At 48.5% G+C, this 115,343-nt stretch carries 91 protein-coding genes (2 of these 91 cut by a window edge); 44 read left to right on the top strand and 47 right to left on the bottom strand.

The features are described 5' to 3' along the window. The 6 genes from ACYVF1_RS30495 to ACYVF1_RS30470 form a co-directional block, all read right to left on the bottom strand. Positions 1 to 481 carry the 5' portion of a sialidase family protein gene (locus ACYVF1_RS30495; protein WP_461086187.1) on the bottom strand. Its footprint begins 707 nt before the window's first position, so 481 of the gene's 1,188 nt are visible here — the first part of the coding sequence; the start codon lies at positions 479 to 481; its stop codon lies beyond the left edge, outside the window. 27 nt (positions 482 to 508) lie between these two features. Continuing rightward, on the bottom strand, positions 509 to 1,465 hold the full coding sequence (locus ACYVF1_RS30490) for a dihydrodipicolinate synthase family protein (RefSeq protein ID WP_461086185.1): 957 nt from the start codon (positions 1,463 to 1,465) through the stop codon (positions 509 to 511). A 32-nt stretch (positions 1,466 to 1,497) separates the two neighbouring features. Beyond that, complete coding sequence (locus tag ACYVF1_RS30485) at positions 1,498 to 3,093, bottom strand: sodium:solute symporter family protein (protein ID WP_461086183.1); 1,596 nt, start codon at positions 3,091 to 3,093, stop codon at positions 1,498 to 1,500. A gap of 200 nt (positions 3,094 to 3,293) precedes the next feature. After that, positions 3,294 to 4,214, bottom strand: a complete 921-nt coding sequence (locus ACYVF1_RS30480; RefSeq protein WP_461086181.1) for an AraC family transcriptional regulator — start codon at positions 4,212 to 4,214, stop codon at positions 3,294 to 3,296. Between the two features lie 98 nt (positions 4,215 to 4,312). Beyond that, positions 4,313 to 5,212: a cation diffusion facilitator family transporter gene (locus ACYVF1_RS30475; protein ID WP_461086179.1), complete on the bottom strand. Its 900-nt coding sequence runs from the start codon at positions 5,210 to 5,212 to the stop codon at positions 4,313 to 4,315. A 114-nt stretch (positions 5,213 to 5,326) separates the two neighbouring features. Beyond that, positions 5,327 to 6,238, bottom strand: coding sequence for an SDR family oxidoreductase (locus ACYVF1_RS30470; protein WP_461086177.1), 912 nt, complete (start codon positions 6,236 to 6,238; stop codon positions 5,327 to 5,329). A gap of 97 nt (positions 6,239 to 6,335) precedes the next feature. Between ACYVF1_RS30470 and ACYVF1_RS30465 the strand changes: the two genes are divergently transcribed. Next, on the top strand, positions 6,336 to 7,196 hold the full coding sequence (locus tag ACYVF1_RS30465; RefSeq protein WP_461086175.1) for an AraC family transcriptional regulator: 861 nt from the start codon (positions 6,336 to 6,338) through the stop codon (positions 7,194 to 7,196). A 29-nt stretch (positions 7,197 to 7,225) separates the two neighbouring features. Here the strand turns inward: ACYVF1_RS30465 and ACYVF1_RS30460 are convergent, their stop codons facing one another. Then, the gene (locus ACYVF1_RS30460; protein ID WP_461086173.1) at positions 7,226 to 9,103 is read right to left on the bottom strand and encodes a heparinase II/III domain-containing protein; all 1,878 of its coding nucleotides are present in this window, start codon (positions 9,101 to 9,103) and stop codon (positions 7,226 to 7,228) included. Positions 9,104 to 9,305: 202 nt separating this feature from the next. Here ACYVF1_RS30460 and ACYVF1_RS30455 point away from each other — a divergent pair, with 202 nt between their 5' ends. The 8 genes from ACYVF1_RS30455 to ACYVF1_RS30420 all read left to right on the top strand — a co-directional run bounded on the left by ACYVF1_RS30455 (position 9,306) and on the right by ACYVF1_RS30420 (position 22,438). Next, positions 9,306 to 11,486, top strand: a complete 2,181-nt coding sequence (locus ACYVF1_RS30455; RefSeq protein WP_461086171.1) for an alpha-amylase family protein — start codon at positions 9,306 to 9,308, stop codon at positions 11,484 to 11,486. Positions 11,487 to 11,698: 212 nt separating this feature from the next. Further along, positions 11,699 to 13,468, top strand: coding sequence for an L-lactate permease (locus tag ACYVF1_RS30450; protein WP_461086169.1), 1,770 nt, complete (start codon positions 11,699 to 11,701; stop codon positions 13,466 to 13,468). A gap of 63 nt (positions 13,469 to 13,531) precedes the next feature. Continuing rightward, on the top strand, positions 13,532 to 14,491 hold the full coding sequence (locus ACYVF1_RS30445; RefSeq protein ID WP_461086167.1) for a D-2-hydroxyacid dehydrogenase: 960 nt from the start codon (positions 13,532 to 13,534) through the stop codon (positions 14,489 to 14,491). Between the two features lie 15 nt (positions 14,492 to 14,506). Beyond that, on the top strand, positions 14,507 to 15,646 hold the full coding sequence (locus tag ACYVF1_RS30440; protein WP_461086165.1) for an amidohydrolase: 1,140 nt from the start codon (positions 14,507 to 14,509) through the stop codon (positions 15,644 to 15,646). 142 nt (positions 15,647 to 15,788) lie between these two features. Then, positions 15,789 to 16,793: an NAD(P)/FAD-dependent oxidoreductase gene (locus tag ACYVF1_RS30435; RefSeq protein WP_461086163.1), complete on the top strand. Its 1,005-nt coding sequence runs from the start codon at positions 15,789 to 15,791 to the stop codon at positions 16,791 to 16,793. A gap of 58 nt (positions 16,794 to 16,851) precedes the next feature. Further along, complete coding sequence (locus tag ACYVF1_RS30430; protein ID WP_461086161.1) at positions 16,852 to 17,178, top strand: 2Fe-2S iron-sulfur cluster-binding protein; 327 nt, start codon at positions 16,852 to 16,854, stop codon at positions 17,176 to 17,178. Between the two features lie 188 nt (positions 17,179 to 17,366). Beyond that, positions 17,367 to 19,496: a S9 family peptidase gene (locus tag ACYVF1_RS30425; protein WP_461086159.1), complete on the top strand. Its 2,130-nt coding sequence runs from the start codon at positions 17,367 to 17,369 to the stop codon at positions 19,494 to 19,496. A 62-nt stretch (positions 19,497 to 19,558) separates the two neighbouring features. Next, positions 19,559 to 22,438, top strand: coding sequence for a M14 family zinc carboxypeptidase (locus ACYVF1_RS30420; protein WP_461086157.1), 2,880 nt, complete (start codon positions 19,559 to 19,561; stop codon positions 22,436 to 22,438). Positions 22,439 to 22,509: 71 nt separating this feature from the next. On the opposite strand, the gene ACYVF1_RS30415 is transcribed toward ACYVF1_RS30420, so the two are convergent. The 3 genes from ACYVF1_RS30415 to ACYVF1_RS30405 form a co-directional block, all read right to left on the bottom strand. Next, positions 22,510 to 24,465: an autotransporter outer membrane beta-barrel domain-containing protein gene (locus ACYVF1_RS30415; protein WP_461086155.1), complete on the bottom strand. Its 1,956-nt coding sequence runs from the start codon at positions 24,463 to 24,465 to the stop codon at positions 22,510 to 22,512. A 203-nt stretch (positions 24,466 to 24,668) separates the two neighbouring features. Next, complete coding sequence (locus ACYVF1_RS30410) at positions 24,669 to 26,372, bottom strand: autotransporter outer membrane beta-barrel domain-containing protein (RefSeq protein ID WP_461086153.1); 1,704 nt, start codon at positions 26,370 to 26,372, stop codon at positions 24,669 to 24,671. A 258-nt stretch (positions 26,373 to 26,630) separates the two neighbouring features. Further along, positions 26,631 to 26,951 carry a hypothetical protein gene (locus tag ACYVF1_RS30405; RefSeq protein ID WP_461086151.1) on the bottom strand — a complete coding sequence of 107 codons (321 nt, stop codon included), beginning with the start codon at positions 26,949 to 26,951 and terminating at the stop codon, positions 26,631 to 26,633. A gap of 133 nt (positions 26,952 to 27,084) precedes the next feature. On the opposite strand from ACYVF1_RS30405, the gene ACYVF1_RS30400 reads away from it, so the two are divergent. The 3 genes from ACYVF1_RS30400 (at position 27,085) to ACYVF1_RS30390 (ending at position 33,989) form a co-directional block, all read left to right on the top strand. After that, positions 27,085 to 27,639, top strand: a complete 555-nt coding sequence (locus ACYVF1_RS30400) for an RNA polymerase sigma factor (protein ID WP_461086149.1) — start codon at positions 27,085 to 27,087, stop codon at positions 27,637 to 27,639. Between the two features lie 255 nt (positions 27,640 to 27,894). Further along, positions 27,895 to 28,707, top strand: coding sequence for an exosporium glycoprotein BclB-related protein (locus ACYVF1_RS30395; RefSeq protein ID WP_461086147.1), 813 nt, complete (start codon positions 27,895 to 27,897; stop codon positions 28,705 to 28,707). 155 nt (positions 28,708 to 28,862) lie between these two features. Next, the gene (locus ACYVF1_RS30390; protein WP_461086145.1) at positions 28,863 to 33,989 is read left to right on the top strand and encodes a putative Ig domain-containing protein; all 5,127 of its coding nucleotides are present in this window, start codon (positions 28,863 to 28,865) and stop codon (positions 33,987 to 33,989) included. 113 nt (positions 33,990 to 34,102) lie between these two features. Here ACYVF1_RS30390 and ACYVF1_RS30385 read toward each other — a convergent pair whose 3' ends face one another. Next, positions 34,103 to 35,644 (bottom strand): S10 family peptidase, encoded by a 1,542-nt coding sequence (locus ACYVF1_RS30385; protein ID WP_461086143.1) that lies wholly within the window; start codon positions 35,642 to 35,644, stop codon positions 34,103 to 34,105. Positions 35,645 to 35,888: 244 nt separating this feature from the next. On the opposite strand from ACYVF1_RS30385, the gene ACYVF1_RS30380 reads away from it, so the two are divergent. From ACYVF1_RS30380 to ACYVF1_RS30350, 7 genes are all read left to right on the top strand, one after another. Then, positions 35,889 to 37,163 (top strand): M20/M25/M40 family metallo-hydrolase, encoded by a 1,275-nt coding sequence (locus ACYVF1_RS30380; RefSeq protein ID WP_461086141.1) that lies wholly within the window; start codon positions 35,889 to 35,891, stop codon positions 37,161 to 37,163. Between the two features lie 146 nt (positions 37,164 to 37,309). Next, complete coding sequence (locus tag ACYVF1_RS30375; protein ID WP_461086139.1) at positions 37,310 to 38,065, top strand: SDR family NAD(P)-dependent oxidoreductase; 756 nt, start codon at positions 37,310 to 37,312, stop codon at positions 38,063 to 38,065. A gap of 93 nt (positions 38,066 to 38,158) precedes the next feature. After that, positions 38,159 to 40,717: a DUF7133 domain-containing protein gene (locus tag ACYVF1_RS30370; RefSeq protein WP_461086137.1), complete on the top strand. Its 2,559-nt coding sequence runs from the start codon at positions 38,159 to 38,161 to the stop codon at positions 40,715 to 40,717. A 9-nt stretch (positions 40,718 to 40,726) separates the two neighbouring features. Then, positions 40,727 to 41,785 (top strand): sugar phosphate isomerase/epimerase family protein, encoded by a 1,059-nt coding sequence (locus ACYVF1_RS30365; RefSeq protein ID WP_461086135.1) that lies wholly within the window; start codon positions 40,727 to 40,729, stop codon positions 41,783 to 41,785. A gap of 87 nt (positions 41,786 to 41,872) precedes the next feature. Then, a complete protein-coding gene (locus tag ACYVF1_RS30360; protein WP_461086133.1) occupies positions 41,873 to 42,658 on the top strand; it encodes an SDR family NAD(P)-dependent oxidoreductase in 786 nt (261 codons plus the stop codon). 94 nt (positions 42,659 to 42,752) lie between these two features. Then, the gene (locus ACYVF1_RS30355) at positions 42,753 to 44,090 is read left to right on the top strand and encodes an MFS transporter (protein ID WP_461086131.1); all 1,338 of its coding nucleotides are present in this window, start codon (positions 42,753 to 42,755) and stop codon (positions 44,088 to 44,090) included. 22 nt (positions 44,091 to 44,112) lie between these two features. Further along, positions 44,113 to 44,442: a hypothetical protein gene (locus ACYVF1_RS30350; protein WP_461086315.1), complete on the top strand. Its 330-nt coding sequence runs from the start codon at positions 44,113 to 44,115 to the stop codon at positions 44,440 to 44,442. Between the two features lie 96 nt (positions 44,443 to 44,538). Here the strand turns inward: ACYVF1_RS30350 and ACYVF1_RS30345 are convergent, their stop codons facing one another. Beyond that, positions 44,539 to 45,711 (bottom strand): sodium:proton exchanger, encoded by a 1,173-nt coding sequence (locus tag ACYVF1_RS30345; RefSeq protein ID WP_461086129.1) that lies wholly within the window; start codon positions 45,709 to 45,711, stop codon positions 44,539 to 44,541. A gap of 78 nt (positions 45,712 to 45,789) precedes the next feature. Beyond that, positions 45,790 to 46,656: a PE-PGRS family protein gene (locus ACYVF1_RS30340; protein WP_461086127.1), complete on the bottom strand. Its 867-nt coding sequence runs from the start codon at positions 46,654 to 46,656 to the stop codon at positions 45,790 to 45,792. A 328-nt stretch (positions 46,657 to 46,984) separates the two neighbouring features. Between ACYVF1_RS30340 and ACYVF1_RS30335 the strand changes: the two genes are divergently transcribed. Further along, on the top strand, positions 46,985 to 47,626 hold the full coding sequence (locus ACYVF1_RS30335; RefSeq protein ID WP_461086125.1) for a 3-keto-disaccharide hydrolase: 642 nt from the start codon (positions 46,985 to 46,987) through the stop codon (positions 47,624 to 47,626). A 97-nt stretch (positions 47,627 to 47,723) separates the two neighbouring features. On the opposite strand, the gene ACYVF1_RS30330 is transcribed toward ACYVF1_RS30335, so the two are convergent. Together ACYVF1_RS30330 and ACYVF1_RS30325 are read right to left on the bottom strand one after the other, a co-directional pair. After that, the gene (locus ACYVF1_RS30330; RefSeq protein ID WP_461086123.1) at positions 47,724 to 48,698 is read right to left on the bottom strand and encodes a gluconolaconase; all 975 of its coding nucleotides are present in this window, start codon (positions 48,696 to 48,698) and stop codon (positions 47,724 to 47,726) included. A 143-nt stretch (positions 48,699 to 48,841) separates the two neighbouring features. Continuing rightward, positions 48,842 to 49,828 carry a gluconolaconase gene (locus tag ACYVF1_RS30325; protein ID WP_461086121.1) on the bottom strand — a complete coding sequence of 329 codons (987 nt, stop codon included), beginning with the start codon at positions 49,826 to 49,828 and terminating at the stop codon, positions 48,842 to 48,844. Between the two features lie 127 nt (positions 49,829 to 49,955). On the opposite strand from ACYVF1_RS30325, the gene ACYVF1_RS30320 reads away from it, so the two are divergent. The 6 genes from ACYVF1_RS30320 (at position 49,956) to ACYVF1_RS30295 (ending at position 55,982) form a co-directional block, all read left to right on the top strand. Then, positions 49,956 to 50,318, top strand: coding sequence for a hypothetical protein (locus tag ACYVF1_RS30320; protein WP_461086119.1), 363 nt, complete (start codon positions 49,956 to 49,958; stop codon positions 50,316 to 50,318). Between the two features lie 112 nt (positions 50,319 to 50,430). Continuing rightward, on the top strand, positions 50,431 to 51,474 hold the full coding sequence (gene queA / locus ACYVF1_RS30315) for a tRNA preQ1(34) S-adenosylmethionine ribosyltransferase-isomerase QueA (RefSeq protein ID WP_461086117.1): 1,044 nt from the start codon (positions 50,431 to 50,433) through the stop codon (positions 51,472 to 51,474). Between the two features lie 126 nt (positions 51,475 to 51,600). Continuing rightward, positions 51,601 to 52,275: a 2-C-methyl-D-erythritol 4-phosphate cytidylyltransferase gene (locus ACYVF1_RS30310; RefSeq protein ID WP_461086115.1), complete on the top strand. Its 675-nt coding sequence runs from the start codon at positions 51,601 to 51,603 to the stop codon at positions 52,273 to 52,275. A 126-nt stretch (positions 52,276 to 52,401) separates the two neighbouring features. After that, positions 52,402 to 53,388 carry a methylmalonyl Co-A mutase-associated GTPase MeaB gene (meaB, locus tag ACYVF1_RS30305; protein ID WP_461086114.1) on the top strand — a complete coding sequence of 329 codons (987 nt, stop codon included), beginning with the start codon at positions 52,402 to 52,404 and terminating at the stop codon, positions 53,386 to 53,388. Between the two features lie 27 nt (positions 53,389 to 53,415). Next, entirely contained in the window at positions 53,416 to 54,489 is a 1,074-nt protein-coding gene (locus tag ACYVF1_RS30300; RefSeq protein WP_461086112.1) for a plastocyanin/azurin family copper-binding protein, read from the top strand. Positions 54,490 to 54,503: 14 nt separating this feature from the next. Then, complete coding sequence (locus tag ACYVF1_RS30295) at positions 54,504 to 55,982, top strand: PQQ-dependent sugar dehydrogenase (protein ID WP_461086110.1); 1,479 nt, start codon at positions 54,504 to 54,506, stop codon at positions 55,980 to 55,982. Positions 55,983 to 56,096: 114 nt separating this feature from the next. Here ACYVF1_RS30295 and ACYVF1_RS30290 read toward each other — a convergent pair whose 3' ends face one another. From ACYVF1_RS30290 to ACYVF1_RS30245, 10 genes are all read right to left on the bottom strand, one after another. Continuing rightward, the gene (locus ACYVF1_RS30290) at positions 56,097 to 56,486 is read right to left on the bottom strand and encodes a hypothetical protein (protein ID WP_461086108.1); all 390 of its coding nucleotides are present in this window, start codon (positions 56,484 to 56,486) and stop codon (positions 56,097 to 56,099) included. 39 nt (positions 56,487 to 56,525) lie between these two features. Further along, complete coding sequence (locus ACYVF1_RS30285; RefSeq protein WP_461086106.1) at positions 56,526 to 57,044, bottom strand: hypothetical protein; 519 nt, start codon at positions 57,042 to 57,044, stop codon at positions 56,526 to 56,528. 462 nt (positions 57,045 to 57,506) lie between these two features. Next, positions 57,507 to 59,054, bottom strand: a complete 1,548-nt coding sequence (locus tag ACYVF1_RS30280; RefSeq protein WP_461086104.1) for a SusD/RagB family nutrient-binding outer membrane lipoprotein — start codon at positions 59,052 to 59,054, stop codon at positions 57,507 to 57,509. A 22-nt stretch (positions 59,055 to 59,076) separates the two neighbouring features. Next, the gene (locus tag ACYVF1_RS30275) at positions 59,077 to 62,301 is read right to left on the bottom strand and encodes a SusC/RagA family TonB-linked outer membrane protein (RefSeq protein ID WP_461086102.1); all 3,225 of its coding nucleotides are present in this window, start codon (positions 62,299 to 62,301) and stop codon (positions 59,077 to 59,079) included. Between the two features lie 427 nt (positions 62,302 to 62,728). Beyond that, positions 62,729 to 64,177, bottom strand: coding sequence for a SusD/RagB family nutrient-binding outer membrane lipoprotein (locus tag ACYVF1_RS30270; protein WP_461086100.1), 1,449 nt, complete (start codon positions 64,175 to 64,177; stop codon positions 62,729 to 62,731). An 86-nt stretch (positions 64,178 to 64,263) separates the two neighbouring features. Beyond that, a complete protein-coding gene (locus ACYVF1_RS30265) occupies positions 64,264 to 67,482 on the bottom strand; it encodes a SusC/RagA family TonB-linked outer membrane protein (RefSeq protein WP_461086098.1) in 3,219 nt (1,072 codons plus the stop codon). Positions 67,483 to 67,929: 447 nt separating this feature from the next. Next, entirely contained in the window at positions 67,930 to 70,032 is a 2,103-nt protein-coding gene (locus ACYVF1_RS30260) for a BatA domain-containing protein (protein WP_461086096.1), read from the bottom strand. A 244-nt stretch (positions 70,033 to 70,276) separates the two neighbouring features. After that, complete coding sequence (gene infB / locus ACYVF1_RS30255) at positions 70,277 to 73,639, bottom strand: translation initiation factor IF-2 (protein ID WP_461086094.1); 3,363 nt, start codon at positions 73,637 to 73,639, stop codon at positions 70,277 to 70,279. A 164-nt stretch (positions 73,640 to 73,803) separates the two neighbouring features. Continuing rightward, positions 73,804 to 75,048: a transcription termination factor NusA gene (gene nusA, locus ACYVF1_RS30250; protein WP_461086092.1), complete on the bottom strand. Its 1,245-nt coding sequence runs from the start codon at positions 75,046 to 75,048 to the stop codon at positions 73,804 to 73,806. Positions 75,049 to 75,137: 89 nt separating this feature from the next. Beyond that, complete coding sequence (locus ACYVF1_RS30245) at positions 75,138 to 75,650, bottom strand: ribosome maturation factor RimP (protein WP_461086090.1); 513 nt, start codon at positions 75,648 to 75,650, stop codon at positions 75,138 to 75,140. Positions 75,651 to 75,838: 188 nt separating this feature from the next. Here ACYVF1_RS30245 and ACYVF1_RS30240 point away from each other — a divergent pair, with 188 nt between their 5' ends. Beyond that, positions 75,839 to 76,960, top strand: a complete 1,122-nt coding sequence (locus ACYVF1_RS30240) for an endonuclease/exonuclease/phosphatase family protein (RefSeq protein ID WP_461086088.1) — start codon at positions 75,839 to 75,841, stop codon at positions 76,958 to 76,960. A 42-nt stretch (positions 76,961 to 77,002) separates the two neighbouring features. Here the strand turns inward: ACYVF1_RS30240 and ACYVF1_RS30235 are convergent, their stop codons facing one another. The 5 genes from ACYVF1_RS30235 to ACYVF1_RS30215 all read right to left on the bottom strand — a co-directional run bounded on the left by ACYVF1_RS30235 (position 77,003) and on the right by ACYVF1_RS30215 (position 79,893). Continuing rightward, positions 77,003 to 77,413, bottom strand: a complete 411-nt coding sequence (locus ACYVF1_RS30235) for a molybdenum cofactor biosynthesis protein MoaE (RefSeq protein WP_461086086.1) — start codon at positions 77,411 to 77,413, stop codon at positions 77,003 to 77,005. A 52-nt stretch (positions 77,414 to 77,465) separates the two neighbouring features. Next, complete coding sequence (gene moaD, locus ACYVF1_RS30230; RefSeq protein ID WP_461086084.1) at positions 77,466 to 77,714, bottom strand: molybdopterin converting factor subunit 1; 249 nt, start codon at positions 77,712 to 77,714, stop codon at positions 77,466 to 77,468. A 137-nt stretch (positions 77,715 to 77,851) separates the two neighbouring features. Further along, complete coding sequence (locus ACYVF1_RS30225; protein ID WP_461086082.1) at positions 77,852 to 78,133, bottom strand: hypothetical protein; 282 nt, start codon at positions 78,131 to 78,133, stop codon at positions 77,852 to 77,854. Between the two features lie 80 nt (positions 78,134 to 78,213). Further along, on the bottom strand, positions 78,214 to 79,227 hold the full coding sequence (locus ACYVF1_RS30220) for a S1C family serine protease (protein ID WP_461086080.1): 1,014 nt from the start codon (positions 79,225 to 79,227) through the stop codon (positions 78,214 to 78,216). A gap of 78 nt (positions 79,228 to 79,305) precedes the next feature. Further along, positions 79,306 to 79,893 (bottom strand): RNA polymerase sigma factor, encoded by a 588-nt coding sequence (locus ACYVF1_RS30215; RefSeq protein ID WP_461086078.1) that lies wholly within the window; start codon positions 79,891 to 79,893, stop codon positions 79,306 to 79,308. A gap of 141 nt (positions 79,894 to 80,034) precedes the next feature. Here ACYVF1_RS30215 and ACYVF1_RS30210 point away from each other — a divergent pair, with 141 nt between their 5' ends. Further along, positions 80,035 to 80,226 carry a hypothetical protein gene (locus tag ACYVF1_RS30210; protein ID WP_460957241.1) on the top strand — a complete coding sequence of 64 codons (192 nt, stop codon included), beginning with the start codon at positions 80,035 to 80,037 and terminating at the stop codon, positions 80,224 to 80,226. 207 nt (positions 80,227 to 80,433) lie between these two features. Here the strand turns inward: ACYVF1_RS30210 and ACYVF1_RS30205 are convergent, their stop codons facing one another. The 3 genes from ACYVF1_RS30205 to ACYVF1_RS30195 all read right to left on the bottom strand — a co-directional run bounded on the left by ACYVF1_RS30205 (position 80,434) and on the right by ACYVF1_RS30195 (position 84,627). Further along, complete coding sequence (locus ACYVF1_RS30205) at positions 80,434 to 81,438, bottom strand: NAD(P)H-dependent glycerol-3-phosphate dehydrogenase (RefSeq protein WP_461086076.1); 1,005 nt, start codon at positions 81,436 to 81,438, stop codon at positions 80,434 to 80,436. A gap of 145 nt (positions 81,439 to 81,583) precedes the next feature. Next, complete coding sequence (locus tag ACYVF1_RS30200; protein WP_461086313.1) at positions 81,584 to 83,002, bottom strand: efflux RND transporter periplasmic adaptor subunit; 1,419 nt, start codon at positions 83,000 to 83,002, stop codon at positions 81,584 to 81,586. A 110-nt stretch (positions 83,003 to 83,112) separates the two neighbouring features. Continuing rightward, positions 83,113 to 84,627, bottom strand: a complete 1,515-nt coding sequence (locus tag ACYVF1_RS30195) for a TolC family protein (protein ID WP_461086074.1) — start codon at positions 84,625 to 84,627, stop codon at positions 83,113 to 83,115. A gap of 74 nt (positions 84,628 to 84,701) precedes the next feature. Here ACYVF1_RS30195 and ACYVF1_RS30190 point away from each other — a divergent pair, with 74 nt between their 5' ends. Further along, positions 84,702 to 85,547 (top strand): aminotransferase class IV, encoded by an 846-nt coding sequence (locus ACYVF1_RS30190; RefSeq protein ID WP_461086072.1) that lies wholly within the window; start codon positions 84,702 to 84,704, stop codon positions 85,545 to 85,547. Here ACYVF1_RS30190 and ACYVF1_RS30185 read toward each other — a convergent pair. Beyond that, positions 85,512 to 86,210 carry an ABC transporter ATP-binding protein gene (locus ACYVF1_RS30185; RefSeq protein WP_461086070.1) on the bottom strand — a complete coding sequence of 233 codons (699 nt, stop codon included), beginning with the start codon at positions 86,208 to 86,210 and terminating at the stop codon, positions 85,512 to 85,514. The two genes, ACYVF1_RS30190 and ACYVF1_RS30185, sit on opposite strands and share 36 nt — an antisense overlap. Before the next feature lie 358 nt (positions 86,211 to 86,568). Here ACYVF1_RS30185 and ACYVF1_RS30180 point away from each other — a divergent pair, with 358 nt between their 5' ends. From ACYVF1_RS30180 to ACYVF1_RS30170, 3 genes are all read left to right on the top strand, one after another. Further along, positions 86,569 to 87,273, top strand: coding sequence for a head GIN domain-containing protein (locus ACYVF1_RS30180; protein WP_461086068.1), 705 nt, complete (start codon positions 86,569 to 86,571; stop codon positions 87,271 to 87,273). Positions 87,274 to 87,415: 142 nt separating this feature from the next. Then, positions 87,416 to 88,552 (top strand): 5-(carboxyamino)imidazole ribonucleotide synthase, encoded by a 1,137-nt coding sequence (locus tag ACYVF1_RS30175; protein ID WP_461086066.1) that lies wholly within the window; start codon positions 87,416 to 87,418, stop codon positions 88,550 to 88,552. Positions 88,553 to 88,633: 81 nt separating this feature from the next. After that, entirely contained in the window at positions 88,634 to 88,804 is a 171-nt protein-coding gene (locus ACYVF1_RS30170; RefSeq protein WP_461086064.1) for a DUF2256 domain-containing protein, read from the top strand. On the opposite strand, the gene ACYVF1_RS30165 is transcribed toward ACYVF1_RS30170, so the two are convergent. Continuing rightward, positions 88,805 to 89,641, bottom strand: coding sequence for a fumarylacetoacetate hydrolase family protein (locus ACYVF1_RS30165; protein WP_461086062.1), 837 nt, complete (start codon positions 89,639 to 89,641; stop codon positions 88,805 to 88,807). 89 nt (positions 89,642 to 89,730) lie between these two features. Between ACYVF1_RS30165 and recO the strand changes: the two genes are divergently transcribed. Next, entirely contained in the window at positions 89,731 to 90,423 is a 693-nt protein-coding gene (gene recO, locus ACYVF1_RS30160; protein ID WP_461086060.1) for a DNA repair protein RecO, read from the top strand. Here recO and lptB read toward each other — a convergent pair. Continuing rightward, positions 90,420 to 91,151 (bottom strand): LPS export ABC transporter ATP-binding protein, encoded by a 732-nt coding sequence (gene lptB / locus ACYVF1_RS30155; RefSeq protein WP_461086058.1) that lies wholly within the window; start codon positions 91,149 to 91,151, stop codon positions 90,420 to 90,422. The genes recO and lptB overlap by 4 nt on opposite strands. 72 nt (positions 91,152 to 91,223) lie before the next feature. Beyond that, the gene (gene recJ / locus ACYVF1_RS30150) at positions 91,224 to 92,963 is read right to left on the bottom strand and encodes a single-stranded-DNA-specific exonuclease RecJ (protein ID WP_461086056.1); all 1,740 of its coding nucleotides are present in this window, start codon (positions 92,961 to 92,963) and stop codon (positions 91,224 to 91,226) included. A 73-nt stretch (positions 92,964 to 93,036) separates the two neighbouring features. Here recJ and ACYVF1_RS30145 point away from each other — a divergent pair, with 73 nt between their 5' ends. Continuing rightward, positions 93,037 to 93,432, top strand: a complete 396-nt coding sequence (locus ACYVF1_RS30145; protein ID WP_461086053.1) for a DUF2141 domain-containing protein — start codon at positions 93,037 to 93,039, stop codon at positions 93,430 to 93,432. An 86-nt stretch (positions 93,433 to 93,518) separates the two neighbouring features. Beyond that, entirely contained in the window at positions 93,519 to 94,991 is a 1,473-nt protein-coding gene (gene guaB / locus ACYVF1_RS30140; protein ID WP_461086051.1) for an IMP dehydrogenase, read from the top strand. A gap of 94 nt (positions 94,992 to 95,085) precedes the next feature. Here guaB and ACYVF1_RS30135 read toward each other — a convergent pair whose 3' ends face one another. The 5 genes from ACYVF1_RS30135 to mazG form a co-directional block, all read right to left on the bottom strand. Continuing rightward, positions 95,086 to 98,529, bottom strand: coding sequence for a M36 family metallopeptidase (locus ACYVF1_RS30135; RefSeq protein ID WP_461086049.1), 3,444 nt, complete (start codon positions 98,527 to 98,529; stop codon positions 95,086 to 95,088). A gap of 156 nt (positions 98,530 to 98,685) precedes the next feature. Next, positions 98,686 to 99,123, bottom strand: coding sequence for a hypothetical protein (locus ACYVF1_RS30130; RefSeq protein ID WP_461086047.1), 438 nt, complete (start codon positions 99,121 to 99,123; stop codon positions 98,686 to 98,688). 5 nt (positions 99,124 to 99,128) lie between these two features. Next, positions 99,129 to 99,464, bottom strand: a complete 336-nt coding sequence (locus ACYVF1_RS30125; RefSeq protein ID WP_461086045.1) for a hypothetical protein — start codon at positions 99,462 to 99,464, stop codon at positions 99,129 to 99,131. Positions 99,465 to 99,611: 147 nt separating this feature from the next. Next, positions 99,612 to 100,373 carry a metallophosphoesterase family protein gene (locus ACYVF1_RS30120; RefSeq protein WP_461086043.1) on the bottom strand — a complete coding sequence of 254 codons (762 nt, stop codon included), beginning with the start codon at positions 100,371 to 100,373 and terminating at the stop codon, positions 99,612 to 99,614. Positions 100,374 to 100,512: 139 nt separating this feature from the next. Further along, on the bottom strand, positions 100,513 to 101,343 hold the full coding sequence (gene mazG / locus ACYVF1_RS30115; protein ID WP_461086311.1) for a nucleoside triphosphate pyrophosphohydrolase: 831 nt from the start codon (positions 101,341 to 101,343) through the stop codon (positions 100,513 to 100,515). Between the two features lie 286 nt (positions 101,344 to 101,629). Between mazG and ACYVF1_RS30110 the strand changes: the two genes are divergently transcribed. Genes ACYVF1_RS30110 through ACYVF1_RS30095 form a run of 4 tightly spaced genes read left to right on the top strand, consistent with a single transcriptional unit; the run spans position 101,630 to position 103,790 of the window. Then, complete coding sequence (locus tag ACYVF1_RS30110; protein ID WP_461086041.1) at positions 101,630 to 102,343, top strand: DUF1361 domain-containing protein; 714 nt, start codon at positions 101,630 to 101,632, stop codon at positions 102,341 to 102,343. Positions 102,344 to 102,389: 46 nt separating this feature from the next. After that, positions 102,390 to 102,794 (top strand): diacylglycerol kinase family protein, encoded by a 405-nt coding sequence (locus ACYVF1_RS30105; RefSeq protein WP_461086039.1) that lies wholly within the window; start codon positions 102,390 to 102,392, stop codon positions 102,792 to 102,794. A gap of 35 nt (positions 102,795 to 102,829) precedes the next feature. Further along, positions 102,830 to 103,519, top strand: a complete 690-nt coding sequence (locus tag ACYVF1_RS30100; protein ID WP_461086037.1) for a hypothetical protein — start codon at positions 102,830 to 102,832, stop codon at positions 103,517 to 103,519. Then, complete coding sequence (locus ACYVF1_RS30095) at positions 103,491 to 103,790, top strand: winged helix-turn-helix domain-containing protein (protein ID WP_461086035.1); 300 nt, start codon at positions 103,491 to 103,493, stop codon at positions 103,788 to 103,790. Before ACYVF1_RS30100 ends, ACYVF1_RS30095 begins: the two co-directional genes overlap by 29 nt. 35 nt (positions 103,791 to 103,825) lie before the next feature. Here ACYVF1_RS30095 and ACYVF1_RS30090 read toward each other — a convergent pair whose 3' ends face one another. From ACYVF1_RS30090 to ACYVF1_RS30080, 3 genes are all read right to left on the bottom strand, one after another. Further along, positions 103,826 to 104,986 carry an outer membrane protein assembly factor BamB family protein gene (locus ACYVF1_RS30090; RefSeq protein ID WP_461086033.1) on the bottom strand — a complete coding sequence of 387 codons (1,161 nt, stop codon included), beginning with the start codon at positions 104,984 to 104,986 and terminating at the stop codon, positions 103,826 to 103,828. A gap of 237 nt (positions 104,987 to 105,223) precedes the next feature. Next, positions 105,224 to 106,372: a glycoside hydrolase family 5 protein gene (locus tag ACYVF1_RS30085; RefSeq protein ID WP_461086031.1), complete on the bottom strand. Its 1,149-nt coding sequence runs from the start codon at positions 106,370 to 106,372 to the stop codon at positions 105,224 to 105,226. Positions 106,373 to 106,511: 139 nt separating this feature from the next. Next, complete coding sequence (locus tag ACYVF1_RS30080) at positions 106,512 to 107,417, bottom strand: hypothetical protein (protein ID WP_461086030.1); 906 nt, start codon at positions 107,415 to 107,417, stop codon at positions 106,512 to 106,514. Positions 107,418 to 107,862: 445 nt separating this feature from the next. Between ACYVF1_RS30080 and ACYVF1_RS30075 the strand changes: the two genes are divergently transcribed. Both ACYVF1_RS30075 and ACYVF1_RS30070 read left to right on the top strand, forming a co-directional pair. After that, positions 107,863 to 108,726 (top strand): sugar phosphate isomerase/epimerase family protein, encoded by an 864-nt coding sequence (locus ACYVF1_RS30075; protein WP_461086028.1) that lies wholly within the window; start codon positions 107,863 to 107,865, stop codon positions 108,724 to 108,726. Positions 108,727 to 108,930: 204 nt separating this feature from the next. Then, positions 108,931 to 110,676, top strand: coding sequence for a hypothetical protein (locus tag ACYVF1_RS30070; protein ID WP_461086026.1), 1,746 nt, complete (start codon positions 108,931 to 108,933; stop codon positions 110,674 to 110,676). A gap of 109 nt (positions 110,677 to 110,785) precedes the next feature. Here the strand turns inward: ACYVF1_RS30070 and ACYVF1_RS30065 are convergent, their stop codons facing one another. Then, positions 110,786 to 110,962, bottom strand: a complete 177-nt coding sequence (locus tag ACYVF1_RS30065; RefSeq protein ID WP_461086024.1) for a hypothetical protein — start codon at positions 110,960 to 110,962, stop codon at positions 110,786 to 110,788. A gap of 242 nt (positions 110,963 to 111,204) precedes the next feature. Here ACYVF1_RS30065 and ACYVF1_RS30060 point away from each other — a divergent pair, with 242 nt between their 5' ends. Continuing rightward, positions 111,205 to 112,506: an Hsp70 family protein gene (locus tag ACYVF1_RS30060; protein WP_461086021.1), complete on the top strand. Its 1,302-nt coding sequence runs from the start codon at positions 111,205 to 111,207 to the stop codon at positions 112,504 to 112,506. 91 nt (positions 112,507 to 112,597) lie between these two features. Further along, positions 112,598 to 113,350 carry a hypothetical protein gene (locus ACYVF1_RS30055; RefSeq protein ID WP_461086019.1) on the top strand — a complete coding sequence of 251 codons (753 nt, stop codon included), beginning with the start codon at positions 112,598 to 112,600 and terminating at the stop codon, positions 113,348 to 113,350. Between the two features lie 44 nt (positions 113,351 to 113,394). Here the strand turns inward: ACYVF1_RS30055 and ACYVF1_RS30050 are convergent, their stop codons facing one another. Further along, on the bottom strand, positions 113,395 to 114,576 hold the full coding sequence (locus ACYVF1_RS30050; RefSeq protein ID WP_461086017.1) for a cystathionine gamma-synthase family protein: 1,182 nt from the start codon (positions 114,574 to 114,576) through the stop codon (positions 113,395 to 113,397). 172 nt (positions 114,577 to 114,748) lie between these two features. On the opposite strand from ACYVF1_RS30050, the gene ACYVF1_RS30045 reads away from it, so the two are divergent. Continuing rightward, positions 114,749 to 115,343: the 5' portion of a serine hydrolase gene (locus ACYVF1_RS30045; protein WP_461086015.1), read on the top strand. The gene runs 320 nt beyond the window's last position; only the first 595 of its 915 coding nucleotides appear in the window; the start codon lies at positions 114,749 to 114,751; its stop codon lies off the right edge, out of view.

Below are 115,343 nucleotides of genomic sequence, written 5' to 3'. Positions count from 1 at the left end.
CCATCCCTTTCCAAACGCGCCCATTGAACACTTGAACCGGCACCGACGCACAATGGTAACCCTGGTCTGTACTTAAATACCCTTCGTTAACGCTGCTCCAGTTCCGGCCTCCATCAGTCGAACGCCGGATGCTCATTCGGCCGTACTCTTTTGTAGTTCCCAACAGGTATAAAGCGCCTTTATTGATAAACAACGTAGCCCACCACAAGCTATCCAACTCCGCGATTTTCTGCCAACTTTTTCCCCGGTCTGCCGATTCAAAAACGTGGGTATGCTGGGGCGTTGGCCCTTTCCCGAAAATATCGTGCGACGCTACGTACCTACCATCGGGCATGATAGCAATGCTGGGCGAACCCAGAAAATTACCCGCCGATTTGGGAAGATGATCAATGACAACACCCGGTACGTTCGGAAAATTCTGCCCCCAAGTCATAGACAACGTAACGAAGGTAATGAGCCAAATATGAATAAGCTGTTTCATAACCAGTGTGCAGCTATACCGAACGTATCACGCAAACGTAACATTTATTGCAAGCTCTTCATAAAGCTTATCGACCTCCTCCAACAATAAGTCGGTTTTCGCTTGCACAGATGCCGTTAGCGGATCGACCTGTCGGCGGGTGTAGAGCGAAATGGGCAGGCCCCGCTTTTTCAGACTGTATTTGGCAATAATTGGGTAGGCCGTATGCACCAAATCCATGCAATCAGTCATGAACTGCTGCGCCCGATTTACCTGCTCCTGCTTCGCCGGATCATTGTAGTTCGCACAAACCCAGGTAATTAATTCTGGAAAAATATTTCCCTGAATGCAGGACAATCCAGCGGCACCAGCCTTCAGCGATGAAACAGCATTTACCATATAGGCATCGTACAAACCAAACTCATAGCCCTCAGCAACTTGTAAACGACGCTCAATTTCATCGGCATCCAGACAGGTATCTTTGTGGTAAATAAGCCGCCCGGAAGACAACAAATCAGCCAAAATCGTACTACTAATGAGTCGTTTGTAGGGAACCGGGCATTCATAAAAACCTAACGGAATTTCTTCAGTCAAATCCATTAACTGGTGCATGCGGTCTAGAAAAACGTCATCATTCTCATCAGGACTAACTAGTTGACTGGTAATGATAATAACCGCCTGAATACCGGTCTGGTATATACGTTTTACAAAATCAGCCTGTTTGGCAATCGGGCCTCCGAACGTACCGGTTGCTACTATCGGCACCCGCCCCGCCACCTGATCGACGACCTGTTTCGTCACGGCCAGCCGTTCTGAATCCGTCAGTTCATACATTTCGCTCGACAAACAGTTCGCGAACAATCCGGCGGCTCCTGATTCAAGGTAATAATTTGTCAGGTGATCCAGACCAGATGCATCAACAGCCCCTGATTCCAGAAACGGGGTGAGCATGACCGGGATAAACCCGCGCGGCAATGAGTGAGCAGTGTTTGGAAGTGTGGCCATAACTTTAGAGGACGTATCGAATTAAAAATCAACTAATTGAATTCGCGTTGTACGGACGTCGGCGTTGATTCAGCCCCACTCCGATTTGTGCGTAATCTGGTTAGCAGCAGACCAACCAGAAAAATGGTGAGCGTTCCCACCACAATAATCATATTTTGATGCAAGGGATTACGTAGCGCGGCAAAATCATCGGGCAGTTTATCTGAGAACGTCATCCAAACGATAACCAGCACTCCGATCAACGTAGCGGTAAGCGCTTCGGCGTTACGTGTTGAGCGGGAAATAATCCCCAACAGGAACAGGCCAAGCATACCACCCGCAAAGATTCCGGAGAGCATCCACCAGATGTCGAGCACGCTCTTAATACCAATCATGGCAATACCCGTGAGCATACCCAGCAAACCGAATGTTGTGGTGGCGATATACAGCAGACGTAGTGATTGTTTATCCGACAGATTTGGGTTAATGTACCGCCCATAAATATCGACCGAAAACACGGTGGCTGAGGCATTCATCCCCGAACTGATGGTGCTCATAGCCGCCGACAGAATAGCCGCTACAATCATACCTACCAATCCTGCCGGCACTTTATTGACCATAAAATGAGGCATCACTTTATCGCCAATGTCGGCAGGGCCAAGCGTTGCGGCTAACTGCGCAATAGCAGACTGACTACCACCGGGCAACCGCTCGGCAGCCACGCTCATCCGTACCGCATTCAACAGGTCAGGATTGGCCTGATAATAAGCATACAAACACGATCCCAGGAAAAAGAACAGCAACGAAATCGGTACGTAGAGATACACGCATAACCAAATCGACTTGGCAGCTTCCTTAACCGACGTAGTGGTATGATACCGCTGTACGTAATTCTGATCCATCCCGAAGTTGTTCAGGTTCATAAAAAAACCGTAGAGTAGCACAACCCAGAACGTAGCATGCGTAAAATCAGGAGCGAAACTGCCTAAACTGAATTTATTGTCGGCCTGACCAACTTCCAGAATTCGACTCATGCCACCGGGCATTCCGGCGATTACCAGCCAGAGGATAATGACAGCTCCGGCGGTTTTCACAACGCCCTGCACTACCTCCGTCCAGATAACGGCTTCCATACCGCCAAGCACGGTGTAAATGATGATACAGGTTCCCACAATCAGCATAATCGTTGCCATCGGATAGCCTGTCAACGCCTGTAAACTCAGCGCGATACCGAAGAAAATGGAACCCATACGCGCCAGTTGCGTGAGCAGAAAGCAAACGACGGCATACGTTCTCGCCCAGGGTCCAAAGCGGTGTTCCAGGTGCGTATAGGCAGATACTTCGCCAGTATGTCGGTAAAACGGAACAAAGTATTTGGCTGCTACCCAAGCAGCAATCGGCATCGACAGGCTAAACACAAACGAATTCCAGTTTGACCCAAAGGCTTTGCCCGGTACGCCCAGAAATGTATTGCTACTCAGGAACGTAGCGTAAATCGACATACCGATGGCCCAGCCCGGAATTTTGCCCGATGCCGTCGTGAACTGATCGGCATTTTTAGTTTTTCGGGAAAAATAAACCCCAACGCCTACCATACCAGCCAGATAGCCAACAATCACCAACAGGTCAACAATGGGAAGCGTTTTCATGGTTATCTATTCGGTGGTTAGGAATAATTCAGCCCGATCGTTTGAAATCTACACGTATAGAATAGTACAAGCTAAACTCTGCATCAGGCCTATAAACCGGACTTGATTAAATTATTCTACAAATAAATTGCCTTTTACCGAACAATCATTATACTGGATTATCCTTTCATTCAACGAGCTTAACAAATTTCAGTCAGTGATTAGCCAGTCATAGAACTTAATTTAGTCTGCCAGCCAATCTGGCCCGCGCTGTTTAAGTACTTCTTTTTGTACTCCAAAGGAGAAATCCCCTGCACTTTTTTAAACTGACGGTAAAAATTAGACAGGTTATTGAATCCATTCTGGTAGCAAACCACTTCAATCGACTGTTTATTATCGATTAATGCCCGGCACGCATAACTAATACGTACTTCGATCAAAAACTGACTATACGTCTTGCGGGTCATCAGCTTAAAATACCGGCAAAACGACGTAATACTCAGATTGGCGATGGCTGCTATTTCTTCTAAAGTGATTTCACGGGTGTAGTTGGCCAATGTGTACTCACAAACGGTATTTAATCGGCTCGTTTCCAACTCGTTCGATTGATGAAACGCGTAGGTCGACGACAAGGTCTCCATCAAGTCAGACTGCGATAAATGAGTCAGAATAGTTAGCAGCACAGCGATCCGGTTCAGAGGTGCCGCTTCGACCGTTTGCTGCATCAACGGCCTGATTTTTTCGGCCAATTCACCGCGTATCAACAGGCCTCGTTTGGCTCGTTCGTAGAGTTTAGCGATGGGCAGCGCTTCGGCCAGATGTAAAAAACTATCGCCCAGCCAGTTCGGTAGAAAATGAATGACAATTGCCTCAAAATGAGCGTCTGGATCAGCTTGCCAGTAGCTTTCGTTGCATTGCCAGTTGTGCGGCAGATTTTCGCCCAATAAAATAATCTCACCCGGAGAAAAGTTCGCTATGCTATCACCAATGAAGCGAACACCTTCACCACGAAGTACACAGTGAAGTTCCAATTGCGGATGATAATGCCAAATTGAACCCCGATTTTGGCTACGCGTTACGTCGTGCCGGGCGGTGAAGGCATCCTGCGTATTGGCAGGCACCCGATGATACTGCAATTTCATGGCGACAGAGAAGTTGTAGAGTTGTAAAGTTATAAAGTTGTAGAGTTGGCTGACGCATGAGGAACTTTACAACCTTATAACTTTTCAACTTTACAACTTTATAACCCCACAGGCTGTATATACGGACGTTTGATGGCCGGAAACGCCTGTTGAATAGACTTATGGATTCTGACGATTGCCTGATTAATTGCATCGGTGGTTAAATCGGGCTGAAAAGCTACTCCCTGGATCAGCGTGATTTCTTCCGGCCCTAAGTAAATAGTGCCAATCGAAACTGATTTTATCACCGCTACGTCCGATTCGGTTAGGGCGATGATCTGCCGGTTTGTTTCTTCATCGACCCCCTCCCCCATCAGCAGGCTTTTGCTTTCGCGGGCTAACACCACCGACACCGATACCAGCAGCAATCCGATCAGAATAGAAGCGACGCCATCGAGGTAAGGATTTCGGAGCGTGTGGCTCAGGAAAACGCCCAAAAAAGCAATCAGCAGCCCTATTACGTCCGATATATCTTCAAATAATACAGTAAACGTTGCCGAATCTTTACTGTCCTTGATAGCTGCCCAGACGCCCTTTTCGCCCCGCTGCACATTGAAAGTCCGCCAGGCAGTCAGTAACGAATAGCCATCCAGCGCCAATGCGATAGAGAGAACTACGTAATTCCAGAACGGGTCTTCGATGATTTCTGGATTCTGGATATGGGCAATTCCTTCATAAAACGAAACACCCCCACCCACCGCAAAAATGAGCAATGCCACTACGTAGGACCAGAAATATTGTTCTCGTCCGTAGCCAAACGGACGTTTCTTGTCGGGTGGTCGCTGACTACGGGTTAAGCCCAGCAGTAGCAACACTTCATTTAACGTATCGACCAGCGAGTGAATGCCCTCCGAAAGCATGGCTGAGCTACCGGTAACGGCGGCTGCCACAAATTTGGTAGCCGCAATCCCCAGATTAGCCCCCAGAGCGGTGTAAATAGCGATTTTTGATGAAGCCATGCACTAGCAACGTACCAGCGCCGAAAGATGTTTACTGGGATGTAACGACACTACGTTGATTAGTAGCGGGTTGTCTGTTTTACTATTCAAAATAATTTACCCTCTTCAACCTCACTACGCGGGATTTATGACTTGAAAAGCTGGCGCATAATCCTTCGCGAACTGGGCGAACGAGCGCGGAATCAGTCCCGTTGCGTCCCAAACACCCGATGCTACCATAGCAGCCTCGTTACGGCTGTAATGGGCATAATCTTCAATCAGTCCGTCGGCCTGCCAGGCGGGGAAACCTATTTTATCCAACGTAGCACGCATGAGCTCCGGCGTAATATCGACGAACGTAACAGGCCGACCCAGCACGTTGCTCAGCTCTTCAGCCATATCAGAATGACGTAGCGATTCTGGCCCGGTGAGTGTATAGGTTTGCTCCGAATGACCGTTTTCGGTAAGTGCAGCCGCTGCTACGTTGGCAATGTCGCGCACATCGATAACACTAATTCCGGCATTTCCGATTGGCGCAAAAAACTGCCCCGATTCAGCGATGGATGACCGAAAATTGAGCAATCCCTGCATAAACAGGTTAGGCCGTAAAAAAGTAAAATCCAATCCCGAATTGCGGATGGCCTGCTCCACAACGGCGTGATATCGCAGGAAACGAACAGGCGAATGCTCGTCTGCCGCCAGCTGCGATAGTTTGACCACATGGCGTACACCCGCTTTCTGAGCCTGCTCGACAAAACGCAGTTGCTGAGTTTCGGCCTGTTCCGAGGAAGGTGTCAGCAGAAAGGCACGCTCGATGCCCCGCAAAGCCGAGGCCAGTGAATCTGAATCGTTAAAATCGCCCGCTACGACTTCTACACCGGGCATTCCGGCTAGCTCTGACTCCCGTTGAGAATTACGTACCATGGCCCGGAACCGTACTCCACGTTCTGACAATAGCCTGGTCAGTTCCTGGCCGATGTTGCCGGTTGCACCGGTGATGAGGATAGCGGGCGTAGGTTGGTCAGCAGAAATTATTGGTGTATTCATGCGTTTTTTGTTTAGTTGTTTGTTCGATTAGCAACGTGACAAAAGTAGATCGCCCGAATTACCCCTGATTGTACGAAAACGAAAGCCTACCCACCCCATGGATGCTCAACTCATTGAAGCCGACGACCGATTAGCAAACGTATTCAGCCACTTCTACGTCGTTCGCCAACCCAAAGACGCACCGACCGTACGGCAGCAGTTATTGCCCAATTATGAAATGTTGCTGGCTTTCAACTTTGGCCCTGATTTACCGGCCTGGATGGGCAATTCGATGTACCGGCTTCAGCGCACGGCGGTGATGGGTCCTTTGCAGAAACTGCTACGTTACGACGTAGGGCCCGGTACTGACCTGATTGTGATCGTGTTTACACTGAATGGCTTCTATCGATTGTTCGGGAAAACGATCCAACTGCGTGGATCAATTCATGCAGACAGCGCTACGTCGACGGGCGCTGGTTTTACGGATGGAGATATGCTGATGAACCCTGAATGCCTGGAGAATCTCTGGAAAAAATTAGCCGCTACGTGTTCATTAGACGAGCGAATTCAGCACTTCAGTGACTATGCCATGCAGCATCTGGCCCCCTTCGACGCAACCATGCAGACCTTATTTGAAACGATTCCTCATTTTCGACATTCGCAGGTCGACCCCATCAAAGCGGTTGCTCAGGATCATCAGTTGTCGACCCGCACTATGCAGCTTCGGTTTCAGCACCAGTTAGGTTACTCGGCGAAAGAATTAACCCGCTTTTTACGTTTCAAAAAACTGATTACCCAACTTCTGAATCAGCCCCCTGTTTCACCCGATTGGTCAGAGCTGGTTTTCATGTATGGTTACCACGATCAGAGCCACCTGATCCGCGATTTTCAGTATTTTACGGGCCTGACACCCAGCACATTTATTAAACAACTCGCTGATCAATCGATGTGTATTAGTCAACCCGGCAAATTTTATTGACCGATTGTACGTTCCGTCTATCTTCCGGTCTACCAGTCTGCCAGATTCTTTACAGGCTCTTTCTTTTTCGAAACCGCTTTCTCGGGCAGTAGCCGAACGGTGAGAGACGCCTTTGTCTGGGCTGGTACGTTCACCTCAAAACCTAATCGGGTGGTGCCGGGGTTCGGGGCATCATATTCGTGAACCGGGTCGGTGGGCCAGGTTTTCAACGTAATGGTAGCAGGTTCAGCTACTTCCACGATCAATTTTTTACCGTCCTTCGTCAATTCAGCGCGATTAGGTGCCACGAGGTTGACTGTTGCAGGCGTCACCATCGTCCAGCGAACGACCGCAGGTTGAGCGGAGGCTTCTACCTCATCACGTATCAGCACCGATTCGCCGTTCACGATGGCAATTCCCCGATTGGCTTTGGCGAGTTGACCCTGATAAAGTTCGCTCAGATCAAGGGTGGCATTCATAAAATTGGGCGCTTTGGAAACGTGTGTAAGGGGCGCTTTACCCTTAACCCGCTGTAAACTATCATTGACAGTCAGCGTGTTGTGGTATCTGTTATTATAACGTAGTACGTCCCATCGCTGGCCGCTCTGTTTCGTATTCCACAAATCCACCTTCTTCGATTCCAGCGATTCGTAATCCTGCATGCCAAAGTCCATCGCCCAGCGTACTCCGTCGGCGTCCATCACAAACGACCCGGCATCCATGTGGGCGTGACTAACCGATGGACTTCCGCCTTTGATACCCACAAAAATGGCATTGGGGTCGGTCCAGGAGGTACGTAGCAGCGCCACCGGGCTTTTACCCTGGCCGGTCCACGCGGTTTCTTTCGGCGGTTTAATGCTGCTCAGATTCACATCACCCATCCAAAGTAGGAGTGCTGGCAAAACCCGATCTTTTAGGTGACCATCCATGCTTCCGTTCTGCAGGTTATCGCGCTCAACCCAGAGCAGCGACGGGTCTTTCAGGCGCTGCGCAAACCAGAACATAGCCGTCTGCAAACCACTGTTTCTGCCTGCATCTGAGTAATTGAACGGCAGTCGCGTGGGGCCGGTCATGTTTTCCAGATAGTAAGGTGTTTGCAGAAATCCCGGCTTTTCGGTCAGACCGTACGAGGTACCGAAGAGATTTTCCAGCGCACTGATCATCAATACGTTGAACGTAGTGCCGTAACCCCAGTAGCTGTAGCCTTCGGGGTAAGCACCTTCAGGCGCGTAGTCGCCCATGGGCAACGTAACGGTTTCCAGAGCGCGGTTGATGATACGTTTCGCCAGCGCTGGATCGTCTTCGTAGGTCGCCATCACACCGTAAACCATACCGGCATTACAAACCTGATTCCAGTTGTTTGAGTTTTTGAGCCAGCTATTATGCTCCGGCATCATCGACGCATCAATACCCTTCTGCCGAATGGCCGCCCGGATTGTACTACGTGACGATTCAGGCAGTTTGTCGTACAGCCAGTCGTAGCCAATAGCGAGGGCCATCGTCATTTCACCGACGTCCAGAAAATGCGACGGATTCCAGTCGCTGAACGCCGCAATAGCCAACATTTCCTGTTCAGCCCGTTTCAGGTATTTTTCATCGCCACTCATCCGATACGCATACGCCAGAAAAAATAGCCTCCGCAACGCTTCGCGCGAGACACTCAACAACCTCCGACCAGTTTTGATACGTTCCAGCGGTGCAATCTGAACAATCTTACTGCTTTCACCCAGAATCGCATCGTGGAGTTTTTTGGCCAGCGGATCACCCGCGATTTTCTGAGCAAGCACTTTCTCCTGACCAGCAGCCAGCAATAGTCGTGGATGCGTTCGAACGGTCGTTACATTGGCCAGGTGGTCGACCTGAGCAGAAGCAAAGAAACCTGTAATTCCCAAAAAGAACAGAAGCAGGTAGCGGAAAGAAAAGGTCATAACAGACAGTTGGCTAATTCTCATGAAGAAAGGATAAGAACGTTCTGATTTACCTGATAACCCACTTGGGGTATTAATTTGACCTCTTTGCCTTTTAGAAAAAGTCGTATTTGTCTGGGCCAATCTCCAGCTTGGCTCGTGTAGAGAATTAGCTACGTTAATTATGGGCCAAGCTGGAGCTTGGCCCAGACAGGTCTGGTACATGGAACGACGAGATTTTATTAAAACCAGTGGACTGATTGGCGGGGGTTATGCGTTGTCGGGTGTCCATGTTCTGGCCAATGCTACGTCATCACCAACCAACGTAGCACCCGCTGATACGTATTGGCTCGATGGTCCGATGCGCTGGGCACAGCTTGCGTTTGTGGAGCGCGACCCCGGTCATTATGACCCTGATTTCTGGCTAAATTACTTCAAACGTATCCACGCCGATGGGGCATTGTTGAGTGCGGGCGGTATTGTGGCTTTTTACCCAACAAAAATTCCGCTGCACCACCGCAGTGATTTCATGGGCAATTCTGATACGTTGGGTTACTTGGTTGAAGGATGTCGGAAACAGGGTATGAAAGTCATGCTACGTACCGATCCGCACGCAGCGCGACAAAACGTATACGACGCCCATCCCGACTGGATTGCCGTTACTGCCGATGGTCAAAAACGCCGTCACTGGGCTAATCCCGACTTATGGGTAACCTGTGCCTTAGGCCCTTATAATTTTGAGTTCATGCCGCAGGTGAATACCGAAATTATGGAACGGTTTCAGCCGGAAGGTATTTTCTCGAATCGCTGGGCGGGCCACGACATTTGCTACTGCGAACACTGCAAACGCAATTTCAAGTCCTACGCCGGTCTGGACATTCCTCAGAAAGCGGATAAACTCGACCCAACGTATCGCAAATGGGGCGAGTGGCGCATGAAGCGACTGCGGGAAGTTTGGGCGCTCTGGGATTCCGGCATTCGGAAAGTAAAACCTACTTCCCGATTCATTCCGAACGGCTTTCCCGACAAAATCATGACGGGCAAAGAAGCCGACCTGTTCTTCGCCGACCAGCAAGCCCGCCGGGGATTGACCGCGCCCTGGTCGAATGGAAAAGGCGCCAAAGAGCTACGTTCTACATTGGGTCTGAAACCGCTGATTGGTATTTTCAGCGTGGGGATTGAGGAAGAATTTCGCTGGAAAGATTCGGTGCAGAGCGATGCCGAAATCCGCATCTGGGTAGCGGAAGGAACGGCTAACGGGATGCGTCCCTGCTTCGTAAAATTCGGTGGCGATATCTACGACAAACGCTGGATGGAGTCGGTTGCTACGTTATACGAAAGCTATCACAAAAACGAGAAATACCTACGTAACACGGCTCCGATGGCCCGCGTGGGAGTGGTTTATTCGGAACAAACCGAACGAAATTACGGCGGCAAACCCTGGCAGCAGAAAAGTGGTGATCACCTGGATGGTTTCTACCACAATCTGGTCGAAAACCGGATTCCGTTCGATATGGTGAACGACAGGCTGCTGACGCCCGACGATCTAAAGCGTTTCAAATTGCTCATTCTCCCCAACATCGCGGCCCTTTCCGACGCTCAATGCAAACAATTACAAGCTTTTGTCGATGGGGGCGGCAGTCTGATTGCTACGTTCGAAACGTCGCTCTATGACGAAGAAGGCAAGCAACGTAACGATTTCGGACTGGCGGGCTTATTTGGCGTATCGTATAGCCAGAAAGTGGAAGGCCCCATGCGGAATAGCTACCTGCGTCTCCAGCCCACACCCGACAGCCAGACACAATTGATTCTGAGAGGATTGGGCGATACACCACGTATTATCAACACAATTTACAAAGTCAACGTAACGCCAACGGCTACGTTCCCCAGCCCCGTTACGTTGATTCCAACCTACCCTGATTTGCCGATGGAGGACGTTTACCCGCGCGTGGCCCAGACCGATACGCGGGAGTTGTATCTGCGTCAGGTTGGCAAAGGGCGGGTGGCGTATATTCCGGGCGATCTGGACCGGTCGTTCTGGCAATTGCTCAGTGTCGATCACGGGCAGTTGCTGAGCAACGTAGTGAATTGGGCGCTCGATGAGGAACCTGTCGCAACCGTAACAGGGCCGGGCATTATCGACGTAACAGTCTGGCGGCAAGCCAAATCCATGACGGTTCATCTGGTAAATCTAACTAACCCGATGATGATGAAAGGCCCATTCCGAGAATTAATTCCTGTGGAAGCGAAAGTGTCTGTTCAGATACCGACTGGTGCCAACGTAACGGGTGTCAGCCTGATTATGAGCGGACAAAAGTCAAAATTTGAACGTAGCGGCAACCGAATAACCGTGGCCGTCCCTAAAATCCTAGATCACGAAATCGTGGCATTGGATTTAGCGTAATATTTGATCCAAACGCGGATGTAGTAAAGCTTTCGTCGCATAGCGATCTAATGTTAGTAGCAAAAACTCATCAAATAGCTCTACCGTCGCGTAGCGGCCAAACGAATCTGCATTGTTGTTTGGTCGCTACGCGACGGAAAGCCAAACAACTTCTGACAGAATTTCTAACAGAAATAATTAATACTCTAAACCCGTAATTCTCCTAGAAAACCATGGTCTGGAAACAAGTAATTGACCCGTTCAACAGCATTACGTTATCGGTTCTGGTCGCACTGGTGCCGATTCTGTTTATTTTCTGGGCGCTCATCATCCGAAGAATGAAAGGGTATCAGGCCAGTCTGATTGCCATTGTAATCGCCATGATTATTGCCATTGCCGTATATGGTATGCCCGTTAAACTGGCCCTTCTATCGGTGACGCATGGGGCTGTGTACGGCCTGTTTCCCATCTGCTGGCTGGTTGTGGCGGCCGTGTTCCTCTTCAACCTGACGGTAAAAAGCGGGCAGTTCGAAATCATCAAGCATTTTATGGCGTCCATCACGTCCGACCGGCGGCTACAGGCGCTGCTGATCGCCTTTTCGTTCGGTGCTTTTCTGGAAGGAACGGCTGGGTTTGGGGCGCCGGTTGCCATCACTGCGGCTATGCTGGTCGGGCTGGGTTTCAATCCGCTTTATGCATCCGGAATTTGTTTAATTGCCAATACGGCTCCCGTCGCTTTTGGCTCCATTGGTATTCCCATTACGGTGGCCTCGCAGGTATCGGGTATTCCTGAATTACCTATTTCTCAGATGGTTGGGCGAACGTTGCCGATATTGTCGGTGATATTGCCGTTCTACCTCGTGACCATTATTGCCGGGTTCCAGAAAGCACGAGAAGTGATGCCTGCCGTGCTGGTATGTGGAGTTACGTTTGCTTTCCTTCAATACGTATCATCTAATTTCCTGGGACCTTCCCTACCCGATGTTATTGCCGGGCTAGGTTCTATTGTGGTCCTAATGATCTTCCTTCGCTTTTGGAAACCCCGCTCCATCTGGCGATTCAGCAACGAACCCGCCCCTACGTTCGACACAACAATACGGTACACCAACTACCAGATGCTACGTGCCTGGTCGCCCTTTTTGATTCTGACAATTATGGTCATTTTCTGGGGGTTACAATCCATTAAAGACGTACTGAATGCGAATGGCCTGATTCAGTTTGAGTTTCCGGGGCTGCACAATGCCATTCAGGGGCAGGACGGTACGTTATTGGCAAAAGTGTTCAAATTCAATTATTTATCAGCCGCTGGAACCGCCATTCTGATTGCGTCGCTGGTTTCCATTCCGTTGGTTGGCCTTACGTATGGTGATGGTATTCGCGTGTTCGGTGCTACGTTGCGTCAGCTCCGTTTTCCAATTTTAACCGTGGCGGCCGTGCTTGGCTTCGCGTATATCGTCAATGATTCCGGTATTACGCTGACGCTGGCCGATGCGCTCGCCAATACGGGTGTTCTGTTTCCGTTTTTTGCGCCAGTGCTGGGTTGGCTGGGCGTTTTCATTACGGGTTCCGATACGTCGGCCAATGCTTTATTTAGCAAACTTCAATACGCTACGGCCCAATCCATCGGTGTCGATCCGGTAGTTACGGTGGCTGCCAACGTATCGGGGGGAGTTGTGGGGAAAATGATTTCGCCCCAGTCGATTGCAGTAGCGGCTGCGGCTGGCGATCTGGTTGGACGAGAGTCGGAACTGTTTCGATTTACGGTGAAACACAGCTTTATTATGCTGGCCTTTATCTGTGTTATTACGTTAGGTCAAGCCTATGTAGTGAGCTGGATCATACCAACTTATGAAATGCTCGGTGCGACAAAAACCACTACGTCTCCCGACGTATCGAAAGGCTATACGTACTTACTACTGCTCGGTATTTTACTGGCTGCTATTGCTGGATTTATTCTGATAAACTCTCGTAAAAAGCAGCAAACGCCGGATTACGCTAATTGATTTCTGTGCAGCGGTAAAATCAGTTGGAAATTAAATACACCCTGAAAACAAAACGAGTACCAGATGAAGATTGTCGTATTGGATGGATATACACTGAACCCAGGCGATTTATCCTGGGAAGGATTAGAGAAATTAGGCGACCTGACTGTATATGACCGTACATCGCCCGATGAACTGCTGGAACGAGCGGCCGACACGGAGATTCTTTTCACGAACAAAGCCCCACTAGACGAAGCCGCTCTAGAAAAGTTACCCAATCTAAAATTCATCGGCGTGCTGGCTACGGGCTACAACATAGTGAATACCGACGTAGCAAAAAAGAAAGGAATCGTCGTTTGCAACGTGCCGGGCTATGGTACGGCGTCGGTGGTGCAGTTTACGTTTGCGCTCCTGCTGGAATTAACGCAGCACGTACAGCGTCACAGCGATTCGGTAAAAGAGGGCCAATGGGCTCGCTCATCCGACTGGTGCTATTGGAATTATCCGCTGATTGAACTCGCTGGGAAAACGATGGGGATCATCGGTTTTGGCAGCATCGGCGAACAGGTGGCCGACGTAGCAACGGCCTTTGGCATGAACATCATCGGGTCGAAACGGCAACGTACTGATCAGTCGCACCGGAAAAATTTCCGCTGGGCCGACGTCCCAGAATTGCTGGAGCAATCGGACGTAGTGACTATTCACGCTCCGCTGTTGCCTGAAACGAAGGGGCTCATCAACAAGGAGAATCTGGCGCGCATGAAACCCTCGGCTTTTCTCCTCAATACGGCGCGTGGTCCCATCATCGTCGATCAGGATTTGGCCGACGCCCTGAACAATGGCGTCATTGCCGGAGCCGCTATCGACGTACTGTCTGTGGAACCGCCACCAACCGATAATCCACTGTTTACCGCCAAAAACTGCCTCATCACTCCGCACATCGCCTGGGGGACGAAAGAAGCCCGCAGCCGACTTATGGATAGTACCGTCAACAACCTCAAAGCCTTTCTGGAGGGCAATCCAGTTAACGTAGTGAATCCATAAAGTCCTGATCTGATTATGCATACCGACGTAACGAATGCATTTATTCAATTCCGCCGGGAGCTGCACCGGTTTCCGGAACGATCGGGTCAGGAGATTGAGACGCAGGCACGTATCAATACGTTCATCAGTCAGTTTAATCCGGTACGTATTGATGCCGTGGGCAGGACTGGCCTTCTGCTTCAATACGGTACCGACGTAGCTGGACCTGTCACGTTGTTTCGGGCCGATACCGATGCATTACCCATTCAGGAAATCAATACGTTTGCGCATCGGTCTACGAAACCGGGGGTTTCGCACAAATGCGGACACGATGGACACACGGCTATTATGGCTCGGCTGGCATCGTTACTGGCCCAACAAGCGTCACTACGTGGTCGCATTTACCTTTTGTTTCAACCCGCCGAAGAAACGGGTCAGGGTGCGCAGGCCGTTCTGAACGACCCTATTTTTGCAACCATTCGCCCCGACCAAGTTTTTGCGCTGCACAATCTGCCTGGCTTTCCGGCAGGGGCAATTATTTGCAAATCGGGGTCGTTCACACCATCGGTACAAAGCATGATTGTTACGTTCCACGGACGGACCTCGCACGCGGCCGAGCCCGAGAATGGGGTTAATCCGGCCTACGTGATGGCCGATTTTCTGCTGAAAAGCAAGTTGTTCATAAAGCCTGATACGCAGGCTGACGATTTCGCTCTGATTACGCCCGTCCATACTACGTTGGGGCAGAAAGATTATGGTACATCGGCGGGGTATGGCGAAGTACATCTGACGCTACGTACCTGGACGGCGCTACGTATGGAACAACTGATACGTGAGTTAATGATCTTATTGGCTGACTGTTGCGCAGATACCAACGTTACTACAGAAACAGCTTTCACCGATGTATTTTATGCCAACGAAAATCATCCGGAAGCCGTCGCAGCAATCAGACAGGCCGCGTTAAGACTTGATTACGACTACATCGAAACGCAGCATCCGTTTAAGTGGGGAGAAGATTTCGGGCTTTTTACGCAGCAGTACAAAGGAGCCATGTTCGGCATCGGCGCGGGTGAACACTCCCCTGCCCTACATAACGACGATTATGACTTCAACGACGCGCTGATCGAGCCAGCCGCGCAATTATTTCTGGAATTGATTAAGATGCATCACGGGTAGTCAATGCGCTACGTATCAATCGGCTGAATCATTCCGTTTGCTTATCCCTCATTCCAAAATCTGATAGCCATCGCGCTCACACGGCCCCTACCTTTACGGCAAATCAATACGTAACGCGGCTGGAAACCCGCGTTTGAGTCCGATGGTAACAACAGATATTTGCATAATTGGCGCGGGTCCGGTAGGCTTGTTCGCCGTTTTCGAAGCGGGTTTATTGAAAATGCGCTGTCACCTGATTGACGCGCTTCCGCAGGTAGGCGGTCAACTTTCCGAGATTTACCCGCAAAAGCCGATTTATGATATTCCCGGCTATCCTTCCATCAACGCCCAAACGCTGGTCGATAACCTGATGACGCAGATAGCCCCTTTCAATCCGGAGTTTACGCTGGGTGAACGCGTGGAGCAATTGGAACGACAGACCGACGGTTCCTACGTAGTGACCACCAACGACGGCACGTCCGTTCATTGCCAGGTGGTTGTGATTGCCGGCGGGCTGGGTTGTTTTGAGCCACGTAAGCCAGAAATTGAAAATCTCGAGCGATTCGAAGGTAAAGGCGTGGCGTATATGGTCAAGAATCCGGAACAGTTACGGGACCGACGCGTCGTGCTGGCCGGTGGTGGGGACTCGGCCCTCGACTGGACCATTTTCCTGGCCGACGTAGCGAAAGAGGTAACGCTGGTACACCGTAGCGATACGTTCCGGGGAGCGCCCGACTCGGCGGAGAAGGTGTTTCATCTGGCGAATGAGGGTCGGGTAAATCTGGTGCTTCAATCCAATATCACGAGCATTCACGGAAACGGGCATTTGCAGGAAGTGAGCATCACGGCCAAAGACAAAACCGTGACCACACTGCCCGCCGATAACCTGATTCCGCTCTTCGGCCTGACGCCCAAACTCGGCCCCATCGCCGACTGGGGACTTACCATCGACAAATCGGCGATTGCTGTCAACACCACGGATTATTCGACCAACGTTGAACGTATCTACGCCATCGGCGATATCAATACGTATCCGGGTAAATTGAAGCTGATTCTCTGCGGGTTTCACGAAGCAGCACTTATGTGTCAGAGCGCCTTCCGTTACGTTCACCCCGACCAGAAACTGAGTTTCAAATACACGACCGTAAACGGAGTACCAACTTTCTAAAACGATTGGCTGCGACAGCCGGAGCCTCTTGCAGCCAACTACAGACAACAAAATACGTATGATTCATTTCACTATCGAAGACCGCGACGGTACGCAGCAATTGATTGAGATTCCCGAAGGGATCAACCTGAGCCTGATGGAAGTCCTGAAAGCTTCTGAATACGACATTCTCGCAACGTGTGGCGGCATGGCGCTCTGCGCTACGTGCCACGTCAAGGTGCTGGATGGCCTCGACACCCTTCCGCCTGCGCAGGACGCCGAATTAGACATGCTCGATACGTTACCCGACGCCGATTCCGATAGTCGGTTAGCCTGTCAGATTCGGGTTGATGAAGCCTTGAACGGTGCTACGTTTCGCATTAAAAGCGAGCGGGAGTTGGTTTGAGGAGACATAGAGTTGTAAGTTTATAGGGTTGTAGAGTTCTTGCTATGCCAGCTCCGGCGGGGAAGAGCGACTCTATAACTATTTTACTGATAACTAGAATTTTATTTGCCCAGATTGGCAGATTAAAAAATATTCTATTTATTTCATGTCTACGCACTTCGGTTATCTAACAACCTTTCCCGTAGCTCATGAAAAAATTTACTCTTTATCTTCTTCTGGCAGGTACTTTTTTACGGCAAACAGTCCTGGCGCAGACTCAGCCATTCTCGTTTGAATCCATTAAGGGCTATCCATTTCCCAATGAACTGACGAGTTCGGCACAGGGCTCGCGGATTGCCTGGGCGTTTAACGAGCAGGGGAAACGTAACGTCTACGTAGCCGAAGGCCCTGATTTTACTCCCCGGAAACTGACTAATTATACATTAGACGATGGGCAGGAAATTACCAATTTAGCCATATCGGCCGATGGTAAATGGGTTGTCTATGTGCGGGGTGGCGATCACGGTTCAAACTGGGACGACGAACTGCCGGTCAACACAATGGCGATGCCCGTTCCGCCCAAAGTCCAGATCTGGAGTGTTCCGTTTGCGGGTGGCGAACCGAAAGCTATTGCCGAAGGCGACGCACCCGTTCTTTCGCCCAAAAGCGACCGGATTGCTTTTGTAAAAGGTGGACAAGTCCAGATTGCACCAGTCGACGGATCGTCGGCGGCAAAGGCAATGTTTCACGCACGAGGTTCCAATGGCTCCATAAATTGGTCGCCGGATGGCTCGAAACTAGCGTTCGTTTGCGACCGGAAAGACCACGCTTTCATCGGCGTATTTACCGACGAAAAAACGCCTGTTACGTGGCTGGCCCCATCTTTCACTAAAGATGGCTCACCCCGTTGGTCGCCCGATGGGAAGAAGATCGTGTTTGTTCGAACAGCCGGTTCGGGTGGCGCTCCAGATTCTATACTGACCCGGAAACCTCGTCCGTGGTCGATCTGGACAGCCGACGTAGCATCAGGAACGGCTTCGCAACTCTGGCAATCACCCAAGACACTGACGGGTTCGGTACCAACCACGCACGGCGGCACGAATCTGCATTGGGCAGTCAACGAACGTATCGTTTTTCTGTCGTATCAGGATGGCTGGCCGCATCTATACTCTATCGCTACGTCGGGCGGAACACCACTGCTGCTCACACCCGGCGGTTTTATGGCCGAACATATTACGTTGTCTCCTGACAAAAAATGGCTTGTTTTCAGCGGAAATACCGGTCCAGACAAGTTCGATATTGATCGTCGACACGTAGTACGCGTACCGGTTGATAAAGCGGCAATGGAAGTACTTACACCAGGCGCTGGGCTCGAATGGACGCCGGTGATTACGGGCGATGGCGCTACGTTGGCGATGATCAGTGCTACGTCACAACGGCCTCCGCTACCCACCGTCATGTCGTTTGGAAAAGGCACGCCGAAAGTACTTGGGCAAAACCTGATTCCGTCTAATTATCCAACAAATCAACTAGTTACACCCAAGCAGGTTACGTTCAAAGCGCCTGATGGCATACTTGTTCATGGGCAACTTTTTGAGCCTGCTGGCGGTCCGTCAAAGAAACCGGCGCTGATTTACGTGCATGGCGGCCCTCCTCGTCAGATGCTGCTGGGCTGGCATTATTCCGATTATTACGCCAATTCATACGCCATGAATCAATACCTGACGAGTTTGGGTTTTGTGGTGCTTTCCGTGAATTACCGACTGGGGATTGGCTATGGCTACGATTTTCACCAACCGGCTAACGGAGGTGCGTCGGGCGCATCTGAATATCAGGATGTGAAAGCGGGGGCTGTCTGGCTTTCAGAACAACCACAGGTCGATGCAGCTAAAATCGGGATTTACGGCGGTTCGTATGGAGGCTATCTGACGGCGCTGGCACTGGCTCGTGACTCAAAATTGTTTGCGGCTGGCGTCGATATTCACGGCGTTCATGACTGGAGCGCACAACGGGCAGGCGGGAATCTGAATCAGTCGGACCGGGTTGAAAAAAGCCCTGATCTGGAGAAAGCTACCAAAGTAGTTTACGAATCATCGCCAATTTCGTCGATACGTAGCTGGACGTCACCCGTACTCATCATTCACGGTGATGATGATCGCAACGTAACGTTCAGCCAAAGTACCGATCTGGTTCAGCGGCTCGAAAAGCAGGGCGTTCCGATGGAAACCACGGTCATCGTCGACGACACGCACCACTGGATGAAACACACCAATGCTCTCAAACTCGGTAACGCGACCGGCGACTTTTTCAAACGCAAACTCATGACGCCGAGGCAATAATATGGTGCGGTGTTCCACCCGCGTTACGCAAACCTTCTTCTTTCTTAACCAACTTCCTCTTTATGCAAACATTTATCAACAGACGGATTGGTTCGTTTTTGCTGGCGGGCTTGATGCTGGGTAGTTTACCGCTCCGAGCACAGTTGCTGCCGAAAATTGACGAAACCTACAACGCAAAAATCAAGGAGTATACGACTGACAAGCGGTTTCTGCCGTCGGCGGTACTCAACCTTCCCGACGACGCCAAAGTACCCTCACCTCTGAAGCATTTTGGGCAGATCATCGGTACGCCGGGAATTCTCCATCGGACACCGGAGATTTATGGGTACTACCAGAAGTTGGCTCAATCGTCGCCCAACATCACCATGCAACAGGTGAGCTCGTCGGAAGAAGGGCGGCCGATTAATTTGGTGGCGATTGGCAGTGAGGACGCCATGAAACGGCTCGATCATTACAAAAAACAACTCGCCCTGCTGGCCGATCCACGAAAAGTAGGCAATCAGGATATCGAAACGATTCTCGGCGATACTAAACTCGTTTATTACCTCAACGGTGGCCTGCATTCGCCGGAAATGGGTTCGCCGGAAATGCTCATGGAATTGGCTTACCGACTGATTACCAGCCAGTCGCCGGAAATAAAAACGGTTCGTGATAACATCATCGTGCTCATCAACCCAGTATCTGAACCCGATGGCTGGGATAAGCAGGTCGATTGGTATTATCGATACTCTAAAGCCCGCAAAGACTACGACGACGGTTTCCCGAAATCACCACCGTACTGGGGCAAATACACGTATCACGACAACAACCGCGACGGGTTGCAGGTATCGCAGGCGCTGACCAAAGCGCTGTTCAAAATTTTCTACGACTGGCACCCAACCGTCAGCCTCGACCTGCACGAGTCCGTTCCCCTGCTGTACATCTCCACCGGAACGGGGCCATACAACGAAACCATCGACCCCATCACCATCGGCGAATGGCAGATTATGGCCAACCACGACATTACGTCGCTGGCCGCGCAGGGCATTCCCGGTGTGTTTACGTGGGCGTTTTACGATGGCTGGTATCCCGGTTATGCGCTCTGGATTTCCAACAACCACAACGCCATCGGTCGGTTTTACGAAACGTTCGGAAATGCGGGTGCCAACACGTACCTGCGCGATCTGGCCGAGCAGAAGTACGCGGGCGATGCCGTTACGTCGAAAGAATGGTACCGGCCTGACCCGGCTACCGAAAAAGTATACTGGTCGTACCGGAATAACATCAACTACATGGAAGCGGGCGTACTGGCGTCGCTGTCGTACGGGGCGACCAACAGTCGGATGCTGCTGAAAAACTTTTACCAGAAAGGGCTGAATAACATCAAAAAAGGAACGGAAGAAAAACCCCGCGCTTTCGTGATCCCGAGTAAACAGCGCGATCCGGCGATGGCAGCTTATCTGGTGAACCAACTTCGGGCACAGGCTATAGAGGTACACAAAGCCGAATCGGGCAAAAATCAGGGCGACTACGTAGTACTTTTGAACCAGCCGTACCGCAACCTGGCCGTATCATTGCTCACCAAGCAGAATTACCCAAAAGAAGCCAAATTTCCGCCGTATGATGACATCGCCTGGACGATGGGCTATCTGTATGGCGTAGACGTGAAAGCCGAAGACAGTCTTCGCTACGTAGCAAGTGAGTTGAAAATGATAAACGACGACGTTAAATACGACGGCAACGTAGCGGGCGACGGTACCGACTACGTACTGAATTATAAAGCTCAGAACAACGTACTGTCGGCGCTTTTCTGGATGAAATCACAGGCCAAGCAAGGGAAAGCGATGGTGATGGATTCGAAAACAAAACTGTCTGGTGGTAAGGATACGCTGGCGGCTGGGGCACTGGTATTCAAAGGTTTATCTGCCGATCAGGCGAAAAAATTATCAAGTCAGTTCGGGCTTGATTTACAGGCAACCAAAGCCAGTCCGGAGGGCGTTGGTTCACCGCTACGTCAGCACGAAGTAAGTCTGCCCCGCGTTGCGATTTACCACAGCTGGTACAACACGCAGGATGAAGGCTGGGCGCGTTACACGTTCGAGCAGCGCGGTATTCCCTATACGTCGATCAACAAAGACCAGTTGAAGGCGGGCGATCTTCGCAAGAAATTCGATGTCATTCTGATTCCGAGAATGCGCGGTTCGGTCACCAATTTTATTCACGAAATCGACTCGCGGTTTGGACCGCTTCCGTATACCAAAACACCCGAATTTCCCTCGCACGGTTTCCCCGATGCTACGTCCGATATTACAGGCGGACCGGGTTTTGAGGGTATTGAAAACCTGAAAAAATTTGTCGAAACGGGCGGTGTACTGGTTACGTTGGACAATTCGTCGCTGATGGTGGCGCAGTCGGGTATCACGCGCGATCTGGACGAAGTGAGTGCTCCTACCCTATTTCATCCAGGTTCGGTAGTAATGGCTAAAAATCGCAGACCGGATAGCCCGGTGATGTACGGCTTCCCAGAGACATTTCCGATTTTCCGGGGAATCGCGCCATTACTGCAAACCAAGCGCTATAACCGCGACATGATGTTGATGCAGTACGGAACCAAACTCCTTAAGGATGAGGAAGAATACAAGGGGGCAATTATGGGAATGCCTAACAAAAAACCGGCTGAGAAAACCAAAGAAGCACCCAAAAAAGAAGAGTCCTACGTAGTGTCAGGAATGGTACGTAACGAGCAGACGATCATCGGTCACGGAAGTGTGTTCAACGTACCAGTCGGCAGTGGTCGGGTGATTGCTTTCACGTTCGACCCGCTGCATCGCTACCTCAACCACCACGATGCGCCCCTCGTCTGGAACGTATTGATCAACTGGAATCACCTCGATACGCCAGCCAGTCAGACTACCGCCGAAACGACTTCACCGGCTTCGGTGAAAACGGGTGGCGGGAATTGAGTTTTGGCCTCAACGTAACGGGCGATACGTATCAGTACGTATCGCCCGTTACGTTAAATGCTGTAAGCGTATTATTTCTTCTCAAGAAGTTGTTTTACAAGCTGTTTCAGTTCATCAACCTCCGTCCGTAACTGGTTGTTTTTCTGTTTCTCTGCCTGCGCATCTTTTTCCATTTGAATGCTATACAGGGTGAGTTCTTCGATCTTGGCCAGCAACGTAGCATCAGTCTTGTGCAGGTCGTTGCCCTTCGCCACCATCTCCTTGGCCGAGGGCACCCCCGGTAGGTGCTTGTGCGCCTTCACATAACGCTCCACCTCCGACAATCCCTTCAATTCATACGTATCAGCAAACACGTAATCGCTCCACTCACTGGTGTTCTTGAGGGCCACCTTCACCTTCTCGGTCAGAATCCCCTCCTCCACAAACAGCTTGTAACCCACCGGGGTGCGCCCTACGTTGGCCCCGATGATGACTGCATCGTTCTGGGTGCTCTGCAGAAACGAACCCTTGCGCTGCCACAACGACTCGCTCACCCCCTCGCGGGCCGAGCTGTTCACGCTGGCCATCACCACGTCGCCCTGCTCGTTGACCGACAGAAACTTGTACTGATTGAGCATGGTGGCCGGCGTGGAGTTGTTCATGTTGGTCAGCCGCAGGCCCGACTGGTTGGCCACCCCTTTGGTGATCTCCAGGCTGTTGTTGGGGGCCGAGTTGCCGATGCCCACCCGGGCGCCGGGTGCGCCCAGCACCACCGAGTTGCTGGTCGTGACGATGGCGTTGACCCCGATAGCGGAGGAGTTGTTGACGGTGGGTCCGTTGGTACCGGCCCCAAAGCCGATGAAGGTGTTATAAGTACCTGCTGTGTTGCCCGAGAAGTTGGCGGCCCGGCCGATGTAGGTGTTGTTCTGGCCGGTGGCGTTACCCAGTCCGGCCCCGTCGCCGATGAAGGTGTTACCCAGTCCGGAGGTGTTGTTCTGGCCCGATCCGTTGCCGATGAACAGGTTGTAGGAGCCGTTGCTGTTCTGGCCCGCGTAAGAGCCCAGAAACAGATTACTGCCCCCACCAGTGTTGCTGTAGCCAGCCTGCCAGCCTATAAATACGTTATTGGCGCCAGCCCCGTTGTTGCGACCGGCACTGCCTCCTACAAATGTGTTTTGGTTCCCATTAGAATTGCTATAACCTGCACTCTCGCCTACAAATGTATTGCCACCACCACCCGAGTTAAAAAGTCCAGCGGTATGACCCAGGAAGGTATTATTACTTCCACCCTGGTTGCTGAAGCCTGCGTCATAGCCCATGAATAAATTAGCTGAACCAATTGTATTGCTATAACCAGCGGCCAGACCCACGAATGTGTTTCGAGATCCGGTATTGGTTCTATAACCAGCCTGATTACCAATAAATGTATTTTGTCCGCCGGAAGTATTGCTATATCCGGCTTTCGAACCAACCATCACATTACCGCTGGTTGTATTATTAAACCCTGCCGAATCACCCACCATAACATTGTTATTTCCGGTTGAATTGAAACGTAACGCACCCGGCCCAATCGCAACGTTAACATCGCCGGTAGTCGTCGAAAAGCCTGCCGCGTGGCCGTAAAACGTATTGCTGTAACCAGACGTCAACCCCCCTCCAGCAAAGTATCCGGTTACTGTATTCTGGAAACCAGTGGTTCCGGCACCCGCAAATCCGCCAAGGGCAACGTTGGAATAACCTGTTGTAATTTCTGATCCAGCGCCATAGCCTACGCCTGTATTATAACTCCCGGTTGTGTTAGAAGCGCCAGCCACATACCCAACAAAAGTGCCTCCTGTACCACTTGTATTGACATTACCTGCGTTATAACCAAAAAAAGAGTTAAACCATCCGCCAGACGTTATGGACAGACCCGTGCCAATGCCAAACAGGGTGTTGGAATTACCGGGAGTAGCCGTTACAGGGGTACGGACAATTAAATTATTCTGACCGTATGTCAGACCAGATGCGAGAATTGTTGCCAGCAGAAAGCCGTAAATCTTTTTCATGATTTTTAGTGTCCAAAGTTTGGCTATGAATATAGAATAAGGCCCCCTTACAGGCTGTTCACTTTTGAGTGATCGGTTATATGTAAGGGGATTTATCTATTTATCGGACTTTCTCAAATGACTCTGAACGATACGTATCGGTGAATTGGAATAAATGATCGCTATACCGCCCATCGTCAATTAAGAGCCCTAAGCACGCTTGCTTATTTCTTCTCCAGAAGTTGGCGTACCAATTGTTTCAATTCATCCAGCTCGGTCTGCTGTTTTTTATCATTTTGTTGTAGCAGCCGATTCGCCTTCTCAAGTTGGATGCTATACAGGGTGAGTTCTTCGATCTTGGCCAGCAACGTAGCATCGGTCTTGTGCAGATCATTGCCCTTCGCCACCATCTCCTTGGCTGAGGGCACCCCCGGTAAGTGCTTGTGCGCCTTCACATAACGCTCCACCTCCGACAATCCCTTCAATTCATACGTATCAGCAAACACGTAATCGCTCCACTCACTGGTGTTCTTGAGGGCCACCTTCACCTTCTCGGTCAGAATCCCCTCCTCCACAAACAGCTTGTAACCCACCGGGGTGCGCCCTACGTTGGCCCCGATGATGACTGCATCGTTCTGGGTGCTCTGCAGAAACGAACCCTTGCGCTGCCACAACGACTCGCTCACCCCCTCGCGGGCCGAGCTGTTCACGCTGGCCATCACCACGTCGCCCTGCTCATTGACCGACAGAAATTTGTACTGATTGAGCATGGTGGCCGGTGTGGAGTTGTTCATGTTGGTCAGCCGCAGGCCCGACTGGTTGGCCACCCCTTTGGTGATCTCCAGGCTGTTGTTGGGGGCCGAGTTGCCGATGCCCACCCGGGCGCCGGGTGCGCCCAGCACCACCGAGTTGCTGGTCGTGACGATGGCGTTGACCCCGATGGCAGTGGAGTTGTTGACCGAGGGGCCACCCGTGCCAGTCTGGAAGCCGATGAAGGTGTTCTGGGTGCCTGATCCGTTTCCGGCATAGTTGGCGGCCCGGCCGATGTAGGTGTTGTTCTGGCCGGTGGCGTTGCCGTAGCCTGAGCCATCACCGATGAAGGTGTTGCCCAGCCCGGAGGTGTTGTTGTAGCCCGATCCGTTGCCGATGAACAGGTTGTAGGAACCATTGCTAAAGGCCCCGGCGTAAGAGCCCAGAAACAGATTACTCCCCCCACTAATATTGCTAATTCCCGCCTGGTAACCCGCAAATACATTATTAGTACCTGAGGAAGTGTTATTACCCGCCTGAACTCCAAGCATGATGTTGTTTCCTCCCGTGTTCAGATTATAGCCAGCCTGCCAGCCCAGGGCGACGTTATTATTAGCCGTAGTGTTGTTGTACCCAGCGCCACGTCCAACAAACGTATTTTGATTACCGGATGTATTAGAAGTACCTGTATTCATACCTACAAATACGTTATTGCCCCCGTTGCTATTGGCGCGGCCTGCACCAGTACCTACAAAAACATTGGTAAATCCTGAGGTATTGCTATAGCCAGCATCTTTGCCTACAAAAACATTACTATTCCCCGCCTGATTACTAAAGCCTGCCTGGTGGCCCACAAACGTATTGCCGGGCCCATTATTAGTGTAGCCAGCCGAGCGCCCCACAAACGTATTTTCGTAGGAAGTGGAGTTATTTTGGCCTGTATTTTCGCCTATAAAAGTATTCTCGTAACCCGTGGTCAGACCATTACCCGCAAAGTACCCCAATACCGTGTTTCTATTGCCGCTAGTGGTAATCGATGTACCCGTTCCGATGCCCACCAGTGTATTATAGAGAGCGGGCGCCGTCGAAGTCGGCGTGCGGATAACTAAATTAGTCTGCCCATATGTCAAACCAGACAAGAGCGTTGCTACTAAGAGAAAGCCGTAAGTCTTTTCCATAATTCTTATCGTTAAGTGTTCGGCAATGAAGATAGATCCAGGACGTACCGAAACGCTAAACTTTTGAGTAATCGGTTGATTGTTACGTAGTTTACCTATTCAGTGGGGATTAAACGTAACGGGCGATACGTATTGATACGTATCGCCCGTTACGTTTAAAAGCGCCATCAAAATAGACTTATTTTTCTCCAGAAGCTGGCGAATTCGTTGTATCAATTCGTCAGCTTCGGCTCATAGCTGCTTATTGACTTTTTCCTGTCAAATGCTGTAACTCTTGACCAGCAACGTTGCATCCATCTTCGCGACATCGCTACTCTGCTTTACTACGTACTGAACCGAAAGTACGCCCGATGAATGCCTGTGCTGACGAACGTACCGCTCCACCTCCGGCAAGTCTTTTTCCCAGTGGTATTGCTGAAAATCGACTGCTACCTGGAAATACATTATGCATACAAGAAGTGTTGTAATACCCTGTTCGATAGCCAGCAAACAACCTATTTCTATCGCTGCTAATTCTTTTAGCTGCTTCCTAATCCAGAATAACGGAATTACCATCTGTACCGGCGACTTCCCCAGCATAAGCCATTTCTTTTAGAAAATGCGACGAGAGTGTTAATGATTGCGACGAGAGTGTTAGCGCAAGTGGGCGCCGGTACTGAACTTGCTGCCCTGTTACAAGTGCATCCTGGCTTTAACTCTCTGTTGACCCATTATGAAAAAAAGCAAACTTGCCGATGAGCAGCTAATCGACGTCTTTCAGCAAACAAATCGCGCCGGCAGCTTCGATGAACTGTATAATCGGTACATCCGAAAAGTATACCGGACCTGTTTGTCCATGACTAAGAATGCATCGACGGCCGAAGATTATACGCAGGATATTTTTATCAAAGTTTTCGAACGGCTGAATTCATTTCATAATCGCTCTTCCTTTTCCACCTGGCTATATACCATAACCCGGAATCACTGCCTCGATCAGCTACGATTCAGCAAACGCATTTCTTACGAATCTTTGTCAGCTTATCTGGCGGCCGGAGAACCTAACCAAGTTGTCGAAACCGATACCACTGAACTCCCGGAATACCAGATTCAGCTACTAAAAAAATCGATGAACCAGTTGCCGAAGGAAGAAGTCACACTGTTGAAGCTCCGGTATGAACACGGTTTATCCATCAAAGCCATCAGTGAATATTCTCAATTGACAGAGGGCAATGTGAAAGTACGCCTGAAGCGAACGCGTGATAAGTTAAGAAAGCTTTATAATTCCTAGAAACCTATACTACTGCTCTTTTTTATACGTCATCATTGTATGCCATTAAAATTAGTTTATAAATATCATATAATGTAAATAATAATTTTATTAAGATAAATTTTTGGTTTCTTTTTCTTATTAAAATTATAATACTTACCTATGTTCCAGTAACAAACCAGACATACCCTATTTCTCCGATCGATTTCAACAGAAAATCTGTGTTAAATTCTAGCAGAATCACTTAATCAATTCAATAATTAAATAAACTCAATCATGAAAAAAAGTCTATTCCTCTTCCTTCTCTTTTTCACCACCGTTCGTTTCATCAGTTTTGCTCAGGTCGGTATTGGCACGCAAACCCCAAATGCCGGTGCTCAGCTCGACGTTAGTTCTACAGACAAGGGCATGCTGGTGCCCAGGGTGGCCAGCACAGCCAATGTTACCTCGCCCACCGAAGGCTTGCTAGTTTATCAGACAGGCGGCACGGCCGGGTTTTACGTCTATAAAAGCGGGGCCTGGGTCAGGCTGGCCACCACCTCGGACATTCCCACGGGTGGCGGGGGCAGTGGGGCGGCTATCATCCCGTTTGCATCCGGAACTCCTGTTACCATCACAACCGCTGCGGGTGGTCTGCAGGGTACAGGAGCTTTATTAGGTTTTGGCAATTCTGCTTCTGGGATTTCAATAGTAGGTGGAACTATAGACCTGACCGGAAACCCAGGCGCGGCCATCAACTATGCGTTTTCGGTGCCGCGCGATGGCACCATCACCGCTCTGGCGGGCTACTTCAGTACAACGAATGCTCTAAGCCTAGTTGGTACGACACTCACGATTCAGGCTCAGTTATATCAGTCTAGTGCACCAAATAATGTATTTACGCTTGTTCCGGGCGCTGCTATCACCTTATCACCTCCACTTACGGGTATAGCTGCATTAGGAACCGTACTGAGCGGCAATATAACTGGGCTATCCATTCCAGTAACGGCGGGAACTCGTTTGGTGCTTGTTTATTCCGCCACCGCTGCAGGACTTTCTCTGATAAATACAGCAACCGGCTATGCCAGTGCGGGTTTATCCATCAATTAGCGCTAGCTTCAGAGTAAAGGCCGACATGGCTTTAGCCAGCCTTCACCGTATAGCGTTCGGATTGCCGATTTCACTACGTTACGTAGCCATCAATCGATATCCCAGATATATTCAATGCGACTCAGTCAACGTGAACATCTCTCAACCAGTCATTCATGAAACATATTCTATTCATTATAAGTCTGATGACGCTGCTGTCGGTACGTAGTACAGCGCAGTTCGTCAATCAGGGCACGCTCTTCGTTGGGGCCGGCACTACGGTTTCGACGGTAGACAGTTTTACCAACTCAGGTGCCTCGATGATCAATAACGGGATCCTGTCGTTTAGTGCGAACGTAACTAATAACGGTGGCTTTAATGGCGCATCAGGTGAGATACAACTAAAGGGAAGCACAGTGCAAACGGTTGGTGGTACCTCCGCGCTCGACGCAAAAACGCTGACCTTACAAAATACGGCGGCAGGCCAGGCTGTTCTGCTGGGTATACAATTATCGGTTCACGAGACAGCCAATTTTAACGATGGCATTCTCGCTACCACTACTACTACCTCTAGTTCGCTCATATTGGACGATAACGCCCAGGTAGTAGGTGCCGGAGATGGCTCACATGTAGTTGGTCCGGTTTTGAAATTTGGAGATGATATATTTACGTTTCCAATCGGCAATGGCACTACGTATCGGCCTGCGGTTATTAGACCTTCAGGAAATGGTGCATATAGAGCTCAATATGTTGAATCAGCTCCCACAAATTCGGGCAACTTGGCGGCCTGTTTATCCGCTATTTCGGCTAATGAATACTGGAGGATTGATTACGTATTGGGAGGTGGCAACTCAGCTGTGGGATTAGCGTATCAGAACGTAGCGACCAGCCCAACCATTACGTCTTCGTTGCCTAACCTGCGGGTTGTCCGCTACACGGGTAGCTCGTGGGGCCCTCTCTCCTGCTCAGCCAACGGTGGAACAACGGGAGGCATCGTACTAACAGATGGGATTACGGGAAATTCGACAAATTTCGGTCTGTTCACGTTAGGACGTGTTACGAGCGCCGTGGTCAAAGCCACTAAAGTTGTGTCCGGCAGCTTTACGCCGGGGAGTACCGTTACGTATACCATATCCCTAACCAATACGGGAACTACCACGCAGGGCGACAACCCGGGCAATGAATTTACCGACATATTGCCAGCTGGGTTGACTCTGCTCACAGCGTTGTCGTCTTCAGGTACCAGTATTGCCAATATCGGCACAAACACCGTTAACTGGAATGGAGATATTCCGGCGAGCGGATCGGTAACGATTACCATCCTAGCCACTGTAAACCTTGGTACGAATGGGCAAACCATTAGCAATCAGGGCTCGGTTAGTTATGACTCAGATGGGAATGGCACGAACGAGGCCTCTGGCCTGACCGATGATCCATCGGTAGGGGGCGCTAGCGATCCAACAACTTTTGTGGTAAGCTGCCCAACGCTGACAGTCACTAATCCGACCATCGCCACGGCTACATCGGGCGCTCCTTTCAGCCAGACGTTTACGGCTTCGGGAGGCAGCAGTCCTTACAGTTTCTCTACTATCAGTACGCTTCCGACCGGTTTGAGTCTCAGCACAACGGGTGTGCTCAGTGGTACGCCTACGCAGGCGGGCACCTTTAACCTGACCGTGCAGGCCACAGATGCCGGTGGTTGTGGTGGTACAGGAGCTACTTACAGCTTAACCGTGGGCGCGGCTTCTTCGATAACGGGTTTTGCCGCAACGCCTGCTGCTGCCTGTATCGGAAGTCCTGTTACGTATACGGCGACAATCGGTAACGTAACAGGAGCTTATAACTTCACCCTAACCAACGGCTCAAGCACCACTACGGGCAATACGTCCAATACGTCGTTCAGCCAAAATCTGACCGCGGCTGGCTCAGGACCTCAGACCTTTACATTGACTATTAGTGTCGGTGCGCAAACGACTTCGGCCACGACCAGCCTGACCGTCAATGCGCCACCCGTTGCTACGTTATCCGCCAATTTCGGTGGTACGTTGACCTGCGCCCAGACCTCGCTGACACTCACGGCGGGTGGAGGTACCAGCTATGCTTTCAGCGGAACGGGCATCGTGAGTCAGAATGCCAGTGCGGGTACGGCGGTGGTAAATGCCAGTGGCGTTTATTCGGTGACCGTTACGTCGTCAGGTTGTTCGAGCACAACATCTATCAACATAAGTCAGAACAACACGGCGCCAACGGTGAGCATCACGCCCAGCAGCGCTACGTTAACCTGCGCCACCCCAACGGTGAGTCTGAGTGCGGTAGGCAGCGGCAGCGGTACGTATCGGTGGACCACTGGCGAGACTACTCAAACCATTTCGGTGAGTACGGCCAATACGTATTCGGTTACCTTTACCGGCACCAACGGCTGTACGACCAGCGCCAGTGCTACGCTTACCCAGGATAATACCTTGCTGACGGTGAGCATCACGCCCAGCAGCGCTACGTTAATCTGCGCTACCCCAACCGTCAGTTTGTCGGCTAGCGGCAGCGGCACGTATCGCTGGAGTAACGGAGCTACCAGCCAGGTTATCTCAGTGACGGCGGCTAATACGTATTCGGTTACCCTCACTGGCACCAACGGCTGTACAGCGACGGCCGGCGCGACGGTTACGCAGGACAGCAACCTGCCAACGGTGAACATCACACCCAGCAGTGCTACGTTGACCTGCGCTACCCCAACGGTGAGTTTGAGTGCGGTGGGCAGTGCTGGAACGTACCGCTGGAGTACAGGTGAGACCACTCAGGCCATTTCGGTAAGTCTGGCCAATACGTATTCGGTCACGCTGACGGGTGCCAACGGCTGTACGACCAACGCCAGTGCTACGGTCACCCAGGATAATACGTTGCCGACGGTGAACATCACACCCAGCAGTGCTACGTTAACCTGCGCTGCGCCAACGGTGAGTCTGAGCGCGGTGGGCAGCGGTACGTATCGGTGGACCACTGGCGAGACCACTCAAACCATCTCGGTGAGTACGGCCAATACGTATTCAGTAACATTTACCGGCACCAACGGTTGTACAGCGACGGCTATCGCGACAGTTTCCCAGGATAATACCTTGCCGGCAGTGACTATTACCGCTACTCCATCGCTGACGATTGGTACGGGCCAAAGCGCTACGTTAACCGCCAGCGGTGCTACGTCGTATGTGTGGAGTACCGGCACCAATACGGCTTCTATTGTGGTAAACGCGGGGGGGCCTTATTCGGTTACGGGTAGCGCGGGTAATGGCTGCTCGGTTACGACGTCGGTTACGGTCGTTAGCCAGCCAACAGGCCCCTTTGCCTTTTCCAGCGTGATCGCTAATACGTGCCAGCAGATTTCGGCGAATCGCTACGTGATCAGCTTTACGCCTGTATATACCGGCACCAATGGCCAGCCCATCAGCTTCTCGGTGGTCAATGAGCTGTTCCCGACGACTGCTCCGGGGCCATACACGCTCCAGCTCTATACGGATAATCCAGTGATTACCCTCAAAGCCCAGCAGGGTGGTACGCCGGGAGAGGTGACGTATGCCTATAACTGGCTGGCAGCCTGCACCTCAACCCAGCCTAACACGCCCCCACGAGTTAATCAACCACTGATCGATCAAATTGCGAAGGTTGGCGAAGGCTTCGGCTACACCATTCCGCAGCTGACCTTTACCGATAATGAAACTCCCCAAAGCCTGGTGCTCAGTGTGAGTGGATTACCGGCCGGATTGAGTTTCAGTCCGCCAACCCAGATTGGGGGTGTACCCAGTGTAACCGGCGTCAGTACCGTAACGGTAACGGCTACTGATCCCCAGGGTCTCAGCGTGAGCACCAGCTTCCGGCTGACAGTTGTAGAACCCACGGCGACCAATACCCCACCGACTCTGGCGAACCCAATTCCAGCGCAGGTAGGTATTCAGGGGCAACCCTTCACGTTGAACGTCGGCAATACCTTCACCGATGCTCAGACGCCGAACGCCCTCGTACTGACAGCTAGCGGATTACCAACCGGCTTAAATCTGGTAGGTACGATCATCTCCGGCACACCTTCGGTAACGGGTACATCGATGGTTTCGCTGACGGCGGTCGATCCCGGTGGATTGAGTGCGACTACCAGCTTTATGCTGACCATTCAGCCCGCTTCAGTAACGGCCAGCGCACCTTTCGCCATAACGGGGGTTAACCCGATCACCTGTACCCAGGTGGCCAACAATCGCTATGAGATCAGCTTTACACCCCGCTATTCGGGGCTGAATGGGCAAACGGTAACCTTCTGGGTGGTGAATGAGTTGGTGCCCACCACGGCTCCAGGCCCGTATTCGTTACAGCTCTACAACGACAACCCAACGATTGTGCTCAAGGCCCGTCAGGACGGAACAGCAGGTGAGGTTAGTTTCACCTACAACTGGCTGGCAAATTGTGGCGCTCCTCCTCAACCCAATACGCCCCCCCGTGTGAACATTCCGCTGTCGAATCAAACGGCTCGCGTGGGTCAGGAATTTGGCTATACCATTCCGCAACTGACCTTTACGGATAATGAAACTCCCCAAAGTCTGGTATTGAGTGTGAGTGGTTTACCAGCTGGCATGAATTTCAGTCCGCCAACCCAGATCGGGGGCGTACCAAGTGTGAGTGGCGTGAGCAGTGTGACGGTGACGGCCACTGATCCGAGCGGGTTAAGTGTGAGCACCACTTTTTCGCTGACGGTGTTGCCGGCCAATGCGCCCGTAGGTTTTGCCATCACGGGCGTGCAGACGCTGAGCTGTGTAAGTCTGGACGTTAATCGCCGGTCGATCACGTTTACTCCTCAATACAGTGGTTTGGATGGAAGTCCGGTCAGTTTCTCGGTGGTAAACGAAATGTTACCAACTATTGCTCCGGCCCCTTACACGTTGACGTTGTACACTGATAATGTCACACTTCGGTTGCGGGCTCAGCAAGGCGGTGCTTCTGCCAGTTACGACTATAACTGGCTGGCGGCCTGTAACGCGCCTACCCGACAGGGCGTAGCAGAGCAGACGATACCACTGCGAGTTACGGTGCTGGGTAACCCGATCGAAGGAAACCTCGTTAAGCTTAACGTAACTGGAGCCGAAGGGCATCGGTTGAAGGTCGCACTGGTGAACGGGCAGGGTGCTGTAGTTGGCAACCAGGTTGTTGAAGGCGCATCTGCTGAGCAGTCGGTCGAGCTGTCGTTCAAAGGAGGGGCAGGTTTATATCTCCTGCGCGTGCATACTCCTGACCAGCAGCAGACTCTCAAACTCATCAAGCAATAAATAAGCATGACGTTTTAACTGAGTCTGATTTTCCTATAAAAAGAAAGCCAACGTCGATTCTGACGTTGGCTTTCTTTTTATAGCAGATAGACACTTATAAACGATACGTCCCTTTATCGGCTTCCTGAATAACGGGCTGGGGCGCTGTTTTTCGGGGTACTTTTCTGGATAAACTGCCGCAAATGCTCGTTGCTGGTAGCTAAATCTTCTTTCCGCAGGTACATCATGTGACCGCTTCGGTAGCCTTCCCAATCCATCCGATCTTTCATTTTACCACCCGCATCCATTTGCCACATGTTGTATTTGGCATTGAAATAATCGCAGGCTCCGTCGTAATAGCCCGATTGAACCAGCAGATGCAGATACGGATTTTGCGCCATCGCCTGACGCAGATTTTCGCCGGTTCTATTGTTGGTGTTATCCCACGGGAACGTAGGACCGAACATGTAGTATTTCAGGTCAGTTTTGTAGTTTAGTTCGTCGCGCATGAACATGTTGATGGCGGGTGTAAACGAGTGCAGCCACGACGTCAGTTCGGCGTTATAATCGGGCGCAATACCGGCATCTTTGCTGTCCATACCCAGGTAACGCGAGTCCAGTCGGCCCACGGTCTGGCTGCGGGAACGTAGCAGTTCTTTCCAGAAGAAGTTGGTCGGTACGTCCAGATTCTGCTGCATCACCGCCGTTTCGGAAAGTCCCGAATACCGCGCTACTTTGGCCGCAATTTCTTTGCGTTTCTGATCGCTCAACGCCCCGCCCATTGCCAGTGCGGGAAGGTATTCCTGAATGGTGAACGTCTCTACTTCGGGCAATACGTCGGTCAGATCTTTTTTCTGTAAATCAGCCGGCAACGACTTATGATACCAGGCCGTAGCGGCAAAATAAGGTAGTTTCAGCGCACCAGCTGCCGGGCCGTCACGTTCGATACCCAACGTAGTGGGCGACACCAGAATTACCCCATTTAGGTACATCCAATGGGCATTCTGCAACTCCAGCGCCAGACCGGAAACCCGGGTAGTACCATAACTTTCTCCAATCAAATATTTAGGTGATGCCCAGCGATTGTAGCGGCTCACGAACGTATTGATCCAGTCGGCCAGATACTTGACGTCGGCATTTACACCAAAAAATAGTTTAGCCGCTGGTACGTCCTTATTCACTGGTCGCGAAAAACCGGTGTTGACGGGGTCGACGTATACTATATCCGCTACGTCCAGAATCGAGTTTGGGTTGTCTTTGATGCCATAGGGCTGAATGGGGTACCCCTCATCGTCAACTTTCAGAATCCGTGGACCCGTATAGCCAATCATCATCCAGACCGAAGCCGTACCCGGACCGCCATTGAACGAAATCACCAGCGGACGCGCTGACCGGTCTGCTACGTCGGAGCGTTCGAAATAAGTAAAAAAGACGCCAGCCACAGGTTTACCCTCCTCATCCCAGACCGGAATGGTGCCCGCCGTTGCCTTATACGGCACGCGCTGACCTTTGATGGTCACCTGCCCATTGGTAACTACCTGCGAATCAATGTTCAGCGTTCGGGAAGCTGGTTTATCTTCTTTGGGAGGTTGTTTTTCGGCAGCAGCCGGTTTTTGGGCATACGTAGCAGTGAACGATAATGAACAGAGCAACAGGCTGTAAACTGTTTTTTTCATGAATAAAATTGGGTTGATGAGCTAACTAAGTACAAGTCTATTGACGTTACGAAGACGACGTATCATCTTATTTTCCGACCGAATATAACCAGAATTGCAGAATAGTATTTGGCTGTATCTTCTTTTCATAATGGTCTAGAAAGTAATAAGGACAAAATAGGGCACTAATTATACTATACGCTCATCCGTACGTATTGACAGTCATTTTTCTGTATTTTAGCCAGTTAGCGTAATCAAACCATCTATGAAACCCATTCTTTACTTTCTACTACTAGCCAGCTATACCGTAACCGCCCAATCGCTGTCCAAACCCGAAAGCAACGTAGTGGCCACGGTAAAAAAACAGATGCCCGAAACGGAAGCTTTTCTAAAAAAAGTGGTCAACATCAACAGCGGTACACTCAACAAGGAGGGGGTACGTAGCGTCGGTAAACTTATGGCCGATGAATTCGATAAACTGGGTTTCAAAACGGAATGGGTTTCATTGCCGGATTCGCTCAACCGGGCGGGCCATCTGGTGGCTACCCGGCAAGGGAAAAAAGGCAAAAAGCTGTTTTTAATCGGCCACCTCGACACTGTTTTCGAGAAAAGCCTGCCCATGGAACCCTTCACCCGTGTAAACGACTCAACCGCATCGGGGCAGGGAGTGAATGATATTAAAGGGGGTGACGTACTGATTATTGCCGCGCTAAAGGCTCTCCACGACCAGAAACTTCTGGATGATACGTCCATTACTATTTATTTGACTGGCGACGAAGAAAGCTCCGGTGGGCCCGAAAGTCGACGCGATTTTATTGAACGCGCCAAACGTTGCGATCTGGCCCTGGCTTTTGAAACCGCCCAGAATCTCGGCACCGTTACAACCGGACGTCGGGGTTCGAGTAGCTGGACGTTGAACGTAAAGGCTCGTTCGGGGCATTCTTCGCGGGTTTTTAGTGATCTGGGATACGGGGCTATCTACGAGGCCGCCCGCATCCTGACCGAGTTCCGGCGGGTATTGGGGCAGGAACAATACCTGACGTTTAATCCTGGTCTGATGGTAGGCGGTTCGGAAGTGAAATATGACGACAAAAGCGCCAAAGCCGAAACGGTGGGTAAAACCAACATTGTGGCGGGTACGGCACTGGTAAAAGGCGATTTGCGCTTTCTGACCGAGACCCAGAAAGAAAAAGCCCGCGTCCGTATGCGCGAAATAGTAGATAAAAGTTTGCCCTTGACAAAAGCCACCATTACGTTCGCTGATGGCATTCCGGGGATGGAACCAAACGCAGCCAACGACGAACTTCGGAAACAGGTCGATAAAGTGAGTCGGGATATGGGACTGGGACCGGTGGTGGCCGGTGATCCTGGCTCACGTGGCGCTGGAGACGTATCGTTTGTGGCGCAATACATGCCGTGCATCGACGGGTTGGGCGCTTCGGGCAAAGGTGCCCACAGCATCGAAGAAACCATCAATTTGAAAGAATTTCCATTTCTGATTCAACGGGCCGCCGTTCTGATCTACCGCCTGACGCGGTAAACGTAGCAACAAACCGATAAAACTTTTCTGCTACGTGTCGTAGGTTTTCGACTCTTTCTGCTTTGCTATACGTAACAGCCTTTTCCGCGAATTGAAAAGGCTGTTACGTATCTAGTTTTCACTACGTAGTCTAATCCATTTCGCTCATGCAGAGTCGATTTGCGGGTCATGTAGCCGTTGTTACCGGCGGAGCCGATGGCATCGGCAAAGCCATTGCCCAACGTATCGCTTCGGAAGGTGGCACAGTTGCCCTCTTCGATATCAACCACGTAACACTCGATCAGACCGTTGCAAAGTTTACCAAAGCCGGTTATAACGTAACAGGGCATGTTCTCGACGTATCACAGGAAAATCTGGTCGAAAAAGCGATTCAGGCCGTAGTGGACGCTAACGGGCAGGTGGATATCATGGTAAATTCGGCGGGCATCGTGGGACCGACCAACACCAAAATCACCGATTATTCCGCAGCTGATTTCGACCGGATCTACCACATCAACCTACGCGGGGCCTTCCTGATGACCAAGTACGCCATCAAAGTGATGGAACAGCGAAACTACGGTCGTATTCTGCATCTGGCGTCGATTGCGGGTAAAGAAGGGAATCCATTTATGACGGGTTATTCATCGACCAAAGCGGGCGTTATTGGTCTGGTGAAAGGCATTGGCAAAGAATACGCCGAAACCGGAATTACAGTTAATGGAGTAGCACCGGCCGTTATCAAAACCGCTCTGAATGAAGACACTGCGCCTGAACAACTGGCGTACATGACCGCCAAAATTCCGATGAAACGCTTAGGTACCGTTGAAGAAGTGGCCGCGCTGGCCGCCTGGATCGTTTCAGCCGAAGCGAGTTTCACAACCGGATTTATTTTCGATTTGTCGGGCGGCCGCGCGACGTACTGAGCTAATGATTAGTCGATAAAATAAAAGTATTTGTTCAAGTTTTTGGACTTTCAGGTAAAACAATCGTTTAGTTTTTTATAAACGGTTTTGCTCATGCGTAAACACATTCATAGTATTGGCCTGTTGATTGGGTTGGCGGGAATAGGCTTATTGAGCTTCACAGCCAATCAACGTGTTACGTGGTCTGAAGGACCATCACCCGCCAAAACCCCAACCGAAGAATTAGCTACGTTCCAGCTCGACTCCGGCCTGAAAATTCAGTTGGTAGCTTCTGAACCGATGGTGCAGGACCCGGTCGTAATGACGTTCGATGAAGACGGGCGGCTCTGGGTGGTGGAGATGCGCGGTTTCATGCCGGATATCGACGGCAAAGGCGAATCGAACCCGGTTGGCCGGATTTCTATTCTAGAGGATACCAACGGCGACGGTCAAATGGATGCCAGCCGCATTTATATCGACAGTCTGGTGATGCCGCGCGCGCTGGCGCTGGTACCCGGTGGAGCGCTGATCGTCGAAAATTCGTCGCTGTGGCTCACGCAGGATAAAAACAATGATTTAAAGGCTGATACCAAAACCCTTATCGACGCCAACTACGCCGGGAGCCCACTTCCTGAGCACTCGGGCAATGGACTCTGGCGCAACATGGACAACTGGTATTACAATGCCAAATCGCGTTTCCGATACCGGCTGGCAAATGGCAAGTGGGAGCGCGATAGTACCGAGTTTCGCGGTCAATGGGGCATATCACATGACGACAAAGGGCATCTGTATTACAACTATAACTGGTCGCAGCTCCACGCCGATCTGGTGCCACCCAATTACCTTTCCCGCAACAAACATCACAAACCAACCACCGGCATCGATCACGGCCTGACCATCGACCGGCGGATCCATCCCATCCGGCCAACACCTGCCGTAAACCGGGGGTATATTCCCGGCACGCTGGATAAAGAAGGTCGTATTCAGGAGTTTACGGCCGCCTGTTCACCGCTTTTCTATCGGGGAACGGCGTTACCGAAGGCCTATTATGCTAACGCCTTCGTTTGCGAACCCGCAGGCAACCTCGTCAAACGTAACGTAGTGAAAGAAAGAGGGTTGCTACTGACAGCTCACGATCCTAATCCTGGAAAAGAATTTCTGGCCTCGACTGACGAACGCTTCCGGCCTGTTTTCCTGACAACCGGGCCCGACGGTGCGCTTTACGTAGCGGATATGTACCGGGGCCTGATTCAGCACGAAGCCTACGTAACGCCTTACCTGAAAGAACAAACGCTTTCCCGCGACCTCGTGCTGCCCATCAACCGGGGACGTATCTGGCGGATTGTTCCGGCCGACTGGACTCCCCAGAAACCAACGAAACTATCCAGCCTGTCGACCGAAGAACTGATACCTGTATTGTCATCACCCGATGGCTGGCACCGCGACATGGCGCAACGACTGCTCGTTGAACGTAACGATCAGCGTATCGGTCCTGCGCTGGCAGAAGCGTCGCTGAAAAACGACAATTACCTTGGTCGTTTCCACGCGCTTTGGGCACTCGATGGTTTAAAACTGACTAAGTCTGATCTATTATTCAACGTATTGAATGATAAGGAATCGCTGCTACGTGTCACGGCGCTACGTCTGCTGGAGCCGATGGCGAAGACCGATAAAACGGTTCGGGAGAAACTAGGTCAGCAATTATTATCCAGTTGGGCCGACGCTCCTATTGAGCAGATTCTGCAAATGGCACTTTCGGCTTCGGCACTGGAGCCAGACGTTGCGCACCGACTTTTGGCCAGTATAACCGACCGATACGGCGACTCGGCCCTGATGCGGGATGCGGTGTTGAGTAGTTTGCAGGATCAGGAATTCGCTTTTCTACAGCGATTGACGGCTGCTCCAAATTGGAAGGCGCACAGCCCATCGAAGGAAATTTTCCTGGAAATGCTGACCACGGCTATCGTCAAGAAACGTAACCCATCCGAGCTTACCACGCTGCTTACCATGCTGGATAAAGGCTCAATGGACTGGCAGCAGAAATCAGTATTGATGGGCATGTCGATTCAGGGAACAAGCAGCAAATTCAAGCCAATCAAACTCGCGTCGGCTCCTCGTTTATTAACGCGCACGAATTCGTCTATCGACGCGAATCGTATGGCTTCGTTACGTTCGCTGTTCGAATGGCCCGGACACGTAGCCGCCAAAAATCCGGTTCAGAAAAAATCGCTTCTTTCCGAAGATGACCAGAAGCTTTTTGCGCTCGGTCGTCAGCAGTATCTAACTACCTGCGCGGGTTGTCATGGAACCGATGGCGCTGGCATGGCCCGTTTTGCCCCACCGCTTATCGGTTCCGACTGGGTCCTTGGCGACGATAAACGCCTGTCTCTCATCGTATTGCATGGCATGGAAGGTCCGGTAGAAGTAAATAAAAAAACCTACGACGTACCAGACATTCTGCCGGTTATGCCCGCCCATTCTACGCTCGACGATGCTTCCATTACGGCTATTCTGACGTACATACGTAACGAATGGGGGAATAATGCCGGGCCATTAACCAAACGAGTTGTTGGGATGACCCGCGTTACGTCGCAGGGGCGTGTGGTGCCCTGGACGGCCAAAGAATTAAACAATTACATGCTCGAAGCCAAAAACTCCACCGGTAAATTATAAGGCCATTCCATGAACAGACGTGATTTTATCCAACAGGCAACGGCCGGTACACTGGCTTTTTCGCTGCCCCATTTTCCTGATTTCGCCAAAGAGACACGCATGGGTATTGTCGTTCATTCGTACGCTTTTCGGTGGAATTCAAAAATAGCGAGCACGAAATACCCAGGATTTACGGATGCCATCGCCCTGCTGGAGCACTGCCACCAAATTGGCGCGGGCGGGTTGCAGGTTGTGGTCAATGGCTGGACGTCTGATTTTGCCAGTAAAGTGCGCGAGAAACGCGAAAAAATGGGTATGTATCTGGAAGGTTCTATCGCCGTCCCAAAAACAGCCGATGGAATTCCCAAATTTGAACAGGAACTACGTAGCGCCAAAGAAGCAGGTATGCAGATACTACGTACCGTTTGCTCGTCGGGGCGCCGGTACGAGACGTATCACTCGGCCGAAGCGTTTCGGGAGTTGCAAAAAACAGCACTGGCCTCGCTTCAACTCGTCGAGCCAGTGCTAAAAAAACACCAGGTGAAGCTTGGCGTTGAGAACCATAAGGACTGGAGGGCACCGCAACTGGCGGCCATGCTCAAGCAAATCAGCAGTGAGTGGATCGGTGCTACGGTTGATTTTGGGAATAACATTTCGTTGCTCGAAGACCCGATGGAAGTTGTGCAGACGCTGGCTCCGTATGCCTTCAGCACGCACATCAAAGACATGGCCGTTGAGGAATATCCCGACGGTTTTCTCTTATCCGAAGTTCCGCTGGGCACGGGTATTTTAGATTTGCCAAAGATGGTTGATATCTGTCGACAAAAGAATCCGAACATTACGTTCAGCCTCGAAATGATCACCCGCGATCCGCTGGAAATTCCTTGTCTGAAAAAAGAATATTGGGAAACCTTCGGCGACTTACCGGGCATCAATCTCGCCGATACGCTACGTATGGTTCGGCAAAACAAACCCAAAACTCCCCTTCCCCGCGTTGCTCAGCTGGATGGCGAGAAAAAGCTGGCGGTGGAAGAAGAGAACATTCTGGCCTGCCTGGGCTATAGCAAAGACAAATTGGGGATGAAATAACTAAGTAACGCGAGTTTGCACTCGCAATTATTGAATCAAAATCGCGGGTTTCCACGGCAGCGGCCGACCGTCCGCGTTACTCCAAAAATGACAAAAGATAAACTTCCGGGAATCAACCAATTTAATCTGACAGGAAAAGCGGCCATCATCACAGGTGGCTCAAAAGGCTTAGGTCTGGCAATGGCCGCTGGGCTCGCGTCGGCGGGTGCTAACGTAATGCTGGTTAACCGTACTGCCAGTGAGGGTGCTGAAGCAGCCAGAGAGATCAACGATGATTTTGGCGTAAAAGCCATTTCGTTCGCGGCCGATATCACGAATCAGGAACAAACCGAAGCGATGGCGAAAGCAGCTTTTGATACGTTCGGCCGAATCGACATTCTGATTAACAGTGCCGGTATCAACATCCGGGGGCCCATCGACGAGTTGAGCTTGGACGATTTTAATAAGGTCATGCAAGTCAACGTGCAGGGTACCTGGCTGTGCTCCCGCGCTGTAATCCCGTACATGAAAGAAGCGGGCCGAGGTAGCATCATTAATCTTGCCAGTACGTTAGGTCTGGTCGGTCTTTCGAATCGCACACCGTATACGGCGAGCAAAGGAGCCGTCGTGCAGATGACTCGTGCGCTGGCTCTTGAGATGGCCCCTTTTAATATTAACGTCAACGCTATTTGCCCAGGCCCTTTTCTGACTTCCATGAACGTACCGATTGCCGATACCGAAGAAGGCAAAAAATTCGTCGTGGGTGCTACAGCATTAGGGCGTTGGGGAGAACTCCGCGAGATTCAGGGGGCCGCCATTTTCCTCGCCAGCGACGCCGGTACGTATATGGTCGGCTCCATGCTGACCGTTGATGGTGGCTGGACAGCGAGGTAAAACAACGGCGAAAGTGTGAATGAGTGAAAGAGCAAATGAATTGTTGAAACATTATTCATTTTACAGTTCCCCTCCCTAAATCCAATAATCCATCATGCAATCAACTCCCCTTACTGCAAAACCGACTCGTGTTCGTTACGGTATGTTGGCGCTCGTCTTTGTCAACGTAGCGATTAACTACCTGGACCGCGCCAATCTTTCGGTGGCAGCTACTCAGCTTGGGAAAGATCTGGATCTGTCGACAAAAGAATTAGGGTATATTTTTTCAGCGTTTGGCTGGGCGTATGCGGCTTTGCAGATTCCGGGTGGGATTATTGCCGACCGATTTGCTCCACGAATTCTATACGCATTTTGCCTGATTACCTGGTCATTGGCTACGATAGCGCAATCCGTTGTCAGCGGATTTTTAAGTTTGTTTTCACTCCGACTGGCAACTGGTACGTTCGAGGCCCCCTCCTACCCGATCAACAACCGGGTTGTAACTAGTTGGTTCCCAGATAATGAACGAGCGTCGGCCATTGCCATGTACGTATCTGGTCAGTTCATTGGACTAGCTTTCCTGTCACCGGTTTTGGTAGCGATTCAGGCTTCGGCAGGGTGGAAAGGGTTATTTATTGTAACTGGTTTGGTGGGGCTGGTATGGGGAGTTGTATGGTATTTTTTCTATCGTGATCCATTAGAACATCCAGCGGTAAACAAGGCTGAACTGGATTATATCGAGGAAGGCGGAGGGTTGTTTCATGGTAAGAAATCGGGCGTCGATAATCCATCTTTGTGGCGCTGGGAGAACTTCAAACTGATCTTTTCCAAGCGAACCTTGTGGGGGGTATATATCGGGCAATTTTCAGTCAATGCAACGCTTTGGTTCTTTCTCACCTGGTTTCCAACGTATTTGGTCAAATATCGGGGCATTGATTTTAAACAATCGGGCTATCTCGGGTCCATTCCGTTTCTGGCGGCCTGCGCGGGACTTCTTCTCTCAGGATTTATATCCGATCGGTTAGTAAAGCAGGGAAAGTCAGTAAGTATTGCCCGTAAAACACCGATAATTGCTGGCTTGCTGTTGTCAGTGGTTATTATCGGCGCCAACTATACGGATGATGTTACCCTGATTATTTTCTTCATGTCACTGGCCTTTTTCGGAGTCGGAATGGCGCTGATTTCCTGGGTGTTTGTTTCGATTTTATCGCCCAAACATTTGATTGGCTTGACCGGTGGTGTATTCAATTTCATGGGTAATCTGGCGTCTATTGTCGTGCCCATCACGATTGGTCATCTGATTACGGGTACGGACTTTAAACCGGCCATTGTCTTTATTGGCATCGTCGAATTTATCGGTGCCTGTGCCTATATTTTTCTGGTAGGGAAGGCGGAGCGGATTGCAACTGGCAATGACCATCCAGAAAATACGCTGATTTTTGAACAGAAATAAGCGCTACGTTGTATGGCAGGAAATGAGCTCTCGATTTGTCCTTCACATTCCCTCGCTACGTCCTGATGGGATGGCGCTGTTTCCGTTCATCCTGGTTCGGCGGCCAAATCCTGACAAAATATTATTGAATCACGAACGAATTCACTTGCGACAACAGGCTGAGTTAGGAATTATTTTGTTTTACCTCTGGTACGTAGTGGAATATCTCATCCGCCGATTTCAGTACCGCGATCATTATACCGCTTATCGAAATATCTCTTTTGAACGAGAAGCGTTTTCAAACGAACAAAATCTGACGTATCTAAGCACCCGACGTCTTTGGTGTTTCTGGCACTACGTAACGCAGAAGTAGTGAGTGTCATTTAGGTATTTTTTAACCGAAGATTCGCGGAATAGTCTGAGGCTTTTTGCGTAAACCTTGGTAACCTTTACGGTTAAAATGATACGTCTATTTTGCTGTTCCTTCACCCCGAACGCCCGCAATAACGACGATGGATGACAGCACAACGACCAGAACGGGGATTCCCTCGCGAAAGCCCAACAGGCGCAGGTCTTCGGGAATGTTGAGGTAAAGCAGAATCGTTACCAACCCTCGGGGAGCCAGCCACAGCAAAGCACCCGCCGTGCCCCGATACGTTAGCCGGAGCGTTACCCACCGCCAAGCCAGAACAACCATGATAAACAACGCACTGACGATCAAAGCGTCTGGGTTGATTAACTCACGTGGGACGGCGGCATAACCTAGTATCAGGAAAAAGAATGTACGTACCACAAACGCCCCTTCGGCGGTTAGGTTTTTGAGTTGATCCAGTTCTTTTTCGAACAAATCGTTCTTCAGAATTTCACTTAATCGGCCCCGGATGAACAATTCGGTATTGTTTAGAAACAAGCCGAAAATCAGAATCAGAAGTAACGACGAGAGGTGGTTTATTTCGGCCAGCGCATACACCAAAAACAGCACCGAAATAATGGGTAAGAACTTGATCCGGTGATTGATGCGGCTGATCAGATACAGCAGCAAAAAACAGCAGGCCAGCGAAATCAGGGCCATCACCAATGTATCACGAGCAAAAGAAAGTACAGCGCCAAAAATCGATTCACGGCTCAGTAGCAGAAAGTTATAGGCCATAATACCCAGAATACTCGCAAACGCCGATTCGTAAATGGCAAAATCTTTCTGGTTATCCGACAGATTAGAGCTACTCTGCACCGTTACTGAACTACTGATGATAGAAAAGGGAAGCGCGGCAATCAGGCAGTGGTAGTATGAATCGTTAAGGAGCAGATATAACATGGTGGCCATAATCAACGTACCACCCACAATAGAAAGCAACGACGCCGTCAGCGAGCGACGAATCAAGCTCAACCGATCCCCGTGGAGTTCAAGATCAAGCCCACCTTCCAGCACGATCAAAATCAGGCCGAGCGTACCAAGAATGGGAAGAATGGCATTAATATAAGGAACCTGAACCCCAAAATACTCGGTAGCCTGCCGGGTGAGCATTCCCATCAATAGCAGCAACAACACCGATGGAGTTCTGAATCGACTGCTGAACAGGTCGAATGCGTACGAAATCAACACCGACAAACTTAGTACGATAATCAGAATGGATGAATCCATGGAGCTTGCCGCGTGTATTCAGTCGGCAGTCGTCAGTCGCTAGTCAATTATTCCTTTCTAGCGCCTGACGACTAGCGACTACTTTTTAGCATAATAATAGAGGTTTACCGACGAAGCATTGAAACGCTCACTGATGGTAAAATAGCCCTTTCCTTCCCGGTCGAAGCAAACGGCTTCGCCCTGTGGCTCAACCCGATACGGTAAAAGTCGACTCGTACTTTTTTGCAGGGCATCGGCAACACTCTGACCGGGTTCCCGCTTCCAGTACCTGATTTCGGTATAGGAACGTACTATGATCTCAGTACCATCGGGCGAAATAGCGGCCCCCGTTACAAAAGTCATCGGTAATTGCCCAAGATACGTAGCAGTAGCTACTTCGTTGATATTCTGCGGGTAAGGCAGGGTATAGAGGTGTACGTTTTCTTCCCGTTTCGAAATAATGTAAATGTCTTTCGTCAGCGGATCAACAAACATGGCTTCGGCATCGCGAGCACCGTCTGGATATTTAAAATTAATCCGCTCGGCATCCGTAACGGTGGTTTGCAACGTAGCAGGCTCCGACATTCGATAAATCTGGCAGAGCGGATTCTGCGAAAAATTGTCGCCGATCTCGCCAATATAAATGTAATTAGTGCCGTCTTTTGGCCCCGGCCCAATCGCGATTTCTTCCCAGTCGCGGTTATCAAATCTTGGGACTTTAAACGTACCTTTTACTTTACCGTCATAACCCAGTAGGGTCAATTCGGCCGGGCTGCCGCTATCCTGATTAATCCAGAGGTTACCCGGCATACTACGGCTATCGGCCATTCCCGACGCTTCATCGATCAAACCGGCAGCAACGGGCGTAACTGTGGGATCAGCGAACTCCACCGAATTGACGCCAACATTTGTCAGTTTACACCCGACGAGTACTACTCCAAAAATCAGCGAAACAAAATAACGCATTTACAATTCCAGTTGATTCAGTTGTCAAAGTAACGAATTGATAGGCAAATAATGATGAGTAGCCACGTAAGAAAGCTATTAATCGGTGATTTTCGGTGAGACCGAATTTAACCCAATGGCAACACGCCGAACGTAACAGCCTCATTAGAATGACCTCAGCCCAAGCGCATCCGTTCATAAACCCTCTGATCAGGTCGCCCGTATTAAGAACGCTGGTCCGCTACGTTGACGGCCGAACGTAGCGCCGGTTAGTTTTTCGGGAGTTGATGCTTTACTACGTATTAGCTTTTAAAACAGAATTATCGCCAAAACTAATTTTCTCCTGTTTATGAAAACCAGTTTGTCTATTTTATCTATTTCACTACTGATCGGCCTTTGCCTCAGTTTTACTTCCCACCTCCCCGCCGATGGATGGGTCAGTTTATTCGACGGCAAGACATTTACGGGCTGGAAAGTTACCGAAGAAAGTCCGGGTACGTTTACCATTCAAGATGGAGCCATCGTTGTAAATGGCCCACGTGCACACTTGTTCTACGAAGGCCCGGTGGGTAATCATGATTTCAAAAATTTCGAATGGAAAGCGCAGGTAAAAACCATGCCGGGCTCTAACTCGGGCATGTTTATCCATACAGCCTATCAGCCATCAGGCTGGCCATCCAAAGGCTATGAGATTCAGGTGAATCAGACGCATACCGACTGGCGGAAAACCGGTAGCGTATATGGCTTGCAGGACGTAAAAGAAACGTTTGTGAAAGATGATGAGTGGTATACCGAACAGATTACGGTACAGGGCAAGCGAGTGACCATCAAGGTCAATGATAAAGTCATCAACGACTACATGGAGCCCGACAGCATCAGCAATTCCGGCAAACCAAAAAAACTAAGCCACGGTACGGTTGCCTTACAAGGCCACGATCCCAAAAGCAAAGTATTCTACAAAGATATTATGCTGAAAGTGTTGCCTGATTAAGTACAAAGCGTGAACGAATAAAAGAGCGAAAAAGTGAAGAATCTGCTGGATAGCTTCACTTTTTCGCTCTTTTTTATTCGCTCTTTATACCTAATCCTTATCTAAACTTCATAATACTGTAGTTATTCGATTGCAGCAGGGCTGGATTGCCCATGGCAGCACTGATTTCGCCGATGCGGGCGTTTAGTGTAAACACTCTGGCGTTAACCACTACGTTGGTAGTGGCCTGCGAATAACCATCGGTATCAAATTTCACAATAGAAGCCGTCTGCCAATTGTCGGTGCTACGTACCTGGGCAACCCGGCTTCCACTGCCCGTCACTACGTATAAATCGCCGTTCAACAGCGTCATGCCATCGCCGGGCAGACTGGGCAGGCCACCTATTTCCGAAATCGCGTTATTATTCTGCAAATCCACTTTATACAGTTTGCCGGCCCCCGTCTGCGCCACAATCAGGTAGCCGTTTGGGTGGTAGACAATCCCGTTAAGGCCGAACGTAGCGCTGGCAAAACGTGGATCGTTAACCAGAATGCTGGCCTGTCCACCCGATGTAACTTTATAGATGACAGGCGCAAATGAATCTGTTACGTATACGGTTCCGTCGGGTTGTATGGCCAAATCGTTAGCAAAATGTTGAACACCCGGCAGCAAATCATCGAGATCGGTACGTCGCTCCAACTGGCGGCTGTTGATATTGAACACCAACAGTTCGGCTGTCCTTCTCGTAGTAGCCGGCGAACTCTTACTTGATACGCCCTGGTCGCCGTTGCAAATGAAAATACGTCCATCAGCCACTTTTACGCCAACACCGGCAATCAGCTCAGAGGGATTAATCAAATCGGCGTAGTTTCCGTTGATATCTACCGTTCCGATTTTTCCCTGCGTGAGGGATGTGACGATAAAGCGATCTAGTTGGGATGAATAAGCGATTCCTTCGGGATACTGCCGTTGGGCAACGAACTCAATACGATCAGGAAATGAAGCATTTGGGCTGAGCCGGTGGTCTTCGCAGGCAGTCAGGCATAAAGCCGCAAAGCCTCCCAGCAAACAGGAAACGTAGCGTGTTTTCATAAAGGTTGAGATATATTGAAACAAAGACTGATTCAGAAGTGGTTAACAGCCTGTTCCTTTAATTTGTTTTTAATATAGCAGCGGACAGATGAGTTTGAGCACGAGACAAAAACCGTCACCCCATGTAAAACTCCTCTCCTCTTCTACTTGAACTGCTGAATGCTGTATTCACTGGCCTGCAATTGAGCTGGATTTTTAGCGGCTACTGCTGCGCTGACTTCCCCGATACGGGCGTTGAGCGTGTAAATCTGGTCACCGACCAGTACGTTGGTGGTAGATTGATCGTAGCCCAGCGAATCGCTTTTGACAACGGTGGCGGTTTTCCAACTGTCGGTGCTACGTACCTGCGTTACCCGCTTCCGATTATTCACTACGTATAAATCATTGTTAAACAGCAGCATTCCGTCGCCATTGGGCAGGCTTACGCCGGTAATCTCGGTGATGGTGCTGGTCGCTAAATCAATTTTAAACAGCTTGCCTTCGTTCGCTTTCGACACAATCAGAAACTTATCGGGGTGATAAACAATCCCGTTCAGATTCACACCGGTGCCTGTGAACAGGGGCGATTCCACAAATTTGGTAGCGGACTCTTTTGCGTCGGCGGGCACTTTATAAATGATGGGAGCAAATGAATCCGTTACGTAGGCATTGCCTTCCGGATCGAAAGCCAGATCATTCGCATAATGATTTACTCCCGGCGCCAGAGCGGCCAGATCGATACGTCGAATGTTCTGGCCTGTTGTTACGTCGTAGATGAAAAGGCCTGCCGTTTTAAGGGCTGTTTTGTCAGTGCTTTTCACCGATACGCCCTGATCACCATTACAGACGTAGAGCATATTGCCGTTCACTTTCAAGCCAATAGCGCCTATCAATTCCGGATCGTCTTTAATAAAATCTTCGTAGCGCCCATTTTGATCAACGGTGCCAACTTTGCCCTGCGTAATGGAGCTGACCATGAATTTATCGAGCCGAGTCGAAAACGTAATACCCTCGGGATACTGTCGATTGGCCGAGAATGTGATACGTTCGGGCGTTGTTGGCGCACTAAATTCTGGATCAGCGGTGTTGCATGACGTAACGAGCAAACCAACTGAAACAACTTGAGCAGAGATAGCGAGGAAGCGGTTCATGGCGGCAGAAAAAGTCGAAAAACAGAGACAAATAAAAGGGCAAATCCGACTACTACGTTCGGACTTATGCTTAAAAAAACTATCTGTTCGATTTTGAGTTTTATTATCAGACGAATTTTATACCGTTATGAAACATTTCACCACCCTGACCGAAGCCATGGAAGACCTGCGTGGTCGTGGATACACCCATGAGTTTGGCCCCAAGAAAGATTATCTGGAAGAGAAAAGTACTGAAACCAAACTGAAAAGTGAGGATTTCAACGTCGATGAATTTCACCGATTCGAAGGTACTTCAGACCCCGGCGACGAAATGACTCTTTACGCCATTACGGCCTCGAATGGCATGAAAGGCGTATTTGTTTCGCCCCAGGGCACGTATTCAAACGAAGTTTCGCCTGAATTGATGGCCAAATTCAACGTTAGCGACCGTGCCCACGTGAATACTGAGGGTGCGGTCCAACCCATTGAACATCACGATAGTAGTCAATAATTATTTCTCTGAAATTTGCAAGGAAATCACCCGGAAGATGTCAAATTTTCCGGGTTTTTGACTATATTTGCGGCCTTTACAAAAAAGACGTTCTTTATCGTATTGATACCCTATGAAGTTATCCGAATTCAAATTTGATTTACCCGACAGTCTTATTGCCAAATACCCGGTAGAGCGGGGTGAATCGCGGTTGATGGTTGTTGACCGGAAAACCAAGACAATAGAGCATAAGAAGTTTTCGGATATGCTAAGTTACTTCGACGATGGCGACGTAATGGTTATCAACAATACCAAAGTTTTTCCAGCACGATTATACGGCAACAAAGAAAAAACGGGGGCCAAAATCGAAGTTTTTCTGCTGCGCGAACTAAACCGCGAAATGAAACTTTGGGACGTATTGGTTGATCCTGCCCGTAAGATTCGCGTTGGAAATAAACTTTACTTTGGCGATAGTGATCTGGTAGCCGAAGTTATTGATAACACAACGTCGCGTGGCCGCACGATTCGGTTCCTGTTCGATGGCAATCATGAAGAGTTCATGAAAGCCGTTGACGAACTGGGCGAAATGCCGATTCCGCGCGAAATAAACCGGGAAGCTGAAACGGCCGACCGCGATGATTACCAGACAGTTTTTGCGCAGCATATCGGCGCTGTAGCTGCTCCTACGGCGGGGCTGCACTTCACCCGCGCCATGATGAAACGTATGGAAATCAAAGGAATACACTTTGCACCCATTACGTTGCACGTAGGACTTGGTACGTTCCGTCAGGTCGACGTTGAAGATTTAACCAAACACAAAACTGATTCAGAAAACTACCGGATTCCTGAAGATGCCGCTCAAACAGTAAACACCGCGCTAGATGCCGGCAAAAAGGTTTGTGCCGTCGGTACTACGTCGTTGAAAGCTATTGAATCGTCAGTATCGGCCAACAGTCGATTGAAACCCGTTGAAGGATGGACGGACAAGTTTATCTTCCCGCCCTACGATTTCAAAATCGCAAACGCATTGCTTACCAACCTGCACTTGCCCGAGTCGATTCTGATTATGATGACCAGTGCTTTTGGTGGTCATGAGCTCATCAAACACGCTTACGAAGTAGCTATCAAGGAGAAATACCGTTTCTTCAGCTACGGCGACGCGATGTTGATTTTGTAAGTTGCCAGGCTTCAGTAATTAGTCAATAGCAAAAGTCAGCCTTTGATTGATGACAGATTTCCGGTTTAGATATTTTATTTTTGAGGGGCCAGATGGCCCCTTTTTTTACGTACTATTTCCAAACTAATGCCTGACGACTTCCCGCTGCCGACTTCTTTTGCCATCATTGTTGCTGGCGGAAGTGGCAGCCGAATGAAATCCGACGTACCAAAACAGTTTCTCAAATTGGGAAACAAACCCATCCTGCAACATACGCTCGAACGGTTTCTGGACGTATTACCCGCTTCTCAAATTCGGTTAGTTTTACCTAGTCGGGAAGTGGCGCAATGGGAAAAACTTTGTGAAGAGCACCAGTTCAAAACAGATATTCAAATCGTAGCTGGAGGAACTAGCCGTTTTCAGTCGGTACGTAACGGATTAGCCGCTATTTCGGCGGATGAGGGCTTGGTAGCTGTCCACGATGGCGTTCGTCCATTTGTTACGACTAGCATTATACATACTAGTTTTGTGACAGCTATCCGCACGGGTTCGGCCGTTACGTGTGTGCCCGTTAAGGATTCGGTACGTGTTGTCGATAGCGAAGGCCACAGTCAGGCTGTTGACCGGAATCGGTATCGTTTGATACAAACCCCGCAAACGTTTCAACTAAGCCTATTTCGGAAGGCATTCCAAACCGAAGAGCAACCGTTTTTCACCGATTGCGCCAGTGTGATGGAATACGCCGGCTTTGCCATTACGTTAATAGAGGGCGCTTATGAAAACATTAAAATTACGACACCTGACGACCTTAAAATTTTCTGAACCAGGATTTAGCTGATTGATGGATTTGCTGGATTTTGTTTTTCGTTTCTTCGAAGCGGTTTATAAAATAACAAAATCCAGCAAATCCATCAATCAGCTAAATCCCGGTTCAGAATCTCGCTCCTGATGCCTACGCGCTTCCCACCTGACTACTACATCAACGGCATTCTCGATGGCGACCGACTTCGGTTGAGTCGGGCTATTACGTTGATTGAAAGCCGTCGAGCGGATGATCAGGCGCTCGCTCAGGACGTACTGGAAGCTCTTTTGCCCAAAACCGGCCATTCGATTCGTATTGGCATTACGGGTGTACCCGGCGTGGGAAAAAGTACGTTCATTGAAGCGTTCGGTACGTATCTGACTTCGTTGGGGCACCGGTTGGCGGTTCTGACCATCGACCCAACTAGCCAACGGTCGGGAGGGAGTTTGCTGGGCGATAAAACCCGCATGGAAACGCTGTCGATGAATGTACAGGCTTACATTCGTCCGTCACCAGCGGGTGATTCGCTGGGCGGTGTAGCGCATCGCACGCGGGAGACGATGCTTCTCTGCGAAGCCGCCGGTTTCGATGTTATTCTCGTCGAAACGGTTGGTGTAGGACAATCGGAGACGGTCGTGCATGGGATGGTCGATTTTTTTCTGCTGCTGATGCTGGCGGGTGCTGGCGATGAATTACAAGGTATGAAGCGCGGTATTATGGAACTGGCTGATGGTCTGGCAATAACCAAAGCGGATGGCGATAATCAGTCGGCGGCCGAGCGTGCACGAGTTGAGTATCGGAACGCGCTGCATCTTTTTCCTCCTGATACGGGCTGGGTGCCGCCGGTACTTACCTGTTCGGCACTTACGGGTGAGGGGATTATTGAAGTCTGGCAAACGATTCAGGCGCACCAGCAGCTCACTACTCAGAATGGCAGTCGAATGTTACGTCGGCAGGATCAGCAGTTGGCCTGGTTTCGGTCGTTGCTACGTCAGGGACTGGAACGGCAATTTTATGAAAAACCAGATTTACGTTTTCGGCTCGAAGACATAGAAGCTCAGATACGTAGTGGTACGTTGCTTCCTACGCCTGCTGTTCAGGAATTGCTACGTAGCAGCCGTAATTCAAATTAGAGTTCGCGCTTTTTTGCTTTTATAAGTATGCATAAATTTTTAGGGCTCCTAAGCTTTTTCATGGCTGTGCAAACCGCGCAGGCACAACGCGACACAACTATTACACTCTCGGCTGTTGGCGGTTTGAAATTCAATCAGACCCGACTGATTCTCAAGCCCAATACCCGCCTGAAACTAGTTCTTCAAAACAAAGATGATATGGCGCATAATCTGGTCGTTACGCGCCCAAATTCGCGGCTTCGCGTTGTTGAGTTTGCATTGGCACTTGGTAATAAAGGCCCGGCGTTGCATCACGTACCGGTGATGGACGAAGTATTAGCGCATACCGTGAGCGTTGAGCCCGGAAATATCGATTCGCTGCGTATTACGTTGCCAGAAGGTGCGTATCCTTTCGTGTGTACGTATCCAGGACATGGCTCGCTGATGTACGGTATCATTTACGCTACCAACGAACCGAAACGTTTGCCACCAATTACCGAGGATATTAACATACCAAATCCAAATCGCGTGGCAGAGGCTGCTCATGCACATCATCAGCCGGCGGCCTCCGGACATCCCTACGCGCTGAAACTTCCGGCTGTCTACCGCACATTTATGCCCGATTGCGGTCCGGCAGCTATTGCGGTAGGACTTCCTGGTGCCGATGGTGGCCAGTCGTATGTGTTTGATGCTGGGCAGTGCCGGTTGCGCTACGCCTGGTCGGGTGGTTTCGTAGACAATACGGAGCAATGGGATGGCAAAGGCCAGCGGCTGACGAAGGTTGTTGGCGAAATATACTATCGTGATAAAGGTGGATTTCCGTGGCGGGTAGGTACTAATGATCCTCAGCCGCTTTTTAAAGGATATCGGCTGGTGAATCGGTACCCTGAATTTCACTACGTAGTGAATGGCGTCGATGTTCGCGAACTGATTAAACCATTACCCGCCAAGCGTGGCCTGATTCGAACGTTTACGCTGAGTTCGGCCAAACAGGACGTAACGTTTCTGGCTACCGCTCAACCGGGAATCGAGCTAAAACCATCGGTTGGACGCTTCGAGAATGGGGCACTACGTCTGCCCACCGGGACCCGACAATTTTCAATAACCATCGAAACGAAATAACCGCCCAATCGTCCATGTTTGCTTCTCTTCTTCTTTCAATTTTTCTGATATCGACGCCACCAGCGGATACTATTTCGGATTATTACGAGATTGAAAACATTCCAATGCCGACGGGTCTGGTTGCCGAAACAGGTGGTATTACGTTTCTGCCCGACGGTCGGCTGGCGGCCTGTTTCCACCGGGGCGAGGTGATGCTCTACAATCCAAAAACCAAGACCTGGAAGCTTTTTGCCGAAGGCCTACATGATCCGCTGGGCATTCTGGCGCTCAGCAACAAAGAATTACTGGTGATGCAACGCCCGGAACTCACCCGCATAACGGATACCGATGGCGACGGCGTTGCCGACCAGTACACCACCGTAACCGATCAGTTTGGGATGTCTGGTAATTATCACGAGTTTGCTTTTGGGCCGGTACGTGATGCCAAAGGAAATCTATACATCAGTCTGAATACAGCCTCGAATGGGGCTGGTATTCGGGATGAGGTACGTGGCCAGTATGATGCATTGGGTCGGAAAGGGAGGATGTATGCCTGCGTACCGTATCGGGGGTGGATTTTGCAGGTTACGCCAGATGGTATAGTGAAGCCGTACGCTTCCGGCTTTCGGTCGCCGAACGGGATGGGGTTCGATGCCCAAGGGCGGCTTTATGTAAGTGATAATCAGGGCGACTGGCTCGGCACCAGCAAGTTATATCACGTGGAAGAAGGTAAATTTTACGGTCATCCAACAAGCCTCGTATGGCGCTCCGGATTCCCAGAAATTGACCCGTTGACATTACCCGTTAAGACGCTCGACAGTATGCGTACTGTAGAAAGTTTTGCTTTTCCGCATGAGTTTATGGCTCACTCGCCAACACAGCCTGTTCTGGATAATACGGGTGGAAAATTCGGGCCTTTTGCAGGTCAGTTGTTTGTGGGCGAAATGGATTTTCCACATCTATTACGTATCCTTCCCGACGAAGTGGGTGGACAGATGCAGGGGGCCTGTGTTCCGTTTCTTGAAAAAGCGGGCTCAAACGGAGTTCCGCTACGTATCGGCAACAATCGTCTGGCGTTTGCTTCCGACGGTAGTTTATATTTGGGCAAAGCCGATCATGGCTGGCTGGGCGACCGGGGTATTCAACGTATCAAGTACAAACCGGGTAAAGTACCACTCGATATTCTGGCAATGAAACTAACACCTACCGGTTTCAATCTGACATTCACAGAACCGCTCGATGAGAAAGCGGCCCAGGAGCTCACCAACTATCGTTTCCGTAGCTATTACTACGAATACCACCAAGCTTATGGCTCCAAGCAGATGGACGTACAGGCCGTTAACGTAACAAGCGCTACGTTGTCTGCCGACCGTAAAACCATATCGCTCAAACTGTCAGAACTAAAACCTGGCCGTATTTATGAATTAAATCTGGGTGATCTCAGAACTGGTAATGGGCAGAAAAAAATAATGAGCCGGACAGTGTGCTATACACTGAACCGGCTCATTATCTGAACCTAGATTTAGCTGATTGATAGATTTACAGGATTTTGTTATTTGATAAACCGCTTCGAAGAAGCGAAAAACAAAATCCTGCAAATCCATCAATCAGCTAAATCCAGGTTCGTATTACGCGTTTCCTAGTGTTCGTTCGGGTTCGTTGGCGCGGGTGGCTGGTACGTTCTCCATATTTCCACCCTCATTCCAATTGGTTTCGGTTACGTTCGTAGTATCGTCCTGCGCTAGCGAAGACTGTCCCCACGAGGCTCGTTTAGCTTCTTCGATGCGTCGCCTGTCGGCTTCGTCATCTTCACCCTCAATCTTATTCTCAGCGTCAATTTTTTCTACATCGCCTGGAACGTCGGTATCATTGCTACCAGCGACTCGTGAGGGCAGATCGTTCTCTAAACTCTTGTCATTCAGCTGAGATAGCTCCGGTGGCGTACCCATCGTGCTGTGCATACCTTGAGCGGCATATGACTCAGTGCTTTCTTTGCGGGAATTGCTACTTACACTCATAACGTTGATTGGTTTAGTACTAAATTGGAGATGAATTATCTAATACACGGGCTTGTTCTTCAGATCGGTACCCGTTTCTGCAATGTCGTCCTCACGCTCTTTTTGCGCCTGATCGGACTTATCAGAATCTTTGGTGCTGTCACCTTGCTTTTTAGCCTCTTTTTGCGCTTCGGGAGCTGGGACCTCATCGTTTGAAGCATAATCATCGGGGCCGTGCGTCGTTACGTCTACCATAGACGTATTACTTTTTGGCGCATCAGCGGCTGCCGAATTAAGCCCTTCCTCGGTTATCTCCAGCGAACTATTAGACATATCGCCCATTCGAAGCACGCCATTTTGGCTGTCCATATCAGTGCTTCCAATGGCACGGTCGTTACGTCCATCCTGCCCACCCCGAACCTGCTCACTATCTAGCCCGTTGGCTGAATTTTCCTGTTCGTAGTTATTCCGATTATCAGACAACGGTCTGTCTGCATCCGTATCGTCAGAACCAAACGGCCCTTCTGTACGACCATTGATCTGCGCTTCTTCTCGTTTTACATCCTTTTCGTCTTCCATGGCGTTGAGTGATTCTGTGTAAAGAATATAACCTTCTCTAGGGCGAAAAGTTTGTACAATTCACATGCGCCCTCCTGGTTGCCTCATACTAATCCATACAAGTAGACCGATGCGCTAACTCGTTTACGAATTATCAATGACGAGCCTACCGAAAAATTAATATACCTACCGAAAAATATACGTTCGCCCCCAAGATTGGGTAGAACCGAAAGATTCGTCGCTATTTTACGTAGGATTTGTTACCAGTTAAACGGGTTCGTATCTGTTTTTACACAAAAGCTTTTTGGGCCATGTAGGCTAGAAGCATTTTGGTCAATTCCTTTCTAGCAGAGAATTTTTAATAGTTGGATAAAGCGTAATGCAGAAAGCGGATCGACATTGTCGATCCGCTTTTTTTTACATTCTGAAATTAAAAAGAGGCCATCTGTATAGATGGCCTCTTTTTAAACGTAGCAATACAGTTTAGTCAACGTCCCAGAACAGTTTCGTAGCAAATACGTCAATTGTCCCTTGCGCTTTCACGTTGGCCGAATTAGAGCCTCCTTCTGTGTTTGGATAGAAGAAACGTAGTGGTCGTTTGTTCGCTTCTGGTACCTGTACACTCTGTGGTATAACGGGCAGGTTGGTACGACGGTATTCCGCCCATGCCTCCAGACCGTTTAAGTTTACGAAGGAAATCCACTTCTGAATGGCAATGGCAGCGAGTTTGTCGGTCGAAGAATCCCAATCGTAGTTTTGGATACGACTTCCTTTATAAGCGGTAGCGCCAGCAGTATTAGCGCCCAGCACCCGGAACGACTGCAAAATACCTTCCTCAAAATAAGCTTTTGCCGTACCTGGTAACGTTACGTCGCTGAACCGCTGTTTTGCTTCTGCCAGTAGGAACTGAACTTCAGAAGCCGTCATCAAAATATAAGGACGGTTGTATTCGCCTTTCACGATGAGGCTTGGTCCCAGCGAGGTCGTATTAGCGGGGAGGTAACCAGAACTGGCGCCGAAAGGCGTACCGGAGTAGTTTGCGGCAACTTCTTTCTGAGTGCTCACGCCTGGCGTAGTAGAGCTTTCGCCACCATTTGCATAAGCAATTCGCTTCAACCGGAGCGTATCACCAGCAGCTTTCAGGTTATTTACCAGGAACTGCGTTGGACGAGGGAAGTTATTCAACGCCCGTTTAGCGCCGTTAGCATCATATCCCCAACGGTCATAAACCGGGTTTAATTTACCGGCAGTAGCCAGATAAAACCCAGGACCGCCTACGCCCACATCATAACCCGTCACAAAGCCCGAACCTTCCGTTACGATCTTGTTGATTTCCGGCTTGATGTAAGCATCTCGTCCAGCAACCTTCGATTGACGAATCAGAATCCGCATTTTCAGTGAGTTAGCAAACTGAACCCATTTCGTAGTGCTGCCATTGAAAATAATGTCGGAACCAGTAAATGCACTGGCAAACGCATTGGCTTTCAAGTCGACAATGGCTTCGTCGAGCAGTGTAATCAACGACTCGTAGATAGCCTTCTGATCATCGAATTTTGGCGCAAGAGCGGCCGTCGCTTTCAACGCATCGCTGTAAGGCAGATTTCCATACATGTCCACCAATTGCTGGAACAGCATGGCTTTCATCACTTTCGACGGGCCTTTCAAATACTTCTGGCTGTTGGCATCCGCGTTGTTGATTACGTACTGGTAGTCTTCCAGATTGTCGTAATACGGGTCCCAGTAGTTAAAATCGCCATCGGTATACTGGTAGGCAAACTGGGTCGTGCTGATAATGTAGCCATTCCCCTGCGACCACTGGCCAGACCAGTAAAAGCCAACTTCGTTTGAACCTTGTCCGTTTGTGTTTCCGGCAATGTTAGTTGCTGTAGTAAACAGCGCATTCGTAAAGACAGTGCTCGGCGAAGCCGTAGGCAACTGGTTCGGGTTGGTATTAATGTCGAGAAAAGACGGATTACAACCACTACCAACCAAGGCCACGAAGGCCGTTATAATTATTGCTTTTAATTTCATGTCAAATCAATCGTTATGATACTTAAAACGACAGGTTAATATTGATACCATACTGACGAACAGGTGGTGTTTGCCGGGTAGTGTTAAGACCAATACCAGTAGCTGTACTCGTACTTGGTACGGCCGTACTACCCGGATCTGGGTTACCCTGGAAACTAAATTCTGGGTCGGTATAATAGTTCAGTTTATCAACAATCGTAATCAGGTTACGGCCATACAGAGCAATACTGGCACCTGAGAAGATTTTCGTTTTATTGATCAGATTTTGGGGCAGACGGTAAGCCAGGTTAATATCCCGAAGCTTGATGAACCAGGCTGGCGTAACGAAATTCTCCGAAATTAACCGATAATTGTCAACCCAAAGCGCATACTCAGCTTCACGCACCATCGTTGTGTTTGGCGATACCGTACCGTCGGCGTTTAAGATTGCCGAATTGGGGAAGATTTGCGGAGAACGATTCTCGGTCCATTTACCCGTTCCGGTAAAGGTCATCTGGCGGCCCAGATCGCTGAACATCACGTTGCCACCCCGATATTCGAAGTTGAACGTAAAGCTCAGATCACCGTATTCGATTTTAGAACCCAGACCAGCAATGTGCCGTGGCAACGTACCGCCACGCCCTACCAGCGACGTATTACGTAACGGATAACCCGTTGTTGCATTCACCAGCACCCGACCCGATCCATCCGGAGCGTACTGATAACCGTCCGTTTTCAGATACGGGAAACGCATATCTTTAATTACGTTGGTCGTAGCGTATGCTTGCCCGTTACTGTTATACTGGAATTCATTAATTCCTGGATATAGATCAACAACTTTGTTGTCGTTGTAAGAGTACCGTAGGCTGGCATCCCAGGAGAACTTACCTCCCCGGGCGATCAGGTATTTCAGCTCAGCTTCATAGCCCCAGTTTCTGGTCTCACCCACGTTGATCAGCAGGCTCGAGAAACCCGTTGACCGGGGAACGCTAACGGTAATTACCTGCCCTTTCGACGTCTGCGTATAGGCCGATACGTCGATGTTAATGCGGTTATTCAGCAACTGAAATTCGCCACCAACCTCATACGAATAAACCGTTTCTGGTTTTAGATTGGCGTCGGGCAACGTATTACCAACAGTCAGACCAACGGTGTTGCCAAATGGGAAGTTAGCGCCATTAGAGTACACCAGATCCAGACCATACAACGGAATATTGTCGTTTGCGTTCTTGTTGGCATTTAACCGGATTTTGGCATAGTTCAGGAAGTTAGAACGTATTGCCGGGAAAGCATCGGTAGCGATGAACGAAACAGCCGCTCCATAATACGGATAAGACCAATAGTTCGATGGGCGATTTGCCTTGTAGAAACGAGATGTAAAGTCGTAACGGAATGAACCGTTCACAATCAGCCAGTTTTTGTAATTCGCAGTCAGGTCAGCATAGTAACCATAGCGACGCTCTAACGTAGTGGTTTCGCCACCGGTCAATTCGCCCTGGCGGTTTGCTACGTTGTATACATCCGGAACCACAATTGAGCTAGAGCCAATACCAATTGATTTGGTAGCCCGTTGGTAGATGCTGTTGCCCAATAACAACTTAGTTGTTACCGGACCAAAATCTTTGGTAGCATTAATCTGAAATTCGTTGTTGATAACGTTTTCCGTTCCTGAGTAATCTAACACCGATCCCAGAATGTCAGTAATAGCGCGGTAGATCCCCGTTCCATCGCCGTCGCGGAAGAAAGGTGCTGGAATGAATGATTTCGATTTAGCCCAGTCTGAATACAGGAATTTTCCGGTTGTGTTTTTACCCGTACGTGAGTTGTTCATCATACCCAGCCGTTCGGTGATTGACAACCAGGGCGTAGCTTTCAACGTAGCACTAACGGTACCGTTCAGGTTCGCATCCTTGTACTTCAAGCGGTTGTTGTCAGCTTCAAAGTACGGGTTGTTATAATAGTCGTTATAAAAACCGTTCGGGTTTGCAAACTTATTGTTTTGCCAGTCGCGCAAATCAGAAAGGGGCAGGTTAGCTGGCTGATTCAATACGTTGTTGTAGAAATCTGAAGAAGTCCGATCATAAGCAGCCTGTGTATAAGCAGCGTTGAACGTAGCACTCAGTTTACCGACCTCTTTCGTACCCGATACGCGAGCACCGGTACGTTCGCTTTTATCGTGCGGAACGATACCAGCAATTTTCTGATTTTCAATCGACATGTAGAACGAACCCGTTTCGTCGCCACCCGAGAAATTAATCTGGTTGTTCATCGAAACGCCCGTATCAAAGGCTTTCCGGCGCGCATCAGGAATGGCCGAATACGGCAGCATATACTGACCACCATCTTCGGTTGTCCGGCCCTGCATACGTATCGATCCGTCGAACTGATCGCCATACTGCTGGTTTTCATACGACCGCCAGTTGTCTTTCAGACGCTCCAGATAATCAGTTTTGTAGCCAGCCGCACCAAAAGACGTAGAGTAGTGCGAACCTGAACCATACTTGTCCTGAAGTTGGGGTAAGAAGCTGATCTGCTCAAAGTTAGTGCTGTTCGAATAGTTAACTTTCAGCTTACCTCTCGTTCCTTTTTTCGTAGTGATGATCAAGGCACCGTTGATACCAGCCGAACCATATAACGTAGCAGCCTGACCTCCTTTCAAAATCGAAACGCTCTCGATATCATTTGGGTTGATCGTCGCCAGAATGGTAGAAGTAGTCTGCATACCATCCAATACAACCAGCGCTTCGTTGTTACCGGTTAATGAGCGGTAACCACGTAACACAACTTTTACCGCCGGATCAACACTGTTGTTGACGTTATAGACGGCCAGACCGGTTACTTTACCCGAAAGCGCCTGCGCCAACTGCGGAGAACGACCAACCGTTACGTCGCCCGTTTCTACTTTGGATACGGCATAACCGATTTCCCGCTGGCTTTTCCGAACCCCCTGCGCCGTTACAACAACTTCCTGAAGCTGGGATGCATCAGGCTTCAGAGAAAAATCAAGTGTGGTTTGATTCTCAACTTTTACGCTCGTTGTAGCAAAGCCAATAAAGCTAACCTGAAGTACGTCGCCCTTAGCGGCTGTGATCTGATACACACCATCTGCATTGGTGGTAGTGCCCTGGTTTTTGCCTTTGATAATGACGCTAACGCCAGGAAGTGGACTGTTATCCTCTGATGAAGTGACTTTTCCGCTAATGACCTGCGCCATCAATGGAATAGCGGAAAAGCACAGGATGAGCTGTGCTAGTAGAAACTTACGCATAAAACATGGTTTAAGTTAAGAAAGTGGTACTAAATTAATAATCCCGGTGCAAATATACCATTAGATAACAAATCAAAATTTTGCAATATTTAATAATTGTAGAATTAAAGCACTGTCTCTATCATTTCTATAGAATTTCCTTTGCTATAAATAAACTGCATATAAATTTTAGTATCCATATTACTTAAATTTTGGCCAATTATTTATGCATTTTTCATAAAATAGACTACTAATACGATTATACTTCATTGGATAGGTTATATGACATGACATTAATTTAATCGTATTTTAATCTTCCGAATAAGTAAATTTTTCTCTATGCGGTATAGATTTTATTAGAAAAGAACAATTTCCTGGTTGCTTTTACAACAAAAATGTCCGCTACATGTAGCGGACATTTTTGTTGTAAAAGCAGTTTAAAGCAATCCTATTGTTTATCCCACCAAACACGGGTGTATTGATCGTCTTTACCCTGACGAGTCACTACGTCATTGTAATTTTTGGTGTTGAGCGTTGTCACTGTTGTTGGATACGCTAACCGACGAGGAATATCTGTACCACCATTTAAGGGAGAAGCCGCAGGTTTTAATACAGGATAACCAGTACGTCTCCACTCGTTCCAGGCCTCAGTACCTTGATTGAATAAGGCAATCCACCGCTGGTTACCAATAACGGCAATAGCGTTTGCATCGGTGTAGGCAACGTCAGGCTGTGCGATGTACGTATTAAAAGCTGCGTCGGTATAGGCCGAACCCAACCATTGTTGCATCGATGCTTTAACAGCCGATTCATACAGGGTCTTCGCGTTACCGGTAGTCCATCCTAATTTAGCAGCTTCTGCCTGCGCAAATAATACCTCTGCATACGTCATGATATTGGCCGGTGCCGTCTGTGCGCTGATAGCCTGTCCTGCCAACGAATAATCCTGCGCTTTACCCGGTGCTGGGAAAACAGCATATGGAGCACCAACGTAGTCACCTTTCAGGTTTTTATCAGCGTAAATTGCTAAGCGTGGATCATTCAGTTTTTTTAAATAGTCGACGAACGTACTACTCACCGCAAAATCTTTCCGATTGTTACGTACATAGTTGGCGTACAGTGGATTTTCGTTGTTAACATCGGCCTGGAACTTGTATTGTACATTGTCAGCATTCGATGTCAGCACACCATCCGTCAACGCTGCATTGAACTCTGCTTTGCCTTTTGCCGGATCAACTTTCGATAGACGTAGTGCAGCAATCAGCCGGAACGAAGCCGCTAATTTTTTCCAGCGCGTAGCATTGCTAGCCAGAATAATATCACCTGTTACGGCTTTGCCGCCGTCGAATTGAGTAGCAGCTTCCTTCCATTCTTTAAACAGGTCATTATAAATATCCTGCTGTTTATCGAAAGCGGGCGAAAAATTCTGATCACCTTTCAACGCCTGCGTATAAGGCACATCGCCCCAACGGTCAGTAATAAACTGATAGATATACGCTCTCAGGATACGGGCAATCGCAATCTGGTTGCCATTGGAACCATATTGAGCAGCTCCCCCACGTGTGGCTTCGTTTGTATTCTGATCAATTACCGCCTGAAGGTTTACGAGCGGTCCTGCATACAAACCATTGAAGCTGAAGTTGATCGTTTTATAACGCGAATCCTCGATGTATGTTACATCAGAAAACTGCTGTACGTAAAGAGCTGGAGCAATGTTAAAACCCCCAGGTCCTACCTGAGAATTAATTGTTCCTACGGTACGCTGAGCTCCCGTCATCAGACTGGCTGTGTTTGGGAAAAGTGCACTGTTCGGGTTTACATTAAGCTCCTCGAATTTGCTACAAGCTGCTGTTGTTAGCAACAATCCGCCTAGAAGTATTGATTGATATGCTTTCATTGTTGTTGACAGAATCTTTTGTACGTCAAGTACAAGTCGTTTACTATATATTAAACGCCCTGTACTTAACGATATTATTGGTATACTTATAGGCTTAAACGAAGGTTAATACCGAACGAACGAACTGGAGGTAATTGACCACCTTCGTACCATAGGGTCTCTGACTCAGAGATATCAATACCACCGCCAATAGCGCTGTAGATCAGCACTGGGTTACGAGCGATCAGCGAAATGTTAGCTGATTGTACGAATTTACCTAGCATACGCTTAGGCAGGTTGAAGCCAAAAGCAACCTCGCGCAGTTTAACATAGGTTTTGTCGTAGATCCACCGCTCGTTCAGCGCAAACAACCAGCCTTCATACAGGTTCTGAGCATCTACACGGGTTGTATTCTGACGGCCATCTTCGGTTACGCCATCGAGCAGTATACCGCCACCCGTTGATGGATCATCCCGTTTTGGCTTACCAAGTTCATTCAACCCAGCTGTTTCTTCGCTCAGACCAGAACCGGCGTTAAACATTTTGGTTGTTGAGAAGAATTTACCACCTACAACAAAGTCAGTATTCACACGTAGCGTTAACCCTTTGTAGCTGAATGTATTCAACCAGCCCCCTTTAAATTTCGGCAGTACCGAACCCAGTTCTACGTTATCTTCTTTGATATATAGCCCAGCGTTGGCTCCGCTACCATATACCATTGGCCGACCACTCGCATCTTTTTTGATACCCTGGCCTACCAGCGTACCCCAGTCACGAGGAGAACCGTCGGTACCGGTACGTGCGTTCAGCGTCAGCGTACGCCATTGTGGACCATCAATCTGGTAGTTGGTCAGGCCGCTAGCCAGTTCAATAACCTGCGAACGGTTGCGGTCGGCATTGAGGTCAAATTCCCAGTTGAATCCATTCGGATTTTTAATTGGGTTAGCATAGATGTGCAATTCCAAACCCGTTGTACGAATCAAACCGGCGTTAACAACAGCATTCGTGTACCCGCTGGTTGGGTCAACAGGCAGCGGAATGATCTGGTCTTTGTTGTCATTCCGATACGCCGTAAATTCTAAACCAATCCGATTGCCCAGGAAACGCAGGTCGATGCCTCCTTCATAAGACGAAGACAGACCGGGTTTTAGATTGGCGTTTGGCAACGTACCAGGCAGGAAAGCCGTTGAGTTTGTTCCATATGGCTGACCAGCCGTATAGGCAAGTGCAGTTTGATACGGCCCTACGTCGGTACCGACCTGCGCATAACCCGCGCGGATTTTGGCGTACGACACCGTATTGCTCTTTGGCAACAGTTCAGTCAGAATTAAACCAGCCGACAGCGACGGATAGAAATAAGAGTTATTAGCTTTAGGCAACGTCGACGACCAGTCGTTACGTGCCGAAGCTTCTACGAAGACGAAATCACGGAAACCAATACTTACGTTACCAAATACGCTATTTACTTGACGTTGGTACAGGTAGTTATTGGCCAGCGGACGCCCAATCGAAGCCGCTATATTGTAGAAACCTGGTGCAGAAAGACCACCTTGCGTAGCCTGAAATAAACCGTCAATGCGGTTATAACGGATGTTACCACCCGCGTTAGCAACAATTGACAGATCTTTAAGATTCTGGTTGTAATTCACCAGCAACTCATAGTTGTTTTCACGGCTGTTTGACGTAAACGTCGAGAAACCACCGGCACCACCTTCGTTCAGCGTACCGATCGCAATTCGACCTTCCTGATAGAAAGCGCTCTGATCTCTACGTACTGTAGCAGAAGCTTTTAAAGCAGGGGTAAACTGATACGTTAGACCAAAATCTCCAAACAGCCGGTCGGTACGATTGGTGTTGGTGTTTTCGTAAGCTTGCGTATAAGGACTATCCCAGTACTTAGGCTTAGGATCAAGAGGTCCACCAATGTTCCAGCTTCGGAACGTACCATCTGGATTCTTGTAATTACGTAAGTCTTCTATAGTTAGCTGACGCTGAAACCACTGATTGAAGCTACCAATAGTTTGGTTAAAGCCATTCAATATACTGTTCGATATTCCCAGCGGGCTGCTTTGCGGAGTCGTTCCACCGGATGAACCATAGCGGTCAGCGGGCTGGTTCTTCGTATTGGTTGACGTGTAATTAATATTGAGGTTGGCCGTCAAATTCTTGGCAAACGTAATCGAATTCTTGGCGCTGATGTAATCCCGGGTCTGTGACGAATTCGGGATGATACCGTTATTGATGATGTGTGTATATGAAATCCGGCTCTGGAACACATCAGTACCGCGCGAGAAAGCAATGTTGGTGTTATTGCTAATTGGTTTTTCGAAAAAGTCACGAACGTTGTTAGGCTGTGGCGAGAAAGGAGTCAACTGCCCAAACGCGGGCCCTTGCTGCCAAGAGGCTGCCGAACGATGTGGAGAGCCATCCAACCGTGGGCCCCAGCTTTCATCAGCAGAATAGTCCAGAATTTTCTGCCCGTTGAACGATGACCATGCTGCCGGGTGAATTTTAGGGTCGAATTGGAAGGTTTCCCACTCCTGCGAGTACCCACCGCCGTATTCGTTCTGATATTTAGGCAGCAGTGCCACCATATCCAACGTAGTGCTGTGGTTGATATCAAGGCGGGTTTCACCAGCCTTTGCACGCTTCGTAGTAATTACGATAACGCCCGCCGAAGCCCGGTTACCATACAGAGCAGTTGCGGATGGTCCTTTCAGTACAGACAGATTGTCTACATCATCCATATTCACTTGGCTGATGTCGGTTGGCGTACCGTCTACAATATAAAGAGGATCGCCACCCGTCAGCGAGTTAATACCCCGGATGCGAATGTTTGGACTACCAAATTTAGCTCCCGACTGCCCTAGGACCTGCACCCCAGCCACTTTACCGGCAAGTGCGTTACCTACGTTCTGATCGCGGGCGAAATTCAGTTTGTCCGCTTTAACGTCCTGAACAGCATAGTTCAGCGCTTTTTTATCGCGGGCAATACCTAACGCTGTTACAACCACTTCCTGCAGCTGTGACGCATCAGGAGCGAGTGTTACGTTAATTGTTGACTGATTGCCGATAGCAACCTCCTGTCGTGCAAATCCGATAAACGAGAAAATCAGTGCTGCTGCATTATCCGGTACATTAATGCTATAAGTACCAGATGCATCCGTAGTTGTACCGCGTGTGGTGCCTTTAACCGCGATGTTCACCCCCGGTAGCGGAGAGCTGTCTTCTGATGAAGTGATTTTTCCGGTAATAACTCGATCCTGAGCTAACAACGGAATAGCGAACAAACACAGCATGAGCTGCGTCAGTAGAAATTTACGCATAACGTTATTTAAGTTAAGATTTGATTAAACTCTTCTTCAAAGTTATTACATATTCTTAAAATAATATTCGTTTCCTTATGCAGATTTTTATCTTGAAAGTATATAAAATATTTTTATACGGAATAGAATTTTAAAAAAATGGTTTTACAGTTAATTCTATCCATTTTTTTTATTCACGAAAGCATTTACGTATTACATACATTAATTTGTCAAAAAATATTTTTTAACCTTATTTTAATCATAAATAACCTTTTCTTTATATATGTTTACAAAACAATATATCATTACAAATATTGATATAACTTAACATGCCTCTCGAGGTTACATTTTGAATATCTGATAAAACTACCTATACTGTATATAAGCAATTTTACGGATAAAACTTAAGGATTTTCCACTAAGTTTTAATGAAAAGTTTAGATAAATTAATGTCTATTATTCGCATAACTATCCCTTCATAAAACGCACTAATCCTGCCTCGATTAGTAGAAAAACGAGTGACCCTAATAAGAAATATTTCCAGAGACTTTTTCCTAAATTTTCCTTCTCTAATACTTGTACAAAATCGCCATCCTGAATACTATCAAAAACTTCTACATTAGGCTGATTCGAAAAGGCACGACGTAACTCATCTGCTGAGTAGAAGTTCATTGCTGACTCCTGATTACCGTGATTTAACGCTAGTAAACGCTCCGTTTTATTATCTAACTGTAACTCATAATAGCCCGATTCAACTTCCTGTCCCGCAGCCAGCTCGTTACTTTTTGGCATTTCTAGTAGTAGCTGATTACCAACTACGCGCTGCACAGGAATGATCTCCAGTTTATCATGTTTGAGCTTATAAACGGCTCGTTCTGAGGGATTGTTTACAGGAATACTTATTAAGTTTTCGTCGAATGAATAGGCTGTACGTTTAGGCCTTACACTCAGTGCTGCCATTTTATACATAACCGGCACAAAAAGCGCGTGTTCGGCCAGATTTCCATAAGATGACGTCAGCGGATTAGCCAGTATATAAACATTTCCCTGCTGCGAATTTGCCCCTCCCCCAACGGTTGAATGAGTTAACAATGGACTACCGTCGCGCAGATTAAGCAGTCTTTCGCCTGCACTCCAACGCCAAACAGGAGCTGATGTAGGCATATTAAGGGGTTCGGATTGGTAGCTCTGCTGGAATACATCCCGAAAAAATGGATTACGCCTGTCGGGCTCAGCAACGGGAAGCGTATTGGGCTCTACTCCGGCAACGGCACTGACTTGCAGATTAGTTACTCCAAGATTACGTAGAAAAGGGCCATACGACGTAGCATTCGGATTTGTCGGTGGAATAATCGTAAGACTACCACCCTGACGAACAAATCGTTCCAACTCAGTACGCAATGTACCATTCACATCGGTCACGCCTTCTAAAACTACTAAATCGGTTTCTTTCAACTGCCCCACATCGAAGTTCTGAGCGTTGAAACTCCGTCTGACAAATAAGCTATCATTTGAATAAACAGCGTCGATGTAATCTGTTGAGCGATTAGGAGAACTTGCTTTTTGTTCAAACAGGTGCAACACACGTACGGCTGGTGAAGCTTCAATCACGAAAAAGTATTGGTTGTCGAACGTAATTGGAAAATCTTCAAATACAATTCTTCCCCGATGGTACCCTTTAGCTGTTACGTTAAAATTCAGTGAAACTGTCGCTGATCCGCCTGGCGGCAAATCTGCTGTAGCGGTTGAGGTCTGGGCATCATCAAGATACAGACGCACCGGCAGATTCTTTACATTTTCCCGACCAGCATTAGTTAGCTTGACATTCAGGCTATTATTCTGCATTTCACGAATAAAAGGCGTACTAAGCCAAACTGAATCCACGTAAACATTTTTCGTAGACTGGGCATCCAGGGGGACAATAAATAGGCGATCGGTAGTATCAACTTTTAGTTGTGATAAGTCTCCAGCGGTGCTTTTTTGGAAATCAGAAAACCAAAACAACTGATTTTTGCCGCCCGGATTGAGTGAACTCAACAGGTTACGTTGCCGCCGATATACTGTTTCAAGTGTACGGGGAGTATGAGCAAATCGAATTGACGTAACGCGATCACGAATAGACTCGGCGGTCCCGGCCTGTTGCTCAGCTACCGAAAAATCATTTGTTAATAATTGAAGAGACGTAGCATTACGGAACAGCGTCAATAGTTCATCAAGTTTCCCAATCGCTATATCCAGATATCGCTTTGTGTTACGTTCATTTTGCATGCTGAATGAATTATCGACATACAAACTCGTTACGCCCTGCCGTGACAAACCCAATTTGTTCTTACTGGGAATAAACGGTTGTGCAAACGCCAGCACCAGACATATAAGAAATAAGCAACGACAAGCTAAGATAAGCCAATGTTTCAGCCGACGAAACGATTTCGTTTCGGTCTGAACAGTGCGTAATAATGCTACGTTGGTGAAAAACACCCGACGTGTACGTCGGAAATTAAATAAATGGATGGCAATTGGAACCGATATGGCCATCAAGCCAAACAAGAAGGAAGGATATAGGAAGTTCATTCAGAGTATTTGCCGCGAACTATATTTTCTTACTAACGACCTAACATAGGCCTTTCGTTTCTTCGGTGCCCAAGTTAATCAGGGATTGTGATAACATAAAATGCCCCGACTCCTTGAGCCGGGGCTGATTTCTGAACCGGGATTCAATTGATTGAGGGATTTTCAGGGTTTCATTGTTAGCAACGCGATTCAAAGAATCGGAAAACAAAATCCTGTAAATCCCTCAATCTGCTTGATCCTGGTTTTACAAAGTTCGCTTCACTTCTTTTAGTTCGAAGCTTTCGATGATATCGCCTACTTCGATGTCGTTGAAGTTTCTAATACTCAGACCACATTCGTAGCCAAACTTCACTTCATTGACGTCTTCCTTAAAGCGCTTCAAGGCACTGATTTCGCCAGTATGGATCACGATGAAGTCACGAATGATTCGGATTTTATTGTTCCGCTTGATGTTTCCTTCCGTTACGTAGCAACCTGCTACCGTACCAACTTTACTAATTTTGAACACCTCACGAACTTCAATATTTCCGACAATCACTTCTTCTACAGTCGGTGCCAACAGACCCTCCATAGCATCTTTGACTTCATTGATGGCGTCGTAGATGATGGAATACAGACGAATTTCAATCTGCTCCTGTTCAGCCAGTTTACGCGCACTCGAAGATGGACGAACCTGGAAACCAACAATCACAGCATCCGAAGCCGAAGCCAGCAATACGTCTGATTCTGAGATCTGACCAACCGCTTTATGAATGATGTTCACCTGAACTTCTTCCGTCGACAGTTGCAACAACGAATCTGACAGCGCCTCTACAGAGCCATCCACGTCGCCTTTTACAATGACGTTCAATTCTTTGAACGTACCGATAGCTTTCCGGCGGCCAATTTCTTCGAGCGTAATGTGCTTGCGGGTACGTAGCGACTGTTCGCGCAGGAGTTGTTCACGTTTATTCGCAATTTCACGAGCTTCCCGCTCTGTTTCCATTACGTTAAACTTATCACCTGCCTGCGGAGCACCCGGTAATCCCAGAATCTGAACGGGTGTAGCCGGTCCTGACTCTTTGATACGTTCGCCACGGTCATTCGTCATGGCCCTGATACGTCCGTAATGAGCGCCAACTAGCATTATGTCACCCTGACGTAGCGTACCATTTTCAATCAGCACGGTCGATACGTATCCACGACCTTTATCAAGTGATGCTTCGATAACTGTACCAAAAGCGCGCCGGTCGGGGTTAGCTTTTAGTTCGAGCAATTCGGCTTCAAGCAAAACTTTCTCAAGTAGATCATCAACGCCCATACCCGATTTTGAGGATATTTCCTGCGCCTGGTATTTACCACCCCACTCTTCAACGAGCAGGTTCATAGAAGCCAATTCCGTCCGAATTTTTTCGGCGTCTGCACCAGGCTTATCTACTTTCGAGAATGCAAAGACAATGGGTACACCTGCTACCTGCGCGTGGTTGATGGCCTCACGCGTCTGTGGCATTACGCTGTCGTCAGCTGCAATAACGATAATTACTACGTCGGTAACTTTAGCCCCCCGTGCACGCATAGCTGTAAAGGCTTCGTGGCCAGGCGTATCGAGGAAGGTTATTTTACGATCGTCGGCAGTTTTTACGCTATACGCACCGATGTGCTGCGTAATACCACCGGCTTCACCAGCAGCAACTTTTGCCCGACGGATGTAATCAAGTAATGATGTTTTACCGTGGTCAACGTGGCCCATGATCGTAACAATCGGAGCACGTGGCTGAAGTTCATCTGGCTCATCAGCTTCTACGTCGATACCAGCTTCGGTTTCGTCTTCAGCCGATACAAACTGAACGTCGTAACCAAACTCATCAGCAATCACCGTAATGGCCTCAGCGTCTAACCGCTGGTTAATCGATACGAACATACCGAGGTTCAGACATACTGAAATAACGTCGTTAATCGATACGTCCATCAGCGAGGCCAGGTCGTTAGCAGAAACGAACTCGGTCACTTTCAGCGTTTTTGCTTCAAGTTCTTCCTGTTCGTTCATCAAACGACGGTCTTCTTCCCGCTGATTCCTCCGATCGCGCCGACGGTCTGCTCCCCGGTTTGGCGTATTACCCAGCATCCGGGCGTTCGTTTGCTGAATAGCTTTCCGAACGTCAGCCTGCGTAGGCACCTCACGGCGGTTATTTCCGCCGGAACGATCACCGCCACCACGATTGCGGTCGCCACCACCACCACGATTACGGTCACGGTTACCACCTCCGCCTTTATTGGCGTTATTATTGGTGCTACCTCCACCTCCTCGGTTAGCAGTGTTATTATTTTCCTGAGGCTGGGTGTTATTGTTGTTATTACCTCCTGCCCGGTTGTTTACATTTTGATTACGTTCGCCTTGCTGACGATTGTTATTGTCCTGACGATTACCATCCTGGCGGTTGCCATCGCGCTGACCACCTTGATTACGGTCACCTTGGCCTCCCTGACGGTTGACAGGACCACGATCTCCATCACGCGGGCCACGGTCATTACGAACGTTGTTTCCACCCTGTCCCTGAGGCTGATTACCACCGCCTTGATTAGGCTGGGCTGTGCTACCTAAAGCGCCTTCGCGTCCACCACGAATGCGTTTACGTTTTTTCTTGTCAGCATTGTTACCCTGTCCTCCCTGGCGGGGATTATTGACCGGTAATTCGATCTTACCCAGAATTTTCAGCCCACCTAGCTGATGGCTACCAGCGGCCCGAATGGTTTCCGTCGGCACATTAGTATCTTCATCATCGGCAGGCTCAACCGGCTTATTAGCTGACGCAACAGGTTTTTGTATAGCTACCGGCGTTTTCTCAGCCGGTGGCGTTGGTGGCGTTACGTTCTGTCTTTCAGGACGAGCTTCCGTCTTTTCTGCTTCAGCTTTAGGTACTGAAACTTCAATGGGTTTTTCAGCCACAACCGGAGCCGGCTTGTTTTCTTTTTGCTCTGCTGGTTTCTCTACGGCTACAGGAACCGGTGGTGGAGTTACAGCTTTGACTTCTACAGGTTTTTCTACTGCTGGAGGGGGTGTAGAAACCACAGGTGGCACAGGCTTTAGCTCTTCAGCTTTTGCTGTTTCCACTGGTTTAACAGGTTGCTGGGGTGGTTTAACTTCCTGCGGGGGCGTTACTTTTGCCTGTGGCTGAACTGCCTGTGGTTGAACAGGCGGAGTTGCCGGCTTTGGATTTAAATCAATTTTACCCAGAATTTTTAACCCTGGCAAACCGGTCTGCGCCGATTGCTGAGCAGGCTTTGGCTCCACTGGTGTTTGTTTCACCGGTTCTACAGGAGCCGTTGTTGGTTTATTTTCCACAATTGGACGTCTCGCGTCCTCACGACGCCAAGCTACGACATCCTCCTCCTGACGGCGTGGAGGCTCAGCCACCGCAGCCGGAGCTTCGGTACGTCGAGCTCCGCTCAGGAGTTCCGTTGATTTGTATTCCTTCGCTAACACCTCCAACTGTTCCATGTTGATTTTGGTGTTAGGATTTACTTCAACCTTAAACCCTTTGGCAGACAGACTACTCGCAACAGAGGAAAGTCCTTTGTTGAGAATTTTTGCCACTTGGCTCAGGCGCATTGACTTTTCTTCTGCCATATGTATGGTCTATATTCGGCAAATTTAATGGTTGTTCTTATGGTATGAACAATAGTTACTGCAATTAAAATCCCGCTTTGGTAAAAGTGTTTGTTAATGACGAGTGATAAGCGATGAGTAATGTATGTTTTTCTCGCGAAAGACAGTTCATTACTCGCCACTTTCTATTCAAATTCCTGCTTCAGAATATTCAGGATCTCCTCTACAGTATCTTCTTCCAAGTCGGTACGTCGGACGAGTTCTTCTTTATTTAAGGCTAATACACTTTTAGCTGTATCGAGACCGACTTTGCGGAGTTCATCAATCATCCACTCGTCGATTTCGTCCGAGAACTCCATCAGGTCAACATCTTCATCATCTTCCTGACCTTCATTATCGCGGAATACGTCAATTTCCATATCGACCAGGCGGCCAGCTAGTTTAATGTTCTGTCCACCTTTCCCGATAGCTAATGATACCTGATCGGGTTTTAGGAAAACAGATACACGCCGGATTTCACGGTCGATTTGCATTGAACTGATTTTAGCTGGACTTAACGCTCTGCTAATCAACAGTTCAAGATTCTCAGTGTAGTTGATCACGTCGATATTTTCGTTACCCAATTCCCGAACGATACCGTGAATACGTGATCCTTTCATCCCTACGCAGGCTCCAACCGGATCAATGCGATCATCGTAAGATTCTACGGCAACTTTGGCCCGTTCGCCCGGTTCCCGAACAATCTTACGTATCGAAATCAGACCGTCGTAGATCTCAGGTACTTCAATTTCAAATAAACGCTCCAGGAAAACGGGCGACGTGCGGGAAAGCACAATTTTAGGTGTCCCATTCAGCATATCTACCCGGCTGATGACGGCTTTCACCGCTTCACCTTTCCGGTAACGATCTTTAGAAATCTGTTCGGTACGTGGCAAACTCAATTCATTGTTTTCGCCATCAACCAGAATGATCTCGTGCTTGAGCAACTGATAAACTTCAGCCGTAATTAAATCACCAACCTGATCTTTATATTTCTGATAAAGGAGTTCCTTCTCCATATCCTTTATCTTCTGAATCAGCGTCTGACGGGCCGTTTGTACAACACGACGGCCAAAATCTTCCAATTTAACTTCTTCAGCAACCTGCTCGCCTACTTCGAAATCGTCCTGAATTTTACGGGCTTCAGCGAGGGGAATTTTATCATAGTCCCATATATCTTCCGAATCGTCATCAACGATTTCGCGGGTACGCCACATCTCCAGGTCACCGCTTTCGGCGTTAATAATGACGTCGAAGTTTTCGTCGGTACCGTATTTCTTACGTATCATCGTCCGGAAGACTTCTTCCAGGATAGAAATCATGGTGGGCCGGTCTATGTTTTTGGACCGGGCAAAGTCAGCAAACGATTCAATTAATAGTCCACTGGTCATTTTAGTAGTTAGTCATGAGTCGGCAGTTGTCAATCGATAATTGTGAGTAACTAGTTTTACCAACGATTATCGACTGACGGCTAACAACATTATTTAAACGATATTTCTACATTCGCTTTTTTAATCTGCTCAAACGGAATTGGTGTGGGACCAACGGGCGCTGTTTCAGCATCTAGGTCAGCTTCTTTTTTCTTTTTACTCTTCGACTTTTTTTCAGGCTGAATATCCAGCACAATCTGCTCATCATTCGCGGACTCCAGCTTACCGGTTCGAGTCGTTCCATCGGTCAACGTTACAATAAGTTGACGTCCGACATTCCGTACGAACTGACGTGCGAAAGTGAGCGGATAGTCGATACCGGGCGATGAAACTTCGAGTGTAAATGGCTTTTCGCCGAAAAAATTTGACTCATCCATCACCGAACCTAGTTTACGGCTGACTTCGGCGCATTCATCAATCGTGATACCCGTATCGCTATCGAGCAGAATTGTTACTTTCAACCGCCCTCCCTGCCGACCAGCTACCTGACAATCAACAACATATAGTTGACCATTGTTAAGAAACGGTTGCAGCAGTTCAATAATTTTTGCTTTGTCGTCCATAAGGTAAGGCTAACAAAAAAGGGAGTGCGACTCCCTTTTTTAATCAATGCCATATGGTTTTATTGCCACAAAGATAATACGTTTCTGTGTCGATAGCAAGCCCCCTATAATAGCTTCGTGCAGGCAATTCACGTATAATGCCTTAATTTTGACGTAATGAGGATATTTGTTACGCCCACCGACACCCTATGACACTACGTACGAGAGCTGGGCAACTGGTTGCCTATTTTTTCCAGTCATTGCTGTGGTCGCTGAATATACTGCTGGTTCTATATACTTGCCTCGCTTATTGGTTGCTGTATTCGCTTCCAATTGAGCACTGGACAGCCGGTATGATTATGATTTCGTTACCAGTAGCCCTTTTTCTGAATCTTGTAGTAGTTATTCTATGGCTTACCACTAGCCCCTGGCGGAGTTGGCTCTCCGGAATCGTGGTGATTGTGGGAATGCTTTTGTTCGGACACCGAACATTTGTCTGGAATAGTGAACAACCAATACCAGCTGGCTTCGAAGCGGTAAAAGTATTCAGTTACAATGCACACACGTTTGGTCTTGAAGATTACTGGACACGTTTCCGAAGTTCCCCCCGCGCCCGACGTATCATCAACTACGTAGTACGTTATGATGCACCGATCAAATGCTTCCAGGAATTTGCCACCGCAACTGAAATACCAGATTATGATATGGTGCAACGTTTCCAAAAAGCAGGTTATCCGTACTCAGCGATCTTGCACTCCGAAGAAGAACGAGCCAAACTGGGCTATGTCGGAGTCGCCACTTTTTCCAAGTATCCTATAGTAGCATCGGGTAGTCAGGCTTTTGACGGCGCTAATGGAGTCGTTTGGGCGAATGTCAAAATTGGTAATGACACCATCCGTATTATAAACGTCCATTTGCAATCGATGGGGATTCGAGTTGGCCGTGTCCTGAAACAGAATGAGTTAAAAAAAGTGCGTCAGGAAACTCGTGGCGTACTCAGTGCACTACGTAACGGCTTTATCGAACGTAACGATCAAGTTCGGATTGTCGAGAAATTCATTCAGGAGAGTCCGTATCCAGTGATTGTCACCGGTGATCACAACGATACGCCCTACAGCGTCGTTTACGAACGATTGCGACGGATATTACCGAATAGTTTCGAAGATGCGGGACGTGGTTTTGGCTTCACGTACAATCGATTGCCCGGATTTATACGTATCGACCACCAATTTCACGATCCTAAACTACCCGTTCAGAATTTCGAGACGATCAATTACATTGGTTATTCCGACCACTACCCTATTGTTGGAACGTATCTTGTGAAGAAATAGACTTTAAGAAAACGCTACGTAGTAAAAGTTGCTACTGCTACCTTACGGATGTGCATTCACCCAAACTTCCCCATCCGTAAAAATTTCTTTTTTCCAGATCGGGACGGTTTCTTTAATGGTATCGATAATGTAACGGCAAGCTTCAAAAGCATCAGCGCGGTGAGCAGTAGCCACCCCAATTAGAACCGCTATTTCACCAATCTGCAACGTACCTTTCCGGTGAATAATCAGGCAACGTAGCAGCGGCCAGCGCTGATTGGCATCATCGGCAATTTTCTGCATCTCGCTGATTGCCATTCGGTCGTAGGCTTCATACTCCAATCGGTCAACCGCACGCTCCTGCGTATTGTCGCGCACTACACCCAGAAATAAATCGATTGCTCCCGCCTGCGCCGACTGTAATTCATTTAAGGCAGACGTAACATCGATGGGTTCAGAAGTAATCGAAATCATACGTGAATAATGAGTAACAGGATTGATAAATCATTCTACATCATTCATTTTCTTATCCTCCACTAACAGGCGGAATAAGCGCGATTTCGTCGTTTTGCCGAATCGGCTGGTCGGCGTCGGCATATTCACCATTCACCGCTACTAACAACGAGCGAATGGAAGCCAGAGCTGGATAATCTTGATGCAATTGATTCAGCAAATCCGTTACCTGCGCATTTTCAGGTAAGGAAACGGATACAACAGTCTGCCCGGCAAGGTCGCGGGTGATACCAAATAAGAGTACAGAAACAGTAGAATCCATAAAGTAACGTAACGGTCTGTCAACGTATCAGGCGAACAAGTAAAAGCGCTCTTGAAGTTCGCCTGATGTCCATAAAAAACCTGTGCTACACTCGCGTATTGCAGAATGATAGCACAGGTTTTTATAAAACAGAATTTCTATTTCGAGTTATCGAGCTTACGTTCGGCTTTTTTCATCTTCCGATCAGCCTTATCGAGCGCTTTGTTCGTGCCGTCTTTTACATCTTCCTTGGTATTACGTGCTGCTCTCTTCGTTTTCCGAGCTGCCTGACGGGTTTCACGTCCGACCTTATCGGCTGCGGCATCAACGGTTTGTCCGGCTTGTTTCGCCGTTTCTTTTGCATTCTCTTTCGTATCCTGAGCGAATACACCAGCGGTTGAAAAGGCCAGCATAGCTGCCAGCATCATTATTTTTTTCATGGTCGTTGAGTTGATTTCAAACAACGTAACAACCTCTGAAAAGACTTAATTGTTTGAAAGCTGACGGCAGGAATACTACGTTAATCCTTATGCTTAAACACTTTTACCTGATACACATAGTCCTGCATTCGTTTAATCTGTTGTTTGCGCGACAGATGGGCCAGCGTATTTTTCCGGTTCAGACGTAGCGGCTGACCTTTGAGCGAATCAACCGGAATTGTATTCAGCGCTTCAAGTAAATAATTGGTTTTTACAGCAAAACTGACACCTTCCGACGTAGTCTGTTTACCGCTAATGATACCTATTACGTTACCTTTCTCGTCAAGCAATGGGCCTCCTGAATTACCAGGGTTTACACCAATTGCTACCTGATAGGCCGTCGAATCACCCCGATAACCGGTTCCCGAACTTAAGTAGCCTTCGCCATAAACAATCTCTTCGCGCGGATAACCGAGAGTGTATACACGTTCGCCCAGATCGGATGGATGCGCTTCAAAACCATACGGAACAGGCGGCAGTGTCCGAAAAGCGCTGTCATCGCAAAGTTGCAGAAAAGCAAGATCATGCTTACTGTCGGTATAGACAACCCGTGCTTTATAAACCTCGCCTTTTCCGCTCTGCACATAGACCGAATCAGCATCCCGAACAATGTGGTTATTGGTTACAAAATAACCATCAGGCGTCAACAGAAAGCCCGAGCCTGAAACCTGTGCCGGATTGAGAGACAAGCCACGGCCGCGTCCGTTAATATCATTGATAAGCTTCCGCTGCGACGATTTAACCGCCTGAATTTCTTTACTAAGCAGACTATATTGCTGCTCCTGCTGATGACTTTGCTGATAAGATCGGTAGAGGAAAATAGAACCGAACGTAGTGATGATAGCCGCCGTTGCAGCTACTGCCAACGTAGTACGATACGTTTGCCACAACGCCCGAATCTGACCAGAGGTCTGACTTTGAAAACGATACGTATCAGCCTCCTGACGCATGGCGTCCATATCCAGCCGAGCTTGTACTTTTTTTAGCCGCTGCTTAAAACGAATACGTTCCCCGTAAGCGTAAAGCGACTGTTCGATTTCGTGTTCGTCGTTCATCTCTATGAGTGGTTATAGAGTTTCAAGATTGTATAGTTACGGAGTTGGCTGATGCAGAACTATACAACCTTATAATTCTTACTGTTTATACTCCGAAAAAAAGAGCCGTTTGAGCCGCATCAGACATTTATATTTCTGCGTTTTGGCGTTGTCGGCATTGGTATAGCCAAACTTTTCGGTAATCTCCTGCATACTTAGATGCTGGATATAAAAATCTTCTAATAACGTTCGACAGGGCTCACCTAGTCGGTCGAGCGAATCGGCCATTAACGTAAATTGACGGTCTCGCTCTTCGTGTTCCAGCAAGTCGTCGCTGATCTGTTCGATGGCTAATTCGTCGGATGCAGACGCTTCTACGTCACGTACCAAATATCTGCTACGTTGCGCCAACTGCTTCAGCCACAAGCGTCTGCACACAGAATAGAGGTACGTCTTAAGCTGACAATGCAGTTCCAGCGAACCACTTTTTACCTTCTCGAACAGAACAATCAACGCTTCCTGATAAATATCCTTAGCGTCGTCTTCGCTACCACTATTGTTGGTTACGAAATGCAACACCATCGGAAAATACTGGCGATAAAATTGCATTAATGCGTTGTCAGAGCCATCGGCCAAACCCATCAGCAACTCGTCATCAGTCCATGCGGGTAGCCTGTTTTCCTTCATTGGGTTGAGTTATTACTTAATACAAAAAAGCTTATCGACGTAACCCAAAAAAAAATAAAAAATGTTGGGTTACCTTTTTTGGTGTTGGGTATTAAGGTTGACATTTATTCATAAACTTTAAACGAAAACATTCTCAAAACTATGAAAGCAATCACGAAATCCGCCTTCTTTTTCATGGCTATGATCGCCCTGGCTACGTCTTGCAGCTCGAAAAAGACCGAAAGCACCGAAACGACCACCACCACGACGACAGATTCTTCTTCGACGATGGCTACGGACTCGACGATGGCTACGGATTCTGCTTCGACGATGTCTGCTGATAGCGCGAAGTAATTTTTGCTAAGGCACAACTGCCGGTAATTTTTGCCGACAACGCTATAAACGTTATAGAGGCCTCCTGATTCGTCAGGGGGCTTTTTTATTTTGTGTAGAGATAGGGAGCCCCTATCTCATAACAGATGGCGTTAGCGAAAAATAATTTAGGCAGCATTTCCATCCATTGATAAAACCATCCGGTCAGGAGAAAGGGCATGCCTTTATTTACGTCAACAACGCTTTCAACCCATTCATCTCAGCCGTGGGCGAGGCTCGTTCGTAAAGAATGCAATAGACGGCACTCGTGATAGGCATGTCAACGTTGAACTGCTTGTTGATCTCGTAGATGCTTTTTACTGCGTAGTAACCCTCAGCAATCATGTTCATTTCTGCCTGCGCCGATTGGATGGTATAGCCCCGACCGATCAATGTACCGAATGTTCGGTTTCGGCTGAAGGGCGAATACGCTGTAACGAGCAAATCACCTAGGTAGGCTGACCCACTCAAATCCCGGTGTTTCGGATAGATGGCATCCACGAACCGGCGAATTTCCTGCATGGCATTCGATACCAGTACCGCCTGAAAATTATCGCCGTAGCCTAGCCCCCGTGTGATACCGCAGGCCAGAGCGATAATGTTTTTCATGACAGCCGCATACTCAATCCCATAGATGTCATCAACAGGCGTAGTCTGAACGAAGCGGCAACGTAGCAGGTCGGCCACTCGTTGCGCACTGTTTGAATCAGGTGAGGCAATAGTAAGATAAGACTGTTTTTCGAGAGCCACCTCTTCGGCGTGGCAGGGACCAGCAATCACTGCCATTCGCCAAGCGGGTACGGCGTATTGTTCGCTTATCCAGTCAGTTACTAGCTGATTGGCAGACGGAATCATGCCTTTAATGGCTGAAATAACCCATTTCCCGGCAAAATGCTCAGGTTTTAACCCCGTCAGTGCGTCGCCAATAAACGCGGCTGGAACAGCTAGAATAATGAATTCGCTATCGCGGACAGCCTCCCTAATTTTGGTGCAGACTTTCACCTTACGGGTATTAATCTGCACATCGCTGAGGTAGCTAGGATTGTGTCCAAATTTTTTGATATGCTCCGCATCCGACGATTTACGGAGCCACCATTTAATACTGACGTTGTTTTCGGAAAGAATTTTAACGAGAGCCGTAGCCCAGCTCCCTCCACCAACCATCGTCAGCCGAACGGGTTGTAATTGTTTCATGGAGTAAAGATAAGCCTGAACCGGGATTTAGCAGATTTATGGATTTTCTGGATTTTGTTTCCCGCTTCTTCGAAGCGCATTAATCTGATGAAAACAAAATCCAGAAAATCCATAAATCTGCTAAATCCCGGTTCAGAAATCAATTCTAATCTTCTTTATCTTCTTCCTCTTTCTTTTTGTTCTTCTTCGGATCGCGTTTTACGAGGAGTTGACCGTTTTTCAGTTTTTTGGAAACGGCAATAAACGGACCCGATACAATCTGTTCGCCGGGTTGCAGCCCCGATACAATTTCAATATTTTCGAAGTCGCTAATACCCGTTTTAACTTCCCGTTGCGTGGCTTTACCCGCTACATTAACAAAAACAATTTCTTTAGGTTTCTCTTTCTTTTCGACCTGATTTGTTGGTTTTTCATCAACCGTACCGTTACGTCGATCTTCCATTTTTTCGGTATCAATAGCCGTTGAGTCAGCGCCACGCGTTGTAACGGCAGCGATCGGCACCGACAGTACGTTCGATTTGCGATCAGTAATGATTTCTACGGAAGCCGTCATTCCTGGCTTAAATGGATAGCCTTTTTTGTCCTTTACGGCCAGCAAATCGGCATAGGAATTATTAAGGATTTTTACTTTCACTTCAAACTCCGTAACCGCATCCGTTGATACAGAAGCGGCTGCCCCTGTCGAAGCGGCCAGTCCATTGGCGGTATTGGCTACTTCATATACAATACCCTTGAATTTGCGGCCAGACGTAGTGTAGGAATCAACTTCGATATCGGCGGTATCGCCCAACGTAACACGTACAATGTCGTTCTCGTTGACGTTGACCCGAACTTCCATATTTTGAAGGTTTGCAATCCGCATGATTTCCGTACCGGCCATCTGCGACGTACCCACAACACGTTCGCCCAATTCAATATTTAACTTCGAAACGGTTCCGTTGACAGGGCAATAGATGGTCGTTTTACGCAGGTTTTCGCTGGCGTCGCGAAGGTTAGCTTCGGCGCTTTGAATATTGAACTGAGCCGCCCGAACGTTGGCTTTAGCGGCTTCAACCTCCTGCTGCCCTACATTATAGTTGGCTTCGCTGGTTTCGAGATCGGCGGAGGAAATAACTTTATCAGCATACAGTTTACGAGCGCGCTCATAATCGGCTTTGGCGCGAATTAACCGCGCACTTGATTGAGCCACTGATGCTTTCGACTGTTCCAGCTGCGCCCGACTCTGATTGACTGTAGCTTTTGCCCGTGCCATCATCGACTCATAGTTGTCGGGGCGGATGCGGCACAGGAGTTGACCCGCTTTTACTGGATCGCCTTCGTTTACGTATAAACCAATGATTTCACCAGATACATCGGGGCTGATTTTGACTTCGACCTGGGGCTGAACGCGTCCAGAAGCCGTAACCCGTTCAACGATATTAGTCCGTTTAACCAGGGCAAAATCAACTTCGGTTGCTTCAGGTTTACCAATCCATCCGGCTTGTTTGGCCGCAACGAGGCCACCGGTAATCAGAACAATCAGTCCTCCTAAAATCCACCAGATGCGGTTTGACTTCTTCATAATGAGCGAAAGAGCGAAAGAATGAAAGAGTGGTTTCCCATTCAGCCGTTAAGGCTCTCGTGAACAAGCTACATCCAAATAGATAACGCTCTTTCACACTTTCGCTCTTTCGCTTAATTAAAACCTAAGGGTTTGTTTTGGTAATAATCTAAAATTTTGGTTCGAAATACGTAATCATATTTGGCCTGCACCAGACTAGCCCGAGCGCGGTCGAGATTCGTTTTGGCAATGTTATAATCTGTAGCATTTATAGCACCGGCATTTAATCTGCTTTCAGCTATCTGAAACGCCCGATCTAGTGATTCTACCTGTACTTGTGTTGCTCGGTAGCGATTAGCCCCCGCTTTCATTAGCGTATACGCCGTTTCAATTTGCTGGCGCAACGTCAGAAGAGTATTCTGAGCCGTTAATTCTGCATTCTGCTGCTGGATTTTTGCCGTCGTGATTCGATTGCGCGACAAGTTACCCTGAAAAATAGGTACACGCAAAAACAAAGATACCGATTGACTAAAGTTGTTTTCTAGTTGAGAGCCATAGGAAATCCCGGCACGGTCGGAGCCTTGTGTTGAAATGTTAATAGGGATATTTGTTCCGGTAGCAGGGTCGGTTATAAAGCCAACCGTTGTTTGATTCGTCTGGCCGTTCGGTACACTTATACTGGCAGCACTAGAATAAATAGTGCTCAAGTTTCCATTTAGCGATAGAGTTGGATAAAGTCCGCCTTTGGCTACTTCAACCCCGAGTGCAGCACTTTTAACCCGCAAATCAGCGCCCTTCACTTCGGGCAAACTAGTAGAGGCTACATCATACAACTGCTGTACACTAGCGCTGTATGGGTCCAGATTCGGATCGGGCACACTAACGGGCACTACGTCAAAATCCTGATTAATAGGCACATTCATCGCCTGCATCAGGGCTACTTTAGCCAGATCAAGCGTGTTTTGAGCAGTAATGATATCTACTTCATTGCCGGCCAATGTCGCCCGTAATTCAAACAGATTTGATTCGGGTGCCGATCCCGCGCTCACTAAACGCTGAGTACGTTCTAACTGTGCCCTCGTTACGTCAGCTTGACGCTGCGCAACCGCCAGTTGCTCGGCTCCGGTCAGTACGTTGAGGTAGTTCTGCGCAACCGTCAACGATACGTTGTTTTGCGTGGCATTTAGCTCTTCCTGACTAGCCTGAAGCGCCAGATTGTTTTGCTTCACCGTATTTTGAAGCACCATGCCATTATAAAGCGTAACGGATGTGTTAAGCTGGTAATTACTGGATTTGATGGTCTGCTGAACGAAGGTGTTATCCTGAGGGTTGATACTACGACCTCCGTTGATTGACTGATTCGATTGAAAAACCGCGGATGGCAGCCGGTTCAGGCGGGCCTGATGCAGTTGCAGATCACTATTGGCAACAGTTAGGCGTCCCTGCCGCACCAAAAGATTATTTTGCTGCGCAACGTCAATGCATTGCTGCAATGACATTCGCGACGACACCATGGCGGTTGCCGTGCTCGTAGGTGCGGTGGTGGTTGTAGCACCAGGTGTGTTTTGCGCGTATGTGCCCGACAGACCTACTGTCAGGAATAGGACCGTTACGACCCGCATTTGTTTCCACGCCACTTGAGTACACATAATTTTGATCGTTCAATGTTACAAACTTACCTTCGGCCTGGCTATCATTTTAGGATAAACGGCGCAAACTAAGCATGTTTCTGGTTTATAATTCGGATGTACTTTACGAAAACGATTTTAGCCTATCAATCAACGACCGGGCTTTTCAGTACGGCGATGGTCTCTTTGAAACCATCCGTTACGAACAAGGTACGGTCTGGTTCTGGCCCGATCACTTCGACCGCCTTACTGCCGGCATGGCTGCTTTGGGTCTTCAGGCACCAGACCATTTCACCGCCGATATTCTTCACCAACGTATCACTGAATTAGTAGTGGCAAACAATTTAACCAATGTGGTAGCACGTATCAAGATCCAGGTTTGGCGACAGGCGGGTGGACTTTACACCCCAACCACGCCAAAAGCCAACGTATTGATCACTGCTCGTTCTGGTCATTCGTTCGCGATTACTACTAAAAGGCACGTAGCCGTCTACGATACGTTCCGATTGTCGACTTCACCAGTTTCTGCCTTCAAGACTCTGAATGCCCTACCCTACGTACTGGCTGGCGTTTATAAAGAGCAAAACAAACTTGATGATGTCATTCTGCTCGACACCAATGGAAATCTGGCGGAATGCCTGGCGTCAAATCTGTTCTGGTATGCCAATCATACTTTATTTTCACCATCGCTCCAGACCGGCTGTATCAACGGCATCGTTCGGCGACAATTGCTACGTTCAGCACCTACGCTGGGCATCTCACTAATCGAGGGATTGTATCAGCCTGACGTACTGACCCACGCCGACGTCGTGTTTTGCACGAACGTAATGGGTATTCAGTGGCTACGTAGCATCAATGGCCTAAATAATAGTCAGTCTACACCGAGCATTGCCAACGCAGAGTCCTTACTTAACGCCCTGTTCGCTCAGCTTCACAGCTGAATCTTCGAGCCAGCCATCTTTCAGTCGAAGGATACGTGTTCCATATTCAGCATTGACTTCAGAGTGAGTTACCTGCACAATGGTTACGCCATCTTTCTGATTCAGTTCACGGAATAGTTCCATGATATCACGGGCCTGATCAGAGTGAAGGTTACCTGTTGGTTCATCGGCAAAAATAACGCTTGGTCCAGCCGCCAGCGCCCGAGCAATACCGACTAGTTGTTGCTGACCGCCTGATAGTTGAGCCGGAAACAAATCTTTTTTGGCGACGATGTTGAAGCGGTCGAGCAATTCGGCTACGCGACTTTTGCGTTCCGATCCACTCAGGCCCTTATACAACAAAGGTGTTTCAATGTTTTCGTATACCGTCAGTTCGTCGATGAGATGATACGCCTGAAATACGAAGCCGATCTGAGTTCGGTGGAGTTCGGTACGTCGTTTCTCCGAGAGCTTCTGCACGGGCTGGTCGTCGAAGAAATATTCCCCTTCAGAAGGCTCTTCGAGTAGCCCCAGAATATGGAGCAGCGTTGACTTCCCCGATCCCGACGGTCCCATGATGGATACGAATTCACCCTGATTGATGTCGAGGGTGACATTACGTAACACATAGACCCGGCCAAACCCGGCGGGATAGTATTTTGAGACGTTGCGGAGCTGAATCATAATTGGTTACTTTGAAATGTTTTTTTATTAGTTCAGGTAAAGGCTCATTAGTACGTATTCTTCACAGAAAGTCAATTTGTAAGTCCGTACAGGTATCTAAAAGATAAAGAAACTGTAGCCGAATCAACTTCATTTTCTACTTTACTCCGGTTGTACTTAAACTCTTTTCTGTAATAGCTCAAGGCTCGTGCCAGTTTCCTACCATACTGACAACGAATCATTTACAAAGAAGATGGATCTAACTATCGTCCGCTACCGGACAACGATTTTTTGAAACCGGACATGTTTTTTTACGAAAAGAGTGCAACTTACTCAATGATTTTACCATCTTCTCAAAAAAACTAAAATCGCTAATCTCATGAAAGCAATTCTCTTCACACTTTTCCTCTTTACTGCCGGTATCAATCCTACTATTGACGACGACTGGAAAAAAGACCGGTCTGTGTCGGGTTTTTCGGGTATCAGCGTGAGTAGTGGTATCGACTTGTATTTAACGCAGGGAAGTTCGGAGAAACTAACCTTCGACGTAAAAGGTGTCGACGAAGACCGTGTGAAATCGGAAGTCAAAAATGGCGTTCTAAAGCTTTATATTGAAAAGAAAGGCTTTGGCAACTGGAATTTCGGTCGGAATAACTACGTAAAAGCATATGTGACTTTCAAGCAGTTGACAGATTTACAGGCTTCAGGCGGGGCTGATGTGTTTAGTCAGGGCCGACTTTCATTCAACGATCTGAACGTAGAAGCTTCTGGTGGAGCTGATGTAAAACTGGATCTAAAAGCCGATAAACTGAACGTTGAAGCTTCTGGTGGCGCCGATGCTACAATTCAGGGAACGGCTCGCCACCTGAACGCCAATGGTTCAGGTGGCGCCGACCTCGATGCTCGAAAGTTGACGGTAGAAATTTGCAATGCCAACTCGTCGGGTGGTTCCGATGTATATGTCAACGCCAGTAAAGAGTTGACAATGAAGGCATCAGGTGGGGCAGACATCTATTACTCGGGTTCTGCCAAAGTACTGGCCAAAAGCGAATCGGGTGGTGGCGACATTAGCCGGAGAGACTAAAAAGAGTAAAAGAGTGAACGAGTGAAAGCGCGAAAGAGTAATTTTGTCTGTTTCATTCTGAGTCACTTCGGCGAAACGCTTTCAACTTTCGTTGCGGCACTCTTTCGCTCTTGCACTCGTTCACTCTTTCGCTCTTTAAATTTTGACTCCCACAATTGGTATTCTTGGCGGAGGGCAGCTTGGCCTGATGCTCTTACAGGCGGCTATCGACTGGAATCTCCGCGTTCATGTACTCGACCCCGATGCTGAAGCGCCCTGTCGGCATTTGTGCACCCGATTTTCGCAGGGCTCGTTAACTGATTACGACACAGTTTATCAATTCGGGCAGTCGGTTGACGTATTGACCATTGAAATTGAACGGGTCAACGTCGATGCGCTCGAAGCCCTTGAACGTGAAGGGAAACGCGTATTTCCACAGCCATCAGTGATACGTACCATTCAGGATAAGCGTCTTCAAAAGCAGTTCTATTCCGCCCATAATCTCCCTACTGCCGACTACGTATTGACCGAAACTCGTGCCGACGTAGCGATGGTCGATATTCAACAGCCGGATTTTCTTCCCGCTTTTCATAAACTAGGCCGCGATGGCTACGATGGCCGGGGGGTGCAACGTATCGCGTCAGTAGAAGATGTTGGAAAAGCGTTTGACGCGCCGGGCGTACTGGAAAAAGCCGTTGATTTTGAGAAAGAATTAGCTGTTATCGTCGCCAGAAATGAGCGCGGGGAAGTGCAAACTTTTCCGACAGTGGAAATGGTGTTTCATCCCGAATTAAATCTGGTCGAATACCTTTTTGCCCCGGCAGAAATATCACCCGAGATTAATCAGAAAGCACAAGATATTGCCCAACGTACCGCCGACGCTTTCGGTATTGTCGGATTACTTGCTGTTGAATTATTTCTGGATAAGCTCGGCAACGTATTGATTAACGAAGTGGCCCCTCGCCCCCACAATAGCGGGCATCATACCATTCGGGCCAACGTAACATCGCAGTTTGAACAGCATTGGCGGGCCATTTTGAACTATCCACTTGGCGATACGTCGGCGTATCAACCGGCCGCCATGGTCAACCTCCTTGGCGAAGATGGACATACTGGTCCGGCCGTTTATGAAGGACTTGAAAACCTGCTATCTATTCCCGGCGTATTCCCGTTTTTCTACGGAAAAGCTGTTACGAAACCCTTCCGTAAAATGGGCCACGTAACAGTTATGGACAATTCGCTGAACGCATTACGTACCAAAGTCGAGCAAGTGAAAGCAGGAATTCGAGTAATAACTTAAGGATAATAAATAGTCATAACCGGATAATGAAACCCTAACTTTTTTGGAAAACTTACGGCTTCATTATCCGGTTGTGACTATATGAAAATGCGCAAAAAAAGTGACCTCCCAACGAAAATTTGCCCAGTTTGTAATCGTCCGTTTAGTTGGCGGAAGAAATGGGAACGCGATTGGGAACAGGTTATCTATTGCAGCGACGCCTGCCGACGGATCAATAAATCAGCGAGTGTGCTTCACAGTTCACATTCATAATTAGGCTACTACGTTGGTCAACGTACCGATAGCGTCAATTGTGATACTAATTTCGTCGCCGGAACGTAGTGTAAAATCGTCGGTTGGCACAATGCCAGTTCCTGTCATCAGGAAGCACCCATTGGCAAACGAACATTCGCGGTATAGAAATGAAACCAGTTCTGTATGCTGCCGCTTCATCTGGCTAATGGCAATACTCTGTGTAAAAACAGCCTGACCATTCCGAATGATTTCTAAACGAATCTCCGTTGTAGGCGCAAGGGGTGATTCAGGAATGTAGAGACACGGCCCAAGTGCAGCGCTGCCATCGTACGATTTCGCCTGTGGGAGGTACAACGGATTTTCGCCCTCAATGCTACGTGAACTCATGTCATTGCCGCAGGTGTAACCCACAATTTTACCAGATGACGTAATGAAAAGCGTTAGTTCCGGTTCTGGTACGTTCCAGGTTGAGTCAGCGCGGATACGCACATTTGCGCCGGGGCCAACGACGCGCTCGGGCGTTGCTTTGAAGAATAATTCGGGCCGGTCGGCGTCATAAACGCGATCATAGAAATTGTCGCCCCCTGCTTTTTTCGATTCTTCCATCCGGGCATCGCGGCTACGCAGATACGTAACACCCGACGCCCAAACCTCCTGACGGCCAATGGGAGCTAGCAATCCCGCCTGAACCCAATCGTGATACGTAGGTGAGGGCGTAGCAACCTGGGTGAGTTGCTGCAAATGACTGTATAGATCATCTCGATTGACAAGAGTGTCCCAGTCGGCGGTGGGTACGTTGTAGAACTGATCAGCTGATTCCAGAACTATTCCGGAGTGTGTATTGTAAAGTTTCATGGAAGGTAATTTTATCAGTAATAATAGCGTACAAAGGCGACTTTTTACTCTAAAAAGCGTTATCTTAGATTGTTTACTATCCTTCCAAGATGCTGCAAAAAACACGGGGTATTGCCCTCAGTTATATCCGTTACCGCGAGTCATCCATCATTGCCCGCATTTATACTGAAGAGTTCGGTCTGCAAAGCTATATGGTAAATGGCGTTCGATCGGCCCGGAGCAAGAATAATAAGATTGCTTTATTTCAGCCACTTACCTTGCTGGATATGGTGGTTTACAACAAACCCGACCGTGATCTGCATCGGCTGTCGGAAATGAAAACGAGTTACCCGTTTCAGAGTCTGCCGTTTGAGGTGAGTAAGTCAACAATTGCCTTGTTTGTGACGGAGATGCTGAACAAAGTCCTAAAAGAAGAAGCCAGCAATCCGATGATGTATCGTTTCCTGGTCGATTCAGTCCTGTTTCTGGAAGAGGCCCGATCTAACTACGAAAATTTCCACCTCACTTTTCTGCTGAAACTGTCGTTTTTCCTGGGTTTCGGCCCCGAATCGGCCCGCGAATTCGACAATCAGCTCCGTGAAAACTCTTATCCATTTCTGCCCGACGATGAAATGGAAACGGCGTTGAACGTAATGCTACGTCAGAAACTGGGTACGCCCATTAAATTAAGTCGTGCGGGACGTAACGAACTGCTCGACGCCCTAGTTGCATATTACCAAATTCACATTGATTCGATTGGCGAAGTGAAATCGCTGCCGGTGCTACGTGTGGTACTGAATTAGATTTTCCGTTTTAACTCAAAATGCTGCCCCAAGTAAAGCCGACGCACTTGCTCATCGTTAGCCAGATCTTCGGCAGAACCCTGTTTCAGTATTTTCCCTTCGAACAAAAGATAAGCCCGGTCGGTGATTGAAAGGGTTTCGTTTACGTTGTGGTCGGTAATGAGAATACCAATATTACGGTGTTTCAGCTTAGCCACAATGCTTTGAATATCCTCTACGGCAATCGGATCGACCCCGGCGAAGGGTTCATCCAGCAGGATAAATTTAGGGTCAACAGCCAGCGCACGAGCAATTTCAGTACGTCGACGTTCTCCACCCGACAGCACTTTACCTTTACTCTTACGCACGTGAGTCAGGCTGAATTCTTCCAGCAATTCTTCAACTTTTTCGCGTTGCTCTTTTTTGGGAAGATTCGTCATTTCCAGCACGGCCAATACGTTTTCTTCCACCGATAAATCGCGAAAAACGGAGGCCTCCTGCGCCAGGTAGCCCAACCCGAGTCGGGCACGCTTGTACATCGGCAGGTCCGTTACGTCGATAGAATCGATAAAAACCTTACCGCTATTAGGTTTTACCAACCCGACAGCCATGTAAAAGGACGTTGTTTTACCCGCCCCATTTGGCCCCAACAAACCGACAATTTCGCCTTGTGCTACCTGATAGGATACGTTGTTATTGACCAGCCGCGAGCCGTATTTCTTTACTAAATTTTCGGTTCTAAGAATCATTCGTTTTAGTCAAAAATCATGAGTCATGAGTCGTCAGTCATGAGGGAATACCTGCCGACTCAAGACCAATGACTAAACTTTAATATCCTTCAGCATCAGCTGGAGCAGTACGTTACCGTTGAAAAAATTCTGCTCGACCTGGTAACAGATGGCAAACGGTTCGCTCTTTCGAAGTTGCCGGGCCAGGTGAGCCAACCCGAATCCGACCGCTGTTAATGTATGTCCCGTGCGCTGCTGCCGAACACTGATTTTCAAGTGCTTTTCTTTCATTATAACCGGCTCATCGACCAGATAGACGTCTTCGGTCATGAACACAGGTTGCATATTGTGCGGGCCAAAAGGACCCATCTGTTTCACGATTCTGACGAGCTTATCGGTAATCTCGCTGAAATCAAGCGGGAGATCGATGTTAATAACTGGCGTCAGATGTTCCTCTTTTATCTTACGCGAGACCACTTCCTCAAACTTCAGCCGGAACGCGTCGATATTATTGACTGGCATAGTCATACCCGCTGCGAATGTATGACCACCGAACTGCTCCAGTAATTCGGCACACTCCTCAATGGCTTCGTATACATCGAAACCCGGCACTGAGCGAGCCGAGCCAGCTGCTTTATCATTCGACTGGGTCAGGATAATCGTTGGGCGGTGGAAATGCTCGATGCATCGGGACGCCACAATACCAATAACCCCTTTATGCCACGTAGCATCAAACAACACGGTGCTTTTGGCATTTAGCATGGTTTCACTTTCGCGAATCATGGCCAGCGCCTGCTCGGTCATGCTGCTATCGAATTCGCGTCGGCTATTGTTGTGCTTGTTAATTGCCATAGCAAACGCATCAGCTTCCTCTTCCAATTCAGCCAGCAGTAACTGCACAGCATCTTTCGCGTGTTGAATCCGTCCGGCGGCATTAATTCGTGGTCCCAGGCCAAATACCAGATTAGTGATATCCAGTTCGCGCTGAAAGCCTGCTACTTTGATTAACGCTTTCAGGCCGGTACGTGGTGCCGTGTTAAGATATTTTAAGCCATAATACGCCATAACCCGATTCTCGCCCGTCAGCGGCACAATGTCCGACGCAATGCTGACAGCCACTAAATCAAGACTCGGATATAGGTTTTCCAGCGGAATACTGGCGCGCAGGCAAAAGGCCTGAAGCAGTTTGAAACCTACTCCACACCCACTTAATTCTTTATATGGATAGGCGCAATCCTCACGTTTGGGGTCAAGAACGGCGGCCGCATCGGGCAATTCAGAACCGGGTCGATGGTGATCACAAATAATAAAGTCGACGCCTAATACTTTTGCCTCGGCAACACGTTCGATGGATTTAATTCCGCAGTCGAGGGCAATAATGAGTGTGAACCCATTTTCGGCCGCCCATAAAATACCTTGCTTTGAAATCCCGTACCCTTCTTTGTAGCGATCCGGAATGTAGTAATCGATGGCCGAATGGTAGTTCTTCAGAAAGCTGTAAACCAGCGCCACCGACGTAGTTCCATCGACATCATAATCGCCGTAAATCAGGATTTTTTCCTGTCGTCCGGGCAACATTGCCAGTTGCAAGCGCATAATTGCCCGATCCATATCTTTCATAGCGAACGGGTCATGCAGATGCCCCATTTCGGGTCGAAAAAAAGTACGGGCTTCGTCGAAGGTATGAATCTCCCGCTGCACCAGCAATGCGGCCAGCGCTGAACTAATCCCCAGTGATTGAGTTAAAGAGTCGATAGCCGCTTGTTGCTCTGTCGAACTGGGGAGCGATTTCTTTATCCATCGTTTTGTGGGCGGGGGAGGCTGGGCTATCATAATTGTAAAATTAAATCGGTTTTTATAAAATCGCTACGTAATGCGCTATCTCCTTTTTGTAGTCAGCTTGTGTATGACTGCCTTCGTCTCCGTAACGTTACCAAAAAAAACCAACTTAATCGTTGAAATTCAAAACGTCCAACCGCTAAAAGGAACCGTTTTTGTAGCCTTGTTTCGCCCTGGAAATGAGTTTCCAACCGGAAAACCAATGGAAGGAAAAAAAGTAAATGCCGAGAGTTCAACGGTTAAAGCAAGCTTTTCTGTGGAGCCAGGTACTTATGCCGTAGCTATTTTTCACGACGAAAACGGCAATGGCAAAATGGACAAAAAAATGTTCGGAATTCCGAAAGAGCCGTATGGCTTCAGCAATAATTTCCGCCCCAAAATGTCGGCACCCAAATTCAGCGACTGCGAATTTAAGGTTGGCAATGAAGCCAAAACGATACAGATTGCCCTGAAGAAGTTTTGAATCTGCTAAATCCCAGTTCAGAAATTCTTCGATTCAGAATTTTTTTGTAATTTTACCCGGCAAATAACACAACCTGCTATTTGCTCATGAGCTTAGATACCAGCAAATTTCTCTACGAGGCTCTTACTTACGACGACGTACTGCTTCTTCCGGCTTATTCGGAAGTCCTCCCCCGCGATACAAAGACCGTCACCCAGCTTACCCGCAACATTCAGCTTAACATTCCACTGATTTCGGCCGCGATGGATACCGTTACCGAATCGGCACTGGCTATTGCTATGGCGCAGGAAGGCGGCATTGGTATTATCCACAAAAACATGAGCGTTGAAGCGCAGGCCGATCAGGTTCGCAAAGTAAAACGCTCAGAAAGTGGCATGATCATCGACCCAATTACGTTACTGGAAACCGCGACGTTGGGGGATGCACACAAAATCATGCGCGATGCTAAAATTGGCGGCATCCCTGTAGTCGATGAAGGCGGCAAACTCGTTGGTATTCTCACTAACAGAGATTTACGTTTTCAGAACGATCTTTCAAAGCCCGTTACGGATATCATGACGAAGGATAAACTCGTGACGGCGCGACAAGGGCTTACGCTTGAAGAAGCGGAGAGTATTCTGCAACAATACCGCATCGAAAAACTTCCCATCGTTGATGACAATTACCACCTCGTTGGGCTGATTACGTACAAGGATATTCTCAAAAAGAAGAGCCATCCGAACGCCTGTAAAGACGAGCTTGGCCGGCTGCGTGTTGGCGCTGCCGTAGGCGTAACACACGATCTTACCCGTCGTATCGAAGCACTGGTCAAAGCCGGTGTCGACGTAATCAGTGTAGATACTGCGCATGGTCATTCCAAAGGCGTACTAGACGCAGTACGTGGCATTAAAGAGCAATTTCCTAAACTTCAGGTTATTGCGGGCAACGTAGCAACTGGCGAAGGCGCTAAAGCCCTGGCCGACGCCGGTGCCGACGCGGTGAAAGTTGGCGTAGGACCAGGTAGTATCTGTACTACACGTATTATTGCCGGTATCGGAATGCCGCAATTAACGGCCGTTTATGAATCGGCCAAAGCGTTGCAGGGAACAGGCGTACCGGTGATTGCCGACGGAGGTATTCGTTTTTCGGGCGATATAACCAAAGCTTTGGCCGGTGGCGCTAGCACCGTAATGATCGGTTCGTTACTGGCTGGTACTGAAGAAGCACCCGGTGAAGTAGTGCTTTATGAAGGTCGTCGGTTTAAGACGTACCGGGGAATGGGTTCCGTTGAGGCTATGGAAGATGGTTCGAAAGACCGCTATTTTCAGGATGCCGAAGACGACATCAAGAAACTCGTACCGGAAGGAATCGTTGGTCGGGTACCTTTCAAAGGCAAAGTTTCCGAGATTGTGTATCAGATGGTTGGCGGTCTGAAAGCGGGGATGGGCTATTGTGGAGCCATCGATATTCCGGCGTTGCAACAGGCTAAATTTGTCAAAATCACCACCGCAGGATCACGCGAGAGCCATCCGCACGACATCCAGATTCAGAAAGAAGCGCCGAATTATTCGTCGCGTTAACAAGTTATTTTACGTCAAAAGTCGCTAGCCAATAATCGTCAGAGAACAAGCTACTGACGATTATTGGCTAGCGACTTTTGACGTAAAAGCTTATTTAATTCACAACACTCACTTTCCCAGTTCCTTCCAGACGGACTTTACCCGTACCAAGGAATTTCAGTTTTTTTGCCTGGCCGGTATAGGCGGTGGGAACAGTTACTACGTGCGAGCTCATAATCTGAACCGGCAACGTACCATTAGGAACACAGTTGCAATCCCAGGTTGTCGGTACGTTCCAGTTACCCGACTGAGCCGAGCTGAAAGCAGTCATATTTATAACCGTCACCGTAACATTCTGACTAGCCGTACTCAGACAAACTCCCGAACTGGCCGTCCGTTGACAACGAGCATAATACTGGGTCGTAGTGGTGGGCGAAATAGGCATACTCACCTCTACGTTATCAGCGGTCCGATACCATTTCAATACGGCTCCGGCATCCGAACAGCCCGTTGCATTCAACGTAGTAGAGCCTCCCAACGAAATAACTACGTTGGTACTGGAAACCACTGGCGATGCGGTGCCAAGTACAGTGAACGTAGTAGCCGTGCGGCATACGCTCTGGTTTGGACTCGATACGTAGAACGTAGTTGTTCCGGGCGTAGCAGTATTGGGGATTCCAGAATTTGAAACTCCTACCGGATTGAAAACCATACCTGAAAATAGTGCAGATCCGCCCGAAGACGTAGCGAACCAGTTAGGCGTACCCAGTTGAAAGCCTTGGTCATTTGCCTGCAACGTAAAGCCGCCTGTTACACCCGTCTCATACGTACCGACCACCAGAATGTAGGTTGTACCGGCCGTCAGCGAATGCGTTAACTCCGACAGGTAATCCACACCGCTGTCATCGTCACCACGTAAAAAATTGGTGGCCGGGCTGGCTGGGTTAAACGAATTCTGATAGAGTGACAAATAAGAATCTTCGTCGGCCAGTGTACTTGCTGTAATTTCGAACGTTTGTGAGCCAGTAGTAGTAGCTACGAACGTAAACGATTGATAATAAACAGTCTTTCCAGCGTTATAGGTAGTTACGTTATTACCGGCGGCCCGAACGTAAGTAGGTGAACTCGTTGTCAGTACTCCGTTTACTACGCTGGCTATCTGCGCAGGGACAACTAGTCCTTCACCCGAAGTTACGGTAGCATCCTGACAAACCGAATAGGAACCAACGACGGGAATAATACTCGGATAGACCGTTACGCGAAGCGTTTGCTGAGTAGCACACTGCGCAGAAGGGGATGTTAATGTAAATACATATCGCACAACAATCGGAGACGTAGTGGTATTAATAAGTATCTCATTAATTGCAGCTGACCCGCTGGCGGCACTTGCGTTACTAATACCTGTAACAGCCATTCGTACCCAACTCATTGTTGTATTGGCACTCGTAGACGTAGCGTTATACGTCAGTGGAGTGTTGGTACAGATTGTGGCTGTTATGGGTGAGCTCAAGGAAGGACCATCGATAGGAGCAAAGCTTTCGGTAACTGCACGGTCGTCGGACGACACGCCGGTAGAAGCCCCCGCTCCTAATCCACGTCGGGCAAAAGCACGGCCAATGGCACAGTGATACCGCCCTCCAAATAACATCTGGTCGGCCTGCAGAATGGCATCCCGCGCCTGCACAAAGCTGGGACTACAGGGTTGCAGCCGCAGCCCTTCGTTGACCAGTTTCAACGCAGCAATATTCCCCCGCATGGCCGTTACGCTGCCGGGTGTGGTGTATATATTTGGTTCAATGTAGTTATCCTGCATAATGATTTCCCAGGCCATATCCCAGAGCATAGTTGCCCAGATGGAACCGATACCATGCGGAATCGCGAAACCTGTATCGCCCACTTTGGCGTAAGTAACGGCGCCATTTACGTTATCCATATCGTAGGAATACGGATACAAACGAATACCTACACCGTTCGTTGGTTGGCCGAGGGCATACGTACCTACACCACGCGGGATGTTGGCACTAGCGAGCGTTGGAGTCAGTGTTCCCCAATTGGTCGTCAGCATCAGGGCGAGGAAATCACTCCAGCCTTCGCCCCCCTGCTCGGCATTGTCCAGACATGCCGAATTAGCCGGTCCACCAGTTAATCGGGTCGACCAGCCATGCCCGTATTCGTGCGAAATGATACCATTATCAAAATCACCATCGGGCTGATACGTCGATGAAGTGTTCCACAGATACATCTGCATGCGGCCTTTAATACCATCATCATCCGTGAAAAAGTTAGCGTTGTTAGTTCCCGTGCCGTCCTGCGCATCAGCAATTACATAATCGTTGCCTACGCCACCTTGGCCCTGAATATTGGTATTCTGAAAATTACCACTTGGCTCATCGAAGCCAAATTTATAGAGTACATCATGTATCAGGTTATTCCAGTAAAACAGGTTGGTAATGGCGGCATTCTGATTACCGGCTGCCGTATTCAAGCCAAATGTATATGGATAGTTAAAATCTAAAGTTGCCGACTGTGGGCTGGCTCCCGGCTGATTATCGTGGTTGACGTCTTCCTGTGCGTAGACATTATTGCCACGCGTGGTCGTATAGGTGTTTACGCCGTCGCTGTGCCAGCCATTGGTAGGGCCTGGGCCAATATTGAACGGAGCAAACCGGGTATAAGGATTTACGGATTCGGTACGAGAACCGAAAGAGGGGCTTTCGATTGGATAATCAAAAACGGTATAGCCGTTCGCCGTAAATGCACCCGATTTCTTTTGGATACCGAAGTATTGAGCACCATCGGGCTGAGTAACACCGGCGCATTCGTGAGGGGCCGCTAAATGACTGGGGGTACCGAAATTACAATGAATAACAGCATCCGTTTTCTGCAGAATTTCTCCCGACGTAGCATCAACGTGGATATTCCAGCCATGCTGGTTGTCTTTGGTCAGGAACCGAATTTGCCAGGTAAGCGCCAGTTTATCAATGGTTTTCTTTTTTTTCACCTCCGTACCAACCGGAAGCCAGTACATTTTCACATTTATCTTTTCGCCTGAAAGTTCAGGCAGCGAATAAACTGCTTTTGTCAACGTACCGTCGGCTAATTTGTTGGTTGCCAACACCTGAATCGGAAATAGATTGGTACTGGTCAACCCTACGTTGGCAACGGCTTTCTGCAAAGCCGTCACTGGCGAAATCGTGCTTCTGATGTTACCCGTTTTCGCAATAGTACCGATACCTGAAATGAAATTGTGATTGGCGTACGAAACCTGCTTTTCCGTCAGTACTACGTTCATCATTCGGTTATAGACTTCAACTGCCTGATACGCCTGATTGAAGTAAACATGATACCAACCTGTAGAGGGCGATTTGTAAGCGCTGGACACAAGCAGCCCTTCGATATCGAGTGGGGTTAACTGCTGTTGCTGCACGTTAGCTGCGACGTATTGACGAGCTGCTTCTACCTCGGTTTGGGCGTAAGCAGCAACGTTGCACAACATCAAGGCTACTAAATAGGAGCCAAAACGTAGTGCACTACGTTGAATCCGATAAATGTAAAGCATGGTTATTTATGGGGAAGGTTACGTAAACTCAATTCTGTAAAAATACCCCAGCAACTGTTGATATTCAATAATCTAACCAGAATTCTTACGTTGATTACAAGAAAAATATCGGTCGTTACGTATGTCTTAAAACTTGTTTAATCATTGACTTTCAATTCACTCAGCAATCGTCAGCGTATGAGATTGAATATAGTCCAGCCGTTCTTCATCGGTCTGGGTTGAGTCAGTTATAATAAATGGACACGCCGAACAAGCCGTAGGGCCGACCTGTTTGTGCCACCGGCACTGCGCACGAATGGCACAAAAGGGCAATGCAGTTGGTTCCGATAAGTGTTGGTTGAACGCCATCACCAGATCAATGACACCGCAGCGTCCTTCGCGCCATTGGTTGCAACCTGATTTTACGCACCGATTGGCAAACCGAAACTGTCGCTCCGGAGCGTCAATCGACGTAACGACTTCGGTTAGTTCGGGAGTAAGCAATTCAGGTTCTTCCAACATGCTTACCGACTGATCGGGCCCAACAACACCCAGCAGCAACGCGCCTTCTTCGGCGCGTGCGCTTGGGCAAAGAGTAGTATTTGGGGTTAGCATGTCGATCAGAATCCCTGAATACCCTTTTGTAACAATTCTTCCTGAACCTTTATCTGATCAAGACTGACCTTAAAGTCTCTATCGAGCACTTTAATCCAGTAACCTTTCCAGCGACTCGGCGGAATTACTACGTGTGGCCCACCTCCTCCGGGGAATGCCCCTCCCCCACCAGCCGGACCATCGTTGCCATCAGGATCATCGGGATTTGGATAACCGGCCAGCGCCGACGAAACCACCGACTGAATACCAGCCGCAATTTTACGCTCGAGTTGGGCGGGGAGTTTCATTCCACTGAGCAGGACGTGGAATTCGCTGCCTTTCGTGTTTTTTGTTGCTTCCATCTTGAGAAGTTGATTTAGGGTGAAAACTTCTCAAAATTCGATGAATCAACGCAGCCTTTTTAGCGCAGAACTGCGGAATCTGACCGACGTAGTATTGCTCAATTTTTATTGAGTATCAATACCTTCTCCACGAAAAAAAGCGTAAAACTACGTAGCACTGATACGTTCGACAGAAGGCTCCAGATAGTGAACTGTACTGATAGTGCCGTGCAGGGTAAGGTCGAGTTCGCGGATGCCAATTCGGTAGTTATCAACGGCAAACTCTGACATATCCTGCTTCATCTGATAGAAGGTAGATGGTGAAAGTAAAACCACCAGATTACCACGCTGAACCACTTTTTCGACATGATAATGTCCACAAACTACCGTTACGTGACAGGGTAATTCACGTACCAGTTCCAGAAACCGTTCACTCTGCTGGAATGGGTACTTGTCATCCATAAACTGAACATCGGCCTGTATTGGCGGATGATGCATAAATACAATTACGTTTGTATCTCGTAATGCTTTTATATAGTCTTCCAGCCAGTTCCATTGCTCCTCCGAAAAGACGCCTTTACCAGAATCCAGGAATAACGCAGGGCGACCCTCCATAGGAAGCGCGTAATAAAGTTCGGACTGGTTCAGGTTATGCGTTAGCTTAAATACCTCGGCCATCATTGTCGAATCATCGTGATTCCCGGGAATCACGAAATAGGGCATTGGGAGTTTTTCGAGCTCATTTACTACCCATTGATAAATCGCTATATCGCCCTCTTTATTGCAGAAATCGCCACCAATGACCACGCAATTGGGTTTCAACTCGGTTAGGTAAGCCAGGGCATCCAGGAAGTTCTGACGTACATCGACGCCCGCTGGTTTTACCCCTTCGGCCTCCAGATGCATATCGGTGATAAAGGCAATTCGCATAGTCTAAAAGGTTTCTGAACTAGTTTCTGGACCAGGATTTTAATAAGATTAAAAAGATTTTCAAGATTTGGTTACGTTGTTAAAGGTGGCGTAGTAAGCCAAATCCTGAAAATCTTTTTAATCCTGTTAAAATCCCGGTTCAGAATGATTCTGATTTGGCTTCGTTCCAGTACACGTCCATCTCCGCCAACGTCATTTCGCTCAGTGACTTGCCATTGGCGCGCGCCTGTTCTTCCAGATACTGAAAGCGTTTGATAAATTTTTTGTTGGTACGTTCCAGGGCCGTTTCAGGATTTATATCGATAAAACGAGCGTAGTTAACTAGTGAGAACAATAAATCGCCGAACTCCCCTTCAGCACGCTGTACGTCGATGGTTTGGCTGGACGATACGTTGAATTCTTCTTTAAACTCCTGCATTTCTTCTTCCACTTTCTCCCAAACCTGTTCCTTTTCGTCCCAGTCGAAACCCGCCCCGCGTGCCTTCTCCTGAATACGCATGGCTTTGACGAGTGCTGGTAACGAACCCGGTACACCACCCAGCACCGATTTGTTTCCTTCTTTCAGTTTGAGTTGCTCCCAGTTGGCTTTTACCTGTTCCTCAGTTTCGGCCACAGCGTCGCCATAAATATGTGGATGGCGGCTAATAAGCTTGTCGCAAACCCGATTCAACACGTCGGCTACGTCGAAATGATCGGGAGACTCAGCGGGGGCTTCCGAAGCTATTTTGGCGTAGAAAACCAGATGTAACTGAATATCACCGAGTTCTTTGCAGATTTCAGGGTTATTTTTTTCCAGAATGGCGTCAGAAAGTTCGTACGTTTCTTCGATGGTAAGGTGACGGAGGCTGTCCATGGTTTGTTTACGATCCCAGGGGCACTGTTCGCGTAATTCATCCATAATAGTCAGCAGTCGATCAAAAGCCATCAGTTGCTGCTGACGGCGGAGGGGCATATCCTGAAATTCCTTCATTGATTTCATAACTCGGTACGTCAAAGAACTTCCCTGACGTACCGTTTGCGTTTGGGTAAAACTAGCGAAAACTGAGGAATTGGCGAAGGGAAAAAGTGGAAAGTAATACGTAGCGATTTTGGGATGCTTTCGCTCCAGCGGCCCGGCTTCGTTAGTAAGACAAAAATGCTTTCAATGACCTTATTTCTCTACATTACTATCAGCTCTATAAACTTTTTTCTACCCATATTAACAAATATGAATTTATCTTACTTACTTTGCTACACAAAGTACTTTTAAAATAGAGATGCAACCACATTCTGCGCATTATTCAGACCTGTCGCTTCCGCGCGACGCCCGGCCAGGTAAAGGCTTACGGGCACTGACCCTGCTAACCATTGCCGGATTTAGTTTAGTCACGCTACGTGGCTTGCTGACCGGAAACTGGTGGTTCTTTATCATGCTCGACTGGAACCTGTTTCTGGCGTGGTTTCCCCTGGGCGTTGTGCTGGTGCTACGTGATTTACGAGCAAACGGCGGGCCGGGTACGTGGTTTCGAAGTCGTTGGTTATTAATTGGTTCACTGCTGCTCTGGATGGCTTTTGTGCCGAACGCTCCATACATCATCACTGACCTGTTTCACATCACGCACATTCCGCAGCCGCTGCTCTGGTTCGATACCATGTCGATCTTTATATATGCCCTCACAGGTTTGTTGATTGGTTTATATTCGACATTGATCGTCCATCGAATGCTACGTCCACTTATGGTGTCTTGGCTGAGTTGGGCGTTGATTCTTGGCAGTCAGGTTCTGTCGGGATTTGGGATTTACCTGGGGCGTTTTGGCCGATGGAACAGTTGGGACATACTGACGCAACCCTCCTCCCTGACCAAAGCTGTGGCGTTTGCGTATCAGGACCATCTGAGTGTGAAGTTGACGATGGCGTACGGGTTTGTGCTCGTGATTTTGTACGTAGCGTTTTACTGGTACGTTGAACATGAGGAGGATTCGCGGTTGTAAACCTCATCTGAATGTAAAATGCGATCATTAACGGTACATTTGCGGAATGATTGATTTCCGAAAAGTTATTCGCAGTTTTGGATTTGCCGGGCAGGGCATTCTGGATTTGTTTCGGTTCGAAAACAACGCCAAAATGCACCTGCTCATCGCTATTCTGGTCGTACTGGCGGGCTTCATACTGGAACTCAGTCGGCTCGAATGGGCCATCATCCTGACCCAGTTTGGACTGGTCTGGGCGGCCGAAGCGTTCAATACCGCTATCGAAAAACTTTGCGATTTTGTATCGCCGGGCATCCATCCGCAAATTAAAGCGGTCAAGGATTTATCGTCGGGAGCCGTATTATTGGTAGCCATTGCCGCTGCGATTATCGGTCTGATTATCCTCGGCGGGCGATTGCTCGACATAACCGGAAATTCACTTTATTCACTGGTTGAACCATCAATTTTCTAGTTCATTTCACTCATTAACGCTTTCACTCCTCAATCATGCGCGAATCGCACGAACACCTGCAAACCCTGACGGAAATCCGCAGTCTGATGGAGCGTTCCTCCAAATTCCTGTCGTTGAGTGGCTTATCGGGCGTATCGGCGGGACTTGTAGCGCTGGGTGGTGCTCTGATAGTATACCTGCGCCTGCGCACCAACTGGCTCACCGCGCTGAGTTATGATGCGATGAGTTATGATCGACTGAAGCGATTCGATGACGTAAGCAATCAGACTTTAGTCGAATTTCTGGTAAAAGTAGCTTTGGGTGTACTGGCATTGGCCTTGCTTTCCGGTACGTATTTCACCGTTCGGAAAGCCAAACGGCAGGGGCTGCGCGTCTGGAATAAATCGTCGCAACGGCTGCTGTGGGCGTTATCGGTTCCGCTGGCAACAGGTGGCGCATTTTGCGTGGCCTTACTCTATTATAAACTGATCTGGCTTGCTTTTCCGGCGACACTTATTTTTTATGGATTAGCTTTGCTGAATGGCAGCAAATACACATTTCGCGACGTAGAATCGCTGGCGTATTGCGAAATGGGTCTCGGCTTGCTGTCGCTTTGTTTCCCTGGTTATAATTTACTGACCTGGGCCATTGGTTTTGGCGTACTGCACATCGTGTACGGTATGGCCATGTATTATAAATACGAACGGAATGCAACCCATGATGAACGACCTGCTGGCTCAGTTTAATAAAGCTTTTGAAAGCAAAGCGCGGCTGAGCATCATGTCGGTTCTGATGGTCAATGACTCGCTGAGTTTCAACGCGCTGAAAGAATTGCTCGGCCTCACCGACGGCAACCTGGCTACACACCTACGAGCGTTGGAAGAGCTAAACTACGTATCGATTCAAAAGCAGTTTGTCGGGCGAAAACCCAACACTACGTACTCGGCTACTCCCGCTGGTCAACAGGCATTCACCGACCACCTTAACGCTCTGGAAGCATTCATCAAGAATTTGTAAGGAAACGCTACGTAGTGAACAGCTACGTAGCTACGTTACGGATGGATGCCGCCCAAACCGCGATAAACGGAGCCGCCTAGTGTCTGCACACAAGCGCTTTTTGCTACTGAACCAGCCGCAGCAAATACCCATTTCTCTTTTCCACTATCGGCCGCCAGTGCGCATAACTTGTTGCCGCTACCCACATACATAACACCATCAGCCACGGTAGGCGTAGTGTTAGGCATATAAACCGATTTCGTCCAGACCGTGCTTCCTTTCTGAGAGTCAATGGCGTAGAGTCGGCCATCAATTGAATTGAGGTAAATAAAACCGTTCACCAACAAAGGAGCTGTTATAATAAAACTTGTTGGGGTAAACGACCAGCGTTTTTTTCCATCTTCACACGAATAAGCGATCAACGCCGATGGTCCATCGTAGGGAACGAACAAGCAGTTATTATCGGTAACAATGTTAGTATGAATCGAGAATGCATCGTGCGTTTTCCATTTCAATGCTCCCGTCATGGCGTCCAGGGCCAGCAAATTACCATAATCGTCGCCGGCATAGACGTTTCCTTTTACCCAGACCGGGCTGGAATGAAACGAGAAGCCAGATTTATATTTCCATTTCACAACCCCATTCTGGCTGTCGAGGGCATAAAACGTACCATCGTTACCGCCGAAATAAACAATACCCTCATGAACAATCGGGCAGTTTTCGGACGTATTGCCTGATGCCAACGTACCAGCCGCCTGCTCGCCCCCCCGGAAGGTCCATTTCAGCTGACCCGTGCCGAGGTCAATCGCGTGAAGCGTCGTAAAATTAGGTTTGGTAAGGTCCCAGGAGGCTTTGTTGTCACTTAGCACAAATACCGTTTTATTGCTGATGCGTGGCGAAAATACAGGCCCGGCCCCCACCTGGTATTTCCAACGTAACGCGCCAGTTGCCGCATCGACGGCACACAAAGCCGACTCGGAAGACACCCCCTGAATGACGATTCCGTCTGCTACAATAGGCGCGGCATCGATGGGTGCCCGACTTAGTTTATTGTGCCATTTAGATTTTCCGTTCCGAACATCGAGGGCATATAACGTACCATCCTGCGAACTAAAGTAAACAGTTCCTTCTGCCTGATGATTGTCTTTTACTACGTACCCGCTTCCCCCTAAAGCAATCCCTAAAATCACAAGTAATTCGTAAAACCGTTTTTTCATCAGCATAGTGGGTTGAGTTATGCTGACAATTTACGATAATTAGCTACTGCCCTCAAGCCAGGCTATAGTACCAAAAAAGGGATTACTATAACTTTTGATTGATTTTTAGTATTCGCATATTAATAATACGTTAACAACGTATCAAATGCCCAATTCGTGGCAGAATAACGCATTAAAGAAGCCGAATGCTGCCTTGGAAGAGTACAATTTCTTACTTTTCACAAAGCGGTTTTAGCATCACACGTTCCGAATCAGCTCCAGCAATTTGCGGTCGAGTTTGTGGCCGTGCCAATCTTCATACGCTACGTCGGTACGTCCCGAATCCAGCACGCCGAACGAACCCGAAAACTCCCACAGCGCAAAGCCGATCCCGTTGCTTGTCAGAATGTCGAGTACGTCACTGAACCAGGCCAGAAAAACAGGGTGGGGCGTTTTGTTCCAGCAGCCGCATTCGCCACAATGAACACCAACGCCTTTATTGACGAGATCAATCCAGGGTTGATAGAATTTGTCCAGTATGGCCCGACTTAGGTATTTATCGCCAACCTGCCCCGGCCATTTGGGTTCGGGTAAATGATCAGGATCTTTGTTGGCCCAGGGTGCTTTGTAGTGTGAAATAATTCCCGGATTATACCCCCGGCAACTCTGTGCAATGTCGAGGTCGGCAAGTTCGGGAATGACTGAACTTCCTACGTCGTTTCCATCCGCAATAATCAGGTGCTTTGGGTTTTCCTGGCGTATCGCTTTCATGGCTGCCTGCGCCACCTTTCGATACGTATCGCCAGGCACTGTGCTACGTTTCGAATGCTGGTCGTTCATATCGGCACGGAGGCTCGGCTCGTTCAAAAGATCGAAGCTGATTTTCTGCGACGATACGTCCTTGTATCGTTTGGCCCACATATTCCAGTGAAAACAAAAGGCATCAAGAGCGGCCTGGTCAGTCCAGAGGTTATAGGGTTCATTAAAACCCGCATTAACGCAGTAACCGGGGGCACGGTGCAGATTCAGGCTGACATGCAGGTTGTATTTGTGCGCCGTCGTCACTAACTGATCAATTCGATCAACGGCCTGCTGATCAATCTGATACACCTCTTCGGGCGTAATATTGCGGCTACGATCAAATTTAAGGTACGATGGATAAGCCATCGGCAGCCGTACAAAGTCGAAGCCCCAATCCTGCATCCATTTGAAGTAATCTTCTTTCGTGGCCGGGCGACTGTTGGCGGGGTCGGGCGAAAAGAAATCGAGCAGGTTAAAGCCTTTCCATTTGGGAAGCTTGTTTTTTGCTACGCTACGTTGCAGAGGGGCCGCTAGCAGGTCGGTGCCAGTTGCACTCAAAGCAGCCGCCAGCAAGCTGGTGTTCTGAATAAACGTTCGTCTTTCCATGCTACGTAGAGCCACCAATGCTGACTATCTACTGCAAAAATGGTAGAATTATAAAGTTGTAGAGTTGGCTGACGCTGGAATAATACCTGTGCGTCAGCCAACTCTGCAACTTTATAACTCTACAACTCTTTACCGTTTATTACGGCATGGTAATTAGCGATTCTACCTTATATTGGTATTGCTCGGTTTCGATTAGCTGGTTAGTGGTCTGGTTCCAGCGTTCGCGCTTGGTTACTCGCCCGTCGCTGTTGACATCATATTTGTAAGCATAGTTAAACAAAACTTTGTAAGGCGCATTCTGCGTGCGGCTGATGTTCTTGATAAGGTGCTTATTGAACGTACCAAATACTGGCAGAAACATTAACTCCGTCCCTTCGTCTATACCTTCGCCAAAAAATGAGAACTTGGGATTATGCGGGTGATAATCCTTCTGCTGTGTATCGTAACTGTATTTATCGGTATGAATAAGCGTTTCATTTTTTTGTACCGTTACCGAAATCAGATCACCATCGTTGTTGTAATTAAACAGGGTACTTTTTTCAGAAATCGGGTAATCTTCGTCATAGTATTTTACCAGTCGCTGATTCTGGTAACTATAAGCCAAATCCTTGACTTTGTTATAGTTACCTGTATTGTGGTTCAAAAGCCACAACTCGCTCCTTGCGGCTAAATTAGTGTTACTGAGGAAGATTATCAGTTTCCTTTCCGATATAGAGCCTGGGCCCCAACTCGTTGGCTGGTACGTATTTGCAATTATTCTGCTGGGGTTGGTTGCGTAGGTGAACGAAGTGCCTCTATTCCCGATATGGACATTCGCCAGTTTGCCGTCAGGGTAGTAGGATAATTCATAATCACCTAGTTTAATGACTGTATATTTTTTGGGGATTGTTGGGTTGATTGTCTGTACGGAGGCCTCATTTGTTACGTCAGACGGTTTAGCATTTGGTGCCATCGGCGAGAGTAGTGAGTCTTTTTCGCAGGATGTTAAGCTGATACAAAAAGCGAAACTCAGGGCACTGGTAGTAATTTTAAAAAAAGTGTTCATTGTACTTGTTGTTTGAAATTGTTTTGTGAATGATGCTCAATCATTTTGTGAAATTGAACATCACAAAGGTAGAGGGGCCCTTACCTCGCCTTCCAATCAGAACTGACAACACGTAGCCATGAATAAATAACTGGCAGGATTACCCTTGTAGTAAGAAATTAGAGAAGTAGATTCGACAACGTAGCAGCGTTCCTAAAACGATTTGTATCATTACGTATACGAACACGCTGCATCTGGCCCAACTATACACTCAGCGCTCATAACATTATAAGCCAATGACACATAGCCAATAAAATATAAATCTGCTGTTACGTTGAATAGGTAATAATAGAGGCATTAAGTAAAAACGGAGCCTGCCTGAGTTTATAGATCAATGGCCAACAATACGTAGTACGGCAAACGATACGTAGCGGCTGGAATAAACTAATAAGGAAATCAGATAATCATGAGAAAAACCCTCCTTACGCTGTGTCTGACAGCCCCCTGCCTATTTTCATTAACCGACAGTTTTGCGCAGAAAGGCAAGCCGCTGTATACCTTCCCCATTGGCGTTGAATCGTATACGTATCGAAATAGTTTTCCGAAAAATGTCATTGCTACGTTGGATACCATCAAAGCCTTGGGTATCACCGACATGGAAGGCGGAGCTCCTAAAGGCATGACCGAAGCCGAATTTAAAAAGCTTTGCAACGAACGGGGTATTCAGATTTCGGCAACGGGTGGCGGCTACGAGCAGTTAGCTAAAGATCCAATGGACGCCATCAACAAAGCCAAAGCGCTGGGAGCGTCCTATATCATGTGCGCCTGGATTCCTCATCAACGCGGAAGCTTTAATCTGGATAACGCCAAAAAAGCCGTTGAAGATTTCAACAGGATTGGTAAAACCATGAAAGACAACGGCATTACGTTCTGCTACCACAACCACGGCTATGAATTCCAGCCGCACGAAGGCGGTACGTTGTTCGACTACATCGTCAAGAATACCAACCCCGACTATGTATCGTTCGAGATGGATATTCTGTGGGCGCAGCACGGCGGTGCTGACCCGGTGGCCTTGCTGAAAAAATATGGCAATCGGTTCAAGCTGATGCACCTGAAAGACCTTAAAAAAGGCATCAAAGGCGACTTGACCGGCGGCACTCCTCCCGAAAACGACGTACCGCTGGGCGACGGCCAAGTGAACATTCCCGAAATACTACGTCTGGCAAAAAAAGCGGGGATTAAGCACTATTATATTGAAGATGAGAGCAATAAAGAATACGAGCAAATGCCCAAAAGCATCGCTTATATAAAGAGTTTGAAAGAGTGATAAGAGATTAGTTAATTTTCAACTTATTCTTATTGCTTAACACTCGTCTTTACCTACCGTGCACTTGTTCAGGCAGCCGCGTTACGTGGCTGCCTTTTTTAATGAAAAACAAGGCAGCCTATGAGGCAAAAAATGATGATCAATTCATTATTACTCACTACATTGATTATTATTCATGCGCTTCAATTATAACCTGTTTACGCCATGAAAACCTGTCGCCTGCTTTATTGGGTTTGGATAATCAGTTTCTGGCCAGGACTGAAGGTCAATGGGCAGTCAGTACCTGTAAGTATTAATGTCGATGCGGCAACAGTTGGCTACCGGATCAATGATGATTTTGTTGGCTTCAGTTTTGAGCAGAAAACCTTGACTACCGACGGTGGCGGTGGCACAACGCTGGGCAGTTTTTGGGTCGCTACGCCCACTGCCCTGACTCGTTTACGCAATCTTCTAATCAATATCAGCCCAAGTTCCGTTATTCGAATTGGCGGCAATACAGGCGACCAACTTGCCTGGAAATCAGGGAGTCGCGGAAGCAATACCAGCACCGCACAGCATTTCAATTCAGATATCGACAAGCTTTTTGGCTTTCTTAGTACCGTAAACTGGAAATGCATTTATACGGTCAATTTTGCAAAGGATAGCGCTACGTATGCCGGAAACGCCGTTGCTGAAGCTGTCGCCGAAGCCAGCTATATTCATGCTACGTATGGTGGTTTGCTGAAAAGCATCAGCATTGGCAACGAGCCGATGGCCTATGTAGTGAATAAATACCGAAACCCGTATAACCCTAGTCTATACGTAGCGAATTACCTGCCTGTATTCGATGGTATTAAAGCTGCTAACTCAGCCATCCCCATCAGTGGGGGAGACATTGGCCGACGTACCGAATACAACACCTGGAATGGTACGTATCTACAGCGTATGAACAACATATCCACTACGTCGCCCCCTCGGCCCATCAATACGTTCAACGTTCATGCCTACCCATTCCGAGCCGATGAACTAACCGGAACGCCCGAACAATCCATCGACGCTTTGATGAATTCATTGTCAGTGGGCAGTACGTTCCAAACCAATCTCAGTTATCTGGCTAACTTGGCCATTGCTAATAACACGCCGTTACGTATGTCGGAAACCAATACTATTTCGGGCGGGCAAGTCACTAACGTTTCGAACACGTTTGCCACCGGAATATGGATGCTTGATTATTTATACAGCCTGGCTATGTATAAGGCTGAAGGAGTTAATTTTCACAGTGGCGGCAACAGCACTAGTTACGCCCCGCTCTACCGGACAACTACGACCAACGGTACGTATGCTATTGGCGCGAATTACTATGGACTGCTGGCTTTTGTCGATGGTGCCCGAAATGGGCGATTATTGGCCGTAACTCCGCCAAATTCCAGCACCAATCCCCGCGCCAGCTATTACGCAACCACCAGCGACGATGGACGGACAGTGAAGATCACGCTGATTAACAAGGATTTTACGAATACTGTAAATGCCTCTGTGAACGTACCGGGTATCAATATTAACACAGCCAGCTATCAGACGCTACGTTCCCAAACCAACATGTTCGACGTAGCAGCCAATACGTTCTACGCCAATGCGCAAATAGCCGCTGATGGTAATTTCACGAAAGGAGTGCCGACTTCTCTGGCAGTATCAACTATGTCCCGCGTGAACGTAGCAGTGGCCCCCATGTCGGCCGTGGTCGTTACATTAACAGCCAGTAATCCACCTTTATACACGATAAAAACCGGCAATTGGACTGACCCTACCATCTGGTCCGAAAACCGACTGCCGACAGTAACTGACGTAGTGGTTTTGAAACACGCTGTTACCATTCCGACAGGTAGCGTGGCCCATGCCCAACGTATCGTGCACAATGCCAACAGCCCGCTTCTGTATAATTCAAGGACGCAGCTGAGGTTGGGTGGTTTGTAGGGCCTGACGAATGGCCATTGCCGCTGGTTTTCGCAAATACATCAGCCGACAGATACAGTTTTCGCTTCAGAAAATTGTATCTGTCGGCATACGTAACGTCGAATTTAGCTTACGGTAGAACCTGCCGCATATCAACCAATTCATTATCAGGGTCGGTGGCGACGATCTTCCGATAAATATCCAAGTCGCTCACTACGGGCAAACCGTATTTACTTTTCGGAAGATTATACGTTTGTTGCCGTGCCGATGAGGGAACAGTCAGCCAGAGTGTTAGAAACGTGAACAAAAAGTCAATTGCTACTACGCATCAATCCGATTTCATTTTTAAAAGGACAGGTTATTTGGCTTAGGGCAACCATTTTGACAGATGAGTTGCCATTCACTCTGAAATGAATCTTAAATACTCATTTACGTCTTTAAACAAGTATTAAATCCATTATTAGAGGTAAATTTGCGCCCTTTTTGCACTAAAAAACGTACTTCTGCGGCTAATTAAAGACGTAGAGTACGTATCTGGCTACAACCATAATGACAACAATTTCCTGCGGAATCGACTTCGGTACATCGAATACAAGTGTAGCTATTGACAAGGGTGGGAAAATCAGCCTTGTTCCCGTCGAAAATGGGAGTGTGACGATTCCCAGTGCCATCTTTTTCCGACGTAGCGATAATAATGCGTACTATGGCCGGGCGGCAGTTAACTTATTTTTCGACCGGCAGGAAGGGCGTTTCATGCGGAGTTTAAAACGGGTACTCGGTACGTCGCTGATGAAGCACGGTACGTTGGTGAATGGTACGTCCATGAATTTTTCGACCATCATTACAGCCTTTTTACGGCAGATAAAGGCAAAAGCTGACCTGATGGCGGGGCAGACTATTGAGCACGTAGTGATGGGGCGCCCGGTTCACTTTGTCGACAATGATCCGGGAGCCGATGTACGCGCCCAGGACGAATTGAAAGCCATTGCGCAGCGAATAGGCTTCAAACATATCGAATTTCAGTTTGAGCCCATCGCAGCCGCTTTTGCCCACGAAGTACGGTTAACCAGTGAAAAACTGGCAATTGTGGCCGATTTGGGGGGTGGTACGTCCGATTTTACCGTCATAAAACTCTCGGGCGCCAACACGCATAAAGCAGACCGTTCTTCCGACATTCTGGCGAATACTGGCGTCCGGATTGGTGGAAATGATTTTGATAAAGAGCTGAGCCTGGCGGCTATTATGCCGGAATTAGGGTACCGTAGCACCTACGGCGATAAGGGTCTGGAAGTGCCGCTAAAACCCTACCACGATCTGGCCGAGTGGAGTAAAGTCAACTTTCTGTACACGCCTAAAATGCTGATGCAGGTTAGACAGTTGCTTCACCAGTCGCACGATAAAAAACGGTATCGACGGCTCCTGCAAGTGCTTGAAGATGAGACAGGTCATTCACTGCTGGCAGCCGCTGAAGATGCCAAAATTGCGCTTACATCACAGCAGGAATATAACGCAGCCTTTACCTTTATAGAAAACGACTTTTTTATCCCGATTCAGCGTACGCTTTTCGACCAGGCGATTCAGGAAGACGTAGAAAAAATTACAGCTTCGGCCCGGCAGTGTCTTCAGGATGCGGGCGTTACAAACGAAGCCATCGATCTGGTTATTCTCACCGGAGGCACCACCGAAGTTCGCTCCATTCAGGAGGCTTTTGAACAGCTTTTCCCAAATGCCGCCATCGCCGACGAGAATAAACTTTCCAGCGTTGGACTTGGTCTGGCTTACGATAGCCAACATAAATTCGGCAGAAGTAGCCAAATTAATTCGATTGCTCCGCTACCAGAAGTGGGTTAAATGACGCTTCAGCCTAACCAATCAGTTTTTTAAAAGCCGATTCATTTCCTCATTTCGGGGTAATTTGCGGCTCGATTACTTACTACGTCGCATGAACCTGCTTCTGCTCAAGCTTACCCTCATTCCAACGATTGTTGCACTGGTCACCCTTGCTATTCGGAAGTGGGGTGGAAAAATCGGGGGGTTGATCGGAAGTATGCCCTGGGTGGCTGGTGTCATTCTGGTATTTTTTATACTGGAGCAGGGTAAAACTTTTGGTATTGAGTCGATACAAGGGTCGATGACAGGCATACTTGCCCTCATTACTTTTTGTCTGAGTTATGCTGCTTTTTCCCGAAAACTAACCTGGCTGCCTACACTCCTGATTTCCTACGTATTATATACAATAACGGCGGTCATTTTCGACTATTTACGTCTCAATTTAACCCTGAGTTACATGATCGTCCTGAGCTACGTAGTACTAACGCTCTACGTTTTCCCATCGCCAACGGCTCCACCCGCCAACACCCGAAGGTTACCGTTCGACATCCCTATCCGCATGGGCGTTGCGACGTTATTTGTGCTGATTATTACCGGTTTAGCACACGTACTAGGCCCAAATTGGAGTGGTATCTTAACTCCATTTCCCATTCTGACGTCTGTACTCGCCATTTTCTCCCACACGCTTCAGGGCAGCAATGCGGTCATTGTCACGTTACGGGGTCTGGTAATGGGATTACTGGGCTTCACTACGTTTCTTTTTCTACAGGCGCACTGGCTGCCCCAATTCCCAATTGCTACGTCGTTCGGGATGGCGCTGGTTATCAATGCGTTCATCAACGTAGTGGCGAGTAAGGTTTGGTAAATAAATTAACGAGCCAGCAATACACAGCACATACATTGGTTAGCCTATAAAGCGTCCAGTGCCTGCTCCAGATCGCTGAGCAAATCCTCTACGTTCTCAATACCAACCGAATAACGTATCAGGCTTTCAGGAATACCCAATTGTTTACGTTGGGCTTCAGTCAGTTCGACATGGCTTGTGGTACGTGGTGGTCCAGCTAACGTACTGACTGAACCAAGGCTAGCTGCCAGATGAACAAACTGAAGCTTGGGCAAAAATTTCTTTACTTCTTCGTAACCGCCGTTCAGCGAGAAACTCATAATGCCGCCAAAACCCGACATTTGTGCTTTGGCAATTTCGTGCCCCGGATGCGTATCAAGGCCCGGATAAAATACGTCGCTGACTTTGGGATGTGCTTTTAGATACTGCGCAATTTTCAGCGCCGACGCATTCTGGCGCTCAATACGAAGTTCCAGCGTTTTCATGCCCCGCGCCAACAGATACGCCGGGTCGGCCTGGAGACTAGCTCCGTTTATTTCCCGAAACTGAAACACTTTCTCAACCAGCTCTTTATTGCCACAAAGCAGTCCGCCCATCGCATCCGAATGGCCGCCCAGAAATTTTGTGGCGCTGTGAATCACCAGATCGGCACCCAACGCCAATGGATTCTGATTAATCGGCGTGGCAAATGTATTGTCGACAACCGTAACAGCGCCTACGTTTTTAGCCGCAGCCGCCAGTCGTTTTATATCGACGATTTTCAGCGTTGGATTCGTAGGCGTTTCCAGATACAATACGTCGCAGCCTTTGGCGATTTCTGTTTCTAGCTGGTCGAAATCGGTGGTATCGCACAACGTAACGGCCACCTGATAACGGGGCAGGAAATCCAGAAAAAGACGACTTGCGCCCCCGTACGTGTCTTTGATGGAAACAACGCGCTTGCCGGGTTCCAGCAACGCAAACAACGTATTGCTGATTGCGCCCATTCCCGTCGCAAACGACGTAGCAGCTTCGGCGCTTTCCAACATCCGGATTTTTTCTTCCAGCACATGTACGGTCGGGTTGGTATTGCGGCTGTAGATATAACCTTCAGCTTTGCCCGTCGCTACGTTGTGCCATTCATCCAGATCGTCGTATGCGAACGCCACGCTTTTCACAATTGGCGACGTAACAGCTCCTTTGGTAAACAGTTCGGTTTCACCCGCCCATACCGACGTAGTGCTTTTTTTATACTTCGAAAAATCCATAATACGGTAGTGATCAAGTCTGGCAGTGGTGGTAATAATACGGAAAACCAGCCGTATCGCGGAAAGAGATCCGCCATTTTGAGCCAATAATGCAGGTTTCTAATTACGTTACGACTTTAGAATGGCAGGAATTAACTAAATTTTGGCACTGTCACTTGTACACCCAGGTATTATGTCCAAGAATCTTCTGCTACGTCATTTATTTCTAATTCTGTTCGCTCTACTACCATTCTCGCTTCCAGCTTCCGCTCAAACCAAGATCACGTTAGCTGAATTGCGGTCGAAAATTGAGAAGGAACTGAGTCAATATCCGTTCACTTACGCCCTCGCGTTCAAGAATTTAAGTACCGGGCAGGAATTGCTGATGAACGAACGGGAAGTGTTTCATGCGGCCAGTACCATGAAAACGCCGGTCATGATTGAAGTCTACAAACAACAGGCGCAGGGTAAACTGTCGCTCAGAGACTCGATGCTCATTAAAACCGATTTCAAAAGTATTGTTGATGGAAGCCCATATTCACTGACGGCCAAGCAGGATAGTGATACGCTTATCTACAAGCAAGCTGGTGCCAAGTGGACGCTTGCGGATTTAGTTTTCAACATGATTACCATGAGCAGCAACCTGGCTACCAACCTGATTATCGAACGGGTCGGTGGGCCGAACGTAACACAAACCATGCGCGATCTGGGTGCGCGCGACATTCAGGTTCGGCGGGGTGTCGAAGATTCGAAAGCGTTTGCCCAGGGGCTGAACAACACCACGACTG

It is taken from the genome of Spirosoma flavus, assembly GCF_054778555.1.
The sequence above is the reverse complement of the archived record's forward strand: the minus strand, read 5'-3'. Positions and strand labels throughout refer to the sequence as shown.

Excerpts from the sequence above, each read along its gene's own strand:
- ACYVF1_RS30265 (WP_461086098.1), bottom strand. The coding sequence starts at position 67,482 with ATGCGTAAATTTCTACTGACGCAGCTCATGCTGTGTTTGTTCGCTATT.
- ACYVF1_RS30215 (WP_461086078.1), bottom strand. The coding sequence starts at position 79,893 with ATGAAGGAAAACAGGCTACCCGCATGGACTGATGACGAGTTGCTGATG.
- ACYVF1_RS30245 (WP_461086090.1), bottom strand. The coding sequence starts at position 75,650 with ATGGACGACAAAGCAAAAATTATTGAACTGCTGCAACCGTTTCTTAAC.
- recO (WP_461086060.1), top strand. The coding sequence starts at position 89,731 with ATGCTGCAAAAAACACGGGGTATTGCCCTCAGTTATATCCGTTACCGC.
- ACYVF1_RS30360 (WP_461086133.1), top strand. The coding sequence starts at position 41,873 with ATGACAAAAGATAAACTTCCGGGAATCAACCAATTTAATCTGACAGGA.
- ACYVF1_RS30320 (WP_461086119.1), top strand. The coding sequence starts at position 49,956 with ATGAAACATTTCACCACCCTGACCGAAGCCATGGAAGACCTGCGTGGT.
- ACYVF1_RS30485 (WP_461086183.1), bottom strand. The coding sequence starts at position 3,093 with ATGAAAACGCTTCCCATTGTTGACCTGTTGGTGATTGTTGGCTATCTG.
- meaB (WP_461086114.1), top strand. The coding sequence starts at position 52,402 with ATGCCTACGCGCTTCCCACCTGACTACTACATCAACGGCATTCTCGAT.
- ACYVF1_RS30335 (WP_461086125.1), top strand. The coding sequence starts at position 46,985 with ATGAAAACCAGTTTGTCTATTTTATCTATTTCACTACTGATCGGCCTT.
- ACYVF1_RS30060 (WP_461086021.1), top strand. The coding sequence starts at position 111,205 with ATGACAACAATTTCCTGCGGAATCGACTTCGGTACATCGAATACAAGT.
- ACYVF1_RS30405 (WP_461086151.1), bottom strand. The coding sequence starts at position 26,951 with ATGCTGGGGAAGTCGCCGGTACAGATGGTAATTCCGTTATTCTGGATT.
- ACYVF1_RS30375 (WP_461086139.1), top strand. The coding sequence starts at position 37,310 with ATGCAGAGTCGATTTGCGGGTCATGTAGCCGTTGTTACCGGCGGAGCC.
- ACYVF1_RS30295 (WP_461086110.1), top strand. The coding sequence starts at position 54,504 with ATGTTTGCTTCTCTTCTTCTTTCAATTTTTCTGATATCGACGCCACCA.
- ACYVF1_RS30165 (WP_461086062.1), bottom strand. The coding sequence starts at position 89,641 with ATGAAACTTTACAATACACACTCCGGAATAGTTCTGGAATCAGCTGAT.
- ACYVF1_RS30310 (WP_461086115.1), top strand. The coding sequence starts at position 51,601 with ATGCCTGACGACTTCCCGCTGCCGACTTCTTTTGCCATCATTGTTGCT.
- ACYVF1_RS30435 (WP_461086163.1), top strand. The coding sequence starts at position 15,789 with ATGGTAACAACAGATATTTGCATAATTGGCGCGGGTCCGGTAGGCTTG.
- ACYVF1_RS30330 (WP_461086123.1), bottom strand. The coding sequence starts at position 48,698 with ATGAAAACACGCTACGTTTCCTGTTTGCTGGGAGGCTTTGCGGCTTTA.
- ACYVF1_RS30105 (WP_461086039.1), top strand. The coding sequence starts at position 102,390 with ATGATTGATTTCCGAAAAGTTATTCGCAGTTTTGGATTTGCCGGGCAG.
- ACYVF1_RS30135 (WP_461086049.1), bottom strand. The coding sequence starts at position 98,529 with ATGCTTTACATTTATCGGATTCAACGTAGTGCACTACGTTTTGGCTCC.
- ACYVF1_RS30300 (WP_461086112.1), top strand. The coding sequence starts at position 53,416 with ATGCATAAATTTTTAGGGCTCCTAAGCTTTTTCATGGCTGTGCAAACC.
- ACYVF1_RS30070 (WP_461086026.1), top strand. The coding sequence starts at position 108,931 with ATGAAAACCTGTCGCCTGCTTTATTGGGTTTGGATAATCAGTTTCTGG.
- ACYVF1_RS30440 (WP_461086165.1), top strand. The coding sequence starts at position 14,507 with ATGCATACCGACGTAACGAATGCATTTATTCAATTCCGCCGGGAGCTG.
- ACYVF1_RS30490 (WP_461086185.1), bottom strand. The coding sequence starts at position 1,465 with ATGGCCACACTTCCAAACACTGCTCACTCATTGCCGCGCGGGTTTATC.
- ACYVF1_RS30205 (WP_461086076.1), bottom strand. The coding sequence starts at position 81,438 with ATGAAACAATTACAACCCGTTCGGCTGACGATGGTTGGTGGAGGGAGC.
- ACYVF1_RS30095 (WP_461086035.1), top strand. The coding sequence starts at position 103,491 with ATGATGAACGACCTGCTGGCTCAGTTTAATAAAGCTTTTGAAAGCAAA.
- ACYVF1_RS30225 (WP_461086082.1), bottom strand. The coding sequence starts at position 78,133 with ATGAAAAAAATAATGATGCTGGCAGCTATGCTGGCCTTTTCAACCGCT.
- ACYVF1_RS30050 (WP_461086017.1), bottom strand. The coding sequence starts at position 114,576 with ATGGATTTTTCGAAGTATAAAAAAAGCACTACGTCGGTATGGGCGGGT.
- ACYVF1_RS30190 (WP_461086072.1), top strand. The coding sequence starts at position 84,702 with ATGTTTCTGGTTTATAATTCGGATGTACTTTACGAAAACGATTTTAGC.
- ACYVF1_RS30075 (WP_461086028.1), top strand. The coding sequence starts at position 107,863 with ATGAGAAAAACCCTCCTTACGCTGTGTCTGACAGCCCCCTGCCTATTT.
- ACYVF1_RS30280 (WP_461086104.1), bottom strand. The coding sequence starts at position 59,054 with ATGAAATTAAAAGCAATAATTATAACGGCCTTCGTGGCCTTGGTTGGT.
- ACYVF1_RS30055 (WP_461086019.1), top strand. The coding sequence starts at position 112,598 with ATGAACCTGCTTCTGCTCAAGCTTACCCTCATTCCAACGATTGTTGCA.
- queA (WP_461086117.1), top strand. The coding sequence starts at position 50,431 with ATGAAGTTATCCGAATTCAAATTTGATTTACCCGACAGTCTTATTGCC.
- ACYVF1_RS30380 (WP_461086141.1), top strand. The coding sequence starts at position 35,889 with ATGAAACCCATTCTTTACTTTCTACTACTAGCCAGCTATACCGTAACC.
- ACYVF1_RS30355 (WP_461086131.1), top strand. The coding sequence starts at position 42,753 with ATGCAATCAACTCCCCTTACTGCAAAACCGACTCGTGTTCGTTACGGT.
- lptB (WP_461086058.1), bottom strand. The coding sequence starts at position 91,151 with ATGATTCTTAGAACCGAAAATTTAGTAAAGAAATACGGCTCGCGGCTG.
- ACYVF1_RS30425 (WP_461086159.1), top strand. The coding sequence starts at position 17,367 with ATGAAAAAATTTACTCTTTATCTTCTTCTGGCAGGTACTTTTTTACGG.
- ACYVF1_RS30390 (WP_461086145.1), top strand. The coding sequence starts at position 28,863 with ATGAAACATATTCTATTCATTATAAGTCTGATGACGCTGCTGTCGGTA.
- ACYVF1_RS30475 (WP_461086179.1), bottom strand. The coding sequence starts at position 5,212 with ATGGCTTCATCAAAAATCGCTATTTACACCGCTCTGGGGGCTAATCTG.
- ACYVF1_RS30350 (WP_461086315.1), top strand. The coding sequence starts at position 44,113 with ATGAGCTCTCGATTTGTCCTTCACATTCCCTCGCTACGTCCTGATGGG.
- ACYVF1_RS30465 (WP_461086175.1), top strand. The coding sequence starts at position 6,336 with ATGGATGCTCAACTCATTGAAGCCGACGACCGATTAGCAAACGTATTC.
- ACYVF1_RS30185 (WP_461086070.1), bottom strand. The coding sequence starts at position 86,210 with ATGATTCAGCTCCGCAACGTCTCAAAATACTATCCCGCCGGGTTTGGC.
- ACYVF1_RS30345 (WP_461086129.1), bottom strand. The coding sequence starts at position 45,711 with ATGGATTCATCCATTCTGATTATCGTACTAAGTTTGTCGGTGTTGATT.
- ACYVF1_RS30180 (WP_461086068.1), top strand. The coding sequence starts at position 86,569 with ATGAAAGCAATTCTCTTCACACTTTTCCTCTTTACTGCCGGTATCAAT.
- ACYVF1_RS30450 (WP_461086169.1), top strand. The coding sequence starts at position 11,699 with ATGGTCTGGAAACAAGTAATTGACCCGTTCAACAGCATTACGTTATCG.
- ACYVF1_RS30370 (WP_461086137.1), top strand. The coding sequence starts at position 38,159 with ATGCGTAAACACATTCATAGTATTGGCCTGTTGATTGGGTTGGCGGGA.
- ACYVF1_RS30120 (WP_461086043.1), bottom strand. The coding sequence starts at position 100,373 with ATGCGAATTGCCTTTATCACCGATATGCATCTGGAGGCCGAAGGGGTA.
- ACYVF1_RS30415 (WP_461086155.1), bottom strand. The coding sequence starts at position 24,465 with ATGAAAAAGATTTACGGCTTTCTGCTGGCAACAATTCTCGCATCTGGT.
- nusA (WP_461086092.1), bottom strand. The coding sequence starts at position 75,048 with ATGACCAGTGGACTATTAATTGAATCGTTTGCTGACTTTGCCCGGTCC.
- ACYVF1_RS30430 (WP_461086161.1), top strand. The coding sequence starts at position 16,852 with ATGATTCATTTCACTATCGAAGACCGCGACGGTACGCAGCAATTGATT.
- ACYVF1_RS30080 (WP_461086030.1), bottom strand. The coding sequence starts at position 107,417 with ATGAACACTTTTTTTAAAATTACTACCAGTGCCCTGAGTTTCGCTTTT.
- ACYVF1_RS30400 (WP_461086149.1), top strand. The coding sequence starts at position 27,085 with ATGAAAAAAAGCAAACTTGCCGATGAGCAGCTAATCGACGTCTTTCAG.
- mazG (WP_461086311.1), bottom strand. The coding sequence starts at position 101,343 with ATGAAGGAATTTCAGGATATGCCCCTCCGCCGTCAGCAGCAACTGATG.
- ACYVF1_RS30195 (WP_461086074.1), bottom strand. The coding sequence starts at position 84,627 with ATGTGTACTCAAGTGGCGTGGAAACAAATGCGGGTCGTAACGGTCCTA.
- ACYVF1_RS30220 (WP_461086080.1), bottom strand. The coding sequence starts at position 79,227 with ATGAACGACGAACACGAAATCGAACAGTCGCTTTACGCTTACGGGGAA.
- ACYVF1_RS30285 (WP_461086106.1), bottom strand. The coding sequence starts at position 57,044 with ATGGAAGACGAAAAGGATGTAAAACGAGAAGAAGCGCAGATCAATGGT.
- ACYVF1_RS30100 (WP_461086037.1), top strand. The coding sequence starts at position 102,830 with ATGCGCGAATCGCACGAACACCTGCAAACCCTGACGGAAATCCGCAGT.
- ACYVF1_RS30470 (WP_461086177.1), bottom strand. The coding sequence starts at position 6,238 with ATGAATACACCAATAATTTCTGCTGACCAACCTACGCCCGCTATCCTC.
- infB (WP_461086094.1), bottom strand. The coding sequence starts at position 73,639 with ATGGCAGAAGAAAAGTCAATGCGCCTGAGCCAAGTGGCAAAAATTCTC.
- ACYVF1_RS30365 (WP_461086135.1), top strand. The coding sequence starts at position 40,727 with ATGAACAGACGTGATTTTATCCAACAGGCAACGGCCGGTACACTGGCT.
- ACYVF1_RS30420 (WP_461086157.1), top strand. The coding sequence starts at position 19,559 with ATGCAAACATTTATCAACAGACGGATTGGTTCGTTTTTGCTGGCGGGC.
- guaB (WP_461086051.1), top strand. The coding sequence starts at position 93,519 with ATGAGCTTAGATACCAGCAAATTTCTCTACGAGGCTCTTACTTACGAC.
- ACYVF1_RS30085 (WP_461086031.1), bottom strand. The coding sequence starts at position 106,372 with ATGGAAAGACGAACGTTTATTCAGAACACCAGCTTGCTGGCGGCTGCT.
- ACYVF1_RS30090 (WP_461086033.1), bottom strand. The coding sequence starts at position 104,986 with ATGAAAAAACGGTTTTACGAATTACTTGTGATTTTAGGGATTGCTTTA.
- ACYVF1_RS30110 (WP_461086041.1), top strand. The coding sequence starts at position 101,630 with ATGCAACCACATTCTGCGCATTATTCAGACCTGTCGCTTCCGCGCGAC.
- ACYVF1_RS30340 (WP_461086127.1), bottom strand. The coding sequence starts at position 46,656 with ATGCGTTATTTTGTTTCGCTGATTTTTGGAGTAGTACTCGTCGGGTGT.
- ACYVF1_RS30170 (WP_461086064.1), top strand. The coding sequence starts at position 88,634 with ATGAAAATGCGCAAAAAAAGTGACCTCCCAACGAAAATTTGCCCAGTT.
- ACYVF1_RS30445 (WP_461086167.1), top strand. The coding sequence starts at position 13,532 with ATGAAGATTGTCGTATTGGATGGATATACACTGAACCCAGGCGATTTA.
- ACYVF1_RS30460 (WP_461086173.1), bottom strand. The coding sequence starts at position 9,103 with ATGACCTTTTCTTTCCGCTACCTGCTTCTGTTCTTTTTGGGAATTACA.
- ACYVF1_RS30480 (WP_461086181.1), bottom strand. The coding sequence starts at position 4,214 with ATGAAATTGCAGTATCATCGGGTGCCTGCCAATACGCAGGATGCCTTC.
- ACYVF1_RS30385 (WP_461086143.1), bottom strand. The coding sequence starts at position 35,644 with ATGAAAAAAACAGTTTACAGCCTGTTGCTCTGTTCATTATCGTTCACT.
- recJ (WP_461086056.1), bottom strand. The coding sequence starts at position 92,963 with ATGATAGCCCAGCCTCCCCCGCCCACAAAACGATGGATAAAGAAATCG.
- ACYVF1_RS30130 (WP_461086047.1), bottom strand. The coding sequence starts at position 99,123 with ATGCTAACCCCAAATACTACTCTTTGCCCAAGCGCACGCGCCGAAGAA.
- ACYVF1_RS30260 (WP_461086096.1), bottom strand. The coding sequence starts at position 70,032 with ATGAACTTCCTATATCCTTCCTTCTTGTTTGGCTTGATGGCCATATCG.
- ACYVF1_RS30325 (WP_461086121.1), bottom strand. The coding sequence starts at position 49,828 with ATGAACCGCTTCCTCGCTATCTCTGCTCAAGTTGTTTCAGTTGGTTTG.
- ACYVF1_RS30410 (WP_461086153.1), bottom strand. The coding sequence starts at position 26,372 with ATGGAAAAGACTTACGGCTTTCTCTTAGTAGCAACGCTCTTGTCTGGT.
- ACYVF1_RS30395 (WP_461086147.1), top strand. The coding sequence starts at position 27,895 with ATGAAAAAAAGTCTATTCCTCTTCCTTCTCTTTTTCACCACCGTTCGT.
- ACYVF1_RS30125 (WP_461086045.1), bottom strand. The coding sequence starts at position 99,464 with ATGGAAGCAACAAAAAACACGAAAGGCAGCGAATTCCACGTCCTGCTC.
- ACYVF1_RS30210 (WP_460957241.1), top strand. The coding sequence starts at position 80,035 with ATGAAAGCAATCACGAAATCCGCCTTCTTTTTCATGGCTATGATCGCC.
- ACYVF1_RS30270 (WP_461086100.1), bottom strand. The coding sequence starts at position 64,177 with ATGAAAGCATATCAATCAATACTTCTAGGCGGATTGTTGCTAACAACA.
- ACYVF1_RS30235 (WP_461086086.1), bottom strand. The coding sequence starts at position 77,413 with ATGATTTCGATTACTTCTGAACCCATCGATGTTACGTCTGCCTTAAAT.
- ACYVF1_RS30290 (WP_461086108.1), bottom strand. The coding sequence starts at position 56,486 with ATGAGTGTAAGTAGCAATTCCCGCAAAGAAAGCACTGAGTCATATGCC.
- ACYVF1_RS30145 (WP_461086053.1), top strand. The coding sequence starts at position 93,037 with ATGACTGCCTTCGTCTCCGTAACGTTACCAAAAAAAACCAACTTAATC.
- ACYVF1_RS30275 (WP_461086102.1), bottom strand. The coding sequence starts at position 62,301 with ATGCGTAAGTTTCTACTAGCACAGCTCATCCTGTGCTTTTCCGCTATT.
- moaD (WP_461086084.1), bottom strand. The coding sequence starts at position 77,714 with ATGGATTCTACTGTTTCTGTACTCTTATTTGGTATCACCCGCGACCTT.
- ACYVF1_RS30455 (WP_461086171.1), top strand. The coding sequence starts at position 9,306 with ATGGAACGACGAGATTTTATTAAAACCAGTGGACTGATTGGCGGGGGT.
- ACYVF1_RS30240 (WP_461086088.1), top strand. The coding sequence starts at position 75,839 with ATGACACTACGTACGAGAGCTGGGCAACTGGTTGCCTATTTTTTCCAG.